General features: G+C 41.3%; 111 protein-coding genes and 3 other annotated features (2 of these 114 cut by a window edge). Of the genes, 31 read left to right on the forward strand and 80 right to left on the reverse strand.

All coding sequences use genetic code 11. The features are described 5' to 3' along the window. From NST24_RS13300 to zapA, 4 genes are all read right to left on the reverse strand, one after another. Positions 1-1,917, reverse strand: the 5' portion of a protein-coding gene (locus tag NST24_RS13300) for an endonuclease MutS2 (RefSeq protein ID WP_024718639.1). 441 nt of this gene lie to the left of the window's left edge; 1,917 of the gene's 2,358 nt are visible here — the first part of the coding sequence; the start codon lies at positions 1,915-1,917; its stop codon lies beyond the left edge, outside the window. Between the two features lie 21 nt (positions 1,918-1,938). Continuing rightward, positions 1,939-3,651, reverse strand: a complete 1,713-nt coding sequence (gene polX / locus NST24_RS13305; RefSeq protein ID WP_342461886.1) for a DNA polymerase/3'-5' exonuclease PolX — start codon at positions 3,649-3,651, stop codon at positions 1,939-1,941. Between the two features lie 114 nt (positions 3,652-3,765). Continuing rightward, a complete protein-coding gene (locus NST24_RS13310) occupies positions 3,766-4,299 on the reverse strand; it encodes a CvpA family protein (protein ID WP_039166871.1) in 534 nt (177 codons plus the stop codon). A gap of 7 nt (positions 4,300-4,306) precedes the next feature. Next, positions 4,307-4,564 (reverse strand): cell division protein ZapA, encoded by a 258-nt coding sequence (zapA, locus tag NST24_RS13315; RefSeq protein ID WP_008345998.1) that lies wholly within the window; start codon positions 4,562-4,564, stop codon positions 4,307-4,309. A gap of 134 nt (positions 4,565-4,698) precedes the next feature. Here zapA and rnhC point away from each other — a divergent pair, with 134 nt between their 5' ends. Further along, positions 4,699-5,622, forward strand: coding sequence for a ribonuclease HIII (gene rnhC / locus NST24_RS13320; RefSeq protein ID WP_024718641.1), 924 nt, complete (start codon positions 4,699-4,701; stop codon positions 5,620-5,622). 41 nt (positions 5,623-5,663) lie between these two features. Here rnhC and pheT read toward each other — a convergent pair whose 3' ends face one another. The 3 genes from pheT to NST24_RS13335 all read right to left on the reverse strand — a co-directional run bounded on the left by pheT (position 5,664) and on the right by NST24_RS13335 (position 10,248). Then, positions 5,664-8,078: a phenylalanine--tRNA ligase subunit beta gene (gene pheT, locus NST24_RS13325; protein WP_268414460.1), complete on the reverse strand. Its 2,415-nt coding sequence runs from the start codon at positions 8,076-8,078 to the stop codon at positions 5,664-5,666. Positions 8,079-8,093: 15 nt separating this feature from the next. Continuing rightward, positions 8,094-9,128 (reverse strand): phenylalanine--tRNA ligase subunit alpha, encoded by a 1,035-nt coding sequence (gene pheS, locus NST24_RS13330; RefSeq protein ID WP_041506748.1) that lies wholly within the window; start codon positions 9,126-9,128, stop codon positions 8,094-8,096. A 376-nt stretch (positions 9,129-9,504) separates the two neighbouring features. Beyond that, positions 9,505-10,248 carry an RNA methyltransferase gene (locus tag NST24_RS13335; RefSeq protein WP_007501648.1) on the reverse strand — a complete coding sequence of 248 codons (744 nt, stop codon included), beginning with the start codon at positions 10,246-10,248 and terminating at the stop codon, positions 9,505-9,507. A gap of 113 nt (positions 10,249-10,361) precedes the next feature. Here NST24_RS13335 and sspI point away from each other — a divergent pair, with 113 nt between their 5' ends. Beyond that, entirely contained in the window at positions 10,362-10,583 is a 222-nt protein-coding gene (gene sspI, locus NST24_RS13340) for a small acid-soluble spore protein SspI (protein WP_008346010.1), read from the forward strand. A 45-nt stretch (positions 10,584-10,628) separates the two neighbouring features. Here sspI and cstA read toward each other — a convergent pair whose 3' ends face one another. Together cstA and NST24_RS13350 are read right to left on the reverse strand one after the other, a co-directional pair. Then, the gene (gene cstA / locus NST24_RS13345; protein ID WP_181891450.1) at positions 10,629-12,425 is read right to left on the reverse strand and encodes a carbon starvation protein CstA; all 1,797 of its coding nucleotides are present in this window, start codon (positions 12,423-12,425) and stop codon (positions 10,629-10,631) included. A 349-nt stretch (positions 12,426-12,774) separates the two neighbouring features. After that, positions 12,775-13,863 carry a M42 family metallopeptidase gene (locus NST24_RS13350; RefSeq protein ID WP_017358255.1) on the reverse strand — a complete coding sequence of 363 codons (1,089 nt, stop codon included), beginning with the start codon at positions 13,861-13,863 and terminating at the stop codon, positions 12,775-12,777. Between the two features lie 179 nt (positions 13,864-14,042). Here NST24_RS13350 and NST24_RS13355 point away from each other — a divergent pair, with 179 nt between their 5' ends. After that, a complete protein-coding gene (locus NST24_RS13355; protein ID WP_024718647.1) occupies positions 14,043-14,447 on the forward strand; it encodes a hypothetical protein in 405 nt (134 codons plus the stop codon). Positions 14,448-14,464: 17 nt separating this feature from the next. Here the strand turns inward: NST24_RS13355 and NST24_RS13360 are convergent, their stop codons facing one another. The 4 genes from NST24_RS13360 to infC all read right to left on the reverse strand — a co-directional run bounded on the left by NST24_RS13360 (position 14,465) and on the right by infC (position 15,927). Further along, positions 14,465-14,731 carry a DUF1294 domain-containing protein gene (locus NST24_RS13360; RefSeq protein ID WP_138278846.1) on the reverse strand — a complete coding sequence of 89 codons (267 nt, stop codon included), beginning with the start codon at positions 14,729-14,731 and terminating at the stop codon, positions 14,465-14,467. 63 nt (positions 14,732-14,794) lie between these two features. Then, positions 14,795-15,154, reverse strand: coding sequence for a 50S ribosomal protein L20 (gene rplT, locus NST24_RS13365; protein WP_007501659.1), 360 nt, complete (start codon positions 15,152-15,154; stop codon positions 14,795-14,797). A 31-nt stretch (positions 15,155-15,185) separates the two neighbouring features. After that, on the reverse strand, positions 15,186-15,386 hold the full coding sequence (gene rpmI, locus NST24_RS13370; protein ID WP_003216324.1) for a 50S ribosomal protein L35: 201 nt from the start codon (positions 15,384-15,386) through the stop codon (positions 15,186-15,188). Between the two features lie 25 nt (positions 15,387-15,411). Then, entirely contained in the window at positions 15,412-15,927 is a 516-nt protein-coding gene (infC, locus tag NST24_RS13375; RefSeq protein ID WP_024718649.1) for a translation initiation factor IF-3, read from the reverse strand. 71 nt (positions 15,928-15,998) lie between these two features. Then, positions 15,999-16,130, reverse strand: a sequence feature (ribosomal protein L20 leader region). A 338-nt stretch (positions 16,131-16,468) separates the two neighbouring features. Here infC and NST24_RS13380 point away from each other — a divergent pair. Continuing rightward, positions 16,469-17,044 carry a DUF4352 domain-containing protein gene (locus tag NST24_RS13380; protein WP_039168866.1) on the forward strand — a complete coding sequence of 192 codons (576 nt, stop codon included), beginning with the start codon at positions 16,469-16,471 and terminating at the stop codon, positions 17,042-17,044. Positions 17,045-17,180: 136 nt separating this feature from the next. Continuing rightward, the gene (locus NST24_RS13385; RefSeq protein WP_024718651.1) at positions 17,181-17,960 is read left to right on the forward strand and encodes an HAD family hydrolase; all 780 of its coding nucleotides are present in this window, start codon (positions 17,181-17,183) and stop codon (positions 17,958-17,960) included. Between the two features lie 55 nt (positions 17,961-18,015). On the opposite strand, the gene NST24_RS13390 is transcribed toward NST24_RS13385, so the two are convergent. The 20 genes from NST24_RS13390 to NST24_RS13485 form a co-directional block, all read right to left on the reverse strand. Continuing rightward, positions 18,016-18,936 carry a methyl-accepting chemotaxis protein gene (locus NST24_RS13390; RefSeq protein ID WP_125589941.1) on the reverse strand — a complete coding sequence of 307 codons (921 nt, stop codon included), beginning with the start codon at positions 18,934-18,936 and terminating at the stop codon, positions 18,016-18,018. A gap of 171 nt (positions 18,937-19,107) precedes the next feature. Further along, positions 19,108-21,048, reverse strand: a complete 1,941-nt coding sequence (gene thrS / locus NST24_RS13395) for a threonine--tRNA ligase (protein WP_007501674.1) — start codon at positions 21,046-21,048, stop codon at positions 19,108-19,110. Positions 21,049-21,093: 45 nt separating this feature from the next. Continuing rightward, positions 21,094-21,341, reverse strand: a binding site (T-box leader). Between the two features lie 43 nt (positions 21,342-21,384). Further along, positions 21,385-22,254: a putative sporulation protein YtxC gene (gene ytxC, locus NST24_RS13400; RefSeq protein ID WP_160757462.1), complete on the reverse strand. Its 870-nt coding sequence runs from the start codon at positions 22,252-22,254 to the stop codon at positions 21,385-21,387. Positions 22,255-22,314: 60 nt separating this feature from the next. Then, entirely contained in the window at positions 22,315-22,953 is a 639-nt protein-coding gene (locus tag NST24_RS13405; RefSeq protein ID WP_160757461.1) for a TVP38/TMEM64 family protein, read from the reverse strand. 32 nt (positions 22,954-22,985) lie between these two features. Next, positions 22,986-23,915, reverse strand: a complete 930-nt coding sequence (gene dnaI, locus NST24_RS13410; protein ID WP_008346034.1) for a primosomal protein DnaI — start codon at positions 23,913-23,915, stop codon at positions 22,986-22,988. A gap of 17 nt (positions 23,916-23,932) precedes the next feature. Next, on the reverse strand, positions 23,933-25,354 hold the full coding sequence (locus NST24_RS13415) for a replication initiation and membrane attachment family protein (RefSeq protein ID WP_017367826.1): 1,422 nt from the start codon (positions 25,352-25,354) through the stop codon (positions 23,933-23,935). Between the two features lie 99 nt (positions 25,355-25,453). Then, positions 25,454-25,912, reverse strand: coding sequence for a transcriptional regulator NrdR (gene nrdR / locus NST24_RS13420; protein WP_003216720.1), 459 nt, complete (start codon positions 25,910-25,912; stop codon positions 25,454-25,456). A 4-nt stretch (positions 25,913-25,916) separates the two neighbouring features. Then, a complete protein-coding gene (locus NST24_RS13425; protein WP_096881727.1) occupies positions 25,917-26,303 on the reverse strand; it encodes a cytosolic protein in 387 nt (128 codons plus the stop codon). Between the two features lie 184 nt (positions 26,304-26,487). Beyond that, positions 26,488-26,868: an adenosylmethionine decarboxylase gene (gene speD / locus NST24_RS13430; RefSeq protein WP_003216492.1), complete on the reverse strand. Its 381-nt coding sequence runs from the start codon at positions 26,866-26,868 to the stop codon at positions 26,488-26,490. Positions 26,869-27,103: 235 nt separating this feature from the next. Then, complete coding sequence (locus tag NST24_RS13435) at positions 27,104-28,126, reverse strand: glyceraldehyde-3-phosphate dehydrogenase (protein ID WP_008346043.1); 1,023 nt, start codon at positions 28,124-28,126, stop codon at positions 27,104-27,106. Between the two features lie 172 nt (positions 28,127-28,298). Next, positions 28,299-28,904 carry a dephospho-CoA kinase gene (gene coaE / locus NST24_RS13440; RefSeq protein ID WP_024718656.1) on the reverse strand — a complete coding sequence of 202 codons (606 nt, stop codon included), beginning with the start codon at positions 28,902-28,904 and terminating at the stop codon, positions 28,299-28,301. Positions 28,905-28,917: 13 nt separating this feature from the next. Then, on the reverse strand, positions 28,918-29,550 hold the full coding sequence (ytaF, locus tag NST24_RS13445; RefSeq protein ID WP_007501684.1) for a sporulation membrane protein YtaF: 633 nt from the start codon (positions 29,548-29,550) through the stop codon (positions 28,918-28,920). 174 nt (positions 29,551-29,724) lie between these two features. Beyond that, complete coding sequence (gene mutM, locus NST24_RS13450) at positions 29,725-30,558, reverse strand: DNA-formamidopyrimidine glycosylase (RefSeq protein ID WP_342461887.1); 834 nt, start codon at positions 30,556-30,558, stop codon at positions 29,725-29,727. Between the two features lie 25 nt (positions 30,559-30,583). After that, positions 30,584-33,223 carry a DNA polymerase I gene (polA, locus tag NST24_RS13455; RefSeq protein ID WP_017358267.1) on the reverse strand — a complete coding sequence of 880 codons (2,640 nt, stop codon included), beginning with the start codon at positions 33,221-33,223 and terminating at the stop codon, positions 30,584-30,586. A 254-nt stretch (positions 33,224-33,477) separates the two neighbouring features. Next, positions 33,478-35,220: an ATP-binding protein gene (locus tag NST24_RS13460; protein WP_017358268.1), complete on the reverse strand. Its 1,743-nt coding sequence runs from the start codon at positions 35,218-35,220 to the stop codon at positions 33,478-33,480. Then, positions 35,213-35,941, reverse strand: coding sequence for a response regulator transcription factor (locus NST24_RS13465; RefSeq protein WP_007501691.1), 729 nt, complete (start codon positions 35,939-35,941; stop codon positions 35,213-35,215). The genes NST24_RS13460 and NST24_RS13465 overlap by 8 nt, the downstream gene beginning before the upstream one ends. A 187-nt stretch (positions 35,942-36,128) precedes the next feature. Beyond that, on the reverse strand, positions 36,129-37,067 hold the full coding sequence (gene mdh / locus NST24_RS13470) for a malate dehydrogenase (protein WP_007501693.1): 939 nt from the start codon (positions 37,065-37,067) through the stop codon (positions 36,129-36,131). A 34-nt stretch (positions 37,068-37,101) separates the two neighbouring features. Continuing rightward, a complete protein-coding gene (gene icd / locus NST24_RS13475; protein ID WP_024424789.1) occupies positions 37,102-38,373 on the reverse strand; it encodes an NADP-dependent isocitrate dehydrogenase in 1,272 nt (423 codons plus the stop codon). Positions 38,374-38,519: 146 nt separating this feature from the next. After that, on the reverse strand, positions 38,520-39,638 hold the full coding sequence (gene citZ, locus NST24_RS13480) for a citrate synthase (protein WP_008346063.1): 1,119 nt from the start codon (positions 39,636-39,638) through the stop codon (positions 38,520-38,522). 375 nt (positions 39,639-40,013) lie between these two features. Continuing rightward, on the reverse strand, positions 40,014-40,478 hold the full coding sequence (locus tag NST24_RS13485) for a DUF441 domain-containing protein (RefSeq protein WP_007501699.1): 465 nt from the start codon (positions 40,476-40,478) through the stop codon (positions 40,014-40,016). Positions 40,479-40,578: 100 nt separating this feature from the next. Between NST24_RS13485 and ytvI the strand changes: the two genes are divergently transcribed. Beyond that, positions 40,579-41,697, forward strand: a complete 1,119-nt coding sequence (ytvI, locus tag NST24_RS13490) for a sporulation integral membrane protein YtvI (RefSeq protein ID WP_060781269.1) — start codon at positions 40,579-40,581, stop codon at positions 41,695-41,697. A gap of 24 nt (positions 41,698-41,721) precedes the next feature. Here the strand turns inward: ytvI and NST24_RS13495 are convergent, their stop codons facing one another. The 7 genes from NST24_RS13495 to dnaE all read right to left on the reverse strand — a co-directional run bounded on the left by NST24_RS13495 (position 41,722) and on the right by dnaE (position 52,150). Next, positions 41,722-42,111, reverse strand: coding sequence for an FxsA family protein (locus tag NST24_RS13495; RefSeq protein ID WP_007501703.1), 390 nt, complete (start codon positions 42,109-42,111; stop codon positions 41,722-41,724). A 99-nt stretch (positions 42,112-42,210) separates the two neighbouring features. Continuing rightward, positions 42,211-43,971, reverse strand: coding sequence for a pyruvate kinase (gene pyk, locus NST24_RS13500; protein ID WP_342461888.1), 1,761 nt, complete (start codon positions 43,969-43,971; stop codon positions 42,211-42,213). A 27-nt stretch (positions 43,972-43,998) separates the two neighbouring features. After that, positions 43,999-44,958 (reverse strand): 6-phosphofructokinase, encoded by a 960-nt coding sequence (gene pfkA, locus NST24_RS13505; RefSeq protein ID WP_017358271.1) that lies wholly within the window; start codon positions 44,956-44,958, stop codon positions 43,999-44,001. Positions 44,959-45,297: 339 nt separating this feature from the next. Beyond that, a complete protein-coding gene (accA, locus tag NST24_RS13510; RefSeq protein WP_008346075.1) occupies positions 45,298-46,275 on the reverse strand; it encodes an acetyl-CoA carboxylase carboxyl transferase subunit alpha in 978 nt (325 codons plus the stop codon). Then, on the reverse strand, positions 46,260-47,135 hold the full coding sequence (gene accD / locus NST24_RS13515; protein ID WP_008346077.1) for an acetyl-CoA carboxylase, carboxyltransferase subunit beta: 876 nt from the start codon (positions 47,133-47,135) through the stop codon (positions 46,260-46,262). Before accD ends, accA begins: the two co-directional genes overlap by 16 nt. A 305-nt stretch (positions 47,136-47,440) precedes the next feature. Further along, entirely contained in the window at positions 47,441-48,673 is a 1,233-nt protein-coding gene (locus NST24_RS13520) for a malic enzyme-like NAD(P)-binding protein (RefSeq protein WP_007501712.1), read from the reverse strand. A 141-nt stretch (positions 48,674-48,814) separates the two neighbouring features. Next, entirely contained in the window at positions 48,815-52,150 is a 3,336-nt protein-coding gene (dnaE, locus tag NST24_RS13525; protein ID WP_342461889.1) for a DNA polymerase III subunit alpha, read from the reverse strand. 137 nt (positions 52,151-52,287) lie between these two features. On the opposite strand from dnaE, the gene NST24_RS13530 reads away from it, so the two are divergent. From NST24_RS13530 to NST24_RS13540, 3 genes are all read left to right on the forward strand, one after another. Then, a complete protein-coding gene (locus tag NST24_RS13530; protein WP_007501717.1) occupies positions 52,288-52,629 on the forward strand; it encodes a YtrH family sporulation protein in 342 nt (113 codons plus the stop codon). Then, positions 52,626-53,129: a sporulation membrane protein YtrI gene (ytrI, locus tag NST24_RS13535; RefSeq protein WP_007501718.1), complete on the forward strand. Its 504-nt coding sequence runs from the start codon at positions 52,626-52,628 to the stop codon at positions 53,127-53,129. Before NST24_RS13530 ends, ytrI begins: the two co-directional genes overlap by 4 nt. Before the next feature lie 109 nt (positions 53,130-53,238). Beyond that, positions 53,239-53,424 carry a hypothetical protein gene (locus NST24_RS13540; protein ID WP_008346082.1) on the forward strand — a complete coding sequence of 62 codons (186 nt, stop codon included), beginning with the start codon at positions 53,239-53,241 and terminating at the stop codon, positions 53,422-53,424. A gap of 49 nt (positions 53,425-53,473) precedes the next feature. On the opposite strand, the gene NST24_RS13545 is transcribed toward NST24_RS13540, so the two are convergent. Then, positions 53,474-54,415: a bifunctional oligoribonuclease/PAP phosphatase NrnA gene (locus NST24_RS13545; protein ID WP_096881729.1), complete on the reverse strand. Its 942-nt coding sequence runs from the start codon at positions 54,413-54,415 to the stop codon at positions 53,474-53,476. A gap of 147 nt (positions 54,416-54,562) precedes the next feature. Between NST24_RS13545 and NST24_RS13550 the strand changes: the two genes are divergently transcribed. Continuing rightward, complete coding sequence (locus tag NST24_RS13550; protein ID WP_008343164.1) at positions 54,563-54,865, forward strand: YtpI family protein; 303 nt, start codon at positions 54,563-54,565, stop codon at positions 54,863-54,865. A 201-nt stretch (positions 54,866-55,066) separates the two neighbouring features. Here the strand turns inward: NST24_RS13550 and NST24_RS13555 are convergent, their stop codons facing one another. The 14 genes from NST24_RS13555 to sppA all read right to left on the reverse strand — a co-directional run bounded on the left by NST24_RS13555 (position 55,067) and on the right by sppA (position 68,434). Then, positions 55,067-56,389: a CBS domain-containing protein gene (locus NST24_RS13555; RefSeq protein WP_017358275.1), complete on the reverse strand. Its 1,323-nt coding sequence runs from the start codon at positions 56,387-56,389 to the stop codon at positions 55,067-55,069. 144 nt (positions 56,390-56,533) lie between these two features. Further along, complete coding sequence (locus NST24_RS13560) at positions 56,534-57,217, reverse strand: metal-dependent hydrolase (protein WP_039168887.1); 684 nt, start codon at positions 57,215-57,217, stop codon at positions 56,534-56,536. A 66-nt stretch (positions 57,218-57,283) separates the two neighbouring features. Continuing rightward, positions 57,284-58,039, reverse strand: a complete 756-nt coding sequence (locus NST24_RS13565; RefSeq protein WP_342461890.1) for an SDR family oxidoreductase — start codon at positions 58,037-58,039, stop codon at positions 57,284-57,286. 95 nt (positions 58,040-58,134) lie between these two features. Next, positions 58,135-59,040 (reverse strand): phosphotransferase, encoded by a 906-nt coding sequence (locus tag NST24_RS13570; RefSeq protein ID WP_342461891.1) that lies wholly within the window; start codon positions 59,038-59,040, stop codon positions 58,135-58,137. Between the two features lie 118 nt (positions 59,041-59,158). Beyond that, on the reverse strand, positions 59,159-60,532 hold the full coding sequence (argH, locus tag NST24_RS13575) for an argininosuccinate lyase (RefSeq protein ID WP_008343150.1): 1,374 nt from the start codon (positions 60,530-60,532) through the stop codon (positions 59,159-59,161). Further along, positions 60,529-61,740 (reverse strand): argininosuccinate synthase, encoded by a 1,212-nt coding sequence (locus NST24_RS13580; protein ID WP_008343148.1) that lies wholly within the window; start codon positions 61,738-61,740, stop codon positions 60,529-60,531. Before NST24_RS13580 ends, argH begins: the two co-directional genes overlap by 4 nt. Positions 61,741-61,913: 173 nt before the next feature. Then, entirely contained in the window at positions 61,914-62,429 is a 516-nt protein-coding gene (locus tag NST24_RS13585) for a molybdenum cofactor biosynthesis protein B (RefSeq protein ID WP_342461892.1), read from the reverse strand. 99 nt (positions 62,430-62,528) lie between these two features. Beyond that, positions 62,529-63,713, reverse strand: coding sequence for an acetate kinase (locus NST24_RS13590; RefSeq protein WP_024718669.1), 1,185 nt, complete (start codon positions 63,711-63,713; stop codon positions 62,529-62,531). 229 nt (positions 63,714-63,942) lie between these two features. Next, positions 63,943-64,917, reverse strand: coding sequence for a class I SAM-dependent methyltransferase (locus tag NST24_RS13595; RefSeq protein ID WP_342461893.1), 975 nt, complete (start codon positions 64,915-64,917; stop codon positions 63,943-63,945). 88 nt (positions 64,918-65,005) lie between these two features. Next, positions 65,006-65,506 (reverse strand): thiol peroxidase, encoded by a 501-nt coding sequence (gene tpx, locus NST24_RS13600; protein WP_007501731.1) that lies wholly within the window; start codon positions 65,504-65,506, stop codon positions 65,006-65,008. Between the two features lie 112 nt (positions 65,507-65,618). Beyond that, on the reverse strand, positions 65,619-66,071 hold the full coding sequence (ytfJ, locus tag NST24_RS13605; protein ID WP_007501733.1) for a GerW family sporulation protein: 453 nt from the start codon (positions 66,069-66,071) through the stop codon (positions 65,619-65,621). A 14-nt stretch (positions 66,072-66,085) separates the two neighbouring features. Continuing rightward, complete coding sequence (locus tag NST24_RS13610) at positions 66,086-66,793, reverse strand: DUF2953 domain-containing protein (RefSeq protein WP_017358280.1); 708 nt, start codon at positions 66,791-66,793, stop codon at positions 66,086-66,088. A 100-nt stretch (positions 66,794-66,893) separates the two neighbouring features. Then, the gene (locus NST24_RS13615) at positions 66,894-67,418 is read right to left on the reverse strand and encodes an RDD family protein (RefSeq protein ID WP_008343136.1); all 525 of its coding nucleotides are present in this window, start codon (positions 67,416-67,418) and stop codon (positions 66,894-66,896) included. Between the two features lie 14 nt (positions 67,419-67,432). Further along, entirely contained in the window at positions 67,433-68,434 is a 1,002-nt protein-coding gene (sppA, locus tag NST24_RS13620; RefSeq protein WP_342461894.1) for a signal peptide peptidase SppA, read from the reverse strand. Positions 68,435-68,881: 447 nt separating this feature from the next. Here sppA and NST24_RS13625 point away from each other — a divergent pair, with 447 nt between their 5' ends. The 8 genes from NST24_RS13625 to NST24_RS13660 all read left to right on the forward strand — a co-directional run bounded on the left by NST24_RS13625 (position 68,882) and on the right by NST24_RS13660 (position 77,400). Beyond that, complete coding sequence (locus NST24_RS13625; RefSeq protein WP_008343132.1) at positions 68,882-69,685, forward strand: NAD kinase; 804 nt, start codon at positions 68,882-68,884, stop codon at positions 69,683-69,685. A 265-nt stretch (positions 69,686-69,950) separates the two neighbouring features. Next, a complete protein-coding gene (locus NST24_RS13630; protein WP_017367842.1) occupies positions 69,951-71,393 on the forward strand; it encodes a DEAD/DEAH box helicase in 1,443 nt (480 codons plus the stop codon). A gap of 189 nt (positions 71,394-71,582) precedes the next feature. Beyond that, on the forward strand, positions 71,583-72,638 hold the full coding sequence (locus tag NST24_RS13635; RefSeq protein ID WP_024718675.1) for a fatty acid desaturase: 1,056 nt from the start codon (positions 71,583-71,585) through the stop codon (positions 72,636-72,638). Positions 72,639-72,753: 115 nt separating this feature from the next. Next, complete coding sequence (locus NST24_RS13640; protein ID WP_024718676.1) at positions 72,754-73,890, forward strand: sensor histidine kinase; 1,137 nt, start codon at positions 72,754-72,756, stop codon at positions 73,888-73,890. After that, positions 73,887-74,486, forward strand: coding sequence for a response regulator transcription factor (locus tag NST24_RS13645; RefSeq protein WP_007501749.1), 600 nt, complete (start codon positions 73,887-73,889; stop codon positions 74,484-74,486). The genes NST24_RS13640 and NST24_RS13645 overlap by 4 nt, the downstream gene beginning before the upstream one ends. A 190-nt stretch (positions 74,487-74,676) precedes the next feature. Beyond that, a complete protein-coding gene (locus tag NST24_RS13650) occupies positions 74,677-75,597 on the forward strand; it encodes an iron-hydroxamate ABC transporter substrate-binding protein (RefSeq protein ID WP_025207786.1) in 921 nt (306 codons plus the stop codon). Positions 75,598-75,706: 109 nt separating this feature from the next. After that, the gene (locus NST24_RS13655) at positions 75,707-76,396 is read left to right on the forward strand and encodes a response regulator transcription factor (protein ID WP_025207787.1); all 690 of its coding nucleotides are present in this window, start codon (positions 75,707-75,709) and stop codon (positions 76,394-76,396) included. Then, entirely contained in the window at positions 76,396-77,400 is a 1,005-nt protein-coding gene (locus NST24_RS13660; RefSeq protein ID WP_058337290.1) for a sensor histidine kinase, read from the forward strand. Before NST24_RS13655 ends, NST24_RS13660 begins: the two co-directional genes overlap by 1 nt. Positions 77,401-77,474: 74 nt before the next feature. Here the strand turns inward: NST24_RS13660 and NST24_RS13665 are convergent, their stop codons facing one another. After that, entirely contained in the window at positions 77,475-78,719 is a 1,245-nt protein-coding gene (locus NST24_RS13665; protein WP_259253260.1) for an FtsW/RodA/SpoVE family cell cycle protein, read from the reverse strand. Continuing rightward, on the reverse strand, positions 78,710-79,054 hold the full coding sequence (locus tag NST24_RS13670; RefSeq protein ID WP_045034159.1) for a PadR family transcriptional regulator: 345 nt from the start codon (positions 79,052-79,054) through the stop codon (positions 78,710-78,712). Before NST24_RS13670 ends, NST24_RS13665 begins: the two co-directional genes overlap by 10 nt. A gap of 298 nt (positions 79,055-79,352) precedes the next feature. On the opposite strand from NST24_RS13670, the gene NST24_RS13675 reads away from it, so the two are divergent. Together NST24_RS13675 and NST24_RS13680 are read left to right on the forward strand one after the other, a co-directional pair. After that, positions 79,353-80,114, forward strand: a complete 762-nt coding sequence (locus NST24_RS13675) for an ABC transporter ATP-binding protein (protein ID WP_007501759.1) — start codon at positions 79,353-79,355, stop codon at positions 80,112-80,114. Then, positions 80,104-82,041, forward strand: a complete 1,938-nt coding sequence (locus NST24_RS13680; RefSeq protein ID WP_342461895.1) for an ABC transporter permease — start codon at positions 80,104-80,106, stop codon at positions 82,039-82,041. The genes NST24_RS13675 and NST24_RS13680 overlap by 11 nt, the downstream gene beginning before the upstream one ends. Positions 82,042-82,081: 40 nt before the next feature. Here the strand turns inward: NST24_RS13680 and NST24_RS13685 are convergent, their stop codons facing one another. Then, positions 82,082-83,431, reverse strand: coding sequence for an amidohydrolase family protein (locus NST24_RS13685; protein ID WP_025207791.1), 1,350 nt, complete (start codon positions 83,429-83,431; stop codon positions 82,082-82,084). A 105-nt stretch (positions 83,432-83,536) separates the two neighbouring features. Next, positions 83,537-84,124, reverse strand: a complete 588-nt coding sequence (locus tag NST24_RS13690; protein ID WP_342461896.1) for an NAD(P)H-dependent oxidoreductase — start codon at positions 84,122-84,124, stop codon at positions 83,537-83,539. Between the two features lie 119 nt (positions 84,125-84,243). On the opposite strand from NST24_RS13690, the gene NST24_RS13695 reads away from it, so the two are divergent. Continuing rightward, positions 84,244-84,675, forward strand: coding sequence for a MarR family transcriptional regulator (locus tag NST24_RS13695; protein WP_342461897.1), 432 nt, complete (start codon positions 84,244-84,246; stop codon positions 84,673-84,675). Between the two features lie 51 nt (positions 84,676-84,726). Here the strand turns inward: NST24_RS13695 and NST24_RS13700 are convergent, their stop codons facing one another. The 6 genes from NST24_RS13700 to NST24_RS13725 form a co-directional block, all read right to left on the reverse strand. Beyond that, positions 84,727-84,903: a hypothetical protein gene (locus tag NST24_RS13700; RefSeq protein WP_008356320.1), complete on the reverse strand. Its 177-nt coding sequence runs from the start codon at positions 84,901-84,903 to the stop codon at positions 84,727-84,729. A 242-nt stretch (positions 84,904-85,145) separates the two neighbouring features. Further along, positions 85,146-85,760, reverse strand: coding sequence for a LysE/ArgO family amino acid transporter (locus tag NST24_RS13705; protein ID WP_039168907.1), 615 nt, complete (start codon positions 85,758-85,760; stop codon positions 85,146-85,148). A gap of 136 nt (positions 85,761-85,896) precedes the next feature. After that, on the reverse strand, positions 85,897-87,477 hold the full coding sequence (locus NST24_RS13710) for an acyl--CoA ligase (protein WP_025207794.1): 1,581 nt from the start codon (positions 87,475-87,477) through the stop codon (positions 85,897-85,899). Positions 87,478-87,698: 221 nt separating this feature from the next. After that, entirely contained in the window at positions 87,699-87,911 is a 213-nt protein-coding gene (locus NST24_RS13715) for an alpha/beta-type small acid-soluble spore protein (protein WP_003216385.1), read from the reverse strand. Between the two features lie 89 nt (positions 87,912-88,000). Next, positions 88,001-89,206: a tRNA uracil 4-sulfurtransferase ThiI gene (thiI, locus tag NST24_RS13720; RefSeq protein WP_282900858.1), complete on the reverse strand. Its 1,206-nt coding sequence runs from the start codon at positions 89,204-89,206 to the stop codon at positions 88,001-88,003. A 4-nt stretch (positions 89,207-89,210) separates the two neighbouring features. Continuing rightward, a complete protein-coding gene (locus NST24_RS13725) occupies positions 89,211-90,353 on the reverse strand; it encodes a cysteine desulfurase family protein (RefSeq protein ID WP_060832557.1) in 1,143 nt (380 codons plus the stop codon). Between the two features lie 202 nt (positions 90,354-90,555). Here NST24_RS13725 and brnQ (NST24_RS13730) point away from each other — a divergent pair, with 202 nt between their 5' ends. Both brnQ (NST24_RS13730) and brnQ (NST24_RS13735) read left to right on the forward strand, forming a co-directional pair. Beyond that, on the forward strand, positions 90,556-91,899 hold the full coding sequence (brnQ, locus tag NST24_RS13730; protein WP_331832414.1) for a branched-chain amino acid transport system II carrier protein: 1,344 nt from the start codon (positions 90,556-90,558) through the stop codon (positions 91,897-91,899). Between the two features lie 213 nt (positions 91,900-92,112). Next, entirely contained in the window at positions 92,113-93,456 is a 1,344-nt protein-coding gene (gene brnQ / locus NST24_RS13735) for a branched-chain amino acid transport system II carrier protein (RefSeq protein WP_024718689.1), read from the forward strand. Between the two features lie 41 nt (positions 93,457-93,497). On the opposite strand, the gene ezrA is transcribed toward brnQ (NST24_RS13735), so the two are convergent. Continuing rightward, positions 93,498-95,201, reverse strand: a complete 1,704-nt coding sequence (ezrA, locus tag NST24_RS13740) for a septation ring formation regulator EzrA (protein WP_061419915.1) — start codon at positions 95,199-95,201, stop codon at positions 93,498-93,500. A gap of 336 nt (positions 95,202-95,537) precedes the next feature. On the opposite strand from ezrA, the gene hisJ reads away from it, so the two are divergent. Continuing rightward, a complete protein-coding gene (gene hisJ / locus NST24_RS13745) occupies positions 95,538-96,353 on the forward strand; it encodes a histidinol-phosphatase HisJ (protein WP_050827565.1) in 816 nt (271 codons plus the stop codon). Here hisJ and refZ read toward each other — a convergent pair. Next, a complete protein-coding gene (gene refZ / locus NST24_RS13750) occupies positions 96,323-96,988 on the reverse strand; it encodes a forespore capture DNA-binding protein RefZ (protein WP_058337281.1) in 666 nt (221 codons plus the stop codon). The two genes, hisJ and refZ, sit on opposite strands and share 31 nt — an antisense overlap. 126 nt (positions 96,989-97,114) lie before the next feature. Between refZ and NST24_RS13755 the strand changes: the two genes are divergently transcribed. Further along, positions 97,115-97,615 (forward strand): GAF domain-containing protein, encoded by a 501-nt coding sequence (locus NST24_RS13755; protein WP_041092574.1) that lies wholly within the window; start codon positions 97,115-97,117, stop codon positions 97,613-97,615. Positions 97,616-97,925: 310 nt separating this feature from the next. Continuing rightward, on the forward strand, positions 97,926-98,528 hold the full coding sequence (gene rpsD, locus NST24_RS13760; RefSeq protein ID WP_007501777.1) for a 30S ribosomal protein S4: 603 nt from the start codon (positions 97,926-97,928) through the stop codon (positions 98,526-98,528). 302 nt (positions 98,529-98,830) lie between these two features. On the opposite strand, the gene NST24_RS13765 is transcribed toward rpsD, so the two are convergent. Beyond that, entirely contained in the window at positions 98,831-98,917 is an 87-nt protein-coding gene (locus NST24_RS13765) for a putative holin-like toxin (RefSeq protein WP_017358303.1), read from the reverse strand. Between the two features lie 266 nt (positions 98,918-99,183). On the opposite strand from NST24_RS13765, the gene NST24_RS13770 reads away from it, so the two are divergent. After that, the gene (locus NST24_RS13770) at positions 99,184-99,747 is read left to right on the forward strand and encodes a hypothetical protein (RefSeq protein ID WP_327878778.1); all 564 of its coding nucleotides are present in this window, start codon (positions 99,184-99,186) and stop codon (positions 99,745-99,747) included. An 8-nt stretch (positions 99,748-99,755) separates the two neighbouring features. Here NST24_RS13770 and NST24_RS13775 read toward each other — a convergent pair whose 3' ends face one another. The 3 genes from NST24_RS13775 to NST24_RS13785 all read right to left on the reverse strand — a co-directional run bounded on the left by NST24_RS13775 (position 99,756) and on the right by NST24_RS13785 (position 101,360). Then, a complete protein-coding gene (locus tag NST24_RS13775) occupies positions 99,756-100,355 on the reverse strand; it encodes a cysteine hydrolase family protein (protein WP_342461898.1) in 600 nt (199 codons plus the stop codon). A 49-nt stretch (positions 100,356-100,404) separates the two neighbouring features. Then, complete coding sequence (locus NST24_RS13780) at positions 100,405-100,617, reverse strand: hypothetical protein (RefSeq protein ID WP_039170275.1); 213 nt, start codon at positions 100,615-100,617, stop codon at positions 100,405-100,407. A gap of 95 nt (positions 100,618-100,712) precedes the next feature. After that, positions 100,713-101,360, reverse strand: a complete 648-nt coding sequence (locus NST24_RS13785; protein WP_041092577.1) for a triacylglycerol lipase — start codon at positions 101,358-101,360, stop codon at positions 100,713-100,715. A gap of 202 nt (positions 101,361-101,562) precedes the next feature. Here NST24_RS13785 and NST24_RS13790 point away from each other — a divergent pair, with 202 nt between their 5' ends. Continuing rightward, positions 101,563-101,904 (forward strand): antibiotic biosynthesis monooxygenase, encoded by a 342-nt coding sequence (locus NST24_RS13790; RefSeq protein WP_039170277.1) that lies wholly within the window; start codon positions 101,563-101,565, stop codon positions 101,902-101,904. A 128-nt stretch (positions 101,905-102,032) separates the two neighbouring features. Here the strand turns inward: NST24_RS13790 and tyrS are convergent, their stop codons facing one another. Then, positions 102,033-103,301 (reverse strand): tyrosine--tRNA ligase, encoded by a 1,269-nt coding sequence (tyrS, locus tag NST24_RS13795; protein WP_342461899.1) that lies wholly within the window; start codon positions 103,299-103,301, stop codon positions 102,033-102,035. 53 nt (positions 103,302-103,354) lie between these two features. Then, positions 103,355-103,592 (reverse strand) — a binding site (T-box leader). 59 nt (positions 103,593-103,651) lie between these two features. Further along, positions 103,652-105,376, reverse strand: a complete 1,725-nt coding sequence (gene acsA / locus NST24_RS13800; protein WP_144680003.1) for an acetate--CoA ligase — start codon at positions 105,374-105,376, stop codon at positions 103,652-103,654. A 155-nt stretch (positions 105,377-105,531) separates the two neighbouring features. Between acsA and NST24_RS13805 the strand changes: the two genes are divergently transcribed. The 3 genes from NST24_RS13805 to NST24_RS13815 are packed head-to-tail and all read left to right on the forward strand — an operon-like array spanning position 105,532 to position 108,001. Beyond that, positions 105,532-106,164: a GNAT family N-acetyltransferase gene (locus tag NST24_RS13805; RefSeq protein WP_212361457.1), complete on the forward strand. Its 633-nt coding sequence runs from the start codon at positions 105,532-105,534 to the stop codon at positions 106,162-106,164. A 38-nt stretch (positions 106,165-106,202) separates the two neighbouring features. Then, the gene (locus NST24_RS13810) at positions 106,203-106,844 is read left to right on the forward strand and encodes a CBS and ACT domain-containing protein (RefSeq protein WP_017358312.1); all 642 of its coding nucleotides are present in this window, start codon (positions 106,203-106,205) and stop codon (positions 106,842-106,844) included. Then, positions 106,841-108,001, forward strand: a complete 1,161-nt coding sequence (locus tag NST24_RS13815; protein ID WP_144680007.1) for an acetoin utilization protein AcuC — start codon at positions 106,841-106,843, stop codon at positions 107,999-108,001. Before NST24_RS13810 ends, NST24_RS13815 begins: the two co-directional genes overlap by 4 nt. A gap of 43 nt (positions 108,002-108,044) precedes the next feature. Here the strand turns inward: NST24_RS13815 and ccpA are convergent, their stop codons facing one another. From ccpA to NST24_RS13850, 7 genes are all read right to left on the reverse strand, one after another. Further along, on the reverse strand, positions 108,045-109,046 hold the full coding sequence (gene ccpA, locus NST24_RS13820) for a catabolite control protein A (protein ID WP_008343056.1): 1,002 nt from the start codon (positions 109,044-109,046) through the stop codon (positions 108,045-108,047). 450 nt (positions 109,047-109,496) lie between these two features. Beyond that, positions 109,497-110,573 (reverse strand): bifunctional 3-deoxy-7-phosphoheptulonate synthase/chorismate mutase, encoded by a 1,077-nt coding sequence (locus NST24_RS13825; protein WP_017358315.1) that lies wholly within the window; start codon positions 110,571-110,573, stop codon positions 109,497-109,499. 214 nt (positions 110,574-110,787) lie between these two features. Beyond that, entirely contained in the window at positions 110,788-111,111 is a 324-nt protein-coding gene (gene ytxJ / locus NST24_RS13830) for a bacillithiol system redox-active protein YtxJ (protein ID WP_007501805.1), read from the reverse strand. A gap of 30 nt (positions 111,112-111,141) precedes the next feature. Continuing rightward, positions 111,142-111,612, reverse strand: coding sequence for a YtxH domain-containing protein (locus NST24_RS13835; protein ID WP_041092587.1), 471 nt, complete (start codon positions 111,610-111,612; stop codon positions 111,142-111,144). Positions 111,613-111,641: 29 nt separating this feature from the next. Beyond that, complete coding sequence (locus tag NST24_RS13840) at positions 111,642-112,058, reverse strand: DUF948 domain-containing protein (RefSeq protein ID WP_342461900.1); 417 nt, start codon at positions 112,056-112,058, stop codon at positions 111,642-111,644. Positions 112,059-112,281: 223 nt separating this feature from the next. Beyond that, on the reverse strand, positions 112,282-113,580 hold the full coding sequence (gene murC / locus NST24_RS13845) for a UDP-N-acetylmuramate--L-alanine ligase (protein ID WP_008343047.1): 1,299 nt from the start codon (positions 113,578-113,580) through the stop codon (positions 112,282-112,284). A 302-nt stretch (positions 113,581-113,882) separates the two neighbouring features. After that, positions 113,883-115,343, reverse strand: the 3' portion of a protein-coding gene (locus tag NST24_RS13850; RefSeq protein ID WP_342461901.1) for a DNA translocase FtsK. Its footprint extends 1,293 nt past the window's final position; the window shows 1,461 of its 2,754 coding nt (coding positions 1,294-2,754); its start codon lies off the right edge, out of view; its stop codon occupies positions 113,883-113,885.

The following is a 115,343-nucleotide window of genomic DNA, read 5'->3' on the forward strand; positions in this document are numbered from 1 at the left end:
TAGCTGTCTTGCTGCTTTTTTCACCGGCTCTGGTTTTTTCTTACGGTCAAACTCAGGGACAGCTTCTTCAAGACGCTTTCTCGCATCAATGAGTTCATGTTCTTTGAACGAACGATGCTCACTTTTAATGGACCGAAGCTCTTGAATAATCTCTTCTGCTTCTTTTGTTGCTTGTTCAATTTTTTCTGCCGCTTTTTGTTCAGCTTCTTCCAGCAGTTTGTCCTTTTGTTCATTCCATTCAAGGATTTGTTTTTGCAATTCTTTATGGAGCTTCTCTGCTTCTTTTCTATAAAATTCCGTCTCATGCAGTTCTTCTTCTGCTTGTTTTTTGCTGTCCTCTAATGAAGCAATCATCTGATCGACTTCATTATGTTCTGCGTGCATATCTGCTTTTGCACGATCAATTAAATGATGAGGCAGTCCTAGACGCTTGGAAATTTCAAATGCATTACTTCGTCCCGGCACCCCGATGAGCAAGCGATATGTAGGGGATAAGGTTTCAATATCAAACTCTACACTCGCATTTGTGACGCCTTCTCGGTTATATCCGTATGCCTTCAGCTCAGGATAGTGAGTCGTTGCGATGACGCGCGCATTTGTTTGATGAACTTCATCTAAGATGCTCATCGCAAGTGCTGCACCTTCAGCAGGATCTGTCCCCGCACCTAATTCATCAAATAAAACAAGTGAATTAGACGTCAAATGCTTTAAGATATCCACAATATTGACCATATGAGATGAGAATGTACTCAAGCTCTGTTCAATAGACTGCTCGTCTCCAATATCAGCAAAGACTTGATCGAATACAGCCACTTCTGATCCTTCTTCGACTGGAATATGAAGACCTGCCTGCGTCATCAGCGTAAGAAGTCCGAGTGTTTTTAAAGTGACGGTCTTACCGCCTGTATTTGGACCCGTGATGACGATCGTAGAAAAATCTTTGCCTAGCTCAATATCATTTGCCACAACCTGATCTCGGGGCAATAGGGGATGTCTTGCCCGTTTTAAATAAATCTCCCCTTGATTATTCACAGTAGGTTTTGTGGCTTTTTCTGCTTTTGCATATTTGGCTTTGGCGAAAATAAAATCTAATGTCTGAAGTTCATTCACATTATGAAGCAATTCATCAATGTGCTCTGACACACTCGCTGTCAGCATTTGCAAAATCTTTTCAATCTCTTGCTTTTCTTTTAGGCGAGTTTGCTGCAAGGTGTTATTTAAATCCACGACCACTTGCGGCTCAATAAAAAGAGTTGCGCCTGAAGAAGATTGATCGTGAACAATCCCCCCATAATTCGAGCGGTACTCTTGTTTTACGGGAATGACAAACCGATCATTACGAATGGTCACAATGGTGTCTGACAGCATTTTCGAGGCAGATTGTGAACGAATCATTGATTCTAATTTATCTCGTACTTTTGATTCTAGTGATCGTAACTGCGTTCGTATGGTGCGGAGGGCTGGCGTTGCGTGATCAAGCACTTCTCCATTATCACCAATACAGCTTTCGATTTCTTTTCTCACGTCTGGCAGTAAAATCAGCGATTCTGCATATGTATGAAGACGGGGTATCTCTACTCCGTCCTCATACATAGAGGCGAGAAAGTGCTTCATGTTTTTTGTGGTATATAACAGCGCCGCAATTTCCATCAGCTCAGAAGGGCTTAATATACTGCCTATTTCTGCTCGTTTGACGCCTCGTCTAATATCCGTTAACCCGCCAAACGGCGCAGATCCTTTTAAACGAATCACATCTTGCGCTTCTGCTACCTCTTCTAGCAGATGCTGAATGCTCTCGATATCTGTGAGTGGTATTAAGTCCTGCGCTTTTTCTTTCCCTAAAGTCGAAGCAGTATAGGACATGACTTTTTCTTTTACTTTATGAAATTCTAATGATGCTAACACTTTTTGTTGCAGCATGGTCCAGCCTCCTAACGACTACCTGTCTCGCGTTAAAAACTTTTTCATCTCATTGAGTGAAAATGTATTCACGACATTTGCTTTTGGTGTCCATCCTTTTCTTGCAGCTGTGACACCGACGTCCATATGATCGAGCATAGCGATGTTGTGCGCATCTGTATTGATCATGATGTTCACACCCGCTTCGTTTGCTTTCATTAAATGCTCTGTTTTTAAATCCAGTCTTGACGGGTTGCTGTTGAGTTCCAGTGCAGTGCCCGTTTTTTTCGCAAGCTCTATGAGCTGATCAATATTTAAGGCATAGCCGTCTCGTCTACCGATCAAACGGCCAGTTGGATGGGCAATTAAATCCACATGCTGATTATTCAAGGCATTTTCTAGGCGCTCCATAATGACTTCCTCCGGCTGAGAGAAGCTAGAATGAATAGACGCAATGACAAAATCCATGTCTGCTAGAAAGTCATCATCATAATCTAACGATCCATCCGGTAGAATATCCATTTCGACCCCTTTGAAAATGTGAAATTGCTCGAATTCTTGATTCAGCTTGTCAATTTCTTTTGCTTGCAAACGCAAACGTTCTTTTGTTAAACCGTTTGCTACTTTTAAATATTGTGAGTGGTCTGTAATGGCCATGTATTCATAGCCTTTTGCGATACATGCCTCTGCCATTTCGCGAATAGAAAAAGCGCCATCACTCCATGTCGAGTGCATATGAAGATCGCCTTTGATATCTTTTCGGTCTACAAATTGCATACTTTCTTTATACGAATCAATCTCTGCTCCGGTTTCACGAATTTCTGGCGGAATGAGCGGAAGTTGGAAATGTGCATAAAAAGCGCTTTCGTCTTCAAATGTTTTCACATCCCCAGTTTCGATCGTTTCAACCCCATATTCACTAATACGCTCACCGCGCTCCTTCGCAAGCTGGCGCATACGAATGTTATGATCTTTTGAGCCAGTGAAATGGTGCAGCGTTGTTGCAAATTGGTCTGTTGTCACAAGCCGGAAATCTACACTGATTTCAAAATCAAGTGCAAGCATGACCGATACCTTCGTATCACCGCTCGCAATGACATCTTTGACATCATCAAGAGCAACAAGTTGTTCTCTCACTTGTTCAGGATTATCAGTCGCAATGATGTAATCTAAATCTTTGACCGTTTCACGCGCACGTCTTAAACTACCCGCTCTTGAAAAACGGATGATTCCCTCCATCTGTTCCAGCGCATGATCAATTCGTTCTGCCACATCTAATGCAAAACCAATTGGCAGTCGTTCTGGCTGCTTCCCTGCCTCCTCAAGAGCGGCAAGAATCTTTTCTTCTGTTTTTCTGCCAAACCCAGCAAGCGTTTGTACTTTTTCCGCTTCACATGCTTCTTTTAAAGACTGTGCATCGTGAACACCAAGCTCTTGGTAGAGCTTAGCAATCTTCTTCCCGCCGAGTCCTTGCAATTTTAAGAGCGGGACAAGTCCTTCAGGCACTTCTTTTTTTAATTGTTCGAGTGTTTCAGACTGTCCTTTTTCGATATACTCTGTGATCACAGCAAAGGTTCCTTTTCCAATGCCGGGTAATGCTAATAGGTCATCTATTTGAGAAAGACTGCGGTCATCTTGTTCCAGTGCCGCAGCTGCTTTACGAAAGGCAGAAATTTTAAAAGGATTATCTCCTTTTAGCTCCATATAAACTGCAATTGTTTCAAGAAGTTTGATAATATCTTTTTTATTCATCTCTCATCCTCCAGCCGCTTTGGCATCTTCCTATATAAATATACAAACTTTCCCTTCATCCTACAACTTTCTGTCATGGAATGAGAAAAAACTTCTCCAAGAAAGGAGAAGTTCTTAAACTCCATACGTCGACCAGAGGTCTTTGACAAGACCGGACAGGTAAGGGGTGCTATTTACGATCACATCTGCTAACATTGATTTGCTCATCATGGCTTGAAGCGCATCGACTGGAAGTAATGCAGCCACAAACAATAGAATAAACACAAATAGATAGGTTTCAAGAAATCCTAAAACAGCGCCAAGCAGTTTGTTGACCTGTTTAATCACAGGGATACTTGCAATGGTTGTGAGCAATCCGCCGATGATAGCGAGCAGGATTTTGGTCAAGATAAACAGAATGATAAACGCAATGGTATTATAATAAGCTGTTTCTAGATTCCCACTAAAGAAAGCGAGCTGCGCTTGACCGCCGCTAAAATTAGGTGCTGGAATCCACGTAAGCTGTGGTGCAAGTGACTGATAAAACATAGAAGCCACTAAAATAGAAACAACAAAGCTAATCAATTTAATAAATTGAAGAATAAACCCGCGTTTTAGACCGACAAGCGTTCCCATAAGAAGCAAAAACAAAATGATGATATCGATCACGGTAATTTCATTCCTTTTCTTTTAGATGAAGCTCTAGTTTTTCGTATTGCTCTTTTAATTTCAAGTAGTCGTGGACGACATTGACTGCTGTCAGTACAGCTAATTTGTTTATATCAAGGTATGGATTTTTTTCATTGATTTCTCTCATTTTATCATCAACAATTGAAGCAACATGTCGCATATGCATCTTCGTTTCTTGACCGATGATCGTATAGGACTGTCCGTAAATCTCAACTGTTGTTTTCGTTTTACCGCCGTCAGACAACGTTTCTCCTCCATTCCACGAGAATCCTAGTCTCTATCATAACATGTTTAGACATTGAATGGAAAGACGAGCCCTTCCCTGTTATGGTACACTTTAGAAATCAATGATATCAAGGTAAAAAGGAGTTATCCACTGTGCCCCAATCCGTCTTAAAAGCAACATCAGAAGACATGAAAAAAATGAAGAGCGTGTACGCTCAGCATTTAACTGACACTTTGCCACCAGGCGCTCTTTTTCAAGCAAAGGTTCCCGGCTGTACGATTACAGCCTACAAATCTGGAAAAGTACTGTTCCAAGGACAAAAGGCAGAAGCTGAAGCGAGTCAGTTCAACCATTTACAAACAGCTGAAACAAAAAGCAAAAAAACACCATCCATCACACAGTACAGCCCACCACCCGGCATTGCTTCCATGTCGGTTATTGGCTCAGATGAGGTCGGTACTGGCGATTATTTTGGACCCATTACGGTCTGTGCGGCTTATGTTGATTCCAGTCAGCTTGCTCTCATGAAAGAGCTCGGGGTGAAAGACTCAAAAGGACTAAAAGATCCGCAGATTATCAACATTGCCAAAGACTTGATCAAAACCATCCCCTTCAGCCTTCTCGTGCTTCGGAATGAAAAATACAATGCGATGCAGGAAAAGGGCATGAGCCAAGGGAAAATGAAGGCACTGCTTCATAACCAAGTCATCACCTCTGTGCTAGAAAAACTGGATGGCAAGAAACCAGAAGCCATTCTCATCGACCAATTTGCCGAACCAGGCATTTATTTCAGGCACCTTGCGGGGAAAAAGATCATTCGGGAGCGTACATATTTTAGTACGAAAGCAGAAGGCATCCACTTATCGGTTGCTGCAGCTTCTATTATTGCAAGATATGCTTTTTTAATTGAAATGGATAAATTATCAAAAGCAGCGGGCTTTGACATTCCAAAAGGGGCCGGTCCGCATGTTGACAAAGCGGCAGCAAAGCTGATGAAACAGCACGGCGAAGAGGCTTTACGCCAATTTACAAAACTTCATTTTGCCAACACCCAAAAAGCGAAAAAATGGTTATAATCAAAAAAGAGCTATCGCCCATAAAGCGATAGCTCTTTTTATTATCCGCGCAAGACGGCTTGATACGTATCTTCTAATGCTTTCAATACGTTTGTATGAACAGCCGTGACTTCTTCCTCGGTCAACGTTTGTTCTGGGTTTAAATATTGCAGAGAGAATGCAACAGATTTCTTGCCTTCTTCCATATGCTCACCCTCATACACATCAAAGACGGAAAGGTCTGTGAGCAATTGGCCGCCAGCTTCATAAATGACTTGCTCCAGCTGTCCGCTTGAAATATGCTGATCGACGACAAGTGCGATGTCTCTTGTCACTGCTGGGAATCTCGGAATAGCCGTATATTTCATATCCTCTGTTTCAGACGTCATCACATCTGTTAAATCAAATTCAAATACATACGTTTCTTTTAAATCTAATTCTTTTTCCACTACTGGATGAAGTGCAGCTACAAAGCCAATCACTTTTCCATTTAAATGAACATCGGCTGTACGTCCTGGGTGAAGGCCCTCACGCTCTGCTTGAACATACGTGATCTCTTCTGATACACCAAGCTTTTCAAACAGCCCTTCTGCAATACCCTTCGCTACATAAAAATCGACAGCTTTTTTCTCGCCCTGCCAAAGATTTTTATGCCAAAGACCTGTTAACGCACCTGCCACATGCTCTTTCTCAACTGGTTTTGCGCCTTCCGTTTCCGCTAAGAAAACAGAACCCGTTTCGTAAAAGGCAAAAGAATCAGCTTGTCTTGCTAAGTTATATGCGACAGAATCAAGTAAGTTCGGCAGAAGGCTTTGTCTCAGCACACTGCGTTCCTCACTCATTGGCAGGGAAAGTCTTGTTTGATAAGCTGGATTTAAAGCAAAGGCTGTGGACTTATGCTGATTCGTTAATGAATACGTAATCGCTTGAGAAAGCCCTGCGCCCTCTAAGAAACGTCTCACCTTTCTACGCTTCACTTGGTATGGCGTGAGACCGCCAACGGTACCAGCTGTCGCAGGCAGTGTAGATGGAATATTGTCGTAGCCGTATAATCTCGCGACTTCTTCAATGAGGTCCTCTTCAATCGTAATATCCATTCTGCGGGAAGGAACCGTTACGACAAGCACATCATTTGATTCACCCACAGTAAAGCCTAGTTTGTTGAAAATCTGAATCATATCTTCTTTTGAAATGCTCATGCCAAGCACCTTGTTCACACGCTCAGTTGATACGTGGATGACATTCATACTTGTTTCAAGGTGGTTTTCCTCAACTGTACCGCTTAGCACTTCACCGCCTGCATAGGTGCTGATCAATTGCGCTGCTCTTTCGGCTGCTGATTTCGTCCGCTGCGGATCGAGCCCTTTTTCAAATCGTGTGCTTGATTCACTGCGAAGCCCTAAGTCTCTAGATGCTTGACGGACGGTTTGACCGTTGAAATATGCCGCTTCTAAAAGAATCGTTGTCGTCTCATCACGCACCTCTGATTCAAAACCGCCCATGACACCTGCAACAGCATGCGCTTTTGTGCCATTTGTAATGACAAGATGCTTCGAAGACAATGTACGTTCTTGTTCATCCAGAGTTTGAATCATTTCATTTTCAGCCGCTTTACGTACGACCACCTGCTTTGAACCAAACCGGTCATAATCAAAGGCATGTAGAGGTTGACCGTATTCAAGTAAGACAAAATTCGTAATATCCACGACGTTGTTAATTGGACGGATACCTGCATTCATCAATCTTGTTTGCATCCAAAGCGGTGCTGGTCCAATCTTTACATTTTTAATGATCTTCGCTGCATAAAGTGGATTCGCTTCTTGATCCTCAATTTTAACAGAAATATAGTCTGCTGCTTTTTCAGAAGAAGTGTCATGCGCTGTATCAGGAAGCTTGATGTCTCTCCCTAAAATGGCGGCAACCTCATAAGCCACTCCTAGCATATTAAGGGCATCGGCACGGTTTGGTGTTAAGCCAAGTTCAAGTACCGCATCATCTAATTGAAGCGCTTGAAGGGCATCATCTCCTGGTTTCACGTCATTCGGGAAAACAAAGATACCTTCTGCATATTCTTTTGGTACGAGCTTGCTCTCTACGCCTAATTCTTGCAGAGAACAAATCATGCCATGAGACTCTTCACCGCGCAGTTTTGCTTTTTTAATTTTAAAGTTTCCAGGAAGGACTGCACCAACCGTTGCGACAGCCACATGCTGTCCTTTATCCACATTTGGAGCCCCGCATATAATTTGCACCGGTGCGTCTTCGCCGATATCAACAAGACATTTGTTTAATTTATCCGCATTCGGATGCTGTTCACGTTCAATGACGTGTCCAACGACAACACCTTTGATGCCTTCGCCTTTATACTCAACGGCTTCCACTTCAATTCCGCTTCTTGTGATTTTCTCTGCTAATTCATCCGGCTGAATGCCTTCTAAATCGACATAGTCCTCTAACCATTTATATGAAACAAACATGTTGATTTCCTCCTCTTAGTCCTGCTTAAATTGCTTCGTGAATCTAATATCATTTGTGTAGAAATGACGAATGTCATCTATGCCGTATTTCAGCATGGCAATACGTTCAACACCCATTCCAAAAGCAAAGCCTTGATAACTATCTGGATCAAATCCGCTCATTTTCAATACATTCGGGTGTACCATTCCTGCACCTAAAATTTCAATCCAGCCTGTTCCTTTACATACAGAACAGCCTTTCCCGCCGCATTTAAAGCATGACACATCAACTTCAACGGAAGGTTCTGTGAATGGGAAAAAGCTTGGGCGCAGTCTAATTTCACGATCTTCACCAAACATTTTTCTTGCGACTGTCTCAAGCGTTCCTTTGAGGTCACTCATGCTAATATTGTGATCGACCACAAGTCCTTCAATTTGCATGAATTGATGGGAGTGAGTGGCATCATCGCTGTCACGTCTATATACCTTACCAGGGCAGATGATTTTCACAGGGCCTTGGCCTTTATATTTCTCAAGTGTACGTGCTTGAACGGGTGATGTTTGCGTTCTCATGAGTGTGTCTTCAGTAATATAGAAGCTGTCCTGCATATCACGTGCCGGATGTTCTTTTGGAAGATTGAGCGCTTCAAAGTTATAGTAATCTGTTTCTACCTCTGGGCCCTCTTCAACGGTATAGCCCATGCCGATAAATAAATCTTCAATATCTTCTACGACAATCGTTAATGGATGTCTTGCCCCGATTTTGATCGGACTTGCTGGTAATGTGACATCAATGGTTTGAGAAGCCAGTTTCTTTTTCACTTCTTCTGCTTCTAGCTGCTCATTTTTTTCAGCAATGGCACCAGCAATCTGCTCTCTCACTTCATTTGCAAGTGCGCCCATTTTTGGTCTTTCTTCAGCGGAAAGCTTGCCCATTCCGCGCAGCACTTCTGTAATCGGACCTTTTTTCCCTAAATATTGAACACGAATATCATTGACTTCTTTGAGCGAGCTGGCTGCTTCTACCTTCGCTATCGCTTCTGTTTCAAGCTGTTTTAACGTTTCTTGCATGAGTGTTATCCTCCTTTTAATATACAAAACCGTCTGAATAAACGGGTGTTTGATTGTTTGAAGACAATAAAAAAACCCGCCCCTCCAAAAAAGAAGGGACGAGTTGTGGTCGCGGTACCACCCTTGTTAAGCACAAATATATGTGCGAATAAGCTTCATTGACATAACGGAATCAAACGAATCCGGTCCACCTTTACGCAAAACCTGCGGTCCCGGTGACAACTCCAGAGGTGAATTCCTGTTTCAGCATTCCTTAAATGCACTTTCAGTCTACGATGCATTCTCCCTATTAGGACGCTCCGTGAAACAATCTTCCTCTATCATGGTTTTTAAAATATTAGTTTCATTATAGTGAAAAATAGGACGTGTTGCAACACTATCCGCGCAAATGATAGACAAGAACCGCTGCTGCCACAGCCACATTTAATGATTCCGCTTGTCCGTACATCGGAACATATAAATTTTGATCTGTCATTTGAAGAATCTCTGGATCAATACCTGCTCCCTCGTTGCCTACAATTAACGCAAATGGACCTTCTGATGCTATGTGTCTATACTCTTTCGCATCTTTCAAAGCACTGCCATATACAGATATGCCTTGCGCCTTTAATGCTGGAATTGTCTGTTGTAGCGTTTGTTTTAAGATAGGCAGGTGAAAATGAGACCCTTGTGCTGAACGGAGCGTTTTTCCGTTAAACGCATCAACGGTTCCATCCCCTAGAATCACAGCATCAAGCCCCGCTGCATCTGCTGTCCGAATAAGTGTGCCTAAATTCCCCGGATCCTGCACTGCATCTAACAGAAGCATTCGTTCATACTTTTTCTCCTCAAATACAGGAATTGTACAAACCGCTGCGATTTGCTGAGGTGTTTCCGTTTCCGTCATCGCAGTAAAAGCCTCTTCACTTAATTCATACAACTCAATGTCAGGCTCGATATCAGCAGGGAGCATGTCAGGTGTTGTGATCATTAACTCTTTCACAACCCCGCTTTTTAATGCTTCTTCTACTAAGTGTTTTCCTTCAACAAGGAATAGCCCTGTTTTCGTTCGTTCTTTTTTTGTATGGAGCTTTTTCCATTGTTTAATGTGTGCGTTTTTAGCTGATTCTATATATTTCAAGCGACTTTAACTCCTTTAAATATCATGAATTTATTATATCTCAAGCACACTACATAATAAACCTGTCTTTGAGACAGAATAGGGCTATCACCATCAAAAAAGGAGTGTGGGCAATGGATTTTAATTTAAGAGGCGCAGTGATTCAAAACATTACTGGCCATAATCAAGAGCAGCTTGAGCATACGATTTTAGATGCGATTCAAAGTGGCGAGGAAAAAATGCTGCCAGGTCTTGGCGTTTTGTTTGAGGTGTTATGGCAAGAGGCATCAGAAGATGAAAAAAATGAAATTCTTGAAACATTAGAGCAGGGCTTAAAGCCTGAACATCAGCAATAACAAGAAGCCGGTTTGCTTATTTATGAGCAAGCCGGCTTTGTTCATTTAGCCAGTGATTGGTGTCTCCATTCGAAGAGCTGGATCGCGCCAAATCTCGATCCATTTTTTAATAGCGAACACGATAATGACAAAACCTAAAATCAGCATAATCATCGAAAGTACGGCATTCAGTACACTGTAGCCAGATGCTTCAGGATTGAGATAGACATTCGCAACCATCCAATAACCCGCATAATTCACCGTCACATATAAGTAAGCAAGTGGAATTAAACAAGTCAACATATACCGCCTTTTATCCGCAATTTTTAATACAACCGTCGCCCCAATGATTAATCCGACCGAGGCCATTAGCTGGTTTGACACGCCAAAGAGTGCCCAAATGGACCCAATGTCTCCAGAGTAAAGCAAGTATCCCCACATAAAACAAGCAAGTGCACTTGCAAAGACTGACCCTGGTACCCAGTCATTTCGTTTTAGCGGTTTATATGCTTCTCCAAAGAAGTCTTGGATCAAATATCGCGCGACACGGGTTCCTGCGTCAATCGCCGTTAAAATAAAGACGGCTTCAAACATAATCACGAATTGGAAGAAATAAGAGGCCAAATGACTAAAGAACGGAATACCCGTAAAGATGTACGCCATCCCTACAGCTAATGTAACAGCTCCACCTGTTCTTCCTTCTAAGTCAAGACCGATTTCTTTGCTTAGTTGAGGAAGATTCTCGACACTCATACCAAGCGTACGGAACACTTCAGGTGTACTATTAATTGCAAAATAATCTCCCGGATGAAGCGCAGTAGCGGCAATTAACGCCATGATTCCCACTAAACATTCTACGAGCATCGCGCCAAACGCCACCGGCTTCATATCGCTCCAACGATCTAGCATTTTTGGCGTTGTGCCAGAGCCAACAAATGCATGAAAACCAGAAATCGCACCACAAGCAATGGTAATCGAAATAAAAGGCCATACAGGTCCAGCTAAGACAGGCCCTCCTCCATTTACAAACTCCGTAAACGCCGGAAATTGGATGGTTGGATTAACCACAAAGATTCCCGCAATCAGCGCGATGAAAACACCAATTTTCATAAAACTGCTTAAATAGTCTCTTGGTGCCAAAAGCAACCAAACCGGCAGGGCCGCAGCAAAGAACGCATAGATTGGCAGGGCAAGGGCAAGCGTTTTTGTATCAAGTGTTAACAATTCTCCAAGTGCTGTTCCTTGAATATTCGGTCCAAGGAATACCCCCAACATCAGTAATATGAATCCCGCAGATGTCGCCAGCTTTAAATTGCCAGTCTTTTTATAATAAAGGCCGACTCCCATCGCTATTGGAATGGTAATACCAACTGCAAAGGTTCCCCAAGGATTTCTTTCTAAAGCATGAAGCACAACCATGGACAGTCCTGCCATTGTAATTGTAATAATAAATAACATGGCGAGCCCTGTGCAAAATCCTGCCACAGGACCAAGCTCCTCTTTCGCTACCTCGGATAGTGATTTCCCCTTTTTTCGCATCGAAGCAAACAAGACCACAAGATCATGAACAGCTCCGCCAATCACCGCTCCAATTAAGAGCCAAAGGAGACCAGGTAAATACCCAAATTGTGCGGCTAAAATCGGACCAACTAATGGACCAGCAGCGGCAATTGCAGCAAAGTGATGCCCAAATGTGACCCATTTGTTTGTTGGCACATAATCTTTCCCATCCTCGAGTGCATGAGCCGGTGTAGGATGATCATCTGTGACCTTTAATACCTTCACCATCATAAACGTGCCATAGAGGCGATAGGCAATCGCTAAAATACACATCGATCCTATCACAATTGAAACCGCATTCATTTAACCATCCCCTTTGTATAAGCAATTTGTTACAAATATAACATAAATTAAGTGATTTTTCTTTCTTTTAAAACCAAGTTGACAAATAGGAATAATTGATTTAATCTAAAATAAGCTTCACCTACTTCCATAAACTCTCTTTTGACAGAGCCTCAATTGGCTCTGTCCTTTTTATTGATTTCATCTTACATAAATACAAGATGGATCACATGTGCCTTCCTCACTAGAAAAATATCACTTCATTTACTGAAAACAGTTCTTTTGACACAACTTACATTCCAAAGTTCATTTCCTGGGAAATTCAACGCAATTAAAAAACCTTTCCCCATACTGAGGAAAGGTTTCATCATTAAGAACCGTACGTAATTTGTTCGACCGTTTTTTGATCAAGTCTTTTGATGACTTCTGTTAAAAGCTTCACCGCATTTTCATAATCATCTCGATGAATCATGGCTGCATGGGTATGAATATATCTGCTTGGAATCCCGATGGATAGTGATGGAACGCCATGACCTGTTAAGTGAATACCTCCAGCATCTGTTCCTCCACCTGGCATGGAATCATATTGATAAGGAATGTTTAATTCATCTGCAGTTTGGACAACAAAATCGCGAAGCCCTTTATGAGAAACCATGGAAGCGTCGAATACAACAATCGTTGGTCCTTTGCCAAGTTTGCTTGTTGCTTCTTTTTCAGTAATACCTGGTGTATCACCTGCTACTCCAACATCAATAGCAAATCCAATATCAGGCTGGATGGTAGCTGCAGCTGTTTTAGCTCCGCGTAAGCCAACTTCCTCTTGGACAGTTGCTACACTGTATGCAATATTTTCATGCTGAGTATCCTTTAAATTCTTCATGACATCAATCGCTACTGCACAGCCGATACGGTTGTCCCAGGCTTTTGCAAGAAGCATTTTTTCGTCATTCATTACCGTAAACTCAAAGTAAGGTACGATTTGATCTCCAGGGAGGACGCCCCATTCCATTGCCTGTTCTTTGCTCGAAGCCCCAATATCAATGAACATATCTGTGATTTCGATTGATTTCTTTCGTGCTTCTGGTGATAAGACATGTGGCGGTTTAGAACCAATCACACCTGTAATGTCTCCTTTTTTCGTCACAATGGTGACACGCTGCGCCAACATAACTTGTGACCACCAGCCACCGACCGTTTGAAAACGAATATAGCCTTTGTCATCGATTTTTGTCACCATGAATCCTACTTCATCTAAGTGACCAGCAAGCATCACTTTAGGCCCATTTGCATTTCCCTCCTTCTTAGCAATTAAGCTGCCAAGGCGGTCTGTAGAGACTTCATCCGCATATGTTTCTATGTATGACTGCATGACTTTTTTTACATCACGTTCATTTCCTGGAATCCCTTTTGCATCCGTTAGGTCTTTCAGCATAGTTAATGTTTGATCTAGTTTTGTCATTCTGTGTATCCTCCTTTTTCTTCATGGTGCATTCTTATTATACAAAACCTCTTTCGTTCAATACGATCTTTTTATGAATATTTTTTCGTTAATCGAAATATTTTTTTAAAAAAAGTTGAAACCTTTTGTCTTTCTCATTCGTAGTACATCAGATAACGGTATTGGAGGTGCATCCTGTCATGTTTGTCATCCTCATTAGACTTGCTCTTGTTGCAGTGCTTGTCTATATTTTCTACATGGCGGTAAAATTCTTCTCAAACCCGAGAAGAAAGCTGAAACAAGCACAATTAAAAGAAGGCTTTTATTTTATGGACGAACAGCAAAATGCCCGCAAAAATTTTAATTTCGTCTATAAAGGTGTCTTGTTTGAAGGGGAGAAGCATGTTCCTTCTAAGGATCATCCTCTGTTTGTCCACTCCATTTACGTTTGGACGGAGTCACCTGAGAAGCTAAATGAATTCACATTAGAAGACTTTGAAAAACTTGAGGAAAACATCATTGAACGGTATCCTCAAACAAAAATTGATTGGGATCAGCCCATCAAAAAAATCAAACAAAAAAAGGGAGCAGATACGCCGACTTAACGGCGTCTGCTCCCTTTTCAGATGAGATTGAGATAGACCAATATCACCAATTGGACAATAATTAAAGCAGGCATACCCATTTGAAAGGCAGGATGCTTTGTTTTATGACGGAAATACTGCATGCCAAGAAATGACCCAGCAGCACCAAAAAGTACTGCGGCACTCCATAAGTGCGCTTCTGATATTCTCCATTTGTGTGCTTTCGCTCGGCGTTTATCCTCTCCCATGAGACAAAACCCATAGACATTGACCAAGATGAGCAGCACGATCAGAGCGATATTCATTGATTTCACCTCACATGATGAGAAAAAAAGATCACTCCTTGGCGGAATGATCTTTTATATGACTTACTTGTCTAGTTGTGCTTTTGCAGCATCAGCAAGCTGGTTGAATGCGTTTAGGTCATTCACAGCAAGATCAGCAAGCATTTTGCGGTTTACTTCGATACCAGAAAGCTTTAAGCCATGCATTAAACGGCTGTAAGAAAGACCGTTCATACGAGCTGCAGCATTGATACGAGTAATCCATAGTTTACGGAAGTCACGTTTTTTCTGACGACGGTCACGGAAAGCGTAGTTTCCAGATTTCATCACCTGTTGGTTTGCTACTTTATATAATCTATGTTTTGAACCGAAATAACCTTTTGCTAATTTAAGAACCTTTTTACGACGCTGACGCGACACAGTTCCGCCTTTTACTCTTGGCATTGTAATTCCCTCCTATGATTCCTATTCCAGATTACTTGATGTTTGCAAGTTGTTGTTTGATACGTTTGAAATCTCCAGCACTTACGATTGCGCTCTTACGCAATTTACGTTTTTGCTTTGTAGATTTGTTAGCGAACAAGTGACTTGTGTACGCATGAGAACGTTTAAGTTTACCAGAACCTGTTTTTTTGAAACGTTTAGCAGATCCGCGGTGAGTTTTCATTTTTGGCATTGGATGTTTCCTCCCTCTGTTACTTTTACTTTTCGACTTTTGGTGCAAGCATGAGGAACATGCTGCGTCCGTCCATCTTAGGTTTTGTTTCTACTGTTGCTACTTCAGCGCAAGCTTCAGAGAAACGGTCTAACACGCGCTGTCCGATTTCTTTATGCGTAATCGCACGGCCTTTAAAGCGGATAGAAGCTTTCACTTTATCTCCCTTTTCAAGGAATTTGATTGCATTACGGAGCTTCGTGTTAAAATCATGTTCATCGATTGTCGGGCTCAACCGAACTTCTTTTAAGCTAATGATTTTTTGATTCTTACGTGCCTCTTTTTCCTTCTTCTGTTGTTCGAATCGGAACTTACCGTAGTCCATGATTCGGCAAACAGGTGGTTTTGCATTTGCAGCAACTAACACAAGGTCAAGATTGGCTTTCGTAGCAATTTCCAGAGCTTCCTGGCGGGTTTTAATCCCCAGCTGATCGCCATTTTGTCCGATCAAACGAACTTCACGCGCACGAATACCTTCATTAACTAATTGATCTTTGCTAATAGTGAGCCACCTCCATGAGATTTTGAATTGAGTTCACAATTCATTTTGACCATTTCGTTGTATGTTTTACAGGCAAACAAAAAGTGTGGGCATATAAAACACCCACACTGCGAACATTTGCATGAAAAAATAAATGTACGGTCAACCTGTCAACTACAAACATGTGTCAATCAGGTGAGAAGCGGGTGCTTCTGCTTGTGATATCTATTCAATTCGTTAACTATTCTACACAATTTTCATTTGTCCGTCAAGTAACCGAACTCTTGAAACAACTTTTTCATTTTAGCATGACGAAACGTTTTGGGCAAGACTTATTTAAAAAGAAAATAAAGTCTCTTCAATTCCTTCAATATTTCATTAACACACCGATATAAATCAAGTTGTATACACAAAATAAACAAAAATATAAATCATATTCCATATAAAAAAGGATATTATATCTATTTTTTCAAAAAAATGATTGATTTTATAATCCTTTAGACTTATCATTGGAGAAGTATTCAAATTCATTTAATAAAATAAGGAAAAGTAGGGGATTTATTTGAAAAAGTTTTTTAAGATTGGGTGTCTTAGTATCATTATTCTCATTTTGATCATTATCTTTGTATCTTGTATGGCTGGGGGCGGCAACAAAAAAGATAATACATCAAACACTGGTTCTAAAAATGCAGTAACGAGTAGCGAAAAGAAAAATAATAAAGAAAAAACGCATAAAATTGGAGATAAAGTAGCAGTCGAAGACTTTACTTATCAAGTAAACAGCGTAACAGAAGCGAAATCTTTACAAAAACAGTATATGAGTGATGTAACGACAGACGGCAAATTTGTGATTGTTGAAATAACGGTCAAAAATACAGGTAAAAAAGGTAGAATGGTAGATACTGAGATGTTCAGGTTAATTGGCAAAGACGGCACAGAATACAAATCACTTGCAACAAATAATATGTATGTAAATGATACCGATTCAAGTTTCTTCTTAAAACAAATAAATCCTAAATTATCTAAAAAAGGTAAAATTGCTTTTGAAGTTCCAAACGAAAAGAAATTCTCGCTTCAAGTCTCATCAGGACTAGGATGGACTGGCGGTAAGTATAAGACCATTGATTTATCAAAATAATGTAAGAGTGCACATTTTTGTGCACTTTTTTTATTACTAAATAAGCTATTTAAACTCTAAAACTTCTATTGTAAAATGAACATGAGCCTGTCACATGCAATTGAGGGTAACTACATACATAACAAGGGAGAAGATCATGAAAGCCGTATTTTTCGATTTAGATGATACTTTGCTTTGGGATGAAAAAAGCATTCATACCACTTTTCAGGAAACATGCAGGGAAGCGGAAAAGAAATATGGACTTGATCCAGAATCGTTTGAACAGATCGTGCGTGAAGAAGCAAGAAAGCTGTACTCTTCTTATGAAACATATGATTATACTGTTATGATTGGCATTAATCCTTTTGAAGGACTGTGGTCTAATTTTAGTGAGCCGATTAGCGAAGGCTTTCAAAAGCTGAACGCCCTTGCACCAGAGTATCGCAAAAACGCATGGACAAACGGCTTAAAAGAGGCAGGCATTGACGATGAAGCATTTGGTCAATACTTAGCAGATTTCTTTGCAGCAGAGCGTAGAAAACGCCCATATGTCTATGAAGAAACGTATCCTGTTTTAGAGCGCCTGAAGGGCACTTATGAATTACTCCTTTTAACAAATGGAGATCCTAGTCTGCAAAAAGAAAAACTTGCAGGTGTTCCGGAACTTGCCCCTTACTTTAATGAAATTGTGATTTCAGGAGATTACGGAAAAGGAAAGCCTGATCCTGGCATCTTTGAGCACTGCCTTCAGCTGTTAAATCTCACAAAAGATGACGTCATCATGGTAGGAGATAATCCAAAAACAGATATTCTCGGCGCTTCTCGCGCTGGCATCCAAACCGTTTGGATCAATCGTCATGGCAAGAAAAATGAAACAGATGTGACACCAGATTATGAAATTAAAGACTTACACGAATTGTTTGATATTTTAAAATAAACCATAGGAAAAACACCCTTCTCCTGATCGAGATTGGGTGTTTTTTCGTTTTCGGCTATACAATTGCTGCTAAACTTTGTGCTTGACGATCTAAGCCTCGTGCTGCTTCTCCTACATTCATGAATTCCTCGCTTGCTTGCTTGACAAGATCCCGGTTTGTAAACACGCTTGTCTTTGCACGGCTTGTTCCGGTGCTGACCTTTTCAACTTCTAAATGGATCGCCTTCACATAACGATCCACCTTTACGATCGCTTCCTTTGAATCTGTCGCAAGCTTACGGATTTCTGCCGCGACGACACTAAAGCCATTTCCATAGGAACCCGCATGCGCAGCTTCTATGGCCGCGTTCAATGCGAGCAGCTGCGTTTGGGAAGCGATACTGTTAATCGTTGTAGCAATTGAGCTGATCGACTCCACCTGCTCTGTTAACCCTTCTAGCAAACTCATGTTTTGATCAGTTTCATTCGCGATATGTTCAAAAGAAGCATTTACACTTTGACTATGCTGGATGCCGATTTCCGCTCGCTCCATTAATTTTGCAGACATATCCTTTAGGTCTTCTACTACCTGCTTCATTGTGTTTTCTCTCTCCGTAATATCTGTTGCCACTTTCACGACAGCCACTACATTCCCCTCTTCATTGAGCACTGGCGTATACGTCGCTTCAAGCCATAAGGTGTCACCGTACTTCGTGATCCGCTGCACCTTTTCCTGAAACACTTGACCATTCTTCAAACGCTTCCAAAACATTTGATAACTTGCGTCTTCTGCAATATGCGGAGGACAAAACTGTCTATGCTTTAAACCAATCATTTCTTCCTTTGAATATTTCATGGCTTTTGCAAAAATATCATTGACCCATAGGACCTTACCTGTGACATCAAATTCAATCATCGCCAGTGAGTGCTCTAGCGCACGAAGCACAGCTGATTGCTCCAATACTTGTGTTGATACAGTATTTGTTGTTTGAATCATTGCTTTCATTCCCCCAATTTGCCTCTCTCTAATAGTACATACTTACCCATACTTTCGTACTATCTAAACGTATCATTTGCGCAAATGGATCACTAGTGGAGAATTTTTTTCCATAAGAAAAAAGCCAGCAACCTCAATAGATGAGATCACTGACTGTTTCGTTCGCCTTCATTATTTTTTTGCTTCTGCGACTGCATGTTTCACAAAAGCTTCGAGGTCCATTGTTTCTGAATCTTGTTCCCCATATTTTCTTACATTGACCGCGCCATTTTCTGCTTCTTGATCACCGACAACCAGCATGTACGGAATCTTTTGCATTTGCGCTTCTCTAATTTTGTATCCTATTTTTTCATCACGACTGTCTAATTCTACACGCAGTCCTTCAAGCTGCAAACGTTCTTGCACTTTTTTCGCGTAATCTAGATGGACAGATGGTGAAACCGGAATGACTTGGAATTGTACAGGTGCCAGCCATGTTGGAAGAGCTCCTTTGTATTCTTCAATTAAGAAGGCAACGAAGCGTTCCATTGTGGACACAACTCCTCTATGAATGACAACTGGACGATGGTGTTTTCCATCTTCTCCGATATATGTGAGATCGAAACGCTCTGGGAGTAAGAAGTCTAGCTGTACAGTAGACAAAGTCTCTTCTTTTCCAAGAGCTGTCTTTACTTGGACATCAAGCTTCGGACCATAAAATGCCGCTTCGCCTTCTGCTTCATAGTAGTCATGTCCAAGCTCGTCCATTGCATCTTTAAGCATAGACTGTGCTTTATTCCACATCGCATCATCGTCGAAATACTTCTCAGTATCTTCTGGATCACGGTAAGATAAGCGGAATGTGTAGTCATTCAAGCCAAAGTCTTGATACACTTCTTCAATTAGGCGTACTGTACGAATGAATTCGTCTTTGATTTGATCTGGACGAACAAAGATATGGGCATCGTTTAATGTCATCCCGCGAACACGCTGAAGGCCGGATAAAGCGCCTGACATTTCATAGCGGTGCATTGTACCAAGCTCTGCAATCCGAATTGGCAATTCACGATAGCTATGCGGTTCATTTTTGTAAATCATCATATGGTGCGGACAGTTCATTGGACGGAGAACAAGATCTTCATTGTCCATTTCCATCACAGGGAACATGTCTTCTTGATAATGCGCCCAGTGGCCTGATGTTTTATACAATTCTACACTCGCAAGAACGGGTGTATACACATGCTCATAACCAAGGCGTACTTCTTTATCAACAATATAACGCTCAATGACGCGGCGGATTGTTGCCCCTTTTGGCAGCCAGAGCGGAAGACCTTGGCCCACTTTTTGAGAGTTCGCAAACAGTTTCAATTCTTTGCCTAGTTTACGGTGATCACGCTCTTTTGCTTCTTCAAGCAGACGTAAATGCTCGTTTAATTCTTCTTTGCTGAAGAAAGCTGTTCCGTAAATACGCTGAAGCATTTGGTTGTTACTGTCGCCTCTCCAGTAAGCACCTGCAAGGCTTAACAGCTTGAATTCTTTGATTTTCCCTGTAGACGGCAAGTGAATACCGCGACATAGATCGAAGAATTCACCTTGCTCATAAATTGTGACGGCTTCGCCTTCTGGGATTGCTTCTAACAGCTCTAGCTTCAATTCATCGCCAATTGCTTCAAAGCGTGCTTTCGCTTCTTCTCTAGAAACTTCAATGCGCTCAATCGGCAAATTGCTGTTAATGATTTTTTTCATTTCTTTTTCAATCTTTGGTAAATCTTCAGGTGTAATCGCTACATCGATATCGACATCATAGTAAAAGCCATTTTCGATGACAGGGCCTACGCCAAACTGGACGTGATGCTCTTTTCCATAAATGCGTTTGATTGCCTGTGCAAGCAAATGCGCTGTGCTGTGTCGCATAATATCGAGCGCTTCTTCACTCTTATCTGTGATGATCTCGATTGTTCCACTTTCTAACAGCGGCGTACGCAGATCTATTTCTTTGCCGTTCAATTTACCGGCAAGCGCTTTTTTCTTTAGGCCTGGGCTAATTGATGCCGCGATGTCTTCTGTTGTAGCTGTTTTGTCAAACTCCTTGACTGCTCCATCTGGAAATGTAAGTTGAATTTGTTCTGACATCTCTAGTCACTCCTTTTTTTGGCAATATAAAAACCCCGCCCCCTGGAAAGGGACGAGGTTGAATAAACGGAATCGTGGTTCCACCCTTTTTCCCGTATTTGCAGCTTGCTTTGTCAAAAGCAAATACGGCTTGTGGTTCAATAACGGGAATTCCCGTCAGCTATTACTAAACAGTTCACAGCTGATGTTCAAAGGTGGTAAAGCAAATGGTCCTCTGCTAGGAAGCTTTCAGCCATGGCTTCCCTCTCTTTAAGCGGGTGTTCATTTGTTCATGTCCTTATCAATACGGTCTCTGTATGAAGTTACACCGTATTATAAAACGTTTTTTCGTGAAAATCAAGAAAGCTTTTCACTTTTCTTTTCCAAATGACTAGGAACAAATTGAACATGCTGTTCCTGAAACGAATGAAGAGGGAATACCTCAACTCTTTCTTGAAAAATATTTTGAATGGTTTGCACCATCGAGTGACCTGTATCATCTGTAAATAGGTCAATCTTTTGTGGCGCAATGGATACAAGCGGTGCAATCAACTGCGAATCAATATACATTGGATGCTCTCTTACAAACTGTCTGTCTATGTATTGTTTTTGATCACGCTCAGAAGCGTACCGAAATTCCCAAATCATCAGGCGGTCCTGATGTACAACATGTACTTTTTCAAGCTTAGGTTCTCTTGACATCACATAGTCTCGAAGGGATTGAATAAAGTTTTGATATTCTTGTTCCATTTTATATTCTTCGATGGATACTTCAACATAGTTCTTCAGCCTTCTGTCATACGCTGAGAGCCTAAATGTCATAAATGAACCAATGGAAAAAATACCTTGCTGTAAAGAAATCGTCTCAAGCTCTTTTTTTAACAGATCCTCCCTCGGTGGGTCTTGATGAATTCCAGGGATATCATCTAGATCCCCTTTCATGATGCTATGGGCGATTGAAAGAATTTGGTGCTGCTCTTCTGGATCTTTAAATAAGTATGTGTTTTCAAGGATGCTGCGCATGCGTTCATTTTCTTTGCATTCCAAAAAAAAGTGAATCAGTAATGTCCGCACAATGTGCTCTATGGCTTCTCCTGATTTCTTCGCTTCTATGAGAAGCCGGTCTTTCCCTTGTTGAATCGAAATGTGATGCCGACTGTCCAAGTGTTCAGCAAGATGTAAAAAAGCGGCGGTATCATATTCATCTTCAAAGATTATTTCAAGCATGTTTGTCCCCCCTAACGACATCTGTTACATATATATGGGGGGAACATAAAAAATAGACGCCTAAAATAAATCAGGCATCTTTCTTTTTAAAATCAGTGGCACTGAGATAAAGATCAAATAAATCAAACAAACAATCGCTAAGGCGGCATAATTTCCGCTCACAAAGCTTGATCCAAGGACATTTAACGCCACAGTACCAGGTATTAACCCTAAAAAAGTCGCTGCCGCAAATGCACGATAATTCGCACGTGAAGCTGCTGCGGCATAACTGACAAAATCAAAGTGAATGGGCGCAATGCGTAATAAGAGGATATAAAGAAATCCATGCTCTTGAATACGGGACGTCACCGCTTTTAGCTTCCGATTGCTTGATTCGGTTTCCTGCTTGTTTGAACGGAGGGTTGAGGCAAGCAGGAAAGATCCTGTTGCACCTGCTGTCGCACCAGCTAAGGCATAAATGGTCCCAAGGACACTGCCGAATGCCAAACCTGCTGCTAGCGAAAAGACGGTGAGAGGGACAAGCACAAATGGACGAAAAAGTGATAAGAAAAGAAAGACAAAGGGAGCCAACATCCCAAATTGAAGAATCCAATTCTTCACATCTTTCGGCGACAGTTGAAGATGCTGTTTGTTGAGCCACCATAGCACAGCAGCTAGGACGCCAATCACGAGGAAAAGCAGCCATTTTCTTTTATTCATTTCATCCGCTCCCCTTCACGTGACCTATCTTTTTATAAATGACGGCGATTTTCTCCTTCAAGCAGAACTGGTTCAGCTAGGTAGAGAATACGTTCCATTAATCGAGCTGCCTTCACCTCTTCTTTTTCCCCGCGCTGTGAGTACGTAAAGTGATGCTTTAACTCATTCGGTGAGAAATTAGAAGAGAAAAAAGTCGGCAGCTGCTCTGCCATGCGGTATTGCAAGATTGTTCCTAAAAGTTCATCTCGTACCCAGCTTGTCATCGACTCTGCTCCAATATCATCAAGCATTAAAATTGGTGTTGATTTGACCATATTCAGCTTCTCTTCGAGTGTATGATCAGCTAACGAATTTTTTAACTCTCTCACAAATTCAGGCACGTATACAAGGAGAGATGGATACTCTTTTACCGCTAGCTGCTGCGCAATCGCTGCCAGAATAAATGTTTTTCCGACCCCAAACTTTCCATGTAAATAGAGGCCTTTGCCCTTACCTGTTTCATCATAACTTTGCAAGAATTGACCTACTTTTTGAATGACTTCTTGTCTTCCAACCACATTTAAATCAGCAAACGTCGCTTGAAGAACATTCTGCGGAATATACATGCTTTTCATGAGTTCTTGCTGTTTTTTCTGTCTATCAAGCCGCAGTTTGACAGGACAAGGGGAATATTCAATATCAATGCTCTGACCTTTGATCACAAGCTTCGGGTGATACCCGTCTAAAATGACATTTACATTCTCTTCCTCTAAGCAGTAAGAACAACCCTTTGATTGTTGTACATATTCAAAGAGCCTGTTCAAGCTGCGATTGATCATGTCTTCTTGGATGTCCTCTTGATGCTCCTTTAAAAAAGCTTTTACATCTTCATCAGCTAGGACACTTTCTTTAATCTGATTGTATCTCACGCGAAAATCTACCCGCCCTTTTAGCTGATCAAATGAACGACCGATCGGTTTCATCTCCATCTCACCTCACATTAATGTGCATTGTACTTTTTCATATTATTAAACTGATCTAACAATTTTTCTTTTTCTCGTTCGAGGTCCTCTGTAGACAAGTTATCTGTCTGTTCTTTTGGCTGTTCTTTCGTTTCAGCTTCTTTCATCCAGTCAGGCAGCTTCTCCTCGCGGATCACTTTTCCTGACCCATATGATTGACGCTTATTTTTTTGCTGCGCCCATTCTGTCATTTGCCTATTCTCTTCTTTGGCAATTTTCATAGCAGCTGCCACTGTTTTGATTTTCTTTCGCACCCAGTGGGCGGCGATTTTCTGCATATATGTTTTGGACAGTTTCATATCGGTTTTTAGCAGTGTATAGTAGATCAGGACATTCATGACCCCAGGCTCTAGCTGCTGCTCAAGCATAATATCTTCAACAATTCTTAAGTCTGCATACGTCGGCTCAATGCCATCTGCCATATCTTTTAGAAGCTCTCTAGGCGAAATATGATCAAGCTTTTCAATCAATTTCGCATCAGGCGCATCTGCACCTGAATTCTGCGTGACATTGTGACGTAAATGCCTTGGCTGTTTTTGATCAATCAGCTTCGGCTGTTCACCTCTGTATTCAATTTGATACCAGTCTCTCGCTGCTTTTCGCAGATCCTCAGTTGATATCATCTGATCTGAACCACAGGCACCTGCGACAATATTTTGCATTTGCAGCGGGGTGATGCCATAGACGACCGCTAACTTCTTAATTGTCTCTTTCACTTGCTTTGTCAAAGCTTTTCTCGGAATCATCATATCCGACATGCCTGCTAACAATAGATCAAAATCAAAAGATTCATCTGAAAGCGGTGCAGGCTGACTTGAGCCAACTGTCACATATTCGTAGCCCTCGTCAAGCGATGACGCCTGATTGATTTCCTCTGTCATCTTGCGCTCTCCTGGCTGCAAGACGTGAAACACTTCTTCAAACGATCGGGAGATGTTCTTTGCATCAGCAGGAACTCCTGGATAAGAAAAATAATCACGAAGCTGCATATATTTTGCTTTCTCTACCCGATGATACAAAAGGACATTCAGCATACCGTCTTGGAAAAATTCATCCGGTCTCAGCGGCGGCACGAGCTCATATGTAAACAGTCTGCCTTCTTCCGTTTCCTGTTCATATGTGCGGAGTAATCCGATCGCTTCAAGCTTTAAGCGCTCCTCAAAAATATCATTTAAATTCGTTTGCAGCATCACCATCAGCTGACGGTGAGGTGCGGGTTTCCCCCACATTCGATTTTGTTCCAGCTCTCCCCACAGCGTCATGTATAAACTGAAAGCGGACATGCCAATAAGCGGCTGATATAAAAGAGTTATAAGCTGTCTATCGATGTCACCGAGCAATGAAGCGCTTTTGACGACATACGGATCGACGGCTAGCACTTCCTTCCAATGCTCTGTCATATGCTGATCCTCCCTTAATACGGTTGTCTTCATTGTACACTCTTTTTGCGTTTTACGCTTTACGCAGGAAAAAGAGCATGAAGAATCTTCAGCTCTTTTTTAGCGTTCTTTCTTTAATAAATCTTTTAATTCATCAATAAATACATTGATATCTTTAAATTGACGGTATACCGAGGCAAACCTGACGTAAGACACTTCATCAATTTTCGCCAGCTCGTCCATCACCATTTCCCCTACAAGCTCGCTTTTCACCTCTGACATGCCTTGGTTACGCAATTCCTTCTCGATGTTAAAGCAGACATCCTCGAGCTGTTTTAAAGCGACAGGACGCTTTTCACACGCTTTAATGAGGCCTCTCAGCATCTTTTCCCGGCTGAATTCTTCTCGAATTCCTTCTTTTTTCACCACAATCAATGGCAATTCTTCTAATTTTTCAAACGTCGTAAAGCGATATTGACAGCTTTCACACTCTCTTCTCCGACGGATGGACTTCCCTTCATCTACTGGTCTTGAATCAAGCACCCTTGTGCCAAGGTGCTGACATGTGGGACATTTCATTTCATCAGCTCCGATCTCTTCTTGGAAGTTGTTTGTCTAGTTCTTTATAAAGGGACAAAACAGCCTTTTGACTGTAGCCAAAGTCTGTTGGCAGTGCTGTTTCTGTTGTCACATTAAAATCGACAGCTGTTTCAAAAGGACGAATTGAAATGACAGTCGCCACGAGAAAAGCTTTTTTCGGCGTTCGTATGTTTGCGCTGATTTCACCTCGTTCTGCTGAAACAGATGTCACTTGATAGGAATCGTTTCTTAAAAGAACGGCTTCTACCGCTTGGAAAACTTGAGTTTGTGTCGATTTGTAGTAATGGCTTTTCAGCTCTGACACTGGATGATGGTCAGATGTTTCTGTATGATTTGAAATGAATCGTTTGAGCTTTTGTCCTAAAGTCATACACATATCCCCTTTGTCATAAACCCTCTTCTTTATTTTATAAAAAAAACCTTTGTTTTCCTAGAACAAAAGTATAGACAGGTTGGATCATGCTGGATGTCGTGTATGGAACAAATATAAAAAGGAGCATAACACAAAGGCATTTAATGCTTTTGGCCAGCTCCCATTGCAATCTTTTTTATGTTTACAGTGCTTTGGCTTGCGCCTGTTTCACTTGTACAGGTCCCATGCCTCGAGGAATTTCGATGTTTTCTCTTGTTTCAGCACCTAGTTCATCTCCGATATGATCTGCTGCAATATTCGGATCTAGATCGCCACAAGTATAAACATCTATGCTCGCATAACCATGTTCAGGAAAGCTGTGAATTGTCAGATGAGATTCAGAAATAATGACAACTCCACTTACTCCTTGAGGTGCAAATTTGTGAAAAGCAACCTCTCTTACTTCAGCTCCTGATTTCAAAGCTGCATTTACAAACGTTTTTTCAATAAAATCCATGTCGTTCAGTTTATCACAGTCGCATCCCCATAACTCGGAGATAACGTGACGTCCGATTGTTTCCATCATGGACCCCCCTTAAACAAGAATGAAAGAGTGAAGTTCTAAGCAGCCGGACCGGACATATACCACGGGGGAAAGTTAGTCCAAAGAGGTCCTAACCCTTTAAGTATACCCGAATGAGTCTGCGAACAAGAAGTTCACGAAAAATAGTATACTTTGTTTAGACCCATTTTGCAAGCTGTGTTTTTAGTGGGATTTTCTCTCATTTCTTGAAAAGGGACGTTCAGTCTTCTTCATTTCAAACAGCTGAAAGCTCTTTCATCTGGGAACCAACAAACTTTACAAGATCAACCACTCTGCAAGAATAGCCCCATTCATTGTCATACCATGCAAGAACTTTTACTTTTCTGCCTTCCATCACCATCGTTGTAAGTCCATCAACGACAGCAGAATAAGGGTTTGTGTTAAAGTCTGTGGAGACAAGTGGTTCATCGGTGTAATCTAATATGCCAGCAAGAGATGTTTTTGAAGCCGTTGCAAATGCAGCATTGACCTCTTCTGCTGTGACATCTTTTTTCAAGTCGACCACAAGATCAACCATCGATACATTAGAAACTGGCACTCGAAGTGCAAGTCCATGTAATTTCCCTTTCATGTGCGGCAGCACTAAAGAAAGCGCTTTAGCGGCACCCGTCGTCGTTGGAATGATGGACTGGGCACATGCTCTTGCCCGGCGCAAATCCTTGTGGGGGTTGTCGATATTTTTTTGATCATTTGTATAAGCATGAACCGTTGTCATTAAGCCGTTGTCGATGCCAAATTCATCATCTAACAATTTGACAACTGGCGCTAAACAGTTTGTTGTACAAGATGCGTTTGAAATAACGACGTGCTTTTCAGGATCAAGATCATCCTCATTGACACCCATTACAATTGTAACGTCTTCATTTTTACCTGGAGCTGTAAGTACGACCTTTTTCGCTCCGGCATCTATATGGCCCATCGCTTGATCTTTTGAATTAAATTTCCCTGTTGCTTCGATCACGATATCAATCCCAAGCTCTCCCCATGGAAGCTGCTTTGGGTCTCTATTATTGAGCAAAAGCACTCTTTTGCCATTGACAATCAACGCGTCATCTTCTGCTGTCACATCGCATTCGTAACGTCCATGATTTGTGTCATATTTAATTAAATGTGCTAGCGTTTCGGCAGGATAGCTTGCGTTCACCGCTACAATTTGAATTTGATCATCAAGCATTGCTTTTCTGAAGACCATGCGTCCAATTCTGCCAAACCCATTGATCGCTGCTTTTACCTTCATGAACAGGTCACTCCTCTATTATGTGTTATACTCAATAAATTTATTTATGAAATTAGTATATCACATTAGAATGTAATTGCCAGTATATAAACGTATATTTTCAAAAAAGGGCTGTTCTTTGCAATGAAATTGACGAAAAAAGCATAAAAAAAGAAGAGTACTGTATGTACTCTTACTTATCTGTATGTTCCCATTCGTTTAATATGTTCTCTAATTGCTTTCTAATAAAAGCAAGATCTTTTGTGTTTTCTATCACGCGGTCTGCTTTTTGGCATTTTTCCTCAAGAGGCTGCTGGGAGTGAATGCGATTCAGTGCTTCTTCCTCGCTCAGGTCGTTTCGATTCATGAGCCGCGACAGCTGCAATTCAGGCGTCGTGTACACAACGATGATGCGGTCGACTAGCCCTTCCAGCTTGCTCTCGAATAGGAGCGGGATATCAAGCACAACAAATGTTTCATTGTTGCTCACCCCTTCATCACGCTGCTCGAGCATTTCCTTTCTGACTTCAGGATGAACGATGGCATTGAGCTTTTTTCTTTTCTCTTCATCAGAAAAAATGATCGCTCCAAGCTGCTGCCGGTTCAGTTCACCATTTGGCAGAAGAACCTCTTCACCAAAAGTTTGAACGATTTGATGAAGGGCAGCCGATCCTTTAGAAACCGCTTCTTTTGCAATGATATCAGCATCCACCACCCGAATGCCTTTCTCTTTTATCATCTGCGAGACTGTGCTTTTTCCGCTAGCAATCCCGCCTGTTAATCCAATGACGAGCGTCAATTCGTTTCCTCCTTTACAGCTTCCACACCCCAATTAAAATGAGCAACAGCCCTGGTAAGCATGCGAGTTTATCGATCCAGCGCCAATTGGCCAAATAATGACCTGCACGCAGTCCGATGCATACAAACAGAGAACTCATCACAGCGACCGTGATGCTCATGACAATTGGAGAAAAACCAAGAATCGCTGCACCAATCCCTGCACCAAATGCATCGATGGATAAAGCAATTCCAAGAAGCACCGCTTCCATTCCATTAATGGTGCCAGAGCGGTCAATATCTGCGCTTGTAGGCTTTCGCAAAATATGAATGACAAGCCCAAGAGACTGCACTTCTACATTGAGAAGTGTTTTTTCATGAAGGAGCAAATCACGCTCTTTCGCTGGTTTATAAAATTGATACAGAACCCAAAGTCCGATGGCAATTAAGATGCCTCCACCCAGTTTATCTGTCACTGAGACAGGGAGGAATGTCGTGAGCAGGCTGCCAATCAGCATGGAAATGAGCAACACAATTCCTGAACAGCAAGCAATAATAACGATGGCTTTAAATGGAATCCTCATCTTGCGAAGACCATACGTAAAACCTACAGAAAAGCTGTCAATGCTGACGGCAATAGCTAAAAACAGAAGCGAAAACGAAATCATACCTGTACTCTTCCTTTCTGTTCATGCAACGATGATCAAGAGTCTCTAGGCGTCCTTAGACTCTTCTTCACTATATGAAGAGCAGGTGGGCTGTGTGTCAGTCTACACCTTGCTGAAAAAAGAATGTTTTTTATCGTATGCATGGCAAAAAGGAAGCATGCTGACGGCTTACCTTTATGAAGGGCGTTTTTGGCAGGTCACACAAAAATGGGTGCCGCGCCCTCCCACCACTGTTTTCTCTATGATACTGCCGCACGTCTGGCAAGGTTCTCCCCGCCGGTCATATACAAGAAGCTGTAATTGAAAAGTCCCAATATCACCTTGTGAATTGATGTAGGAGCGAATGGTGCTACCTCCTGCATCAACAGCCACTTGAAGCGTGTCAATAATATGTTTGTGGAGCACCTTGCAAGATGCAAGACTTAGCTGATTCGCTTTTGTTTCTGGATGAATACCTGATTTAAACAGCACTTCATCTACATAAATATTACCGAGGCCAACCACGATTTTTTGATCAAGTAAAGCCGTTTTGACTACGCGGGAGGTTTTCTTTAATTGCTCCCATAAATAGTCTGGTGTAAATGAATCTGAAAAAGGTTCATACCCCAGCTGTGATAGCGGAAGTTCTTTTTCTTCTTCGCCTGGCTGAAATAGATGCACCGTCCCAAATTTACGGACATCATGGTACCGAAGTTCGGTACCGTCTGTGAACGTAAAGACGACGTGTACATGTTTATCATAAGGCTCACCAGTTTCATGTACACGGTATTTCCCTTCCATTCTTAAATGGGAGACCATCACATAGTGGTCTAAATGAAAGAGTAGAAACTTCCCTCTTCTTTCAATGGTTTGAATGGTTTCTCCTACCATCCTTCTAGCGAACTCTTCCGGTTCCCCAGGACGTTTGATGATATTTGGCCATTTGATATCGACCGTTTCAATCGTTTTTCCTTTGACTAACCGTTGAAGAGTGCGCCGGACGGTCTCAACCTCTGGTAATTCCGGCATGCTCCTCGCTCCTTTTTCTCTCTCTTTATTTTGCGTCGTACCAAGATGGGCCTGAAGCGAAATCGACTTTTAGCGGCACATCGAGCTGAAGTGCGCTTTCCATGACTTCAGGGACGATTTTTTCTAATATGGCGATTTCTTCTTTTGGCGCTTCAAAGATCAGTTCATCGTGCACTTGCAATAACAGATTTGCCTGCAGATTCTCTTCTTTTAACTTTCGTGCCATATCAATCATCGCTTTTTTGATGATATCGGCAGCACTGCCTTGGATCGGTGTGTTCATTGCCGTTCTTTCCGCAAAGCTTTTCACATTAAAATTACGGCTTGTGATATCTGGGATATATCGTCTGCGTTTAAGAAGCGTGGTCACATATCCTTTTTGTTTTGCTTCCTGCACGATGTCCTCCATATAGGTTTTCACGCCTTTAAAGCTTGTTAAATAACGTTCAATGAAGGCCGCTGCTTCTTTTCTTGTAATCCCAAGGTTTTGAGACAGTCCATAATCACTAATTCCATATACGATTCCGAAGTTGACAGCTTTGGCCTGTCTTCTCATAGAGGAAGTCACTTCTTCTTCTGAGACATGGAACACATCCATGGCTGTTTTCGTGTGAATATCCATATCTTGCGTAAAGGCTTCAATCAAGTTCTCATCTTGAGAAATGTGCGCAAGGACACGCAGCTCAATTTGAGAATAGTCAGCTGCAAACATGAGCCAGCCTTCTTTTGACGGAACGAACGCTTGACGAATTTTTCGGCCTTCTTCTAAACGAATCGGGATGTTTTGAAGGTTTGGGTCTGTTGAGCTTAGTCTTCCTGTTTGTGTAAGTGCCTGATTAAATCTTGTGTGCACTTTATGCGTATCTTTGCGCGTCACTTTCATTAAGCCTTCCACATAAGTGGATTGCAGCTTTCCTATTTGACGGTAATGCAGAATGGACCGAATAATTTCGTGCTTATCTTCAAGCTTTTCAAGGACATCCGCAGACGTAGAGTAGCCTGTTTTGGTCTTTTTGATAACCGGCAGTCCTAATTTTTCAAATAAAATCACACCAAGTTGCTTCGGTGAATTGATGTTAAATGTTTCTCCTGCTAACCGATGAATGGTTTCTTCATATTCCTTCAGCTTCTTCGTGAGTTCTTCACCCATTTTCTGAAGACGTTCAACATCCACTTTTACCCCAAGAGATTCCATTTCACCTAAGATGAGGGCAAGTGGCAACTCTAAATCTTCATACAGCTCATGCTGATCATTCTTTTCTAACGCTTCAAGGGTCAAATCATGCAGCGCAGAGATCGCTGCTGCTTTTCTTCCAAGATGGTCTTTTAGCTCTTCTTCAGGTGGAATCGCCTGTTTCGCTCCTTTTCCGTAAACTTTTTCATCGGAAAGGGCTATGTTCAGGCCATATTCCTTCGCCACACTTGCAACGTCCTCATAGGATTTCTGCGGATTGACCACATAGGAAGCGAGCAGGACATCGTTATCGACACCTTTAAGATCAACATCATGCCATCTGAGCGCAACAACCGCTCTTTTGGAATCAAAGACCCATTTCTTCTTCGTTTCATCCTGTACCCATTGTTTAAACGCTTCAGATTGCAGAGCATCTTCTTTTGTCATAAAAAATGCACCGTTCTCATTATGGATCGCAAACCCTATCAAATCGGCTTCGTGATAATTGTCTCCTAGCTGTTCTACCACAAGTGCAGCGTGATCTGTCAGCATGTCCTCCGTGACATCTGTCATTTTCTTCACGTCTAGTTCGTCTATTTCTACTGGTTCATCTGATTCTGGCGCTTCTCCTAAACGCTCTAGCAGCGTTTGAAAGCCCAGTTCTTTATAAAGAGAGATGACCTGCTCCATGTGAGGACCTTCATAGGCGAGCTCTTTGCTTGACACATCTATTGGTGCTTCTACGAGAATCGTCGCCAGCTTTTTACTCATCACCGCTTGTTCTTTATATTCTTCAAGCTTTTCTTTTAGCTTTTTCCCGCTGACTTCGTCAATATGATCAAGCAGATTTTCAACCGTTTCAAACTGCTTTAGTAATTTGATCGCTGTTTTTTCACCGACACCAGGCACGCCAGGGATATTGTCTGATGAGTCTCCCATCAGCCCTTTCATGTCGATGATTTGATCTGGTCTGAGGCCGTATTTCTCTTCAATATGGGCCGGTGTGTAATATTCTACTTCTGTGATGCCTTTTTTCGTAATGGCTACTGTTGTATGGTCTGTTGAAAGCTGCGTTAAGTCTTTATCTCCTGAGAAGATTTTGACCTCAAAGCCGTCCTTTTCTGCCTCTACAGCCAGTGTGCCGATAATGTCATCCGCCTCGTATTGCGGAAGCTCGTACCTTTTCACTTGATAAGCATCTAATAGCTCACGGATGAACGGCATTTGTTCTGATAGTTCTGGCGGAGTTTTTTGTCTTCCGCCTTTATATTCCTTAAAGGTCTCGTGACGGAAGGTGGTTTTACCCGCATCAAATGCTACGAGCATATGAGTCGGCTTCTCGTCTTCCAGCATCTTCATTAAGATCATCGCAAAGCCATAAATGGCATTTGTATGTACGCCTTTATCATTGGATAATAGCGGCAAAGCAAAAAAGGCTCGATAAGCGAGACTGTTTCCATCCACAAGTACTAATTTCTTTTGATCTGTCATCTTTTAATCCTCCATCGACTGAGCCGGCTCAGCCGTCTCTTTCGCACATTGTATGTTCATTTTATCAAAGTTTATTTTGAAAAGAAAATAGACGAGCCTGCATAAAAAAGGGACGAAAACAACAAGTGTTTTCGTCCTTCCAAAATTGGCTCCTTGGATGAAGGGGTTCCTATTCATCCTACCAATGATTGATTAACAAAACATGAATTCATTGTAAAGATCATGTAAATTTTAACGCCACTTTCCATTCTTCTCTATTTTGACTTTAAACTCACGGTAAACGTCGTCCCTTTGCCTTGTTTGCTATGAACAGAAATCGTTCCTTCATGTGCTTCGACAAGGTGTTTGACAATGGCAAGACCAAGACCTGTACCGCCTGAGTTTCTACTTCTATCTTTATCAATTCGATAAAATCTCTCGAATATTCTTGGAATCTCACTCTTTTTCATACCGATCCCTGTATCTGCTACATCGAATTCATAGCTGTCTTTCCTCTGTCTTGCTGTGATCGTAACACTTCCTCCCTCTGGTGTATAGGTGAGGGCATTATTGATCAGGTTGAGGAAAATTTGTTTTAATCTCAGCGGATCTGCCATGACATAGACCGGCTCTTTCGGGACACGCACTTGTAGGTCAATGCCTTTTTCAGCAGCCTTTTGTTTTAGCAGCACTTCAATCTCTTGAATGATTTCTGTCGCATTAGCTTCTTGAATATTCAGCTTAAAATGCTGCTGTTCAATTTTCGAGAGATCAAGTAAGTCTTGGATGAGCGTTTCTAAACGAATACTCTCTTTTAGGATGATGGACAAAAATTGTGTCAGCGCTTCTTTGTCGTCAATGGCACCATCCAGAAGTGTTTCAGAAAAGCCTTTAATTGACGTGATCGGTGTCTTTAATTCATGTGACACGTTAGCGACAAAGTCTTTTCGCATCTGTTCTAGTTGCTTTGTTTCTGTTACATCATGAAAGACAAGAACAATCCCTTTCCATTCATCGTCTGTACTTAAGATCGGGACACCATCGACTTGGAAATAACGGCGCTCGATGTCAACAGCGAGACGTAAAAACTTTCGGACCTTGGTTTCTGTCATGAAAATTTCGTCTATTAACTCAATAATCTCTTCATGGGTAAAGGCTTCATGATACAGCTTGTGCATGTAAATATGTTTTTGCACTTTGAATTGCTTGCGGAATGTTCGATTGACTAAGTGAATATAGCCCATTTTATCAATCAAAATAATCCCCGCTCCAATGTTTTCAATGACTGTTTGCAGACGATCTCGCTGCATTTCGCCAGCGCTTGTCATGTCTTGAAGACTTTCTGCCAGACGCTTCATTGATGTATTGAGTTCACTTGTTTCAATGATCAGCTCTTCATAGTTATTTGTATCATAGTTCCCTCGTTCAAGCTGTTTGGCCACCTTTGTGGCATAATCAATCGGCTTTACATACTTCATCGACATGCGATAGCCAAAGAAGACGATGATAATGATGGCTGAACCAAGACAAAAGGCTAATGCAAGCCAGAGCTGACCATCAATCTCATTCAAAGGCTGGAATGAAGCATGAAGAAATAAATATCCCGCCGGTTCGTTTTGTTTCATCATTGGGACTGCATAATGAAACAGCGCATCCTTCTCATCCTCAATGAACGTTCCTTTTGTTTGGAGCTGCTCACTTTTCAGTGTGTTTAAAATGACAGCCCTTTGTTCTGCTTGACCCGTTGTATGTATGATATTCCCCTTCACGTCCACAATCGACGCATTCATATCGAGATGCTGCTTTGCTTGATTGAGAATCTTCTTGTTTTGCTCCGCATTCAAATCTTCAACATTCATAGAAGAAAGGAGAAAACTCGATTCCTTTTCCATTCGTTCGGTTAATTTTGTTTCATAGAAAATATGAAACATATGATCCAAGAAAAGACCAAGCGCAACAAACACAATAAACAAGAGAAAAATGAGCCCAGAAAAAAGGCGGGTTCTCACTTTACTCATTTGGCTTTGGCTCCTCCAATTTGTAACCTAAGCCTCGAATGGTTTTAATATATGTTGGTTTTTTCGTGTTCTTTTCAATTTTGTCCCGCAAGTGGCTGATATGCACATCCACAATACGAGTATCACCTGCAAAGTCATAATTCCAAACCGCACTTAACAATAGATCACGCGTAAGGACACGGCCTTTATGCTTAGCCAAATAAAGAAGCAGTTCAAATTCCTTTGGCGTGAGCTCTAGACGTTCTTCTTGGAAATAGACTTCGTAATGTTCAGGTAAAATGCGCAGGTCTCCAATTTTGATTTGGTCTGCAATGATCTCTTCCTTCTCTTCTTGCACGGGAGCCGGCTGAGATTGCTGTGCTCTTCTCAAAATGGCTTTTACCCGAGCACCCACTTCTCTAGGACTGAAAGGTTTTGTCATGTAATCATCGGCTCCAAGTTCAAGACCGAGCACCTTATCAAATTCATCGTCCTTTGCTGTCAGCATTAAAATAGGGAACATCATTTTTTGAATTCTCAGTTGTTTGCACACTTCAATGCCGTCCATTTTCGGAAGCATTAAATCAAGCACAATCAGATCAGGCTGTTCACTTGCTGCTTTTTCAAGCGCTTCTTCTCCGTCTCTTGCTGTGACGACATCGTAGCCCGCCCTTTCAAGGTTATAGCTTAGAAGTGTTACAATTGATTCTTCATCATCCACAACTAATATTTTTTTATTCATGTTGTGCCTCCAATTAGTGATTTCCCCTGCATCCGGTTTTTTGTATCTTATGTGAAAAGCGAGAAGTCATGCTTTCTCTTTCATTTTAACGAAAGCTTAACAAGAGAACAATTTAAAATTTCGACAAGATTGGCTTTGTAAACAAAAAGAAGACTCCTCATACGAGAAGCCTTCTTTTTTATTCTTATTAAGACAATACTTTCATGACGTTCTTTACAGATTCAACAGAACGGTCAAGCTGACTTCTTTCTTCTTCTGTCAGCTCAAGCTCGATGATCTGCTCAAGGCCGTTTCCACCTACGATTGTTGGAACTCCAAGGTAAATGCCTTCGTAGCCATATTCACCTTCAAGGTATGCAATCGTCGGCATGACGCGGCGTTGATCTTTTAAGATCGCCTCAACCATTTCAACGAGTGAAGCAGCAGGTGCATAATACGCACTACCGTTACCTAATAGGTTGACGATTTCACCGCCGCCTTTTCTTGTTCTTTCAACAATTGCATCAATTCGCTCTTTAGGAATTAATGTTTCCAGCGGGATACCGCCTGCATAAGAGTAACGTACAAGAGGAACCATGTCGTCCCCATGTCCACCAAGAACAAAGCCCGTCACATCTTTCACAGATAGGTTTAATTCTTGAGCAACGAACGTACGGAAACGTGCTGTATCAAGAATTCCTGATTGTCCGATGACTTTTTCTTTTGGTAATCCTGATTCTTTATAAACTGCATATGTCATTGCATCAACAGGGTTTGTTAACACAACAATGATCGCTTCTGGAGAATATTTAACGATTTCACGTGTCACACTGCGCATGATTTTTTCATTTGTTGACACGAGGTCGTCACGGCTCATTCCCGGCTTTCTTGCAATTCCTGCCGTAATGACCACGACATCAGAACCGGCTGTATCTTCGTAGTTAGAAGTTCCTGTAATATTCGCATCGAAGCCTTGAACAGGACTTGCTTCCAGCATGTCAAGTGCTTTCCCTTTTGTCGGGTTCTCAAGCTGAGGGATATCCACTAATACGACATCCGCTAATTCTTTTTGAGCTGTTAGAAATGCTGTAGTTGCTCCAGTAAAGCCTGCTCCGATGACAGATACTTTTTTACGCTTGTTTGCCATTTCCTTTTTCCCCTTTAACTTTAAAGTTTAAGAATCAAGACAAGTTTTTGATGAGCTCGTCAGCAAACTCAGAACATTTCACTTCTGTTGCACCATCCATTAATCTAGCAAAATCGTACGTGACGACTTTAGATGCAATTGTTTTTTCAACAGATTGAATCACTAGATCAGCAGCTTCTTGCCATCCAAGGTGCTCAAGTAAAAGCACGCCTGATAGAAGAACAGAAGATGGATTCACTTTATCAAGACCAGCATATTTCGGTGCTGTTCCGTGAGTCGCTTCAAAAATAGCGTGTCCTGTTTCGTAGTTGATATTTGCACCAGGTGCGATACCAATTCCACCAACTTGTGCTGCAAGTGCATCAGAGATGTAGTCTCCGTTTAAGTTCATTGTTGCGACAACATCGAACTCAGCTGGACGAGTTAAAATTTGTTGAAGGAAAATATCTGCAATGCTGTCTTTGACAATGATTTTGCCAGCAGCTTCTGCTTCACTTTGCGCTTTGTTTGCCGCATCTTTTCCATCTTGTTCTACAATACGATCATATTGTGCCCATGTAAAGACTTTGTCGCCAAACTCTTTTTCAGCCACTTCGTAGCCCCAGTTTTTGAAGGCTCCTTCTGTAAATTTCATGATGTTTCCTTTGTGAACAAGCGTCACAGATTTACGGCCTTGGTCAATCGCATATTGGATCGCTGCTCTGACAAGACGAGATGTTCCTTCTTCAGAAACTGGTTTGATTCCGATACCTGATGTTTCTGGGAAACGGATTTTATTCACACCTAATTCGTTTTTCAAGAAGTCGATTAACTTCTTCACTTCGTCTGATCCTTTTGCATACTCGATTCCTGCATAGATATCTTCAGTGTTTTCACGGAAGATGACCATGTCTGTGTCTTCTGGACGTTTCACAGGAGATGGTACACCTTTGAACCAGCGAACTGGACGTAAGCATGTGAATAAATCAAGCTCTTGTCTTAGTGCCACGTTCAATGAACGGATTCCTCCGCCAATTGGTGTTGTCAGTGGTCCTTTGATCGCGATTAAATATTCACGAATGTCTTCAAGTGTTTGCTCTGGAAGCCACTCGCCAGTTTTATTGTAAGCTTTTTCACCTGCATATACTTCTTTCCAAGTGATTTGCTTTTCACCTTTATATGCTTTTTCTACAGCTGCTTCAAGAACTCTTGATGCTGCTTTCCAAATGTCAGGGCCGATTCCGTCCCCTTCGATAAACGGGATAATTGGATTATTTGGTACATTCAATACGCCGCCAGTAACTGTAATTTTTTCGCCTTGTGACAATGATATTACCTCCCAGGTTATGTAGTGAATATTTGAAACTTCCAAGCTTGATGTCTGCAAGCCAAGAAGTTTTTCACGTGATTCGTTTTTTGTTGATATGGAGGCTGATTGGTTTAGATGGATCAGCCTCCGCTATTCTATAAACATTAGTCTCTTTCACTGATCGGAACAAACGTTTGAAGATCAGGTCCAATATAGTCAGCTCTTGGACGGATCAGACGGTTGTTGTCATATTGCTCTAAAATGTGAGCAATCCATCCAGAGAATCGGCTGATCACGAAAATTGGTGTAAACAAGTCATGATCAATCCCAAGACTGTGATAGACAGAAGCAGAATAAAAATCAACATTTGGTGGAAGATTTTTCTCTGATGTCACGATTTCCTCTGCGCGTACAGACATTTCATACCATTTTGGCTCACCTGTGAGATTTGTTAAGCGCTGGCTCATTTCTTTTAAATGTTTTGCACGCGGGTCACCCTGGCGGTAAACGCGGTGGCCAAAGCCCATAATTTTCTCTTTCTTTTCTAGCTTACCATGAATATAGGAATCTACGTTTTCAACTTCGCCAATTTCTGAGAGCATCTTCATTACGCCTTCATTCGCGCCGCCATGAAGTGGTCCTTTCAATGCGCCGATAGCCGCTGTTACACCAGAGTAGATATCTGATAGTGTAGCAACACATACGCGTGCTGTAAATGTCGATGCGTTTAATTCGTGATCCGCATGTAGAATGAGCGCTTTATCAATCGCTTCAATTTCTACTGGTGAAGGCTCTTCGCCGTTTAGCATATATAAGAAGTTTGCAGCATAGCTGTATTCTTCTTTTGGCTGTACAGGCTCAAGTCCCTTTCGAATACGTGAGAATGCAGCGACAAGTCCAGAAATTTTCGCTTGTAAGCGAATGGCTTTTCTGTAATTCGCTTCTTTGTCCATAATCTCTGATTCGTCATCAAGTAAACCTAATAAGGATACCGCTGTACGAATCGCAGACATTGGATGAACCCCATCCAGCGAATAAGATTTAAAGTGCTCAATGATCTCTTGCGGAATATGAGCATTTTCATTGAGCTGCTGCTTTAACTCGCTTAGCTCCTGCTCATTCGGCAGCTTTAAGTGCCATAACAGGTAGACAATTTCTTCGAAAGTCGCTTTTTCAGTTAAATCATCGATATTGTACCCTACATAAGTAAGAGTATCATCAATAATTGAGCTTACGGATGAAGTTGTTGCCACGATACCTTCAAGACCTCTTGTTGCTGTCATGTTCAATCTCCCCTTTTTAAAAAGATTCCCCTTCGTTGCAAAATTCTCGCTTTTTGAAAGCGCTATCCAACCAAAATAGGCTGGCAGGTTTAGAAAAGAAAATGCTTACATTTACCTATACGGTTAGAGCGCTTTTAGCCTCATATCTCGTGTTTGATCAATGAGTTCAAAATTAAGCCTATTCCCATTATAAACAATAATCAGACATTTGTTAAATGTTTAACTATAATTTTTTTTGATATTTTTTTTTCCAGCCTTCCGGTTCGGGCATGGAATAAAGGGATTTTGCTTCTTTTAATATATTTAATTATGTTTTTTTGCAAAAGCTCACGCCAGAAAAAAAATCAAAAGAAAGTGGCATGAGCCACTCTCTTTTTAACCGCTGAAAAATTTCACTGCTTGCATCGCTAAATAGGCAATTCCAGCACCAATCAGCGGGCCAACAGCCACACCTTTGAATAAGCTGACTGCCAAAATCGTACCGAATACAAGTGCTGCTGTGATATGCGGATCGTTTTCGAGTAGCACAATGCCGTTTTTTGCAATTAATGCTACTAATATACCCGCTCCAAGAGCTATCCAAGCATAGGAAGATTTCATCGCTTCTCCAAGTTGTTTAAATCCAATGTCCCCTGTTGCGATCGGTACAAGCACAGCGATCGTGATGACCGTCACACCCCAATTGATACCTTTTGATTGCAGAACCGGGAATATTTTTTGATCCAGGCCAATCAGCTTAATGGCAATCAGCACAGAGACCGCTAAAATTAAGGAATTGTTTTTTGCAATAAGTGCAATAACGAGTAAAAGAACCAAAAACAAATTTGCTTGAGTAAACATACGCCGCTCCTTCCTTTTTTTTTATTGCGACCTTTTCATATTACTAATCTTTTTGAATAAAATGAAGTATCGGACATGCTTGTTTTTTGGAGGGGATTGTGTGAATCACACTTATGTGGGCATTTTTTTGCGAAGTTTGATGATTTTCAGCATCGCCGTTTGTGCGGTTGTTTTTTTATATCAGTCTTTTCCGTTTTTATATCCATTTTGGATTGCATTTGCCGTGTCGTGTTTGATTCATCCAGCCGTATGCAAAATCGAAAACATGACCGGGATGCCAAGAGGTTTTGTTGTCATCATTGTGTTATTACTCTTTTTAGTGGCAGCAGCTGGATTCATGACACTTTTAGTAGCGGAAATCATTTCAGGAAGTGCTTATTTAGCAAAGGTCCTGCCAGGTCATCTTGATCAAATGATTGGGATCGTGGAACGTTTTTTCACAGATCAGATTTTGCCTTTATATCATGATTTGACTGCTCAATTTAATACACTTCAAGCAGGTCAAAAGGAATCGATTTTAGGACAAATCCAAGCACTTGGTGACGAAGCAGCGGCAAAAATCGGGACTTTCCTTTCAAAAACTCTTGAATTCATTCCAGCTTTTTTAGGTCTTTTGCCTGATGCAGCAGCGACGCTTTTATTTTCCGCACTAGCGACTTTTTTTATCACAAAAGATTGGTTTACGTTAAAAAAATATGGTTCTCGTATCTTTCCCGCCAAATGGATGCTTCATACACGTGCCATTTTATCTGAAATCAAAAAAGCCATTTCTGGCTTTATGAAAGCCCAGCTTCTCCTTGTTGCCATGACCATTGGGATCGTGCTGATTGGACTTTTCATCTTAAAGGTCGAGCATGCGATTGTGATTGCTCTATGTATTGGTCTAGTTGATTTACTTCCTTACATCGGGAGTGGCACCGTTTTTCTTCCGTGGATCATTTACTCCGCCATGACAGGAAATCTTTCACTCGCCATTGGACTGGGCATTTTGTATATTGTGGTGCTCATTCAAAGACAAATATCAGAGCCAAAAGTCTTAAGTAAATCAATCGGTCTTAATCCTTTAGCAACACTTGTGGCACTGTTTGTCGGGTTAAAATGCTTTGGTTTTCTTGGACTTGCACTCGGTCCCGCTTCTCTTGTCGTTTGGCAGGCGTTTCGTAATGCAGGGGTTTTCAGAGACCTTTATCAGTACATTCGGTATGGTGCGCAAAAGTAAAAGAGACCTGATGCGAAGGTCTCTTTAGCGTATAATCGTATAGCGTTTGCGATTGGACATATTTCTAAGCCAGCGCTCAAAGAGCGGTTTGATCCGTTTTCTTGTCATGGGAATGAGCAGCACAGCCCCAATCAGATCAGAAAGGAATCCAGGTATGAGCAGCAGCAAACCACCGATCAGAATGCAGAAGCCATCGACAATGGTGGCCCCTGGCATTTTGCCATACTGTAAATCTCGCTGCACTTTCTGAAATGCTTCTATTCCTTGTTTCCTTGCAAAGTAAGCACCTAGTGCACTTGTCAGCACAATAACTAGCATCGTTGGTAAAATACCAATGATGTTACTTGAGATTAAAAATAAACTAATTTCCACTGCCGGGAACAGAATCAATAATAGTAGAAAATATTTTTTCAACCATATCACCTCATGGGGTCTCTTTCATCGAAAGCTGTTTACTTTTTTTAGTGTAACATAAAAAAAGAGAGGAGTCAGATAACTCCCCTCGTGTGTGATTTAAAGGACGCTTGCACGGCCTTTGTAGATCGTTCCGCGTGCTGGATCTACTGTAATCTCTTCGCCTTCTTTTAGAAGTGTTGTGGCACTGTCGAGGCCAACAATCACTGGAATTCCAAGGCTAAGCCCAACGACTGCTGCATGGCTTGTTAGACCGCCTTCTTCCGTGATAAGGGCAGACGCTTTTTCTAAAGCACCCATCATATCACGATCTGTGCAGTTTGCGACAAGAATCGCACCATCGTACATTTTTTCCTCTGCTTCTTTTCCGCTTTGTGCAATAACAACCGGTCCAAATGCAGATTTGCGGCCAATTCCTTGCCCCTTCGCAATGATGTCACCGACAACATACACTTTCATTAAGTTCGTTGTACCAGCTTCTCCAACCGGCACACCAGCTGTAATGACAATCAAGTCGCCATGTCTTACATAGCCAGATTCAATAGATTTTTCTACTGCATTCTCTAGCATTTCATCAGTAGATGACGTATTTGATCCACTCTTCGCAAATACACCGAATACGAGAGATAGCTTTCTTGCTACTGATTCGTTTGCTGTGACTGCAACGATTGGTGCTTTTGGTCTATATTTTGAAATCATTCTTGCTGTATGACCACTCTCAGTAGGTGTCACAATCGCTGCCACATCAAGCTTCATAGCTGTGTGCGCAACAGATTGACCGATTGCATCTGTAATGCTGACCTCTACTTCTTCGCTTCTGCGAGAAAGGATTGCTTTATAGTTAAGTGCTTCCTCTGAACGTGAGGCAATGTTGTGCATCGTTTGCACAGCTTCAACTGGATATGTTCCTGCTGCTGTTTCACCAGATAGCATGATCGCATCTGTACCGTCAAAAATAGCATTTGCCACGTCACTTGCTTCCGCACGAGTTGGACGCGGGTTACGCTGCATGCTGTCCAGCATTTGAGTTGCTGTGATGACAGGCTTGCCTAAACGGTTGCATTTTTTGATCAGCATTTTTTGAACAAGTGGTACTTCTTCTGCCGGAATCTCTACACCAAGATCTCCACGCGCGACCATCAGTCCATCTGATACCTCAAGGATTTCATCGATGTTATCCACGCCCTCTTGGTTTTCAATCTTCGGAATGATTTGAATGTCAGCTGCGTTGTTCTTTTCAAGTAGCTCACGAATTTCAAGAACATCAGAAGCTCGTCTTACAAAAGAAGCTGCGATGAAATCGACACCTTGTTCAATTCCAAACAGAATATCATTGGCATCCTTTTCTGTAATACCCGGCAAGTTCACACTCACACCCGGTACGTTGACACCTTTTTTATTTTTCAGTGTGCCTGTATTCATTACTTTTGTGACGATTTCTTTTCGGTCCTTATTTAATTCTTTTACTTCTAGACCAATCAGACCATCATCTAATAAGATGGTTGAGCCCACTTCTACATCATGAATTAAATCTTCGTACGTCACACTGATTTTTTCAGTGTTTCCCACAATGTCTTCCATACTCACGATAAGATCAGCACCAGCAACTAACTCAATTGAGCCGTTTTCAACTGTGCGTGTACGGATCTCTGGACCTTTTGTATCAAGAAGGATCGCAATGTCCTTGCCTAAAGTTTTACCTGCTTTGCGAATGTTTTCAATACGTGCACCATGCTCTTCAAAATCTCCATGAGAGAAGTTTAGTCTGGCTACATTCATTCCTGCTTCAATCAATTCAGTCAGCTTTTCAATGCTTTCACTTGCTGGACCGATTGTACAAACGATTTTTGTCTTTCTCATTACTGTTCCTCCTAAGGTCTTCTCGTTTTATATAGAGAGCTCTTGTGAAAGTCGGTACATATTTTGATCGACTGTATGCTTTTTATCTAAGATGTCTAAAATATCGTGATGAACGAGTTCGTTGCTTTGTATGCCTACACAGCGTCCGCCTCTTCCTTCAAGAAGAAGTTCTACTGCATACGCTCCTAGGCGACTTGCGAGCACTCGGTCAAACGCACTTGGAGAACCTCCACGCTGAATATGTCCTAAGACAGATACACGCGTTTCAAGGCTTGTCTCCTCTTCAATTCTCTTACCAAATTCGACACCGCTACCTACGCCTTCTGCGACGATGATGATACTGTGCTTCTTGCCGCGCTCATGTCCTCTTCTCAATCTGGCAATAATTTCGTCCATGTCATAGTCTGCTTCAGGAATCAAAATCGATTCAGCTCCGCCTGCAAGACCTGACCAAAGGGCAATATCCCCCGCATGTCTTCCCATTACTTCCACTACGTATGTACGTTCATGAGATGTGGCTGTATCACGAATTTTATCAATGGCATCAATGACTGTATTTAGTGCTGTATCAAAGCCAATAGTGAAATCAGTACCAGGAATGTCATTGTCAATCGTGCCAGGGACACCTACACATGGGAAACCGAGCTCTGTTAATTTCTTCGCTCCCATGAATGAGCCATCTCCACCGATGACAACAAGTCCTTCAATACCGAATTTTTTTAAGTTCTCAATCCCTTTTTCACGACCTTCAACTGTCTTGAATTCAGGACATCTTGCCGTGTAAAGTTTTGTTCCTCCACGATGAATGATATCGCCTACTGAACCTATTTCGAGTTTCTCAATTTTACCGTTAATTAGACCTGAATATCCATTATAAATACCGTAAACTTCTACATTATGGTAAATTGCTTTCCTTACAACTGCGCGCACAGCTGCATTCATTCCTGGGGAATCCCCACCGCTCGTTAAAACTCCTATACGCTTCATCTTTTTCACCTCAGAGACCATATATGAATTAAACATACCATTTCCACTGCTTGAAAACAATCATGAGCAAAACCGGATGTTTTCAATACGAATTTCTAAAACCGTACTTATTATACAATTAAATAAAATGTTTTTAAACAAAAGTTAAGAAAGTCATGAAAGCACTTTGTTCAAAAAACAGTTGATTCAAGTGCTATAAACCTTGTCAAATCAACGTTTTCAGACGTTTCAAATTTTATGAAAACAAAAGAAAATTATTTTCAAATAGCGCTTACATCAGATCGTTTTGATGAAAAAAGACGAAAAAAATAAACGCCAGCCAAAAGGCTGTACGTTTATTTAGTTTACCCCAATATATTGATTTTCAATCGATACTTTGCCGATTGCTTTGTATTTTTGATATCTTTGTTCGACTAATTCTTCAGGCGATTGTTTGAGCAAAGATGTAAGTGACTGTTTTAATGTTTTTTCAATGTAGGCTGCTTGTTGTTTCACGTCTCGGTGTGCTCCACCTTGCACTTCTTTAATAACATCATCTATAATATCTAATTCTTTTAGGTCTGGAGCGGTAATTTTCATTGATTCTGCAGCTTTTTTCGCAAGTGATGAGTCCTTCCAGAGCAGTGCTGCTGCACCTTCAGGTGAAATCACTGAATATGTTGAGTTCTCTAGCATAAATAGGTGGTTTCCTACGCCTAAGCCTAGTGCTCCGCCACTTCCGCCTTCTCCAATGACAATACAGACAACCGGTACACGAAGTCCTGCCATTTCGAAAAGGTTTTTCGCAATTGCTTCACTTTGCCCGCGTTCTTCAGCTGCTTTACCAGGATAAGCTCCTTTTGTATCAATAAAGCAAATGATTGGACGATTAAATTTATCTGCTTGTTTCATCAAGCGCAATGCTTTACGGTAACCTTCTGGATGCGGCATCCCGAAATTACGGCGCAAGTTTTCTTTTGTGTCTTTTCCGCGCTGATGTCCAATGACTGTGACAGGAAGTCCTTTAAACGTAGCAATTCCTCCAACGATGGCTTCATCGTCGCCATAAAAACGGTCACCGTGACATTCGAAAAAGTTATCAAACAGCTCTTGAATGTAATCGAGAGTTGTTGGGCGCATCGCATGACGAGCAATTTGTACTCTGTCCCACGGCTTTAAATTTGTATAAATGTCTGTTTCAAGCTTACTCAGACGCGTTTCAAGGCGCTCAATTTCCGCACTTAAATCCATCTCTGAGTTTTGTGTGAACTTTTTCAATTCATCAATTTTCGCTCGAAGTTCAATGACAGGTTTTTCAAATTCTAGTTCTCCAGCCACTCTCGTTCACCTCCTGTGCTGTGTAATGCTAAGATTTGGCCTAATGTTTCTTTCATTTCTGCACGGTGAATCACAGCATCTAACTGACCATGCTTCATTAAAAATTCAGCCGTTTGGAAGTCCTCTGGTAGGTCTTCACGAATGGTTTGTTCAATGATTCTGCGACCAGCAAAACCAATTAATGCACCAGGCTCTGCAAAGTTGTAATCACCGAGAGATGCGAAACTAGCTGATACACCGCCAGTTGTCGGATTGGTCATCACAGAGATAATCAGACCTTGATCCTCGCTGAATAGCTTTAATGCTGAACTTGTTTTTGCCATCTGCATCAGACTAAGAATCCCCTCTTGCATTCTTGCTCCTCCAGATGCAGTGAAGATGATAAATGGCACCTTGTCCGCTTTTGCTTTCTCAATAGCTAATGTAATCTTTTCACCAACGACTGAGCCCATGCTGCCCATACGGAACGTGGCATCCATGACAGCAATGACAGCACTTTGACCTTTAATTTCACCTTTTCCTGTTACGATGGCTTCATTCAAAGATGTTTTTTCTCTGTCTTTCTGAAGCTTTTCTTCGTAGCCTGGGAAACCGAGCGGGTTCTCAGAAATGAGGTGACCGTTAAATTCTTCAAATGTGCCTTCGTCTACAAGGCTTTCAATACGTTGTTTTGCATTCATTTGCAAATGTCTGCCGCAATTCATGCAAACACGTAAATTTTTATCTAGTTCTTTGGTGAGCATTATTTTTTTACATTGCGGACATTTGGTCATGATGCCTTCAGGCACATCTTGACTTGCCTGTTCAGAGGGTACAGATGCATATTTTTTCTTTTTACTGAAAATATTCTTGATTGACAAATGACTACCTCCCTTTTTGAAGGGTTTTTTCTTTACACGCACATCCACTATTATAGGACATGTCATAACTGTACCGAAACTATTGTACTTTTTTTGTCAAACGCTGTCATCCTTCATTCAATTTTTTCAGTGGGGAATTGAGGAGAAATGAGTATAGGTTTGGGGCGCTGAGTAGTTGGTATATGTGAATTGTGAACGTCTACAAAAAAATCTCATTTAGGATGAAAAAAATTTCGTGTAAGAGAGGAAATGGTGCACGTTTTTCCTCCAAATTCAGAAAGAACGTGCACACTTTTCCAATTCGATTACTCGCCGATAATCGTTAATTTTCTTGTTTTTTCTGCAACAGCTTCTGGGTCTACTTTGATTCTTGAAACGCCCGTTTCCATTGCTGCTTTTGCCACTGCTTTGGCTACCGCTGGCGCTACTCGTGCATCAAATGGTGCAGGGATAACGTATTCCGCTGACAACTCTTCATCTGATACAAGGGAAGCAATCGCTTCAACAGCTGCAATTTTCATTTCTTCGTTAATGTGTGTCGCACGTACATCAAGCGCTCCACGGAAAATACCAGGGAATGCAAGGACGTTGTTCACTTGGTTCGGGAAGTCAGAACGGCCAGTTCCTACAACACTTGCACCTGCTGCATGTGCATCTTCTGGCATGATCTCTGGGTTTGGATTCGCCATTGCGAAGATGACAGGATCTTTTGCCATTTTTCCAACCATTTCTTTAGTTAAAGCACCTGCTACTGAAACGCCGATAAAGACATCTGCGCCTTCAATCACTTCTTCTAAAGAACCTTCTTTACGATCTTGGTTCGTGAATTTAGCTACTTCATTTTTCACTGCATTCATACCATTCGGACGGCCTTCATAAATAGCGCCTTTTGTATCACACATGATGATATCACGTACACCGAAATGATAAAGAAGTTTGATAATCGCAATTCCTGCTGCTCCAGCGCCGTTTGCAACCACTTTAATTGAAGACATTGATTTTCCAGACAGCTTCAGTGCATTCACAAGTCCTGCCACTGTTACAATCGCTGTCCCGTGCTGATCATCGTGGAAAACAGGAATGTTTGTCTCTTTTTTCAAACGCTCTTCAATGATAAAGCAGTTTGGTGCTGCAATATCTTCAAGGTTCACGCCGCCAAACGTCGGCTCAAGAAGCTTCACTGTTTCAACGATTTTGTCTACATCGTTTGTTGCAAGTGCGATTGGGAACGCATCAACACCTGCAAAGCTTTTGAATAAGACAGCTTTTCCTTCCATTACTGGAAGAGATGCTTCTGCCCCAATGTTTCCAAGCCCTAACACAGCACTTCCGTCTGTGACAACAGCGACCATATTGCCTTTCATTGTATAATCATACACTTTGCTTGTGTCGTCATAAATATCTTTACATGGCTCTGCCACACCTGGTGAGTAAGCCAAGCTCAAGTCTTTCGCATTTTTCACTTGTACCTTTGATTTTGATTCGAGTTTGCCTTGATTCTCTTTGTGCATATGTAATGCTTCTTCTCTTAATGACATGTGATGAACACTCCTTCAAGTGGAAAATGATTTAATGAATTGCTAAGTTGATAAGCACATACTTGGCAGTTTAAATACACAGAATCTTTAAAATGATAACACAATAGGTGAAATTGTAAAACATATTCAGACGATTTGTCATCATTTAATCACAACGTTTTGTTCACCTAGCAGCTCTTTTAACTGGAAAATGACCGCATGATCTGCATGAACTTTGTATGCATCTGGAAGTCTCATCGTCTTTTTTTGCTTTTCATAATACAAATAGACATCTGCTTCTCCCCTGTGCATGGAGATCACTCGCTTCACTTGTTCTAGCAGCTCCTGCGTATGGTTCTCTTCTTTGACTCGAATGTAGACAGATTCTTTTCTTTTAGAGCCCATCTCTTCCAGTAGAACAGCTTCTTGCACGATGATTTGACTGCTCTCATTTCTGACATCTATTCTGCCTTCAACATAAAGCATTGCGCCCTCCTCAAGTAAGGGGGACAGCTTTCTAAATTGCTCTGGAAAGACGACACCTTCCATTTCTCCCGTTTCATCCCCGAATGTGACAAATGCCATCGATTGTCCATTTTTTGTCCGAATCGATTTCACCTTTGTCAAAAGACCACCCATTGAGATCTTTCGCTTTATACAGGAAGAAAGTCTGATGATTTCCACCGCACCATTCTCTCTTAAGCGATCTCGATACGCTTGTACAGGGTGATTTGATAAATATAATCCGAGTGCCTCTTTTTCAAATTGCAGGAGATCAACAAGCGGCAGTTCGTCTATCTCCGCATATTTTGGCTTAATGGAGAACGTTGTATCCCCAAGAAAGTCCAGTTGATCCTCAGGTGTTAAAAATGACACATGGTCTAACGCAATATCTATCGATGCTAATAACGAAGCACGATTTGGATGAAGCTCATCCATTGCCCCTGAGAAAATGAGGGCTTCAATCGTTTTTCGGTTGACACTCTTTGTTGATACCCTTGCGCAAAAATCAAATAAATCTTCAAATGGCTTTTCCTGTCTTGCTCTGTATATATCCTTTACAGCTGACACTCCGACATTTTTGATCGCTCTTAAGCTGTAGCGGATCTCCCCTTTTTCAACCGTGAATGGAAATTCGCTCTTATTAATAGAAGGCTTCAACACCGATATCCCTTTTTCCTTTGCCTCATAGAAATATTGAGCCACTTTGTCTTCATTTCCAATCACACTCGTTAAAAGACCGCACATAAAATATAACGGATAATGCGCTTTTAAATAAGCAAGCTGAAAGCCGATCATGCTATATGCAACAGCATGGCTTCTATTAAAACCATAGTTTGCAAATTTGACGATTAGGTCATAAACGTCATTTGCAATGTTAACAGGATACTCCTTTTTTAGGCATCCTTCAACAAAATGGCTTCGCTCTTCATCAAGCACCTTTTTATCCTTCTTTGAAACGGCTCTTCTTAGTAGATCGGCCTCGCCCAGCTTAAAGCCTGCCATCTTTGCTGCAATCAGCATGATTTGCTCCTGATAGACGATGACCCCATATGTATCCTTTAAGATGTCATACAAATCTGGATGCGGGTAGGAGACTTTCACTCTGCCATGCTTTCGGTCGATAAAGAGCGGGATATTCTCCATCGGTCCCGGGCGGTATAAGGCATTGACAGCCACGATATCTTCTAGACTAGAAGGTTTCAGTCGCCTCAGCACCTGACGCATACCTTGTGACTCCAGCTGGAAAATCCCCGTTGTATCTCCCGCTGATAACAAATCAAACGTTTTCTGATCTTCATATGAAATGTCACTAAAGTTAATGTGGACGTTTTCCTGTCTTTCAATCTGGTTTTTAATGGATTCAATTAATGTTAAGTTTCTCAAACCTAAAAAATCCATTTTCAAAAGACCGAGATCTTCTAAATAATTCATCGCATATTGCGTCAAATACACTCCATCATGGCCTTCTTGAATAGGCACGACTTGTGTGAGCGGCTCCTCACTTAGGACAACGCCGGCTGCATGTGTTGACGTATGTCTTGGTAATCCTTCTACCTTTAAAGCGGTTTGAAACACTCTTTGCAGCTCTTCAGATTGCTGGAGCAGTGTTTTTAATTCTGAGGAGACTGTCACCGCTTCTTTCAGTGTCGTCCCTGGCTTTGATGGGATAAGCTTTGCAAGGCGGTCTGCTGCTTTTGAATCAATTCCCATCACACGTCCGACATCTCTTAAAGCTGCCTTTGCGGCAAGTGTTCCAAACGTGACAATTTGCGCCACATGCATATCCCCATATTTGTCTTTTACATATGAAATGATTTCATCTCTTCTCGTGTCAGGAAAATCGATATCTATATCTGGCATGCTGATGCGTTCAGGATTTAAAAAACGCTCAAATAAAAGCCCGTGACGGATCGGATCGACATCTGTAATAAACAGAACATACGCAACTAAAGAGCCTGCTGCTGATCCCCGGCCAGGACCTGTGACAATGCCATGATCATGAGCATACTTCATAAAATCCCACACAATGAGGAAATAATCACTGAAATTCATTTTTTGAATGATGCTCAGCTCATACTCAAGCCTTTTGATATATGTGTCATTTGAAGCAATCTGTCTTCGTTTCATGCCTTCTTGGCACACTCTTCGTAAAAATTGATCAGCTGTTGATTGATCGGGCGTCGGATAGGTTGGCAGTTTCGTCTGGCCAAGATTTAAATCGACCTCGCAGCGGTTTGCAATCTCAACCGTTCTTGCCAGCAATTCTGGATCATCACCATACCACTTCATCATTTCTTCGATCGATCTGAAATGCTTGTCTCCTTGGTCTTCCTCAATTTCTGATAACTGCTGGCCTGCTTTAATGGCTTTTAAACATGTATATGCGGTTTTGTCCTCTTGATGGATATAGTGGACGTCACCTGTTGCCACAAGCGGGATGTTCGCCCTTTTTGAGAGTTTCCTGAGCTTATGAGACAGCTCTTCGTCCTGCTGAAACGGCTGAACGGCTAAATACACATGTTCCTCACCAAAAAGATCTTTTAAATGGCTGGCTGCATCCCTTGCTTCATCTAGCTGATCATGTTGCAGCAGCGTTTCAATATAGCCGGATACGCCTGGTGTGATGGCAATAAGGCCATGATGATAGGCTTTCAGCCATTTCTCTTTCAGGCCGGTTTTTGACTTTGATTTCAAGACACTGCTAATTTTGATCAAGTTTTGATAGCCTTCATTGTTTTTGGCAAGGAGGATCAAAGGATAAGCCTCTGTCTCTTGTTCATCTATGAAGACAGAAGCTGTTAAACCGATAATCGGTTTGATGCCATGTGTTTTACATTCCTTATAAAATTCAACCGTTCCATACATCACATGGTCATCGGTAAGAGCGAGCGCTTGATAGCCAAGTTCTTTCGCCTTTAATACGAGCTCCTTGACCTTCGCTGCACTGCTCAACAAGCTGTATCCACTGTGAACCTGAAGATGAACATAGGACATGCTTAATCCACTCCTTTCGTCTAAATTCATTCTTTCATTATAAAACGCGATGCGGTGAGAAACAAATGTTCTTTCTTTTCCGCTCGTTCATACTTGTCCAGCATTCGCCATATATTGAATAGAGTGAGGTGGGAAAAATGGATGTGAAGGAAGCCTTTATTCCAAACTTTATTAGCTGTTATTTTATCGCACTGGGGGTTATTTTGGGCGGTGCCATTATAGGCGGGGTAGGTGCATATTTATCTGGTCAGCCCCCGCTATCAATTATTTCAAGTCTTGCCAACCGCTTAAAAATTTGGGCACTTGTTGCGGCAATCGGTGGAACTTTTGATGCGGTCTATAGTTTTGAAAGAGGGATTTTCGAAGGGAACACACGTGATATTTTCAAGCAGATCTTGCTCATTATCTCTGCTATGGGCGGTGCGCAAACGGGGTATCTCCTGATTACATGGCTCACTCAGGAGCATGTGTCATCATGAGGGTGCCGGAGCTGTATAAACGTCCAGGCTGGCAGCGTTTTTTTGCTGGGATGATGTTCGGCGCAATTATCAGCTGGCTGATTTTTCTCTTTACTTATGGCACCTTTCAGGAGAAGCAGGTGACACTGCTCAGAAGCCAGCAGCACCATATGGACAGTCTGAAAGAACAAATCACACTCTATCGGGAAGATTTGCATAAATTAAATGAAGACAATAAGCAGCGTCTGCTTATTCAGAGCGTAGACGTTCACCTCGTCAACCGTGAGCAGTACAAAATCCCGGAGCCAGATACCTTGAAATTTGAAGATCAGGTGAAAGAGGATATCTCAGAGGTGATCACAAAGGATATTGAAAGTGTGTATAAAACAAAAGAGCTCTTAAAACGGACTGTGGAAAATAAAGAATATACGATTAGAGAAAAGGCATACCGCGCCAAAGTCACCGAACTGACCATCTATACAAAGCTTTCGCTTGAAGTACGTATTTCCTTTGCTGAATAATAGATGATGTGGAATTTTTATGAATTTCTGCACTCAATGATCGCTTTTCACTTGTTATTTTTATACACTAAAAGAAGAACGAGATGATCATAAGAAAGAGGTGAGAACAATGGAGGTTTACAGCTATCGTCAAATGGCACGAGACAAAGCAAGCCGGATTAAAGACGGCATGTGTGCTTATGCTGAGACAGAAATGATGGCCCATTTAATTAAAAAAGAATTAAAGCATCAAAATCTCCAAGCCTATGAAGATTCAACTGACATCGGCTGCTGGTTTATCCCTGTATCCAAGTAACCCTTTTCTCAAAGCTCAAAAAAAGAGAGGGGGACTTGAAGCCCCTCTCTCACGATGGTGATTTACATACTTCTTCTAAATCACGCAAAATCTCATCTGCAACTGCCCAATCATATATGGACGCACCGGCTGCAAGCGGGTGACCTCCGCCATGATATTTTTTAGCAATGGTGTTAATGACGACGCCTTTTGAGCGGAATCTCACACGAATCTGATCGTTCTCTTCCACAAAAAAGACCCATGCCTTAATTCCTGCAATATTTCCAAGTGTCCCAACAAGCTGTGAGGCTTGCTGCGCTGTTGTTTGGAACGACTCCAAAATGTCACGTTTAATAAAAACAGAAGCTACGCCATTCTCTGATAAAGAGATATGTTGAAAAATATAGCCATTTAATTTCACGACATTCAAATCTGTCTCATACAATTGATTGAAAAGGTCTGATGATGAAAACGGATATTCGATGAGTTCACCCGCATATTTGAGTGTCTTTTTCGTTGTGTTTGGGAAAAGGAAACGGCCTGTGTCTCCTACAATGCCGGCATAAATGAGTTCTGCCGCCTTTGTATTCAGCTGATATCCTTCTTCTTTCCCCTCTAAATACAGCTCATAAATCATTTCACTGACAGAGCTTGCTTCTGTATCAACCCAAAGCAAATCACCATACGGATCTTCATTCGGATGATGATCAATTTTCATCAGCTTATCGCCCATTGAATAGCGCTGATCATCAATTCTAGCTTGATTCGCAGTGTCACAGACAATGACAAGGGCACCTTTGTACACTTCATCCGGCACGTCATCTAATTCATATAAAAATGAAAGGGATGGCTCAGGGGTTCCTGTCGCATAAATATTTTTTTCTGGATAGGTGGCACGCAAGATTTCCGTAAGGCCGCACTGTGATCCATATGCGTCTGGATCAGGTCTTACATGTCTATGAATGATGATGGTGTCATATAATGATATGGTTCTAATCAGTTCTTTTTTCATAAATACTCCTTCTTATGCGATACTCTTTTTATTATTAAATCATAATCTATCCAGACAGAAAAGTGAGGAATAGACAATTTATTCTAGTAAGCAAGCCTATTTACGTTTAAAATAGGGTTGTAACCACTTACAATGGAGGCTTGGCACATGCTTGTTTTGATTGTGTTTATTATTTGTTCTGCCATGTTTTATTTATACTACAAAGCAAAGAATGTCCGTACGAACCGGCCGGTCGAAAAGAAATTCTGGTCTGCCAAATCAAGTATGGCACTTGGCTGCTTTGTCCTGCTCTTCGGTGTGAATCAATTATTTTTAAACCGCTCGTCACTCGCATTTGTCATTGGGTTTGTTTTTGTTGCAGTTGGTATCGGCAGTACATGGGCCGGATATAAAGCCTATAAGCACTATCTTCCGCTCTTTTTAAAGGAAGGCGAAAAAGACCACGCATAATAGAGAAAGGGCTAAAATGAACTTGATTTTAGCCCTTTCTCTTCTTTTCAGCGTGTTAGAAAACCTTTGCAGTCTAGGAAGGACAGCTACTTTTACGGAGCGAATTTGTCATTCGTGAGCACCAGCACGCAGGACTGATAAAGAATACGAGGGTTTGTTTACACGCTGAAAGGGCGCATTCATGCCGCCCTTTTTTGCCATTTATCCTCTCTCCATCAGCTGCACCATCAACATCGCTTTACCTACAATATTTGACTGATGGTAAACTTCCACTTCCAGCTTTCCAAACTTGCGCCCAACTTCTAAAATATTCGGTTTGATCTGTATCGTGGATTCCATTTGAACTGGTTTTAAGAAATAGACAGAAAGACTTTCTACAATTAGTTCACCTTTTTTATGAGACTTTAAGAAGCGGTTGGCTGATTCGATTAAAATTTGTGTAAACACACCGTACGAAATATTGCCGAGCTGATTTGTCATTTGTGGTGAGACTTCATATTGGTACACCGCATCTGTTTTTGGTTTTTCTGTCTCAGTCTCCTTAAACCCTCGTGACACGACATCATCCAACTTTTCACCGACCTGCGGCTGCTTTTGAATCATTTGCAGCGCCTTCAGCACGTCCTGACGGCTAATCATCCCAATCAGCTTCGCATGATCATTTACAACTGGCAACACCTCAATACCTTCCCACACCATCATTTGTGCAGCTGAAGCGACAGATGTTTTGCCAATAACGGTCAGCGGATTTTTTGTCATCACCTTTTCAATCGGTGTAGAACGGTCATGGCCGGCAATATCCTTTGAGGTCAAAATGCCGTGAATTTTCATTTGATCGTCTGCTACCGGGAACCGGCCGTGCCCGGTTTCATAATTCTTTTCATACCATTTCTCAAGTTTGTCTTCTGGCGATAAATAGACGGTCCGTTCTATCGGCGTTAAAATATCCTCCACAAGCACAATTTCTTTTTTAATCAACTGGTCATAAATGGCCCGGTTAATGAGAGCCGCTACGGTAAATGTATCGTAGCTTGTTGATAAAATGGGCAGCTCAAGCTCATCGGCGAGCTGAATAATTTCATCATCTGTTGAGAATCCGCCCGTGACCAGCACAGCCGCTCCCGCCTCTAATGCTTGCCGGTGAGCATTGATTCGGTTTCCAACGATCAACAGGTTGCCTGCTGCTGTGTATCGCATCATCGCATCCAGTTCCATTGCACCGATGACAAATTTATTTAACGTTTTATGTAAGCCGGCTCGTCCGCCAAGCACCTGACCATCAATGACATTGACGACTTCCGCATATGTCAGCTTTTCAATATTTTCTTTTTTCTTCTGTTCAATTCGAATGGTACCCACTCGTTCAATGGTGCTCACGAACCCTTTATTTTCAGCATCCTTAATAGCCCGGTAAGCCGTGCCTTCACTGACTTTCATTTCTTTCGCTATACGCCGGACAGAAATTTTCTCTCCGACATCCAATGAATCAATATACGATAAAATTTGTTCATGCTTTGTCGCCAATCCCGTTCACCCTTTTTGTTTTCAGCGTTTTCATCTATATTTCATTATAAAGGCAGGAGGCTTTTAATAGCAATTTGTCTTTTACACGAGCACGATACAGGCAAATAAAAAAGCCGGTAGAGTGCCGGCTTTTCTTTCTATTGATTATATCTCGATGGATTCTCCGCTGTTTAATACGTGACCCACGCCGCCATGCAAGCTGTCTGCAAACGCATGAGGATCTTGCTCAATCGGCGGGAATGTACTGTAATGAATCGGTACGACTTGTTTCGCACGAAGCCACTCTGCTGCGATTCTTGCATCGTCTGGTCCCATTGTGAAGTTATCACCTATTGGCAGGAAGGCGAGCTCAATATGATTCAGCTCCCCAATGAGTTTCATATCCGAGAAGAGAGCCGTGTCTCCAGCATGATAAATTGTTTTGCCTTCAGCAGTAAATAAAATACCGGATGGCATCCCTGTATACGTAATCGTTTTGGATTCTTCATCAATGACCGCTGAGCCATGGAACGCTTGCGTCAGCTTGACTTTACCAAATTCAAATTCACGTCCGCCACCAATAGAAAGCGGGTGTGTTTTCACCCCTTGCCAGCCTAAATAAGTGGCAAGTTCGAATGGCGCAATCACGAGTGCGTCATTGTTTTTAGCGATTTCAATCGTGTCTCCGACGTGATCTCCATGCCCGTGCGTGAGCAAAATCACATCGGCTTTCACATCTTGCGGTTTGATCTCTGTATGCTTATTTCCATTTAAAAATGGATCAATCCAAATATGGTATCCGTTTGTTTCAATGTGTACGACTGAATGTCCATGATATGTAGCTTTCATGTAAATATATCCACCTTTCGAATTTGATCTCATTTTGTCTATTCCCTCTATAAAAAGCTGAAAAACTTAGTGCCTGTGAATTACATTAAGACCACCTGTTGCTTCAATGACGGTTCCTGTAATGAGGTCTGAACGGTCATCACATAGAAATGAAATGATACGACCGATATCCTCACCTGTCCCAGACCGACCAATCGGTGTTTCATCGTCTTTTATCTGACGTGCTTCCTCTATCGTTGATTCTTTCATGTCTCCAACGATTTTGCCTGGACACACCATATTAGCGGTGATGCCGTTTTCGGCTTCTTCAATCGCAATGGTTTTCGTCAATGACGCAAGGCCCACTTTTGCCGCTCCGAAAGCTGATCTGTGCATCCAGCCTGGCGCATGGTCTGCTCCTTGGAAGCCATACGTGATAATGCGGCCAAAGCCTTGTTTTCTCATCATAGGGATCACCATTCGGAACAAATGGAACACTGCGGATAGGTTGCCTTCCATCATTTGATACCATTCGTCTTCAGAGTAATCCGCGAGTTTTTTTCGTTCAAAAATATAAGGTCCAGCATTATTGATCAAGGCGTCAATCCGCCCAAATCGCTCTACTGCCAGCTCGACCATGTTTTTTAAATCTTCTTTGTTTGTCACATCGCCTTGGACAAATTGAAGCTTTTCTTCGTATTCTTGCAGTTCTTCTTTCATCTGCCAGACAGCTTCATCATCACTTCGATAATTGACTGTCACAGAATACCCCATATTCAGTAAAGACTCGGTGACTTTCCTGCCAAGTCCTTTAGAACCCGCTGTTATTAATGCGTGTCGCACACAATCTCCTCCTAAAACAAAGGTTGCAAGTTCATGTGTTTCTTTTGTTATCTTTACTTTACTATAAACCGGCTCCCTTCGCACTTTTGAACCCTTTAACAGTGAGGGGAAAAACGTATAGGGTGATTCATCCACTTTTTCATATCCCATGAACCATGGATATCGAGAAGCAGCGAAACAAACCGATAGCATTCTCTCACCTCATGAAGCTGACGAGGAAGCGGGTAAATCTCTTCATACCCTAATTGAACCGCTTGTGCAGCTTCTTTCGTCAAAAGGTATTCGAGTGCAATCAAATCAAACGCAGCTGGTCCAAATACAACATATTCCGTATCAACTAGACTCGTCACTTGATCATCGTCTTCAATATATTGCGATGGGTCTAAATCAATTAAAATGAGACTGGCTGCATCAGGAGGACTTAGCTTTTCAAGCTTTTGCTGCACCTTTTCTGCATAATTCTGATATTCAGGCTGATCAGCGTAATAGTGGCTGATGAGTTTGGAAACTGCCTTTTTTAACAGCGCATGGAATTCTCTCAAATGTCTCTTTTCTCCCCCGTATACTGTACCGAAAAAGTTTGTTTGATATGAATGAAGATGTGCTAGTTTCCTCCCGTAATCCCTATAGAATTGTGCTGAACGGCCCTCAAAAGATGTTAAAGGGATTCCTTCTACTTTTTCCATGACATAAAAGTGTTTCCCCGCCTTCTTCACTTTACGAACAACTTTCGGAATATGAAAGGAATTCGTATGAGACAGCTTTTCATTGATTTCATCAAGATGCTCCTGTACAGTACGGGCATCTACTCCATAAATCATGTTAATCCCATACACAAATTCACTTTCTTCTCTTGCAGTTTTAGGAGATTTCACTACATATTCCGTCTGATCTTGCAAGGAAATCAGCCACACATCATTAGCCCGGCCGTCGTATGGTTCTCCTAACGTTTTCACTGATACGATAGGCTGATCAAACAAAGCCTGAAGCGTTTTCTTCATGAACTGTTGTCACTCCTTATTCAGCTTGACACTGGTATGCTTTCATTTTCTCCAGTGAAGATCAATCTCCTTTTTCCCATGAAAAAAACCATCCGTATAAACGAATGGTTTTGGCGAATTACGCTAGGCAGGCTTTTGCTTTTTCTAAAGCGAGCTGAATTTGTTTGAATCCAGTTCCACCTGCACTTGTTCTTTTTTCAACAGCAACATACGGATCAAGAACAGTGTAAATATCTTGTTCAAAGAGGCCGCTTGCTTCTGTAAATGTTTCAAATGGAAGGTCACTTAAATAGATGCCTTTTTGAATGCATGTATACACAAGCTTCCCAACGATTTCGTGTGCTTCACGGAATGGCATACCTTTTTTCGCAAGGTAGTCTGCCACTTCGGTCGCATTTGAGAAATCTTCTTTTGTTGCTTTTTTCATGACATCTTCGTTCACTGTCATCGTTTGAATCATGCCTGTGAAGATTTGCAGGCTGCCAGCGATCGTTTTCACCGTATCAAACATGCCTTCTTTATCTTCTTGCAAGTCTTTGTTATACGTAAGCGGCAAGCCTTTCATAATCGTGAGCAGTCCCATCAGGTTGCCATATACTCTGCCTGTTTTTCCGCGGATCAATTCAGCCATATCCGGGTTTTTCTTTTGCGGCATCATGCTGCTACCTGTTGCGTACGTGTCATCAAGCTCAATGAATTTGAATTCTTGAGAGCACCATAAAATGATTTCTTCACAAAGACGTGACAGGTGCATCATCACAAGACTGCTATTAGACAAGAACTCTAAAATGAAATCACGATCACTCACACCATCAAGGCTGTTCTCGTAAATATGGTCAAAGCCCAGAAGCTCTGCTGTATATTCACGATCAATCGGGAATGTCGTTCCTGCTAACGCTCCGCATCCAAGTGGTGACACATTAATCCGCTTCAATGAATCTTGAAAACGCGCTTTGTCCCGCTCAAGCATCCAAAAGTAGGCGAGCATATGATGAGCAAAGGAGATAGGCTGTGCACGCTGTAAGTGCGTATATCCTGGAAAAATCGTTTCAACGTGCTGTTCAGCTTTTTCTACAAGCACTGTTTGAAAAGAAGAGATCAGCTCAATGATATGCTCTACTTGGTTATTCAAATATAAATGCATATCGGTTGCGACCTGATCATTCCGGCTTCTCGCTGTGTGCAATTTGCCGCCAAGCGGACCAATCTCATCAATGAGCATTTTTTCAAGGTTTAAATGAATATCCTCATAATCTACTGAGAAATCGAGTTCATCCGCCTCTGCCTTTTTCATGAGCGTATTCAGTCCGTCTTTGATTGCAGCGGCCTCCTCATCGCCGATGATACCGCATTTATTCAGCATACTTGCATGGGCAAGGGAGCCGGTCAGATCTTCTTTGACTAATTGTTTGTCGAAATGAATGGATGCACCAAACTCATCGACCCATTTTTCTGGTGTTTTTTGAAATCGGCCTCCCCAAAGCTTTTTCATGCTTTAACCTGCTCCTTTTTGTTCACGATGCTGTTTACTTTTGTTGGTAAACCCCAAAGGTTAATAAATCCTACAGCTGCATCATGATCGAATTCATCTGCTTTTGTGTAAGTTGCTAGATTTTCATCATAAAGTGAATATGGTGATTTACGTCCTTCTACAATGGCATGGCCTTTAAATAGTTTCACACGCACAACACCTGTTACGTTCTTTTGCGTTTCTTGTAAGAATGCATCTAGTGCTGATTTAAGTGGTGAGAACCATAAGCCGTTGTATATTAATTCAGCCATTTTTTGTTCAACGATTGGCTTAAAGTGTGCTACTTCTTTAACAAGCGTTAAGTCTTCAAGTTCTTTGTGTGCTTTTAATAGGGTAACTGCACCTGGGCACTCATACACTTCACGAGATTTGATTCCAACAAGACGGTTTTCAACATGATCGATTCTGCCTACACCATGCTGGCCAGCAACTTCATTTAAATGAAGGATCAGATCGGATAATGAATACTGGATTCCGTCAATAGCTGTTGGTTTTCCTTTTTCAAACGTGATTTCAATGATTTCAGGTGTGTCAGGTGTTTTTTCAAGTGGATTTGTCAGATCATAAGCACCTTCTGGCGGCGCTGCCCAAGGATCTTCTAAAATACCACATTCGTTACTTCTGCCCCAAAGGTTTTGGTCAATTGAATATGGGCTGTCTAAGTTTATCGGAATTGGAATCCCGTGCTTTTGTGCATAGTCGATTTCTTCATCACGAGACCATTTCCATTCACGCACTGGTGCAAGAACTTCTAGGTCTGGATTCAATGCTTTGATTGATACTTCAAAACGAACTTGGTCGTTTCCTTTACCTGTACATCCGTGTGCAACGGCTACGGCATTTTCTTTCTCTGCGACTTCCACTAACTTTTTGGCAATGAGCGGACGAGATAGTGCAGACACAAGTGGGTATTTCCCTTCGTACATCGTGTGTGCTTGCAGTGCAGCAAGTGCAAATTCTTCAGCAAACTCTTCTTTTGCGTCGATCATGTAAGATTGAACAGCTCCGACTTGAAGTGCTTTTTGTTGAACGAATGCTAAATCTTTTCCTTCACCTACGTCCAGGCAGCAAGCAACAACTTCGTATCCTTGCTCCTGTAACCATTTAACTGCAACAGAGGTATCAAGACCTCCGGAATATGCTAATACGACTTTTTTATTTTGTGACATGTTTGAAAAGCTCCTCTCGCTTGTTTTGATTCTGTGAATGTTTTTTGCATAAAAATAAGTTTTAATTTATAAACATGCATTTAGTATGTATACACTGTAACAAGGAAAAATTGTTTTTTCAACCCCTTTATGAAAAAAACTCTGCCAAATTTTCTTGGCAGAGTCATTTTGGGCTATTTTTGATCTTTTTCAAGCTCTCGCAAGACATGAGGAAGCTCTGGAATAATGAGTTTGGTCATGGCTAACCGAACTGCTCCGGTAGAGCCTGGTGTGGCAAAAACGGCTTTTTGGTTAATCACCCCTGCCGTCGCTCTAGATAAGATAGCGGCTGATCCAATATCTTCTGTATAGCTCAGCTTGCGAAAAATTTCTCCAAAGCCCGGCAGCTCTTTTGAGAAAAGAGGTGTAATGGATTCAATCGTGACGTCCCTTGCTGCAATACCAGTTCCCCCGTTTAACAAGACGGCATCAATCTTCGCTTCACTTGTTCCTTCTAAAACGGCGTCTTGAATCGCTCCAATGTGATCTTTCACAATATCGTATGCAAGAATAAGGTGCCCTTGTTCTTTGAGCAAATCAATCATCAGACGGCCGCTTTTATCTGTTTCTTTTGTCCTTGTATCACTGACGGTAATGACTTTTACATGAAGCCTCGTTTTCGCTTCGCGTTTATGTTCTTCGACGCTCATATCTTCACACCGCTCCTTTCATATTGCCTCACATTATAGCATGGTGATTTCAATAGAAAAAAGCCCTTTTCCGCTGAGGAAAAGAGCTTCAAAAGGATGTTACGCTAAACGCATAACGTCTCTTGCAATCATAACTTCTTCGTTCGTTGGAATCACGATGACTTTTACAGGAGAGTGAGGGTAGCTTATGAATGCTTCTTCGCCTCTCATGTTGTTAAGAGATGGATCCCAATATACGCCCATGAATTCTAGACCACGAAGTACACGTGCTCTCACTTCTGAGCTATTTTCACCAATTCCAGCTGTGAAGATGATGGCATCTACACCATTCATTCTCGCTGCATAAGAACCGATGTATTTATGAATACGGCTTGCAAAAATATCTAGTGCTACTTCAGCACGGTCGTTTCCTTCTTCTGTCGCTTCTTCGATATCACGAAGGTCACTTGAAAGACCAGACACACCTAAAAGACCACTCTTCTTATTCAAAGTAGAAAGTACTTCTTCAGCTGTATGTCCAGTTTTCTCCATAATAAATGGAATAAGGGCAGGGTCAATGTTACCTGAACGTGTTCCCATTGCAACACCCGCAAGTGGTGTGAAGCCCATTGACGTATCGATTGATTTTCCGCCTTCAACTGCTGCGATACTTGCACCATTTCCAAGGTGGCAAGAAATCAAACGAAGCTCTTCAAGAGGACGGCCTAATAGCTCTGCTGCACGCTCTGTTACGAACTTATGGCTTGTCCCGTGGAATCCGTATTTACGAATACCAAAGTTTTTGTAGTAGTCGTACGGAAGGCTGTATAGGTAAGACTGCTCTGGCATTGTTTGGTGGAAAGCTGTATCGAACACAGCAATCGCTGGTACGTCAGGCAGAATTTGTTTGAATGCTTTGATTCCTACAACGTTTGCAGGGTTGTGAAGTGGTGCAAGCTCTGAAAGCTGATCAATGTCTTTGATGACTTCATCTGTTAAAACAACAGAATCGCTGAATTTTTCTCCGCCGTGAACGACGCGGTGTCCTACGCCATCAATTTCATTAAAGTCTTTGATGATGTTAAATTCAATTAGTTTTTCAAGCAGCATTTTAACCGCTACTGCATGATCTGGAATATCTGTGACTTCTGTTTTCTTTTCTCCATCTACAGAAATCGTGAAGATACTGTTGTCCATTCCGATTCTTTCAACAAGACCTTTTGTTAAAACGGTTTCTTCTGGCATGTCGAACAATTGGAATTTAAGAGATGAGCTTCCTGCGTTGATTGCAATAATTTTGGACATTACTGTCGCTCCTTTTACTCAGTTGTTATATAAGGTTTCACGTTTTTTCGGTGCTATATTCAACCTGTTTGAACGGGTCTTTTATAGTTTAACGATAAGTCCGAAAAATATCTGACTTTTTCATTTAAACATTGAAAACTTTGCATTTCAAGTACACCTTCGAACTGTTACCGCTTACATCAATAAGTCGTTATTTTCTGAATAATAAAATAGCCAGACATCACTCTGGCTATTCTTTCGTTTCTTTTTCTTCTTTAAACCATTGGTCTAATTTTCTCATGACGCCAACCATTGCTTCCTTCTGTGAGAAAGATGGCAGATTGGCAAATAGCATACGTTTCGGTGCTTCGAGCCCCTCTTTTTTCTTTTGCATCACAAATAAGCTTTTGGCATGCTTTTTGTCTTTGAACATAGAGACTGGCAGCTGAATTAACGCATTCATATATGCATGTTCTTTGATGAAATCCTTTAATTGTACGCTTTCTTTTCCTTCAAACAAATCGTTTGGAATGATGAAGAATAAGAAGCCGCCTTCTTTCGTGTAACGAAGACTTTGCTCAATGAATAAATAATGCGCAAAGGAATGACCTTCTTTTGCCTTTAATTCATAGTCTTTAGCGCGCTCATCGTTTGGATAAAACCCGACAGGAAGACTACATACAGCAACATCTGCTGGTGAGATAAGAAGCGGCTCAAGGCTGTCCTGGTGGAAAAGCTCTACTTCTTTTTCTTCCAAGTTCGCTTGTGCCCACGCAATTTTAATGAGCACGTCATCAATTTCAGAGGCAAAACCGCGTGTTGTTTCTGCTGTTACATTGTTGAGGACCGCAAGCAGTAAATTCCCTGTTCCCGCTGCTGGATCAAAGACAACCAGCTCTTTTTGTCCTTCTAAAAATTTATTGACCAAATAGCTGACAAACAGACCAATTGTATCAGGTGTCATCTGCCGGTTTGGATGTGAAATATCCTTTTGTCCTTTTAATACGGCGAGCTGAAACGCTTTACGAATCTGCTCATGATCATAAGAGGCGAAATCTGCTTTCTCTATTAACTCTTTTAGTAAACCGTTTCGATCATTTGCCTGGAAAAAGGCTTCTCCTGCTTCTGCCAATGCTTCAATATAAGAAATGTTCTGTTCCTTTTTTAAACGAATTGAAGCTGTATCGAGCAGCTCAAAAATCGTACTCACTTGATCTTTCTGCAATGCTTTTCTCTCCTCGCTTTGTTAAAAGCTATATGTTCTCATTGAAAAGAGCCCCAGTATGAAGCCGGAGCTCTTGTCGATGCTGCTTTTATAACAGTGATTTCGCAGCCTCAATGGCTTTTTCATAATTTGGATGATTGGTTGCTTCGCTTACGTACTCAGTGTAAACCACTTTTCCGCTTGGGTCTAATACGAAGACCGCACGCGCCAATAAACGCAATTCTTTCATATATAAACCAAACGCTTCACCAAATGACATATCTCTATGATCAGATAATGTTTCAACATTTTCAATTCCGTTTGCTCCGCACCAGCGTGCTTGTGCAAATGGTAGGTCTGCACTAATGGTATAGATATTGACCGGACCTAAACCGGCTGCCTCTTCATTGAAACGTCTTGTTTGTGCGTCACACACACCTGTATCAATAGAAGGAATCACTGAGATAATCGTCACTTTTCCTGTTAAATCAGAAAGTGAAACTTCCCCTAGTGAGTTCGTTAATACCGTGAAATCTGGAGCCTGCTCGCCTACTTTCACTTCATTTCCTACAAGCGTTACTGGGCTCCCTTTAAATGTGATCGATGCCAAAACAATTCCTCCCTTATCAAATGTATGGTTCTATCATAGTAGAGAAAGCAAAAAACTGCAAAGCCTAATCGTCCATTTTGAAAAAAAAGTTAACTGCAGGGCAGCTAACTTTTTAAAGGTCTATGTCATCTAGTTTTCGTTCTTTGTGACGATGCTCCCGTTCATCCTTCTTAAACATGTGCTGAAGACGTTCAATTGCTTGAGGAGCAGAATCCAATATTTTATCGAGCAGATGTGTGTGTTCATCCAAATGAAGCATTCGTACGCCATTTGTTCCCACAATTAAAAAGGCGATTGGTGTAATCGATACTCCCCCACCGCTTCCGCCTCCAAATGGGAGTCTCGGTTCTTTTCGTTCTTGTTCATCAGACCGTTTTTCTTTCTTTTGGTTACCGTTGAATTCACTGCCGCCGGCTGCAAATCCAAAACCAACCTTTGACACAGTGAGAATGACACTGCCGTCAGGGGTTTCGACTGGATCGCCGATGATCGTGTTCACATCAATCATTTCTTTTAAGTTTTCCATCGCTGTCTTCATCAGACCTTGGATTGGATGATCTGCCATTTTCGGGTTCCTCCTTAAACAGATGATTCATTCTTCGTTGCTTGAAGAGAGGCATTTTTTCTCGCCTTTCTCCCTTTTAACCAATGGACAAGTAATCGAATGGCTGCAAGCATAGCATGTCCAATCCGAAAATAAGCTATACATGCAAAGTGTGTCTGTGATACTTTGTGCTGAAAAGCGGGAATCACTTCATAGACGGGTTTGTGCTTAAAGGTGAGATGCTCCTGCATAAAGGCAAGAAGTGCTCCTTTGACTGACCACACACCACCGGCTGCTACACCCGTTAAAGCTGCGTCATGAAAACCAATCCATGTGGACCAGTGAAATGAGACGATTTTTATATGAATGAAGAACTTTCGCATGATCCGGTTTAGATCGACAATCTCTTTTGTAATACGCTCCATTTGATGAAGGATTTCCTTTACATCACGTTTTCCCACTTTTTTATGCATGGTTTCTTTTTCTTGATTAGGCGTTTTGGTGCTGGCCATTTTCTTTTCACGAATATCAATCGTTTGATCTTCCGTATTCACTTTCACCATCGGAATGTCTTTCTTCAGTCTGACGATTCCATATAACGTGATGATCTTCACCGCAATATGATCATTGTCATTTGCATGTGAATAGTCCAGTGAAATGGTCACTTTCATAAAGATCAATAAGATCACAAGGAACAAAAAAGCTGCGATCCAAACGTACAGCACTGTGCTCACTTCCTCCATAACAAATGATGCTTCCTCTACGATTATGGCTCTCCTTCTGGATTTTATACCCAATCACCAAAAAAAGAGTTTGACCGGTACCCGGCCAAACTCTCTTTGATTATGCGTTTGATTCTGTTTTTTCATATAAATGTTCATGAACAACCACCGTATCTGCAAAGTAGTCATGAACCCCTTGCTTTTTCGGCGTGAACCCAACCACAGCATAGAGAACAAAAAGCGTATTAATATATCGCCCCACAATTTCTCTAAAGAAAATGACATCCCATGGCAGCTTCTTCTCCGGCTGAAGTGAGACGACTTTGATTCCAAACACCATCTTTCCAAGTGTTTGTTGGAAAATCTTCGTCATGATCGCAAAATAAAGCAGAAAGACAATTGTGGTTGTGACGGAAAATGGGGAAAACCAACCTCCCCCTTTTGACCAGCCAAAGAGACTAAAGATTGGAGAAACCGTCAAATGGTTAACACCCCATACGACGAGCCAATCTAGGATAAATGCCCAAAATCTAATCCAGAAACCTGCAAAGGCCTGCGCTTCAATTGAAGTGCGCTTCGCAAGAGTCGGCCTTGATTCTCCCTCTTGGCTGCGACTTTCCGTTACTTCATCGAATGTAGAATCCATCTATGATCCCTCCTTTATTTTGAATAGAGATACATCGGTTTAGACCCATTTGAGCCAGCCAGTGTTTCTTTTAAGTTCAGAAAATCAATTTCGCTTTTAAAGAGCTTGGTTGCACTCATATTGAAAAGAGAGTTCCAGCCAAAGCTTTGTGAATAGCTGATAACCTTTGCTCCTTTTAGGCCTTTTTCATTTTTCTTCATTGCTTTTAGTGCATCTTCATAGTACCCAAGCTCATCCACTAATCCGTTCGATTTCGCCTGTGTTCCGTCATAGATTCGGCCGTCAGCAATTTTCTTGACGTCCTGCTTAGACATGCCACGTCCTTCTGAGATGACTTTCACAAAGCCTTCATAAGAGTTGTCAACCATGCTTTGCATGATGTCTCGCTCATCTTTTGTCATATCACGATTTGGGGACATGATGTCTTTGAATTTTCCACTTTTAATGGTTTCATATTTGATGCCTAAATTATCTGCCAGCTTTGCATAATTCAAACTTTGCATAATGACCCCGAGAGAGCCTGTTAACGTTTCAGGTGAAGCAAAGATTTTTTTCGCTGGAGTGGATACATAATAGCCGCCAGAAGCCGCCATTGAACCCATAGAAACATAAATTGGCTTCTTCGCTTTCTTTACTTCTTCTAATTTTTTATGTATTTCAGCACTTTCATAGACACCGCCGCCAGGAGAGTTGACGCGCAGCAAGACACCTTTCACAGACGCATCGTCTTTTGCTTTATCTAATTCTTTTAAGAACGCACGATGATCATATGCTTCCCCGCCTAGAAGGCTGGATGCACCGCCGTTATCTTGAATCGTGCCATTAATCTCAAGTACAGCAATTTTACTCGCACCACTGCCATCTTCTAGTACCTTTTCTTCGATTTCGTCCCCGAATTGATAGCTCATCTTATTATCATTGAAGCTTTCATACAAGGCCGTCGTGATACTAATCACAATCGAAAAGCCGAAAACACCAAGTGCAATGATTAAGGCTACCCATCTTTTCGCATTCATTTCTTTCTCCTCCTTTTTGTCTCACTTCGTTCATACGAATACACACATGAAATGTTTCACAGGAACTGTGGTTTTTTTACATTTCATTTCAACATATGATAGCATCGATGTGAAATGACGATCAACTTTACATCTTCTATCATTTGCTCATCATGACGAAAAATTGGCGATTTTATCCTCTTCCTATATCTAATAGCTCAGACCATCTTCACAACGAAACGCCCAGACCTCTCTTTCTTCCAAAATGAGCTATTAAATTATGCTCAAAGTCAGCTTTGTCTAATCACTTACAATGACTCATTTCTTAAATGGAAGCCCTATCATGATGAAGCGTCTTTCTAATATTTTTACTTTCATATGAAAAAAGTGTAAAATGTGAGCAAGGGTTTTCTATGTAAGCCCTTTACTACTCGAAATCTATTTTTGACAACAAAGGGGAGAACGTCAATGACAGACAATCGTCGCAATGTATTTTTCTTTTACAAAAAAGATCATGAATTGGATGGACACATTTCTTCTCTGGAGAAGCTCGCTACCGATCAAGGCTTTCACGTCGTAAAGCGTGCAGAAGATGCCCATATCATTGCTTCAATTGGTGGAGATGGTACATTTCTTCAAGCGGTTCGCAAAACGAACTTCCGGGATGACTGCTTGTATGTAGGGGTATCAAAAACAGAGAATTCGCACCTATACTGCGATTTTTCGTTAGAACATTTTGATAAAATGATTGATGCCATGAACACTGAACAAATTGAAGTGAGAAAATATCCGATCATCGATGTAAGCGTTGACAGTACAAACCAGTTCCATTGCTTAAACGAACTGTCGATCCGCTCTAGCATCATTAAAACATTTGTCATCGATGTGTATATAGATGATTTCCATTTTGAAACCTTTAGAGGCGACGGGATGATTATTTCCACTCCAACCGGTTCAACGGCCTACAATAAATCTGTCAACGGCGCCGTGGTGGATCCGATGCTTCCGTGTATGCAAGTAACCGAGCTGGCATCGCTGAATAACAACTCATACCGTACACTTGGAGCTCCTTTCATTTTAAGCAGTGACCGCAAGCTGACACTAAAGGTTGTTCAGGACGGTAACGACCATCCGATTATCGGTCTTGATAACGAAGCGCTAGGTACAAAACATGTCAAACAAATTGATATTGGCCTTTCTGGTAAAGTGATCAAAACGGTCAAATTAAAAGATAACTCCTATTGGGAAAAAGTAAAACGCAGATTCCTTTAATCAAAAAGCTCCTTTACGGGGCTTTTGTTTTCTTTTCAGCGTGATAGAAAACCTTTGAAGTCTAGGAAGAGTGAGCACCGGAACGGAGCGAATTTGACATTCGTGAGTACCGGAGCGCAAATCTGACACCGAATGCGAGGGTTTGTCTACACGCTGAAAGCTCCTTTACGGGGCTTTTTTTCATGCCTTTTCATTCAAGGTCATGGTGTCTTTGAAAAGATATGGTATGATGTCACAAGTATACATGTACGAAAAGGAGAACACGATGCCATTACAACATTTTGATCAATATCCATTAAGCGATGAATTGAAACAAGCGCTAGAAGCGCTTCATTTCCATACACCTACACCCGTCCAGCACGAGACATTATCCGTTGCTTTTTCAAAGCAGGACCTCATTGTCAAATCTCAGACAGGCAGTGGGAAAACAGCAGCCTACGGTCTGCCAATTTGTGAAATGGTAGATTGGGCTGAGAATAAACCTCAAGCCCTCATCCTCGTCCCAACAAGAGAACTTGCCATGCAGGTCAAACAGGATCTGACCAGCCTCGGACGATTTAAACGAATTAAAGCGGCCGCCATTTATGGAAAAGCTCCATTTCAAGCACAAAAAATAGAGCTTGCACAAAAGAACCACATTGTGTGCGGAACGCCAGGACGAATATTGGATCACCTTGAAAAAGGGACACTTTCTTTAGACAATCTGTCATTTTTCGTGTTAGATGAAGCAGACGAAATGCTGAACATGGGATTTATTGATCAAGTCTCTTCTATTATTCAGCATCTGCCGCCAAAGCGGATGTCGATGTTATTTTCAGCGACGATGTCTGATGAAATGAAGGATTTGAGTGAGCAGTTTTTACAATCGCCAAAGGTGATAGAGATTGCTCGGGAGGAAACGACGAAGCAGCAAATCACCCACACGTTGATTGAAACCGAGGAAGAAGGCAAGTTTTCATTACTTCAACGAACGATTGTCATTGAAAATCCAGATAGCTGTATCATTTTTTGCAATACGCAGGAGCGAGTGAATGAGCTGACGATGAAGCTGGATGAGTGGGATGTTCCTTGCGATAAGATTCATGGCGGGATGAGGCAGGAAGACCGCTTTGCTGTCATGGATGAATTCAAAAACGGAGAATTCCGTTATTTGATCGCAACCGATATTGCAGCCCGAGGAATTGATGTCAGTGATATGACACATGTCATTCATTACGACTTGCCATATGAAAAAGAACGCTATATTCATCGGACCGGAAGAACTGGCAGAGCGGGTAAAAGCGGAAAAACGATTGCGTTTATGACAAGGCACGGGCAGCCGCTCATTGAAGAATTAAAAGAGGAAGCTGGCATTCATTTTCAAATTCAGCCTTATCCTACAAAAGAAGAAGCGGAACAGCATGTGGCAAGCTTTGAAGAAAAAATTGAAACACCGATTCAAAAGGAAAATAAGCAGGCCGGCATAGAGAAAGATATTATGAAGCTTTATTTTAACGGCGGGAAGAAAAAGAAACTCCGGGCAGTTGATTTCGTTGGAACGATCGCCAAAATAGACGGTGTTGCATTTGATGACATTGGGATTATTACCATTCAGGAAACAAAAACATATGTAGATATTTTAAATGGCAAAGGCCCTCTTGTGCTAAAAGCCATGCGCCACACAACGATTAAAGGCAAGCAGTTAAAAGTACATGAAGCACGTGCATAAAAAGTGAAGGCATAGCGCCTTTACTTTTTTTATTTAAAATAAAATAAGCTTACAACCCTTGAACCATCAGCCTTCCCCGCATCCAACATGACAAATGTCATATTGAATACATGATGGGTGCTACTATGAGCATGACACCTTTCCTTCTATACTTTGAAGTAGAAAGAAACGGAAAGGACTTGAACGTTCATGACGACTTCAACAAACACACAGCAGCAAGCCACTTTAAGAAAACAAGTTGGCCAATTCTCTGGTGCTAATTCGAAAAAAAGTATCATTCAACTCTTTAATACATTCATTCCATTTTTGGGGCTTTGGTTTCTTGCCTATTATAGCCTGAACATCTCCTACCTTTTAACCCTCTTCTTTGCGGTGATTGCAGCTGGTTTTTTAGTACGTGTCTTTATTATTTTTCACGACTGCTGCCATCAATCCTTTTTTAAACAGAAGCCGCTGAATCACCTGTTCGGTTTTGTAACGGGCGTACTCACCCTTTTCCCTTATCTTCAATGGCAAAGAGATCATTCAATTCACCATGCCACAAGTAGTAATCTAGACAAACGAGGTACTGGCGACATTTGGCTCCTGACAGTCAAAGAATATCAAGAAGCATCAGCTTGGACGAAGTTTCGCTACAGATTTTACCGTAATCCTTTTGTGATGTTTATTTTAGGACCGATCTTTGTATTTCTCTTAAAAAACCGTTTCAACGTCAAAAATGCTCGTAAAAAAGAGCGCTGGAACACGTATTTCACAAACGTGAGCATCATTGCACTAGCAGCTGCAACGTGTCTTCTTTTTGGCTGGCAGGAGTTCCTGCTTGTCCAAGGTCCAATCTTCCTGATCTCAGGATCAATCGGCGTATGGCTGTTTTATGTGCAGCATACATTTGAAGATTCTTACTTTGAAGCAGATGAACATTGGAATTATGTGCAGGCGGCAGTAGAAGGCAGTTCTTTTTACAAATTGCCAAAGCTTCTTCAATGGTTAACAGGCAATATCGGCTATCACCATGTTCATCATTTAAGTCCGAGGGTACCGAATTATCACTTGGAGCATGCACATGATCATAGTGAGCCGCTTCAAAATGTTCCAACCATCACTTTAAAAACAAGTATCGAATCAATGAAATTTAGACTTTGGGATGAAGAAACGAAAGCATTCGTTACCTTTAAAGAAGCACGGCAATCTAAGAAGATGCCCGCACCTGTCATTAAAGGAGACATTCTGAAGAAAAATGCATAATTGGTGCAAGCTCTTTCTTACTCTAGAAGGAGCTTGTTGCCATTTACAGGATGCAACCGTAAGTTGAATTTGATAAAGTAAGGAAAAGAACGAAAACGGAAAAGGTGGCACACGGATGAAAAAACAGTTTAAAATTCAAAAATTGCATGGGATTTCCCCCTATATATGGGCCATTTTTTTCATCCTGCCCTTCTATTTTATCTTAAAGACGCCTACGACTTTAGGTATTGTCATTGGCATTATTTTGAACGTGGTTTTTTTCGGAGTGTATCGTTTTGCCTTTGTCGCAAAAGGCTGGTCTTTATATGTCTTCGGTCTTTTATTGATTGCGATTTCTACAGGCTATGTGATGCTCTACAGCTACATTTATTTTGCTTTTTGTATCGCCTATTTCAACGGGCATATCAAAAGAAAAGTCCCTTTTTATATCTTATACTATATTCATCTAGGGAGCGCCGCCGTAGCAGTGAACTTTAGCTTGATTTTAAAAAAGGGATGGTTTCTCACACAAATTCCTTTTGTTGTGATCACACTTATTAGTGCCATTCTGCTCCCTCTCAGCATTCGAAGCCGAAAAGAACGTGAACGCCTTGAAGAGAAATTAGAAAATGCCAATGAACGGATCGCCGATCTTGTCAAACTTGAAGAAAGACAGCGCATTGCTCGTGATCTGCATGATACACTTGGACAAAAACTCTCTCTTATCGGTTTAAAGAGTGACCTTGCCCGTAAACTCGTGTATAAAGACCCTGAACAGGCACGCGCCGAACTAAAAAGCGTCCAACAGACAGCTAGAACGTCTCTAAATGAAGTGCGGAAAATTGTTTCTTCCATGAAAGGCATTCGGATCAAAGATGAGATATTGAACATCAAGCAAATCCTTGAAGCCGCCGATATTGACATGATTTATGATGAAAAGGAAGCGCCGAAACACATCTCTCTTCTGAACGAAAACATTGTGAGCATGTGCATCAAAGAAGCCGTAACGAATGTCGTCAAACACAGCGACGCCACTGTCTGTCAAATCACCATTCATCAAAAGTCAAAGGAAGTTGTCATTACAGTTGAGGATAACGGCACATTTAAAGGCGGTGATCCATCCTCTCAAACAAAGGGACATGGCCTTTTAGGGATTAGAGAAAGATTGGAATTTGCAAATGGACGCCTGCACATTGAAACAAAAGACGGGACGAAGCTGATCATGAGTATTCCAAATGATTCAGCAGCGAAAGATAAGGAGGAAATAAAATGATTAACATCTTTATCGCAGAGGATCAGCAAATGTTGCTCGGTGCTCTTGGATCGCTTCTTGATTTAGAAGACGATATGACGGTTGTTGGAAAAGGCACTAACGGCCAGGACGCGATTGATTTTGCTCAAAAACACCCGGTCGACATTTGTTTAATGGATATTGAAATGCCCGGGAAATCTGGGCTCGATGCCGCTGAAGAACTCAAAAAGTCTGATGTGAAGATCATCATTTTAACAACCTTTGCCCGTTCTGGCTATTTTCAAAGAGCACTGAAAGCTGGCGTTAGCGGCTACATGCTGAAAGACAGCCCAAGCGAGGATTTGGCAAGTGCCATCCGCAGTGTGATGAAAGGGAAAAAGGTGTACGCCCCTGAATTAATGGAAGACTTGTATAGCGACGAAAATCCTTTAACTGAACGAGAAAAGTCGGTTCTAGAACTCGTCGCAGACGGAAAAAACACAAAAGAAATCGCCAAGGAACTCAGCATTAAAAGCGGCACTGTCCGAAACTACATATCCGTTATTTTAGATAAACTAGAAGTCAAAAACCGTATTGAAGCCATCACACGTTCAAAAGAAAAAGGCTGGTTTAAATAAGAAAAAAGATCAGGTCAGACACTGCCTTGATCTTTTTTTCTTTTTATCAGAATTCCTCTATCCACTGCTAAAATATCATTGACAACAAACCTCACTTCTATGGTATGATATCTGAGTGATAATAATTATCATTATCACTCATACAACCAAATACACGGCTGATGTGCCGATTTCAAAGGAGTTTACATTCATGAAGAAAATATTGTTCCCTCTGATGCTCATCTTCGTACTTGCGTTGAGCGCATGTGGCAATAGCAGCAACTCTTCCTCAAATAAAGGAAAGCAATCAACGTCATCGGACACGATTACATATCAATCTGAAAATGGACCTGTGAAGCTGCCAGCAAATCCAAAACGTGTTGTTGTTCTCGCCTCTTATACAGGAAATGTCTTGTCACTTGGTGTGAACCTTGTGGGCGTTGACTCTTGGTCAAAAAAGAATCCACGTTTCAAAAAGAAATTAAAAAATGTGGAAGAAGTATCCGATGAAAATGTAGAAAAAATCATGAAGCTAAAGCCTGATGTCATCATCGGTTTAAGCGGTGCAAAAAATGTAGAAAAACTGAAAAAAATCGCCCCTACCGTTTTATTCACGTATAACAAAGTCGATTACCTTCAGCAGCATATTGAAATTGGAAAAGTCTTAAACAAAGAAAAAGAAGCAAAAGCATGGGTCAAGGATTTCAAACAGCGTGCAGCTGAAGCTGGCAAAGAAATCAAAGCAAAAATTGGTGAAGATGCAACCGTATCTGTCTTTGAAAGCGGCACAAAAGATCTTTACGTCTTTGGAGATGCGTGGGGTCGCGGAACAGAAATCCTCTACCAAGCAATGAAACTAAAAATGCCGGAAAAAGTAAAAGAAAAAGCATTAAAAGCTGGTTATTATGCGGTATCACAAGAGGTCATCCCTGAATTTGCCGGAGACTATATGATCATTAGCAAAAACAGCGAGATGGACAATTCCTATCAAAACAGTGAAATCTATAAGTCCATTCCTGCTGTGAAAAAACATCGTGTGTATGAAGCAAATGCGGAAGAGTTTTACTTTAATGACCCGCTCACACTTGAATATCAATTATCATTCTTTAAAAAGCACTTTTTAGGTAAATAAACCGAAGCAAGGGACCTCTTCCCTTGCTTTTTTGCTGTCTGCTTCTAGCGGGAGTGCCTGTTTTCCGCTACAATGATGTACAAGTAATTCAAAAAGTGTGGTGCTCGTTTTGTTTAAAATTTTGCTGATTGAGGATGATACAACCCTCTTCCAAGAAATCAAAGAACGTTTAGTCAACTGGTCTTATGATGTGTATGGGATCAACAATTTTCAACAGGTCATGCAGGAGTTCACTTCCATCCAGCCTGATTTAGTCATTATTGATATTCAGCTGCCAAAGTACGACGGATTTCATTGGTGCCGGATGATTCGGCATCATTCTAATGTGCCCATCATCTTTCTTTCCTCTCGTGATCATCCTGCTGATATGGTCATGTCGATGCAGCTTGGAGCTGATGATTTTGTACAAAAGCCCTTTCACTTTGACGTTCTCATCGCCAAAGTAAGTGCTGTTCTTCGCCGAGTCCATGATTATAATGCGGAACCAGCCAACTTAAAAGTTTGGTGCGGCGCTACCCTTGACCTCGAAAATAATACAGTGACAAATGAAAACGGTGAGATTGAATTAACAAAAAATGAGTTTTTTATTCTCAAAGAATTAATTCAGCATAAAAACCATATCGTCAAAAGGGAATCTCTCATCCAAGCTTTATGGGACGATGAACGATTCGTGAGTGACAATACACTCACTGTAAACGTCAACCGCCTTAGAAAAAAACTAGACGAAATCTCCCTTGGCGCCTTCATTGAAACAAAAGTGGGTCAAGGTTATCTTGCAAAGGAAAAGGATGATCAATGATGCTGCAAGCATTTCTAAAAGAACGACGAAGCTGGATCTTGTTCTTTCTTAGTTTGCAGCTTCTCATTCTCTTTGTTGCATATTTGGATACAACGATTCCACTCGCTTCTCTTTTTTATATCGTGCTTTTGTCTACATTACTCTTCATTGTTTTTCTTTTTTTTCGTTATCGGAAAGAAACTGCTTATTACATGCAACTGAAAGAATGGGATGAAAACATAGACCATCAAATACGTCTCAAACCCTCTTCCCCCTTTGAACAAATTGTACAGGAGGCAACGTCAGAGCAAATCGACCGATACCGCCAGATGACGGCTAAGCAAAAGACTGCGCTGGAAGAAGAAAAAGATGAACTGCTCTCATGGATACATGAGGTGAAAACGCCGCTCACGGCGATGCACTTAATGATTGACCGCATAACAGAACAGCCGCTCAAATCAAATATGACATATGAATGGCTTAGAATACATTTACTCCTTGATGCACAGCTGCATCAAAGCAGGATCCAACATATTGAAAATGATTTATTTATTGAAAAACTGGATCTCCAAAACATGCTAACGAAAGAAATCAAAGCGCTCCAATCGTGGTGTATGCAAAAAGGAATTGGCTTTGACCTTTTATTAGAAGAGCGAGACGTATTAAGTGATACAAAATGGTTATCCTTTATGATCAGACAAGTGCTGACAAACGCCGTCAAGTACAGCCAATCATCTGACATTATCATCGAAAGCAAACAAATGAACGAACAAGTGGTGCTCACCATCACAGATCAAGGTAGAGGAATTGACCCAAGAGACGTGTCCCGTATTTTTGAAAAAGGCTTTACCTCCACAAGACATCACAATGACACGGCCTCCACAGGCATGGGGCTCTATTTAACAAAAAAGGGAGCTGACGCTCTTCATATCACGATCGAGGTCAACTCCACATTAGATCAAGGGACAACTTTCACCTTTATCTTTCCGAAAAAGAATGATTTTGTGCATATTGCGAGCATGTGAACATGCAGTTCAAGAAACCCAATCTCTTCATCCAACGATGCATTGAAGAGATTGGGTTATTTTATACAGCCATATCACGCTACTTCACGGCACATTTCTCCTAGCTGTTTCCTTCTATAAATACTCATTAGCAGCCCGACTGACATCATTTCTAGAAGAATATGAGATCCCCCATAGCTCATAAAAGGCATGGAAACTCCTGATATAGGCAATAATCCAAAGTTTGTGAAAATACTTAAGATAAATTTTGCTGCAAATGTGGTTGCCAAACCAATCATTAACATCTTGCCATAAGCAGATTGAACTCGTTTCGCTGTATGAACTACTCTATAAATCAAAGTCACAAACAAAATAAAAACGGCCAATCCTGCGAACCATCCGAATGAATAAATGATATACGTCAACATCCAATCAGTGTGAACATCATACAATGCGTACGGATTTATTTGAAAACCATTTGAGCTAAATTCATGAAGTGAGTATTGGTAAAAGTGGGACATATCAGCTTGATAAAGAGAAAATAATTGAACAATGAGATAGACAATACCTGCTGCTGTAAACGGAATAAGCTGTCTCATTCTTGCATGAGATACATACATCATCGTTATGCATATGACCATAAAGGTGATGGTTGCAGAAAGAGATCCGACTATATGTAATAAAATAATGGGTAAAGTGACAATCGCTAACCCTAGCCAGGACTTGAAACCATTCTTCCAATTCCAAGATTGGTAAATGCCCGCTAACGAAATAATCATCAGAAATGGAAAAATTTCAGTCAGATTGATCGATCCATTATTTAAGCTTAAAAAGAGAATACCGTTCACTCTTGTCCCAATCATCATTGTAAGAATCAGCATTCCAATCGTTCCTATATATAAATGCCATGAATAGGGTAAAAAGCGCCGATAATCAAAAGCAAACAGCCCAAACATCAACGCAAGACCAAATACATAGTAAATGAGACTTTTATAAAAGATATTCGTGTCTTGAAAATGAAGTAAATGAGAATGAAACTGAAAATAATACATCACAAACAGCCCAAATGAACAAGTAGCTAGTACAAGAAGTATCGTTTTAAAGTCCACTTGAGTTTTGTGTGTTTCATGGAGCTGCATTCCGAGTATGGCTGCATCTCCAATTTGATCGAGCGCTTGATTTACCGCCTCTTCTTCTGACATGCCCGCACTGACCGCTTCCTCTTTCAGTGTGTATAAATGATCACGAAGCTCAAGCTTTATACTTGCATGTACGTCTTTATTTTTGATTCGTTTACACACATTTTTGATATATTGTTCAAATTTTTTCTCTAGTCCCATACGACTTTCTCCCCATTCAAAACGCCATCTACTGCATCTTTGAAGACATTCCATTCTTCTTTCTTTTCTTTCATAAACGCTTTGCCCTGTTCATTAATCTTGTAATACTTTCTTTTTCGATTGCCATTCCCTTCGCCCCAGTAAGACACAATGAATCCTTTCCCCTCCAAAGTGTGCAAAATAGGATATATCGTTCCCTCTTTAAAACTAAAAATTCCTTCGGATTTCGACTCTAATTGCTTAATCATTTCATATCCATACATTGGTTTTTCACTTAGCAAGCTTAAAATAAGGGTTGCAGTACTCCCCTTTAGAAGCTCTTTACTCACTTTCATCCATCGTCACCTCTAATACATAGATTTACTATGCATATATTTGATATGCATATCTTACATGAAATCACATACTCTGTAAAGGTTCATCAGAAAAAAACAAGAAATTTGATACATCATAGCGAAAAACAGATAAAATAATTGAATAACATTCTGAATTCTACATAAGGCTTTGACATATAAAACAAGCATGTGACAACAATGTCACATGCACGTCTGTTTTGTTCGCCAAATCGCAGGAAGTCTGATCGGCTTCTTTTTATACTAGAGATATCAATTAAATAAAAAAGGGGTTCGACAGATGAACATTTTAGAAGCTCGCAAGTTATATAAAAGCTATGGAAATAAATTCAATAAACAAGAGGTGCTGAAAGGCATTGATTTGACGATAGAAGCTGGAGAATTTGTCAGCATCATGGGGCCATCAGGCTCGGGGAAAACGACCCTTTTGAACGTATTGTCATCGATTGATCATGTGTCCAGCGGATCGATTCGGATCGCAGATGCAGAAATGACGCAAATGAAAGATCAGCAGCTCGCTGAATTTAGAAAGAAACAGCTCGGCTTTGTTTTTCAGGATTACAACTTACTTGATACACTCACGGTTAAAGAGAACATCCTCTTGCCATTATCCATCTCCAAAACGCCTAAAAAAGAAGCTTTTGAACGCTTTCAACAGCTTGCAGAGGATATGGGGATTTATGAACTAAGAGACAAATATCCAAATGAATTGTCTGGTGGACAAAAGCAACGGACATCTGCGGTACGTGCCTTTATTCACGAACCAAGCCTCATTTTTGCTGATGAACCAACTGGAGCACTTGATTCCAAATCTGCGTCTGACTTACTGAACAAGCTGCAAGAATTCAATCACAAGCGCAAAGCAACCATTGTCATGGTGACGCATGACCCTGTTGCAGCCAGTTATTCAAGACGAGTGATTTTTATCAAAGATGGACAGATCTATACACAATTGAATAAAGGCGCACTAGAGAGAAAGATGTTTTTCGAGGATATTATGAAAACGCAAGGTGTTTTAGGCGGTGTGAAGCATGAACATTAATCAGCTCGTCTTCCGCAATCTGAAGAAAAACTTAAAAAATTACTATTTATACGTGTTTGCACTTGTGTTTAGTGTGGCGCTCTATTTTTCCTTTGTCACCTTGCAGTATTCACCAGCACTTGATGATGTGAAAGGGTCTATTAAAGGCGGTGCATCCATTAAAGCCGCTTCTATTCTGCTGATCGCCATCGTCGGCATCTTCCTTTTATATGCAAATAGCATTTTCATCAAACGTAGAGGAAAAGAAATCGGTCTCTTGCAGCTCATTGGAATGACGAAACAAAAAATAGCCAAGCTGCTCCATGCAGAAAATTTTATCCTCTATATGATTTCGATGGCTATTGGAATATTGGCCGGATTTATCGGTTCAAAGCTGATGCTGATGGTTCTATTTAAAGTGACAGGTGTTCATGCAATTGCCAATCTTCATTTTTCTGGCACGGCTCTTTTGCAAACAATCATCGTGTTTCTCTTGATTTATGTTGTCATCATGCTAAGAAATAGACGTTTTATTCAAAAGCAAACGATCTTAGCTTTGTTTAGAACAACCTCTTCTACAGAGCAGCGTATTAAAAAAATCTCTGTCTTTGAAATCATCATCGGGGTTCTAGGCATTGCCTTCATCAGCTCAGGCTATTACATTTCTTCTCAGCTTTTTAATGGCTCATACACATCGATGTTTTCGTTATTTTTAGCCATGATCTATATTTTAGGTTCTGTCATTATTGGTACTTTCCTTTTCTATAAAGGCTCTGTTTCATTCATTGCCAATATCGTACGAAAAAGAAAAAATGGCTACCTTGCCATTCATGAAGTCTTGTCTTTATCGTCGATCATGTTCCGTTTAAAATCAAATGCATTGCTGTTAACGATTATTACTACCGTATCTGCACTTGCCATCGGTTTGTTATCACTCAGCTATATTTCCTACTACTCAGCAGAAAAAACAGCTGAACAGCAAATTCCAGCACATTTCGTCATGGGATCAGAGAAAGATGCAGGCACATTCACTCGCGCACTTTCTGATCAGCATATTTCCTATGAGAAAAAGCAGTTCGAGGTCATTCAAGCCGATTTTGATGCAAATCAGATCATCGATACGAAGTTAAGCAGTGTGAATAAAGCTCCAGGAGTTCTGACACTACCTGTGATCAGCGAGAAAAACGTACCAAATATTCATGTGGAGAACAACGAAGTCATGTTAAGCGGCTACAATGATTTATTGAAAAAATTCATGCCGATTAAAAGCTCTGGTGATGTGAAACTTTTAATAAAAAAACCAATTGATTTAAAAGTAATTGATATGAAAAAGGATCATTTAATCTCTTACCAGTTCACTTCTGGCGGCCTACCTGTTGCTGTCGTCAGTCAAAACGTCTTTGAGCAGCTTGATCAAAACAAAGACCCTAAGCTGCAGCATGAGAATAACCAATATATTGCGATCAATATAAAAGATGAAGGAAAAGTTGAACAAGCCAATGACGTCTTTATGTCTGCGAAATTGAGTGATGAAAGCATGTCTAGATTTGCTACCACTCAGCAGCAAAAACAAACCATCGGACTGATGATGTTTGTAGTTGGATTTTTAGGCCTCAGCTTCCTTGTGACATCAGGCTGTATTTTATACTTCAAACAGATGAATGAGAGCGAAGAGGAACAAAGCTCATACACGATTCTGCGTAAGCTTGGTTTTACGGAGACAGATCTCTTAAAAGGCATTCGGCTCAAACAGCTTTTCAACTTTGGCATTCCGCTTCTCGTCGGGCTCTTGCACAGCTACTTTGCTGTACAATCTGGCTGGTTTTTATTTGGCAGCGAACTGTGGACACCTATGCTGATTGTCATGGCGATTTATACCGTTTTATACTCCGTCTTCGGATTCCTATCTGTCCAATATTATAAAAAAATCATTAAAGAATCGTTGTAAAGTATTCCCCATAGGCAGTGGCCTATGGGGATATTGCACGTCATTTTGTTGATTCAAACTGATGCGATAAAATATGATCTCTTGCCGCATAAGCTTTTTGTTTGATCTCTTCTACGTTCACTCCAACTAGCTTCCCATTTTGTTTCACTGCTTTTCCAGCCACATAGACAGAATCAACATTTGAAGGGTGTGCCGTTTGCACAACTGCCCCAGCTGGATCTGTCATCGGAAGAAGATTCATGCTTGTCCGATCGATCAAGATAAAATCAGCTTCTTTTCCAGGTGTGAGAGAGCCGATTTTGTCATCAAGCTTCAAGGCACGAGCCCCGTTTATTGTGGCTGCTTCAAGCATTTGCTGTGCAGACAATCCAAGTTCAGGTCCTGGCATCGTCCCTTCCATCAATAAAGATTGATTTTGAATCGCCCGCTCCGCCTGTAGTCCGAATTTCATTTGGGTAAATAAATCTCCGCCTGTCGCTGTCACCACATCTACACCAAGCGTTGGCAGAACACCATTTTCAATGGCGAGCCCTGTGACAGGATATCCGTGTCCCATCATCATTTCAATCTCAGGTGTAATAGAGATGGAGCTTCCGCTGTCAGCTAACATCTTCATTTGATCTGCATCAATTGCATTGATATGCACCATATTCAAATCAGGCCCGAGCAGCCCTGCTTGATGAAGCCGCTCAATCGATCGATCCGCTGCTCCCCAATTTCCAAAGCCAATGTGCATACTGCACAGTGCATCTAGTGATCTCGCTGTTTCAATTTCAAAGACGGTCGTCTCCCATGAAGAAAATTCAGGTCCACGAATGGCAAGTCCCATCGTCAACAGCTGATCCGATGATTGAAAATGTTTTTGTTTCACGCGGGCTGCGTCTTCCATATTCGTGAGCGTACTCTCTCTGTCCCAATACGCTGCATCTCCAGAGGTACCAAAACCAAAGACCGCTCGAATACCCGCATCTTTTAAACCTCCAATGAGTTCTTCTGTATGATCCATAGAATTGATCATCGTCCAGTCGAAAAACGTGGTCACTCCTGCATCTAATGCCTCTAATGCGCCTAAATAATTAGCAATTCGATCATCTGATGGACGTCTCATCGCCCCATAGTTGCCATAATAAATTTTGCTCAAGTACGTTTGCAAAGACCAATCTGTTCCGATTCCCCGTATGACAGACTGCCACACATGACGATGGGTATCCACAAGCCCTGGCATGATGACCATGTCAGACGCATCAACAACATCAGCACCACTTACTTCAATCGAAGGTCCGACTTCTAAAATATGTGCCCCTTCAATTAATAGATCTCCCTTCTCCAGAAAACCTAAAGATGGATCAAGTGTGATAAGAGCCGCATCTTTAAACAATGTTTTCTTCATCCATATCCCCCTTTTCAAATAAAGAGAATGAGTCACTCACTCTCTCTGTCATTTTAAGACATAACAGGTTCAAATTAGAAGAAAAGTGACTCAAGGAATGTGGTTTTATGAGCTGATATTCCGAAAATAGTTGTATATCCGTTTTAATTTCACGTCATGCTTCCCTTTCGGACTTTCCATCATGCCAAATTCAAAGAACTTCACCGGCTTAATCCCTACATATTGCAAAAGAGCTCGTTTCATTAACACCTTGTGGGCATTTTGCAAAAAGAAGAAAGGGTAGTGGGTCGGTCCTTGCATTGTCGATACACATACAGCCCTCTTTCCTTTTAACAAGCCTTCTGGAAGCAGCCCGCCTGTTTGACGGTAAGCAAAATTCGCTGCAAACATTCGATCAATAAAGCCAAGCAGCATGGCTGGCGGCCGCCCCCACCAAATCGGATAAACAAACACGATGTTGTCTGCCCATTTGATTTTCTCTTGATATTCTTGAATCTCAGGGTCCTTATGCATATCACGTCTTTTTTTCTCCTCATTAAAAATAAGTACAGGATCAAATTTGTCTTGGTATAAATCTATGATTCTCACTTCTTGAACGTTTGGATTTTCTTCACTGCCCTTTAGGATTTCTTTTAAAAAAGCACCATTTAAACTATTGTGATGGGGGTGAGTATAAATAATGAGTACATTCATGGCTTGGCTCCTTTAGTTATCATTTGATAATAAAAAGCATACACCCCTCTCATTTAGTTGTCAAATGATAATTGTTTTTTGATAACAAATTTGGTATGGTACGTAGGAGGTGAAAAATGATGAAAAACCCCCATTTTTTCAAAGAGTTTATCACATTTGCTTCTACTTTTTCTGAGCTGAAACATGCTATGATGAGCAAGGTCAAACCATCTGATCTAACCACTCTACAATATTTGATTCTGGAGCAGTTAGCCGTCAGTGAGCCGCTAACACCTAGTGAAATCGCCGATTGTCAGCACATGTCTCTTCCGAATGTCAGCAGAGAATTGAAAAAGCTTCACGAAAAACAATTCATTGATAGACAAGCAGATAAAGATGACAAGCGAAAACATGTCATTATGCTGTCTAAAAAAGGTCGTGCGTGTATGGACAAAGCATTTCAACAAATTGAATCCATGCTCATGGACAGCCTTTCTTCCTCTGACCAAAATCAAATGGATGATATCGTACAAGCTCTTCGTCTATTAAATCAAACCATCTTCAAAAAATGATCGAATGAAAAAAGCATGAGCGTATCGCTCATGCAAATGATTTTTGAACACTTAGTAAAGAGATGCTAAAAGATACGTGATGAAACCTACTATTGGAATAATCGGGATCATCAGCTTCAATGTTTTATTCGTATTCTTATATAAATTCCACAACAAGACTGGTACACCAAACGTCAATGTATCAAAGACAGCAAGCACTGCCCCTTTACGCTGTTCTTTATGAGCCATTTGAAAACCTCCACATCCAATAAAATACATTTTTTTAGTGTAGCATACATTCTATTTTGATCATTTCCTCCAGGTAATTGAATCGTCAGCATGTCTGATAAAAATGAACAGGATGTAACTGAAGCTTCTCCCGAGATAGTAGTCAACAAAAAAGCGCCAGATGTTTTCCATCCAACGCTTTTTCCCATGACATGTTCAGCACTCATTTTCATGCATCACGTCTCTTTTGCTCTATGTATCCTTTATCCAATAAGCTGATAGGCGATATATAATGCAACCAGCCAGATCATGACCGCAGAGGCTTTATTGATCCGGTTCATCCACTTGCCGTTTGTATCTAGCTTTCCTAACATTTTTCCGAGAAGGGCAAGACCCATAAACCATAACCACGAGACGATGATACAGGCTGCGGTAAATGCCACCTTCTCCGCCCCATGATATTGAAGAGAGTTCGTTCCTATCACTCCTATTGTATCAAGAATCGCGTGAGGATTTAAAAGTGAGACGGAACAAGCAAATATGATTTGTTTTCTCACAGGCATCAGGTCCATCTTTTCTTGATTACCTGTTGCGGAGCTCGTGTTCCAAACTGACCACCCCATATAAAGTAAAAAGAAAAATCCAATGATAAAAAGACCCATTTGCAAGATAGGAATGGTGAGTACAACAACCGAAACCCCAATGACAGCTAAAGTAATTAAAAGTGTGTCGCAGAGAGCAGCTGTAATGACCACAGGCAGTACGCGATATAATCGAGGCTGAAGGGCTCCTTGCTGAAATACAAATACATTTTGTGCGCCCAAAGGTAAAATAAGGCCAAAGGCAAGCACAATCCCATGAATTATCGCAATCGACATTTTCAGAACATTCTCCTTTTCAAGTCATCCTTACACATATTAACATAAAACATCATGAACGAATTTCACATATTTGATTTGTCCAATAAAAAAAGCGCTGGATGATTTTCCATCCAGACGCTTATTGTTTCTCCTGTTATGATGATTTTCGTGCAAGCTCTCTTTCTCTCAGCTCGACACGTCGAATTTTCGCTGACGGAGTTTTTGGTAGCTCGTCAATGAATTCGATTTCTCTTGGATATTTGTACGGTGCTGTTGTATTTTTCACGTGTGTTTGCAGCTCTTTAATCAGCTCATCGCTTTGTGCAGATGCATCACGCAGGACGACGTATGCTTTCACGATTGATCCTCTGATTTCATCTGGACTTGCCACAACCGCACATTCTTTCACTGCTGGGTGCTTAATCAGTGCATCTTCGACTTCAAATGGACCAATTGTATAACCTGAGCTGACAATGATGTCATCCCTGCGGCTTTCAAACCAAAAATACCCGTCTTCATCTTTTTTCGCACGGTCACCGGTAATAAAGTAATCCCCGCGGCGCTGCGCCTTTGTACGCTCTGCATCTTTGTAGTATTCCTTGAATAAAGCCGGCGTTTCAAGATGAACGGCAATGTCACCTATTTCTCCTGGAGCACAGATCTGGCCATTCTCATCAATGATCTCTACTTCATTGCCTGGTGTTGGTTTGCCCATGCTGCCTGGCTTGATGTCCATTCCTTTCAGCACCCCGACTAGCAGCGTGCTTTCTGTTTGCCCGTAACCATCTCGCACTTCGATATCGAAATGTTTTTTGAACGTATCGATGACTTCACGGTTGAGCGGCTCTCCCGCAGAAACAGCACTATGCAATTTTGGTAGCTCGTACTGACTGAGGTCATCCACTTTTGCCATAAATCGATATTCTGTTGGTGTACAGCATAGAACATTGATTTCATTTTTTTGAAGCAGCTCTAAGTACGTATTCGGATTAAATTTCCCTCCATAAACAAAACCTTCTGCTCCACTTCCTAAAACAGATAAGAGAGGACTCCACACCCATTTTTGCCAGCCTGGTCCTGCTGTTGCCCATACTTTATCCCCTTCATTAATGGAGAGCCATGCTTTGGCCGCAGTACGTAAATGTGCATACGCCCAGCCGTGTGTATGAACAACCCCTTTTGGGTTACCTGTTGTGCCTGATGTATAAGAGAGAAACGCCATGTCTGTACGTGTTGTGTCTGCCAATTTCAACTCGCTTGACTGCTCTTCCTTTTGCGCAACAATGTTTGTCCAGCCATGATCATTCTCACCAATCGAGAATGTTTTGAAATCTTTTGGCTGGTTGGTTCCTTCAAACGATTGAATGAATGATGCGTAAACAATCGCTCCTTTTGCTTCTGCATGTTCAATTCGGTAATCTATATCTTTAGCGCGAAGCATTTCTGAACAAGGAATCACAACCATTCCTGTTTTTAAAATGGCTAAATAAATGCTGTATGCCTCTAGCATACGCGGCACCATCACAATGATTTTATCGCCTTTTTTAAAGCCTGCATTTAATAGAACATGACCAATTTTATTCGCCTCTTCCACTAATGCTGCATATGTCACATGCGCTTCATGGCCATTTCCATCCTGCCAGTGCAGGGCGATTTTCTCCTGGTCATGACTGAACGCTTCAATCTCACTGACTAAGTTATATTGTTCTGGTGCAATTAAGTCTTCTCTTTTCATGGTACAGCTCCTTTTAGCCTCTTTCTATGAAACGAATCATGTTTCAATTTACCTATTCTAACACTCATAACTGAAAAATGCTTGAATTAGGACCTACTCCTAGTATTATGCCATAATTTTTTCATTTCGTCTTCTTTTTTAAAAATATTCTAACAATTTATGTACAAAAAAAAGAGCGGGGATGAACCCGCTCATAAGCCATAGCTTTTTAATTGTGTGTCTTAGAAAGATCCGCCACCCATATGTTGTTGAGCGTAAGATACAAGACGCTTAGTGATTTCTCCACCAACTGATCCGTTAGCGCGAGCTGTTGTTTCTGGTCCAAGGTTTACGCCAAATTCTGAAGCGATTTCGTACTTCATTTGGTCGATCGCTTGTGCAGCGCCTGGAACGACTAATTGATTAGAACTGCTTTGTCTGTTTTGTTGAGCCATGTGTTCTCACCTCCTTGTGAATATAGAATGTGTAGAAACACATGACTTCATGCGATTGATTTTATGGTAATTATTATGAAATTTTTTATTTAGAATAAATCAGCGAATTTGTCAGCTGCTTTCTTTTCATTTGTGACAACGATTGTTTCGATCTGCTCCACTGCCTCATCAAGCATTGGCTCGAATTCAGCAAAGCTTTCGTAGCGTTCTACTTTTTCAAGCTTTGGTTTTGTTTTTGGAGATGGCGGCGTAAAGATCGTGCAGCAATCCTCAAATGGCTGAATGCTTGTCTCATATGTGCCAATTCGTCTCGCTTCTTCGATAATGTCATTCTTATCCACGGCAATTAGCGGGCGAATGATCGGTGTGTTTGTGACATGATTAATGGCATACATGCTTTCAAGTGTCTGACTTGCCACTTGACCAAGGCTTTCCCCTGTAATAATGGCAAGCGCATCACGCTTGTCTCTTATTTTATCTGCAATTTTGAGCATCATTCTTCTCGTTGAAGTCATCGTATAGTTTTCTGGTACTTGTTTGTGAATGAGCTCTTGGATTTTCGTAAAAGGAACGATGTGAAGCTTGACTTCGCCTCCATAGGCAGCTAAGCATTCCGCTAGATCAATGACCTTTTGCTTGGCACGTTCACTTGTATAAGGTGGGCTAAAGAAATGAACAGCTTCAATTTGAATGCCTCGTTTCATTGCCTGATAGCCGGCCACTGGGCTGTCAAAGCCGCCAGAGAGCATCAACATCGCTCTTCCGCTTGAACCAACTGGCAGTCCGCCTGCACCTTTTACATCTTTAAATGTAATGTACGTCGCGTGTTCTCTTATTTCGATTCGCAAGTGAACATCTGGCTGTTTCACATTAACGGTTAAGTTGTCTGTATTCCTTAGAACATGTCCACCAATTTCTCGGTTCATTTCATTTGAATCAAGCTCAAATTGTTTATAAGAGCGTTTCGTTGAGACCTTAAATGTATTTCCTTGTTCATACACTTCCTGAACCGCTGAGAGTGCCGCTTCTTTGATGGCATCAAGATTTGTCTCACATTTCACAGCCAGGCTAAAGCTTTGAATGCCAAATACACCTTTAAGCTGTTCTGAAATCGGTTCAGGGTCTTCTCCGTTTAGCATGATCGTAATGCGGTCTCTATCAGATGCATACTTTAATGCTTCAAAGTCTTTTAATACAAACCGGATATGCTGTCTTAGTTTTTCGATAAATTTCTTTCTATTTTTCCCTTTTGTTGAAATCTCACCAAAACGGACTAAAATATGGTCATACTTCATGTTGTTATCTCATTCCCTTTAATTTTTTCACACTTTGTGCGATCGATGTGATGATTTGCGGCGCTAGCTCTGGTCCTTGTCCATATGTCAAACTGATTCTCATGCTGCTTTTGGCTGCTTCTTCTGATTTTCCCATCGCCAGCAGGACACGGCTTGGTTCCTTTTTCTTAGCAGAACAAGCAGACGTTGTCGAAACGTAAATGCCTTCTTTTTCGAGCATATGCAGCAGGACTTCAATTTGAATACCTGGCACTGAAAAATTCACAATGTGCGGTGCACTATGCGTCAGCGGTGTGTTTATGACGACGCCTTCTATCTTTCCAAGCTGCTGCTCTAGCTCCTTTTTTAAAGCGATCATCTCATCATGATGCTTGTTTAAATGTTCAAATGATTGCTTTATGGCTTTTGCTAAGCTGACAGCTCCAGCAGGGTTCTCAGTCCCTGAGCGAAGGCCAAGTTCTTGCTCTCCTCCTGTGATAAAAGGTGCAAGTACGATCTCTTTCTTTAAAAAGAGGGCACCTGTTCCCTTCAGGCCGTGAATCTTGTGGCCTGACATCGTTAAAAGATCAATATCCATCTCTTTAGGCAGCGGAACCTTGCCAATTCCTTGTACGCCGTCAACATGAAAAATCGCCTCTTTGGCATACTTCCGAATGATGCTGGCCGCTTCCTCTATCGGCTGAATCGCGCCTGTTTCATTGTTTACATGCATGAGACTGACAAGCACTGTATCAGGGCGAAGCACTTCTTTTAAATGCGTCATATCTGCACGGCCATGCTCATTTACTTGAATATAGGAAATATCAAAGCCAAATAATGTTTTCAGCTGTTCAAACGATTCAATGACAGATGGATGCTCAATCGCTGTTGTGACAATATGTCTGCCTCGGTTCATCTTGGCAAGAGCAGCCCCTTTGATGGCAATGTTATTTGCTTCTGTTGCACCTGAAGTAAAAATAATCTCATATTGTGTAAAACCTGTATAGTGAAGGATTTGTTTTCGCGTTTCACTTAATAGACGGCTCGCATCAATTCCAAGTTGATGCAGCGAAGACGGATTCCCAAAAAAACGCTCACTCACTTGCTGATGTACTTGTAAAACCTCTGGATAAGGCTTTGTTGTAGCACTATTATCAAGATAAATCATATCTTAAACTCCTTACAAAAAAACTTAAAAAATAAATGCATTTATATGTTACCATAATGAAGTCAGACAGAGAATTTTCTGAAAATGGCAGTTGACAACTTTTTATTTTCACTATATCATCCATAGTGCAATTGTCATATAAACACCTAAATTGTCAGAATATTTAAATTTGACACAATACACTGATTGAGGAGGGACTATTTTGAATAATAGTTTAAGTATAAAAGAAACATTTGCTATTGGACTAATGCTTTTTGCATTATTCTTTGGTGCAGGAAATATGATTTTCCCGCCTGTTCTTGGACAATATGCTGGTGAAAACGTATGGCTTGCCATCGGCGGATTCCTACTTACAGGCGTAGGTCTTCCACTATTAGGGGTTATTGCTGTCGCCCTTACAGGTACTGGAGCCAAAGGTCTTGCCGATAAAGCACACCCTAAATTCGGGACTATCTTTACCGTTATTCTGTATTTATCCATTGGACCATTTTTCGCCATTCCGCGAACTGGTACGGTTTCGTATGAGATTGGATTAGCTCCATTTCTCTCAGGTGCCCAAGCCACTTCATGGGTACCACTATTCATCTTTACCGTAGTGTTTTTCACTATTTCATACTTGCTTGCGTTAAATCCTTCAAAGCTGGTTGATCGTATTGGTAAAATTTTGACACCGATCTTATTAACTGTTATTGCTATTATTGTCATTAAAGCCATTGCTACGCCAATGGGAATGATCGGTGCTCCAGATAAAACATATGAGGCAAATCCGCTTTTCACTGGATTTTTAGAAGGCTATAAAACAATGGATGCACTTGCTTCTATCGTATTTGGAATCGTCGTGGTGACAGCTGTTAAGGACAGAGGCATCACAGAGCGAAAATCTCTTGCAGCAGCTTGTATTAAGGCAGGACTCGTAGCAGCTGTTGGACTGGCACTCGTGTACATTTCACTTGCTTATGTGGGTGCTTCAAGCCCCGATGCCACGGGAATGGTTGGAGCAAATGATGGCGGCAAACTGCTTTCACTTTCTGCCAACTTTTTATTCGGTTCTGCTGGTAACATTGTTCTTGGCGCAGCCATTTTATTCGCTTGTTTAACGACTAGTGTTGGACTTATTTCATCTTGTGGAGAATATTTTTCAAAGCTCTTCCCAGCACTTTCTTATCGTACTGTCGTTCTAATTGTTTCTTTATTTAGCACATTCGTTGCAAACCTTGGACTCGCACAGATCATCTCACTATCTGTTCCAGTTCTTGTGACGATCTATCCACTGGCCATTGTCATTATTTTATTATCGTTCCTTGACCGCTGGATTAACGGCAGAAGAATCATTTATATCACTTCTCTCATCTTTACTGGTTTCTTTGCCATCATTGATGGATTATTAGCTGCCGAAGTGAATCTAGGCGGATTGCCTGGCATCTTGAAATCAATTGTTCCGTTTTACGATTTAGGCATTGGCTGGATCATACCAGCTATTATCGGTGCTTTGATTGGTGTACTTATTTCCATGTTTACCAGCCCACCAAAGCAACTTGCCTCATAACATCACAAGCCAAAACATCCCCTTCCAAAGAAGAAGGGGATGTTTTTTTATTGTTCTTCATATACTAAAATAGAAAAATTCATGACTTTTGTACGAAAACACATGTTGACATCAGGCGTACATCCTTTATAATTAGTGATTGTTAATGATGAACGGTTACCTAGCAACTAATTAACAGAATATTTCAACATAATAATGGAGGCTTTAAATGCAATGAAGGCAACTTTGTCGACGAAAGATACGGTTATCATAGGTTTTATGCTGTTTGCTCTATTCTTCGGCGCCGGTAATATGATTTATCCACCTGAGCTTGGGCAATATGCTGGGCAAAATGTGTGGAAAGCAATGGGCGGATTTTTATTAACAGGTGTCGGTTTACCTCTTCTAGGGATTATTGCAATCGCTTTGACAGGTCGAGATGCGAAAGGATTAGCTGATAAAGCTCACCCAGCTTTTGGAACAGCGTTTACCGTCATTTTATATTTATCTATCGGGCCACTTTTCGCTATTCCTCGTACAGGAACGGTTTCATATGAAATTGGCGCACTACCCTTTTTAGCTGGTGTACCAGCTTGGCTCTCACTTCTTTTATTTACACTGGCCTTTTTTGGTATTACGTATTATCTTGCACTAAATCCAACGAAAATTGTGGATCGTGTAGGGAAAGTGTTAACACCGATTAAATTTACGATCATTTTAATTATTATCGTCAAAGCCATTTTGACACCGATGGGCGTCATTGGCACACCTGATGTGTCCTATAGCAATGGATCATTTTTCAAAGGGTTTTTAGAAGGCTATAAAACCATGGACGCTCTTGCATCTATTGTGTTTGGGGTTGTTGTCATCAACGCCATTAAAGGACGTGGTGTAACAAGTAAAAAAGCACTCACATCTGCTTGTATCAAAGCTGGCCTAATTGCAGCTTGCGGATTAACATTTGTTTATCTATCACTTGCTTATTTAGGCGCTTCAAGTACACACGCCATTGGTTTTGTTGGAGATGGCAGTAAGATCTTGGCTCAGTCTTCGCAATTTCTTTTTGGCAGTTTAGGTAATATTGTGTTAGGCGCGGCGATTACGGTTGCCTGTTTAACCACAAGTATCGGTCTCGTGACATCGTGCGGAGAGTATTTCTCAAATTTATTACCTAAACTTTCTTATAAAATGGTCGTTACACTCGTCACATTATTCAGTTTTATCATTTCAAATTTTGGACTTGCTCATATTATCGCTTTTTCAGTACCTGTGTTAACTGCGATTTATCCGTTAGCGATTGTGATTATTGTTTTATCACTTGCTGACAAATGGCTTGGTCATAGAAGACCTGTATATGTCCTTACTTTGATTTTAACTGGCTGCGTCAGTCTGTTTGACGGCTTAGCAGCGGCGAAACTGCCGATTGGTCCTGTGAAAGATCTCTTTCAAACGATCTTGCCGCTATATGACCTTGGCATTGGCTGGATTGTACCTGCCATACTCGGAATCGTAATTGGATTTGTAATCTCTCTATTCACTTCTTCTGCTTCAGAAGAACGCCAAAAGCAAGCTTCATAACATGGAAAAAGCTGAAGTCCCAAAATGGACTTCAGCTTTTTTTATTGATGCTGATATTCTTTTTCTTGCTGAGTTAAAAGCTTCTGAACGGCTCCAGGTGATGCTTTTTCGACAGCAGCAGCTGCCACATCAAACGAATCGTTATAATCATAGGCATAAAATCTTCGTTCTGCCTCTTTTAATTGCTCTGAAAGAATATGGTTTTGACTTCTAAACCGGTTGCCGTATTGTATAATCCGTTCAATTTGATCCACTTTACGAAGCATGTCATGTGTTTCATCAACGACATGTCTAACTGTTTCAGAGGCTTCTTTTAATTGCTGGTTCACTGCTAGCATATTCAGCGGCAAATTCTCTAGCTGCTCCTGCACTTGCTGAATCATCTCCTGCGCTTTTTCAGCACGGTCTTTGATGTCAGCAGGCACACCTGGAATGTTGCTTTTGTGCAGCTGGCGCACTGTATCTGTCAGCATGGTTTTAAGTTCAGCCAATGTTTCTCTTGCCTGTAATTCTTCTTTTCGTAACGATTGAAGGTGATCTTTAAACGCTTCATGAAGCGTTTTGGCTTCCTCAATAAAGGTCTCAAGCTGATTGATTTCATCCATTAATAATGTGTATGCGACATGGTCACGATCAAGCTTCTCTCGTATTTGCTTCATGAGCTTTTCAATTTCTTCTAATCGTTTTTCGAAGGCTTTCTGCTGATCCAGTTCTCCTGCTGTCAGCTTGTAGCTTTCTTTCACAAGAGCCGTTTCTGCCTTAGTCTGCGTGTGGTCTTGTTCAAGTTTTTCAAATGCCTCGGTCAGCTCAGGCATTTTGCTCTTGATTTCCTGACCTGCTTCTACTTCTGCTTCTAGCTGATCATACAGCGTCTGAATCGCATCATCAATCATTTGCAGAATGCTTGATGCTTCATCTAAATTGAGTTCATCAATCAGCAGTTTCTCCGCCCGGGTCAGCTGTTTATTCAAGTTCTCCAGCTCTTTTGTGATCTGGATGTGCTCTAGCTTGTAGCCTTTGTCTGTCATTTCTTTATAACCGTCTTTCAGCTTCGTTAGCTGACCTGGCACCGTTTGTTTGCAGTCTGCGATGAGCTTCGGTACATCATTGATATATAATTGCAGCTGATCGAGTCTGCGGTCTTGCTCAAGCAAAATTTTCCTTGCTGTCATGTAGTTTCCGTTTTCTGTCTCTTCTTCATACTGCTTGATCCCTTCCCAGGCCTCATCTAAGTCCTGCTCCATTTTGTCATAAAGGGTGCCGTATAAATGGCTGTAAGCAAGTAGATTTTTTCGTACCGTTTGATATTGCTCTTTGACCTTCTCGATGTCTTTTCGGTTTTGCTCTTCACTTGTGACAAGGTCTGCAATCTCTTTTAAAATGTCTTCGATGTTTGAATCAGCAGCGGTGAGCAGATCTCCTATATGTGCAAGAACTTGCTTCGCTTTGGAGAATCGATATTTATCAGAATACTCCTCTGCATCATATAATAGCTCCTCTACCTTTGGAAGATGGGCTGTAACGATATCGTCCCACTCTGCACGCCATCTTTCAAAAAACTGCTCTGTTTCTCCGGTCATTTTTAAATGTTTGATTTTTGAAATTTCTTCTACAATTGATCTGTTTAAAATTTCAATTTTCCATGCTTCCAATCGGTCAATCTCTTTATATATATTTTTTCTGAGGAAATAACCGACTGAAAACAAAGCAAGCAAAATGACAATTAAACCGATGATAAACTCCATAATGAGCCCCCTTGTTGTGATCTAAGTGATGTCAGGGTAGTGTCCCGAGTAGACCTGAGAACCCTTTCGTGTCCGCTTTGCATTTGTTTTTTATAAGCAGGATTGTATTTTTCCCAATACGATCCATTCACGGTTTTATGTATGTTTTTTCAAGAAAGTCATTCAGGCTTTCTATCATTTGATCACATGTATTGATGTGACCTGTTTTTATGTATGCGGAAGCTGTCGTTTTCATTGTTATTATGATACCATGTAACCAGCATTTTTGGTCATGATTTTTCATTATTTTCGCTGATAAACATGACGTTTTTCAAAATATCGACAAGAGGTGACGACATGTTGAAACAAGATGCACATTTACATACGCCATTTTGCCCGCACGGTACGCTTGATCCTTTTCATTCTTATATTGAAAAAGCAATGAAAAAGGGATTTGATTCCATCACCTTTACCGAGCATGCCCCGCTGCCTCCTTCGTTTCGAGATCCAACGCCTGAGCAGGATAGCGCCATGAAGCTTCAAGACCTTGAAGCCTATTTGACGAAGCTGGATCAGCTGAAACAGGAATACAAAGGACAGTTAATAGTAAAAACTGGGCTTGAGGTCGACTATATCAAAGAGTATGAAGAGGAAACAAGTGCCTTTTTAGACTGCTACGGCCCTGAACTAGACGATAGCATTTTATCTGTTCACTTTCTTCCTGCTGGCAATGATTATATTTGTCTTGATTTTGATGAGCACGCCTTCAAGCAGCTGATCAGCATCTATGGCAGCACCGAACACGTCTATCAAAGCTACTATGACCAAATTCATTCTTCTATTCTATCATCTTTAGGTCCATATAAGCCAAAGAGAATCGGTCATATCACCCTTGTCCAGAAATTCAAACAACTTTTCCCATACGAAATGTCGCCAGAACTATGTCAAAGGGTGACCCTTTGTCTTGAAGAAACGGCAAAAAAAGGCATGTCCTTAGATTTTAATACATCAGGTCTTCGTAAAACATATGCCAGAAGTATCTATTTAGATCAATGGATGATTGATCTTGCAAAACAGAAAAAAATTCCGCTCATATTCGGGTCTGATGCCCATCAAGCGGAAGATCTCGGGTATGCGTATGATCAATTTGAAGACATCATGAGTTTCAGGTGAGGATCAAGTGCCGATTCGTTTGGTTCTAACAGATGATGAAGCGACCGGCTCAGTTCCTTATAGTACGTTTGATAAAAGTAAGGCTCGTTTGGGTTGATATAAAGCACCTCTGTTAAATATTGCGGCTGTAAATATGGCATCATCAGAAGTGATTTTAGCTGGATCATAAATGATGAGAGTGACAGCTGCTTACAAATCACATGGGTGCTTTTTCCTTTTTCAATGATAAGCTGAAACAAGTATTTTTCCTTTGTTAAATAGGTGGACATGATTTCCCTGATCAGCGTTGAATCAATGGTCACCTCTCGATAAACGAAACGGGTTAATTGACGATTTTCATGCTGATAAGATAAAATATCAAAAACCACATGAAGTAAACATTCTTTTGCATGACGGGTTTCCATGTGCTGGATGTGCGATTCAATCATCTGAATATAGCCTTCATAAAAATCGGATACGAGCTGCTCGAGCAGCCCTCCTTTTCCTTGAAAGTAATAAGATATATGGGCAACGTTGACGTTTGCTTCCTTCGCAATCTCACGGACAGAGGTTCCAGAAAATCCTTTTTGGTTAAAAAGTCTGATGGCAGCTTCAATAATACGGTCTTTTGTTTGCACGGTTGTTGATGTTTTCATCCGCTCACCCCTCTTCATGTGTACATACTTCAAGGTGAAGGCGGAAGTTCCTTTAATCATTGCTCGACAAATCCCACATGCGAAGCGCAAGTTATGTATTTTTGAGATAGAAAGTAGGAGATTTTCATGTTTCATGTCGAAAAACAGTCTGGTGATCCATCGAAAGACTATCAATTACTCATCAAGCAAGTAGAAGCGATTACGGATGGTGAACCTGATCTCATTGCTAACCTAGCCAATGCTGCGGCGCTGCTTTATCACTCGCTTCCTGAAGTCAATTGGGCAGGATTTTATTTAGCAAAAGGCGGAGAGCTTGTGCTTGGTCCATTCAACGGACTGCCCGCATGTGTACGCATTCCTTCTGGAAAAGGGGTTTGCGGTACAGCATTTGCGACAGGTGATGTACAGCGTATCGCTGATGTCCATGCATTCCCTGGTCATATTGCATGTGATGCAGCATCGCAATCTGAAATTGTGATCCCACTTAAAGTAAATGGACAAATCATTGGGGTACTCGATATTGACAGTCCAGTGAAAGATCGTTTCAATGAAGTGGATGAAACGTACTTAGTTCAATTTACAGAGGTTCTCCAAAATGCGTTATCAGCCTCTACTGATGCGTCATGATGCTTGAAAAGCAGACAATGTGTCTGCTTTTTTGTTTTGCTTTCTTCCCGGATGAATGCCGACCACGTTTGACATTCTCCTCTTTAAATAGGTTGACTTCTCCTATCTGGCGTCATATAATAGAGTTTGTGTGAAATATGGCAGCCTTTTTGTTCGGCTTTTTTGTATCATTTTGTTCCTTCTATATGGAGGTGCATCTTGTAACTCCCTGCTGCTGGAGCGAGGATGCATGAAAACATAATGACGGAAAAGACAAAGAACAGACGGTTTTTATTTTTCACAAATAAAAACAATAAGGAGGAGTCACATTATGGCTCGCTATACAGGTCCAAGTTGGAAGATTTCCCGCCGTTTAGGCATTTCATTAAGCGGAACAGGTAAGGAACTTGAAAAACGCCCTTACGCTCCAGGCCCACATGGTCCAGGACAACGCAAAAAACTATCTGAATACGGTTTACAATTACAAGAGAAGCAAAAGCTTCGTCACATGTACGGTGTCAACGAACGTCAATTCCGTACACTATTTGACAGAGCTGCTAAACTTCCTGGTAAACAAGGTGAAAACTTCATGATCCTTCTTGAAACTCGCCTTGACAACCTAGTATACCGTCTTGGCCTTGCTCGTACACGCCGCCAAGCTCGTCAGCTAGTAAACCATGGTCACATCCTTGTTGATGGAAGCCGTGTAGACATCCCATCTTTCTCTGTGAAACCAGGTCAAACGATTGCTCTTCGTGAGAAATCTCAAAACCTTGCAGTTGTGAAAGAATCAGTTGAAGTGAACAACTTCGTACCTGAATACCTTACTTTCGATGCTGAAAAGCTTGAAGGAACTTTCACTCGTCTTCCAGAGCGTTCTGAATTAGCGCCTGAAATCAGCGAACAACTAATCGTTGAGTTCTACTCTCGTTAATTTCATGACTCTCTCAGAGAGTGATCAAACAAACCCTAGAGACCTTGATTGTTCAAGGATTTCTAGGGTTTTTTGTTTGTATTCTATCATGTTCTAACACCTAACTAGATGAGAGTGGATGTATGACAGTGTTTAACAAAATCCTTTTTATGTTATAATACAAATAGATGTAGCGTAAATTAAAAGAAGCCAGGATGCTGTCACATCCCGGCAATGCACAAATGCTTGGCTCAAAGTGAGCTGGCTAGAAGGTACACAATAAATGGACCTACCCTACAAGTTGTCTAGGCTCAAAGGGTGGTCTATTTCTTTTTGTCTATATACGTCAACAAAGCAAGTATAAACATCCCAAATAAAAACATAAGGGACAACGCTTGAAAAGTTGACATAGGCTGCACCCCCTTTCAAGGGGATTTAGCCAAGACCACCATTGAGTACGCCGTACATTTGTACGCTCTCTATTATACATGAAAACATTGGAAGTTACCTTCCATATTTAAAAACCTTTCTTTGCAGCATAACCACCTTCACGCTTCATTACGTGATTGTCATTCCCACATGCAACTATAGAAAAAAATATCATTTAGCTGCCGTTTGTCTATTGGTACAATGATGATAGAGATTTTTTTCTAACGCACTAAGCTGGAGGAATTCCATGTTTTTTACCATAGTCATGATTTTCGTTCTCTTTTTCTTGTCTATTTTCGCCTATTCTCTTTTAAGAAAAAAGCAGGTCATAGATGCACCACCAAACCTACTGGCTACGATATCGTTCATATTACTGCTTTATTTTTCTCTCTGCCTCGTGATCGCTGTTCCAAGTGTCATGCTGTGCATCGTCGCTTTAGGGATAAACTATCTTTTTGGAGATTACATCACATATGATTCATTTTTTTCTTTCATCTCGTTCTCTTTATTGGTGAGTGGAATCGTGGTTTTTTGGTCACCTTTTCTTCTTTTCATAGGCAAAGGGCTGGCTTATTTACTCAAACTCCCTTCATGGCTGACTTTTGCTTTGGAGTGGATCAGTTCTTGGATCGTTTTACACCTCTCGATTAAGTATGTCCTTTACATAAAACTAGTAAATATCTCAATTTGGGAGCACGGCACACTCATTTTATCTTTCTTTGTCAGCTTCTTATTTATTGGAATTGATCTGATCTACTCAAGTATTGAACAACGAAAACAGCCGCTGGATGAACAAGCAAAAAGCTCCTAGAGATGATTCTAGGAGCTTTTGCTTGCCCAATTTGTGATCAGCTGCTCAGTTGTCAGGATAGTCGCAAATTCGTCATGCAGTGTTGCAAGTGAAAGGCGATGGATCGTTTCTGGATCATAATATGTACCGGTTTGATCTGTTAAACCAAAGGCGGCTGTTGCATCTGACATGAGGTATGTATCAAAGCCTAGGTTTCCACTCATTCTTGTTGTTGTAGATACGCAGTGCGGTGTTGTGAGTCCAGCAATCACAACAGTGTCGATCTCGTTTGATCTTAGTTGTTCCTCTAAGTTTGTACCTATAAAGCTGCTGTTGACTTTCTTTTGTATGACCGTTTCTTCATCTAGCGGTTTGGCGATCTCTTTGAAGGAGTGCCCTTCATTTACTGGATGAAATAAGGAGTGCGGCTGATCCGATGTATGCTGAATATGAATGACTGTCCATCCTTTTTCTCTCCAAAACGTCAATAGACGACTGATATTCTTCTCTGCATCTAGGTTATTCCGTTCTCCCCATTTTTCGTGCTCGAATGCTTTCTGTACATCGACCATAATCAAAGCCTTTTGATGTTGTTGCACAAATACCCACCTCCGAAGATTCTCGTTCATTATATGTAGTGTAAGGAATGGCGGTTGATTTGTACATGTTTTTATTTGGCTATGTACGATGTTTTGTCTGTTTTTGCAGTAAAAAGACAAACCACACACTGGCTATTAAGTAATAGATACCAATGATGGATGTACAATTAGATATGACTTCTGCCCATTGCACTGATTTGACGATTGCCATCCAGATCATATAGATGATCAGAAATGAACATGGGAAATAGAGAAAGTAGCCCAAGAAAGCATATTTGAGTTTTTGCGTCATCTTTTATCCTCCTAAAAATCTTCTTCAACACCTAGCAGCTCCCATATAACCATGACATCAAAAAAGACAGCACAAATCGCTGTCTTTTTGATTTTTTAATTCGTATTCTGTCCTCCGCCATTCAATCCTTCTTTCACATAGCCTTTGACTTGGCTTGAGGTTAATAGACCGATATGTCCAACGCCGTGGATGAGGACGTTTCTTGCGCCAATTAAGCGAGAGAGGCTGTTGACGACGATGAGATCGGCTGAGCTATAGACGGATGTGTAAAGAATTTTTTGATTTGGATCGGTGCCTGGTAATGCTCTGAGTGAAACGAGTCCATTCGCTCCACCAAGTGTGACGACGTTTTCAATTTTATCTCCGCCGTCTAGGTTCTTAATATAGTATAACGTGTTCGCACCGCCCATACTATGAGCCACAATATCTACTTTTTTGGCGCCCGTTTTGGCTAGTACATCTTTGACGAATCTAGAGAGCCTCGGGCCATTGTTCAGGTTATTGCCCGTTTTGTCTATGAAATCGATTGCAAAAAGTTGGTTTTGATCCCATCCCTGTGATACCAAGTATCGTTTGATCGAAGCAAAGTTATAAGACGCACCACCCATGCCGTGTACCATTACAACCGGATTATGCTCAGCCGCTTTGGCTTCTTTCGGCTGGATGAAGGCTATTGAACCTAGCACTAAGGCAAGGGCAACAAGAATTTGCAAACTCTTTTTCTTAAATCGAATCACTTTCATTCCCCCTTATTCATCTTATTCGACTCTATTTTATACAAGAAAAATATGTCAGAAAAGTGAACAAGGTAATGTTTATAAGATGATTTTACAGAAATATAAATAATCATAAAGCACCTTGGACTTTTTTAAATTAAAACAAAAAGACTACGAGCCCCTCTATCTTTCATATATAATGTGAATAGACAAAAGGAGGTTCTGCTAGATGCTGTTTACTCAAACACCTGCACTACCCTATTATGCCGTGATTTTCACATCAAAACGAACAAATGTCGAGCAGAAAGAATACGCCGTGGCTGCTCAAAAAATGGAAGAATTAGCGAAAGAACTAGACGGGTTTCTTGGAATAGAAAGTGTACGAGATGAACATGGTGTTGGAATCACTGTCTCTTACTGGGATTCATTAGCAGCCATCAAAGAATGGAAAGCACATACAGCACATCAGCGTGTTCAAAAAAAAGGAAAAAAAGATTGGTATGAATCCTATACAACCCGAATTTGTAAGGTAGAACATGCTTATACAAACGAAGATTCACTTCTTGAATAAGAAACAGACAAATGAGAGAAAACCGCTCTGTAAAAGCTTAATTCCTACTTCTGAATAAAAAAGAAAAGCACCTCAATGTATATGAACAATTGAGGTGCTTTTCATGATACTTACTGTTTCATAAGGATTTATTTATACGTCACAAGGAAATATTTCTTTTTCCCTCTTCTTAAGACGGTAAATTGGTTTTCAATTCTATCTTCAGCTGAAAGGACGTATTCTTTGTCGGTTTGTCTCTCTCCGTTGATGGAAACTGCGCCATTCGTGATATCTTCACGTGCTTGGCGTTTTGATGGAGACAGTTTTGATTCGACAAGAACATCAACAAGTGTTAATTCTTCTGCACTGTCTTTCTCCATTGATGGCACATCTTTAAAGCCTACTTTCACTTCTTCTGCTGTAAGAGATTTGATCTCGCCTTTAAATAGCGCATTTGAGATGTTGACAGCCTGTTCTAGTGATTCACGGCCATGCACAAGTGTTGTGACTTCTTCTGCCAAACGGCGCTGTGCTTCACGCTTTTCAGGGGCTGTTTGCACTTTTTCTTCGTACGATGCGATCTCTTCTTTTGATAGGAACGTAAAGTATTTTAAGTATTTCACGACATCACGGTCATCTGTGTTAATCCAGAATTGGTAGAATTCATATGGTGATGTTTTTTCTTTATCTAACCAGATGGCGCCGCCTTCCGTTTTCCCAAATTTCGTGCCGTCTGCTTTTGTCACAAGCGGCATTGTGAGACCAAATGCTTTTGCGCCTTCTGCTTCAGACTTACGGATCAACTCAAGTCCAGATGTGATATTTCCCCACTGGTCACTTCCGCCGATTTGCAGCTTACAGTTTTCATTTCTGTAAAGGTTCAAGAAGTCTAACGATTGCAGGATGACGTAGCTGAATTCTGTGTACGAAATACCTGTCTCAATCCGTGAGCTGACGATATCTTTTGCCAGCATGAAGTTCACACCGAAGTTCTTCCCAATATCACGAAGGAACGTGATGACATTCATTTGGCTGATCCAGTCGTAGTTATTCACGATAACGGCTGGATTCTCGCCTGCTTCAAAATCAAGAAATTGAGAGAGCTGGCCTTTGATTTTCTCTGACCACTGTTCGACGATTTCTGCTGGGTTTAGTGAACGTTCTGCTTTTTTGAAACTTGGGTCACCAATCAGTCCAGTTGCGCCGCCAACAAGTGCAATCGGATGATGGCCTGCTTCTTGGAATCTGCGCAATGTTAAAATTGGCAGTAAGTGACCAATGTGCAAGCTGTCAGCTGTTGGATCAAAGCCGGAGTATAGCTTGATTTTTTCTTCTGCTAATAATTTTGTTAAACCTTCTTCATCTGTTTGCTGCTGAATTAATCCTCTGAACGATAATTCTTCCATCAATTGACTCATATCCAAATCTCCTTTTTTTACAATTCAACATAAAAAACGCCCCTTCGAATGAACGAAGGGACGATATATATCGCGGTACCACCCTGCTTAAAAGACAAAACAACACGTCTTTTCACTTACACTGATAACGGACAGATCCGTTCTTTCACTAATCAGGCAACATGCATGCTCCTTTTCGTAAAAGCGGTTCGTGAGGGTAATTCGAATATCTCTTTGTACTGACTCGCACCAGCCGTCAGCTCTCTTGGACAGGGAAAGATGATTCTACTGAATCTCAGTCAAAACCTTTTCATATTCAACTAAAGTCATTTTTAACATACTTTTGATATCAAGTCAACTGACGGAAGCGATTAATCTTCCATTGTCGAGAGATCGCCAGCAGGTAAATTCAGTTCCCACGCTTTTAGCACACGTCTCATAATTTTACCGCTTCGTGTTTTTGGCAGTTTGTCTTTAAACTCAATTTCTCTCGGTGCTGCATGTGCAGCGAGTCCTTTTTTCACAAACGTACGAATCTCTTCTTTCAGCTCATCTGTCGGTTCGTATCCGCTTCTAAGCGCTATAAATGCTTTAATAATTTCACCGCGCACAGGATCTGGTTTTCCGATGACACCAGCCTCTGCAATGGCCGGATGTTCCACCAATTTACTTTCTACCTCAAATGGACCGACCCGCTCTCCTGACGTCATAATGACATCGTCGACACGTCCCTGGAACCAGAAGTATCCATCTTCATCCATATAAGCTGAATCTCCTGAAACATACCAATCTCCCGGCATAAAGTAAGATTCATATTTTTCAGGATTGTTCCAGATCGTATGCATCATAGACGGCCAGCCCTTTTTGATGGCAAGGTTCCCCATCCGGTATGGCGGAAGTTCATTTCCGGCATTATCTACAATCGCAGCTTCAACGCCTGGAATTGGTTTCCCCATCGAACCTGGTTTGATATCCATGCATGGATAGTTACAAATCAGCTGTGCACCTGTTTCTGTCATCCACCAAGTGTCATGAATTCGTTTACCGAATACAGCGTCTCCCCAGCGAATCACTTCTGGATTAAGTGGCTCTCCTACACTTAACACATGACGGAGTGAGCTGAGATCATATTTTTGAATGAGATCGTCTCCTGCTCCCATCAGCATTCTGAAGGCTGTCGGTGCACTGTACCAAACGGTCACACCAAGCGATTCAATGGTTTCGTACCACGTATCAGGATTGAACCTGCCGCCTAAAATGACATTCGTCGCTCCATTCAACCACGGAGAAAAAATACCGTACACCGTCCCTGTTACCCAGCCTGGATCAGCTGTACACCAGTAGACATCTTCTTCTTTCAAATCAAGTACCCATTTACCCGTCTGGCCTTGCTGCACCATTGCGCCATGAACATGGAGCACACCTTTTGGCGTACCAGTGGACCCTGACGTGTAATGAAGCAGGTATCCATCTTTTTCATCCATCCACTCGATTTCAAGTTCCTTCGCTGCCTGTTCAAATGCTTCTTCAAAGTGAATCGTCCGCACACCACCTGCATCCTCTTTTTCACCGCCGACAATGATGACGGATTCAAGCTTTGGAAGTTCTGCAAACGGAATCCGCTCAAGCAGATCAGGCGTTGTCACAATCACTTTTGCCTCACTATTTTCTAAACGATCTTTGACGGCACCTTCCATAAATGCCTCAAATAACGGACCGACGATCGCACCAATTTTGACAGCACCAAGCAGTAGAAAATAGAGCTCAGGTGATCTTGGCATAAAGATAAACACGCGATCCCCTTTTTGCACATGTGCCTGTTCTCTTAATAGATTTCCTGCTTTGTTTGTCTTGATTTTCATATCCCTGAACGTATACTTTTCATCCCGCTCTGAATCTTTGTAGTGAAGCGCCACCTTGTTTTTACGAAACGAGTCCGCATGTCTGTCAATCGCTTCATAAGCTGCATTTACTTTTCCTGTTTCATACCAAGAGAAATTTTTTCTCGCTTCCTCCCATGAAAATTCTTTGTATGCTTGCTCATAATCATTTAAATGATAGTCCCCTTTTACTGATGGTAGCGTTTCCACTTTCATCAAACAGTCCCCCTTTGCATACGTTTACAATGACCATTATAGTATAGATGACTTTTTTTCTCAATTTTTAAAAAACTTCTGATGAAACCGTTTTAATTATTGCAAGATTTAAGATAAAATAGAGACGACTCACTAGAATTTGAGGCGGTGGATACGTGGAGCATCCTAAAACTTATTATTCAAAAACAATTACGAGAGAAACAGGCACCATCCTGATTGAAGGCCCGGTACCTGCATCAGAGCTGGCGAAATATAGTTTTCATGAAGGACTAACGGCATTTCGCACGCCTGAGGAACAGAAACAAGCACTTGTTGAAATAGCAGGTCTTCCTGAAGGACGTATTATCATTGCTAGGGTGGATGAGCTTGTCGTAGGCTATGTCACGTATTTGTATCCTGATCCGCTTGAACGCTGGTCAGAAGGCAACATGGACAATTTAATTGAGCTCGGTGCCATTGAAGTCGCTCCTCCATTCAGAGGCTGCTCACTTGGCAAGCATTTACTGGATGTGAGCATGATGGATGAGCAAATGGAGAATTACATTATCATTACAACTGAATATTACTGGCATTGGGATTTAAAGGGGACAAAGAAAAACGTGTGGGAGTACCGCAAAATGATGGAGAAAATGATGAACGCCGGCGGTCTTGTCTGGTTTGCAACAGACGAGCCAGAGATTAGCTCACATCCAGCCAATTGTTTAATGGCCAGAATTGGGAAACATGTGAGTCCTGATTCGATCGAGCGTTTCGATCGTCTTCGCTTCCATCAGCGCTTTATGTATTAACGTTCAATTCGTTTTTTTGGCAAAGGGGATTGGTAAACATGATGATTGAACAAATTATGGAGCGTGATGTGATCACGCTGCGCAAAACCGATACGATTGAAGAAGCCATTCAAAAAATGAGTGCACATCACATTCGGCATATTCCCATCGTATCTGAGCAGGGATCTGTCATTGGGATGGTGACAGATCGGGATATTAAAAATGCCAGTCCAAGTATTTTTGAAACAGAGAAAAGGCAGCTTTTTATTCAGCGGCCGGTTGAAGACATCATGGTGCTAGAGACGATTACCGCTCATCCGCTTGATTTCGTTGAGGAGATTTCAAGTGTCTTTTTTGAACACGGAATTGGCTGTCTTCCCGTTGTGAGACGTGGCAAGCTTGTAGGGATCATCACAAAAACAGATTTACTTCGTACGTTTGTAAGACTAACAGGTGCAGATCAGCCTGGATCACATTTAGAGGTTGAAGTAGCGCAAGTGACAGAGGGTCTTGCAGACATTACGTCCATTTTAAAAGAACAGCATATTCAAATGCTGAGTGTACTCGTGTACCCACATGCCAATGAAGCCTCTAAAGTGCTCGTCTTCCGCCTTCAAACGATGCATGCAGATCATGTGATGAAGCTGATTCGTGCAAAAGGTTATAAAGTGCTCTGGCCTATGGAGCAGACGATCAAATGAAGGAAGCGACCTTTGTTTTTTCACCATCTTTTCAAACGTACCAGTTTCACCAAGATCATCCCTTCAATCAGCTTCGCGTCTACTTAACTTATGATCTTCTTCAAAAAATGAAGGCATTAACGGATGATGAGATTGTCGCACCTCGTATGGCGACGCTGGAGGAATTAAAGCTTGTCCATACAGCAGACTACATTCAAGCAGTACAGCGGGCAAGTGAAGGAAAACTGTCCACCACAGAGGGGGAACGTTATGGTCTTGGCACTGAGGATACCCCGATGTTTGCAGGGATGCATGAGGCAGCTTCTCTCCTAGTTGGCGGGACATTAACAGCGGTTGATCAAGTGATGCTTGGACATTCGCAGCATGCGCTCAATCTTGGCGGCGGGCTTCACCATGGATTTAAAGGGCGTGCTTCTGGCTTTTGTATTTATAATGACAGCTCTGTAGCCATTCAGTATATTCAAAAGACATATGGCGCTAGAATTTTATATATTGATACAGATGCTCATCATGGCGATGGTGTACAGTTTAGCTTCTATGATGATCCAGAGGTATGTACTGTTTCCATTCATGAAACAGGGCGCTATTTGTTCCCTGGAACTGGACAAGTACAGGAAAGGGGTCATGATAAAGGCTATGGCTATGCATATAATATCCCGCTTGACGCATTTACAGAAGACGAATCATTTTTAGAAGCCTATCGAACAGCAGTGACAGAGATTGCTGCTTTTTTTAAACCAGATGTCATTTTGACGCAAAATGGAGCAGATGCCCACTATTATGACCCTTTGACGCATTTATCTGCTACCATGAAAATATATGAGGAAATTCCTAGAATTGCCCATGAGCTGGCGCATCAATATTGTGATGGAAAATGGATCGCTGTGGGCGGAGGCGGCTATGATATTTGGCGTGTCGTCCCAAGAGCATGGAGCCGCATTTGGCTTGAGATGAAAGGCATCACACCACCAGATGCGCTTCCTCAGGAATGGATTCGGGCATGGGAAAAACAATCGCCTGTTCCGCTTCCATCCACATGGCTAGATCCTGACGATTTATATCCACCGATTCCAAGAAGAGCAGAAATTACAGAAAAAAATGCACAAACGGTAGAAAAAGCACTCATGCCTGTGCGACGAGAAAAGAAAAAGGCATAAAAAAAAGCAGGCGTCCACTGATCAAGTGAGCCTGCTTTCTTTTTTATTTCGTCGATTGTCTTTCTTCGATTCTATGTGGCAATTCAACAATTTGATCTTCTACTTGTTCTTTGTTCATGAGCTTTGTCAAAAGTCTCATCGCAACAGCGCCAATATCATAAGTCGGCTGAACAACTGTTGTCAATTGAGGGCGCACCATGAGGGATAGTCTTGTGTTATCAAAACCAATCACTTCTAAATCTTCAGGAATTGATACGCCTCTATCCTGCGCTCCATGAATGACACCTAGCGCCATTTCGTCAGTAGCTGCAATCACAGCCGTCGGCTTGTCAGATTGCTCAAGCAGATTAGCGAGCGCTTCAATACCAGAGTCATATGAGTAGTCTCCTTCAGCAACAAGCGCTTCGTCAAATGCGATACCAGCTTCTTCAAGCGCACGCTTATAACCAGCAAGCTTTCTCATAGAGTTAATTGGTTCTGACATTGGTCCAGATACAAACGCAATTCGTTTATGTCCTTTTTCAACTAATAGCTGAACTGAATCATAAATGGCTTGTTCATAGTTAATGTTGACTGATGGTGTTTGTGCCTGCTCTTCAACAGATGCTGCAAGTACAATGGGTACAGGAGAGCGCTTAAATTCTTCCACATGCACATCTGTAATGTTTCCGCCCATAAAAACGATTCCATCTACTTGTTTGCCAAGCATTGTGTTTAACAAATGAAGTTCTTTATCAGTATTTTGGTCTGAGTTGCTCAAAATAATGTTGTACTTGTACATCGTCGCAATATCTTCAATTCCTCGTGCAAGCTCTGAATAGAAGATACTTGAAATATCAGGGATGATGACCCCAACTGTTGTGGTCTTTTTACTTGCAAGGCCTCGTGCGACTGCGTTTGGACGGTAGCCGAGACGATCAATTGCTTCAAGCACCTTTTTTCTTGTTGTTGGTTTTACGTTTGGATTACCATTAACAACGCGTGATACCGTTGCCATACTTACGTTTGCTTCTCTTGCTACATCATATATTGTAACATTATTCACATAAATCACTCCTTCAAATACACTTCATATCTATAGCATTCACCAATTGGATAGAGACATGTCAGATACGAGGAAAATAATATCCTATTTGTCATTAAAACGATGAAAAGAGACACATAATTTTTCAATCTACATCAAAATGACATTCTTTTATGAAATTATACACGTTTTTTCTTCATATGAAAACGTTCCCTTTCTTTTTATAACTAAATTAAACAAACTTTAATGAGCTTGTTACCTGTAAATTGAATCATATTTCACCAAAAATCGTCGTGAACGTCAGCTATGACAATGATCTTAGCAGATTCTATCGAATTTTAAAAATGAAAACATTGTGAACAAGCGTATTTTTAGCTTGCAATGTGCTCTTTTCCTTTCATTGCCAATCTCGATCATATTTTTTCATGAAAAAACCGCCGGGCTGTCATCCGGCGGCTTTTCTATTTATGATTATGCGTGAATGTTGACAAGTGGTCTTAACGCATCTAACCATTTTTCGAATTGTGGAATGTCCATTTGCTGCGCTGAATCAGATAGGGCAACAGATGGATCTGGATGCACTTCTGCCATCACACCGTCTGCTCCAATCGCAAGAGCTGCTTTAGCTGTTGGAAGAAGTAGATCTCTGCGTCCTGTTGAGTGTGTCACGTCAACAAAGACTGGTAAATGTGTCTCTTGTTTCAAGATTGGCACAGCCGAGATATCTAGTGTATTTCTTGTGGCTGTTTCGTATGTGCGGATGCCTCGCTCGCAAAGGATGATTTGGTCATTTCCTTGTGCGATGATGTATTCAGCTGCATTGATGAATTCTGAAATTGTTGCTGCTAAACCGCGTTTTAAAAGAACTGGTTTGTTCACTGATCCAGCTTCTTTTAAAAGCTCGAAGTTTTGCATGTTACGTGCTCCAATTTGGATGACATCGATATGCTCAATCGCTTCTTCAATATGAGCAGGATTCACGATTTCACTAATAACTGCAAGACCGTATTCATCTGCTACACGTTTTAGAATTTTTAGACCGTCTACGCCAAGTCCTTGGAAGTCGTATGGACTTGTGCGAGGCTTAAATGCACCGCCACGAAGAAGTTTTAGTCCCTGCTGTTTCGCTGCTGCCGCTACTTCTGCAACTTGCTCGTAGCTTTCAACGGCACATGGCCCAACGATGAAACGTTGTTTTCCGTCACCGATCGCTTCTCCATTGATATTTACAATTGTATTTTCAGGTTTTTTCTTACGAGAAACAAGAAGTGCTTTGCTGTGGTCATCTTCTTGAAGCTCTAAACCTGCTTTGAAAATTTCTTTGAAAATATGTTGAATCGTTGAATTTTCAAATGGGCCATCATTTTCTTCAAGAATTTGATTAAGCATTGTGCGCTCTCTGACAGGGTCATAACGGTTGACACCTTGCGCTTCTTTTGCCTTTCCAATTTCTTTTACAATGTTTCCTCTTTCATTGATCAGTTTTAAGATTTGAAGATTTAGTTCATCTGCTTGCTGTCTCAATTGTTCCAATTCATTGTTGCTCATTTTTGTCATCCTTTCCTCTGCCCGCTCTCGCTTTTTATTTTTGATCTCTTATAATAGGGTTTATTATAAACAAAGATTTCGGAATTGTCACGAAAAAATTCTTTATTACCCAAACGCTTTTAAGCGATAAAGTATTATGTGTAAGATTATAGCATACTTTTGATGCAAGTAAACCTTTTTTATAAAAAAAACGTCAGCAATCGCTGACGTTTTTCTACATATTATGTTCAAGCGCTTCTTTTGTAATGCTTGAGTGAGAAGCATGCCACTTTACTTTGCCACCGCTAAAGATGAGTGCCTGCGGGCTTTCGTGCTTGATCCCTGACTTTTCAGTCACATAGGATGAAAGCTCTCTTGTGTTTTGAATTTGCAAGAAATAAGCAGGAACATCCTCATGTTCTGACGCAAACGCTTCAAACTCTTGAAAAGCAGCTTGGCTGATTGGACATGTCAAACTGTGCTTAAAAAAGACAAAGGTTCCGTCTTGATTCGTTAGTTGATCAAACTGTTCTTCTGTTTCTATGAGTTGTTTAGACATGATGTGCTCCTTCCTAACTTAAGCAGCGAGTTAGCCTTTCGTGGATTGTTCTACTTTTTCTTTGACATCTTTGATGCCGTCTTCAATGTCTGCTTTTGCTTCTTGTGCTCTTACTTTTGCTTCATCTGCTACATCTGAAGCTTCATCCGCTATATTTGCTGCAGCATCTTCTGCTTCGCTTTTTACTTGTTTAGCTTTTCCAGCTGTACGATCTTTTATGTCTTTTACTTTGTCTAAAATCTGGTTTGACTGCTCTGCTACGAGCTGAGACAATTCAGATGTTTTGTCTTTCGCAATCGTCACATATTCAGTGCCTTTTTCCTTTGCATCTGTTGTGAGACGATCTGTTTTTTCTTTTAGGGCATTCGCTTGGGTGTTCAAATCATCGCGAAGCTCTTTCCCTGACTTTGGTGCTAAAAATAATGCCGTTGTTGCACCGATAATGCCACCGATAAGTGTTCCGATCAAAAAGTCTTTGCTATTGATTCCGTCTTTGCTCATGATTATTCCTCCTATGCGAAAATGGTTGTTTATTGTTGTTTACGTTGTTTCCATTTTTTATAGATTTCAAGTGCTGCGTTACTCCAGCTTACCACATCCGTGACTTTCTCTTGATTTCGTTCAACGGATGAAGAAACCGCACCAGCTGCCTGCTTGATGCTTGTATTAAATTGGTTGATCGAGCCACCAATTCCCTGCACCGCATCCACAACTGTGTTAAGTTTTGCCGATTTTTCTTGAATATCTTCAGCAAGCTGATTGGTCTTATGTAGCAACTGTGCTGTCTCTGTGGTGATGCCTTGCATCTGTCCTTCAAGACCTTCTAAAGTTGATGCGACATTCTTTAATGTCAGCTGTAAGGATTTCAATGTTTTGGACAAGTAGATGACAAGAATGAGGAAAGCGATTGCGATGAGTGCAACGCTTAAATAGAGAATAATAATCATCTGATACCTCCTTTGCTGCGGGCATATTCAATTCAATACCCTCTCGTTGTATCATTCAAACATCGCCTAGAATGACCGATTGAATAATAATTCTACACTTATTCGCCAATTCCTGTCCACAGCGAACGAAAAAAAGCGGCACATCTTGTCACATTTAGCCCCTTTGTCACATTTTATTCAAAATAAAAAAGCGCCGATTGAATCGGCACTTTTTGACAGGCAATTATACTGCGACTTTCTCATAAGCACGAAGATACTTTTGAATATCTCCTGCTCCCATAAAGACCAAGATCGCATTTTCATGTGCTTTCAGCACAGATGTCTCTTCTTCTTCAATCAATTGGGCTTGCGGAATTTTTTCCCGCAAATCTTCAATGCTTAGTTTCCCAATGTTTTCACGAGCTGAACCGAAAATATCACAGAGGTATACATAGTCTGCTTTTTTCAGACTGTCCGCAAATTCACTTAAAAATTGCTGTGTACGAGTGAAAGTGTGCGGCTGGAAGACTGCTACAATATCACGGTCTGGATACTTCTGGCGGGCTGCTTCGATCGTGACTTCAATTTCAGTCGGATGGTGCGCATAGTCGTCAATTAAGACTTGTTCACCGACTACTTTTTCATTAAAGCGTCGTTTCACACCGCCAAATGTCGTTAAAGCACCTTTGATGAGCTCTACATCAATGGCCTCATAGTGGCATAATGCAATAACCGCTAATGAGTTAAGGACATTGTGGTTTCCGTAAGCAGGAATGTAGAAGGTATCATAAAACGTATTACGTACAAATACATCAAATGTCGTGCCTTCTGTGTTTTTCACAACATTTCGTGCTTGGAAATCATTTTCTTCATTGAATCCGTAGTACACAACAGGTACTTTTGCTTGGATCTTGAGAAGATGCTCGTCATCACCGCAGGCGATGATGGCTTTTTTCACTTGAAGTGCCATGTTTTGAAACGCATCGAACACGTCATCAATATCCGTGAAATAATCAGGGTGATCAAAATCAATATTGGTCATGATCGCATAGTCTGGATGGTAGCTGAGGAAATGTCTGCGGTATTCGCACGCTTCAAATACAAAATACTCGCTGTTTTCTTTCCCCATTCCAGATCCATCACCGATTAAGTAGGAAGTTGGTTTTGCCGCTTGCATCACATGTGCAAGCAGACCTGTTGTCGATGTTTTACCATGAGCACCCGTAATTGCAACGTTTGTGAATGAATCCATGTATTCTCCAAGAAATTTATGATAACGAATGACAGGAATCCCTTCAGAAAGAGCACGCTCAATCTCAGGGTGTGTATCTGGGAATGCATTTCCTGCAATCACCGTCATCCCTGGCTGAATATTATCTGGGTCAAATGGAAGAATTTTAATATTTCGTTCTTCTAATGCTTTCTGTGTAAAGATATGTTTTTCGATATCCGATCCTTGGACAGTATACCCAGTATCATGAAGAATTTGGGCCAGTGGACTCATACCTGTCCCTTTTATTCCAACAAAATGATAAACAGTCATAATTGTACCTCCAACAAACGTCTATCTGACTTACAGTATATGACGCTCATTTCAATTTGCAACTTGTGATTTTTGTCTCTAGCTGATCACAAATCGCAGCTCCAAATAAAGATTTTTTTCCGATCTTCCTATTCTAATCAATATTAACTATGATTAGTATCCGACAACTTTCCCATTTCTAACACCTGCTTTCGCTCATTTTCGTTAAAAAGCGTTCAGACAGGCATGCGAAAAGCGTCCAATTCAAAAATTGCACCTATGTGCTATCATACCATGTTTATCAAAAAAATGAAGTGGTTTGTTTAGATCAATTGTTCTAAATCACTCAGTGTCATGAGGACCTCTCTTGGCTTACTGCCTTTTGCACCAGAGATCATTCCTTCACGTTCCATCATATCAATCAATCTCGCTGCTCGATTGTAGCCAATTCTAAATCTTCTTTGCAAACTGGATGTACTTGCACTATTTTGCTCGATGGCGAATCGGCATGCGTCCATAAACAATTCATCTTCGTCTGTAATGGCAGAGCCTTGGAGCATCAATTCTTCCTGTTCAAAAAGGAACACAGGCTTGCGCTGTTTTCTCACATGCGCTACCACTTCATCAATCTCTCGATCTGATACAAAGTTCCCTTGCAGCCTTGTCGGTTTGCCAGAGCCATTTTCTAAGAACAGCATGTCTCCTTTTCCAAGAAGCTTTTCAGCACCTGCCATATCAATAATGGTTCTTGAATCCACTTGGCTTGAAACAGAGAAAGCAATTCTTGTTGGGATGTTTGCTTTAATGAGGCCTGTAATGACATCAACAGAAGGTCTTTGCGTCGCAATGAGTAAGTGAATCCCGCATGCTCTTGCTTTTTGGGCAATTCGGCAAATGCTTTCTTCGACTTCATTTGGTGCGACCATCATTAAATCAGCCAACTCATCAATGACAACGACGAGATATGGTAGTTTTTCACCCATTTGTTTTTCTTTCACCAGTTCGTTAAATCGTTTGATTTCTCTCACACCAGAGTGTGCAAACAGTTCATAGCGTCTTTCCATTTCATCTACTACCCATTTCAGGGCAGCTGTTGCTGTCTTGGCATCAGTAATAACTGGGCTCACAAGATGCGGAATGTGATTATACGGCGCCAGTTCGACCATTTTAGGGTCGATTAACAGCATTTTCACTTCATCAGGTGAGGCTTTAAACATTAGGCTCACGAGAATGGTATTAATACAGACACTTTTCCCTGAACCTGTTGCTCCGGCAATTAAGCCGTGCGGCATTTTTTGCAAATCAACCACAACGGGCTGACCGGAAATATCCAATCCGAGCGCTGCCGTTAATGGAGATGGGTTGTCTCTAAAGGCACTGCTTCTGATCATTTCTCTCAAGAAAACCATTTTACTGTGAAGGTTCGGCACTTCGATTCCAATCGTGTTCTTCCCAGGAATCGGCGCTTCGATTCGAATATCTTTTGCAGACAAACTGAGTTTGATATCATCTGACAGGTTTGTAATTTTGTTCACTTTCACGCCTGGTTCAGGATGCACTTCAAATCTTGTAACAGAAGGACCTTGCGTCACATGAACAACACTTGCTCTGACATTGAAATTTTTCAGTGTGGCATTGAGCAGTTCTTCCCGTTCTTTCACCCATGTTCCGTCCTCTTCTTTTTGTGCTGGCGGAACGTCTAGAAGGGCTAAACTCGGAAATGCATATCCTTGTGCATCTGCCGTTTTCTTCTGTCCTTGCACGCGCTGATCACTTTTTAACAT

This window comes from Bacillus sp. FSL R5-0286, from assembly GCF_038593245.1.
Classification (GTDB): Bacteria; Bacillota; Bacilli; order Bacillales; family Bacillaceae; genus Bacillus; species Bacillus altitudinis.

Coding starts and splice junctions, on each gene's coding strand:
- polX (WP_342461886.1), bottom strand. CDS start 3,651: ATGAATAAAAAAGATATTATCAAACTTCTTGAAACAATTGCAGTTTAT.
- pheT (WP_268414460.1), bottom strand. CDS start 8,078: ATGTTTGTTTCATATAAATGGTTAGAGGACTATGTCGATTTAGAAGGC.
- pheS (WP_041506748.1), bottom strand. CDS start 9,128: ATGCAAGAAACGTTAAAACAGCTTGAAACAGAAGCGATAGCGAAGGTA.
- sspI (WP_008346010.1), top strand. CDS start 10,362: ATGGATTTTAATTTAAGAGGCGCAGTGATTCAAAACATTACTGGCCAT.
- cstA (WP_181891450.1), bottom strand. CDS start 12,425: ATGAATGCGGTTTCAATTGTGATAGGATCGATGTGTATTTTAGCGATT.
- NST24_RS13350 (WP_017358255.1), bottom strand. CDS start 13,863: ATGACAAAACTAGATCAAACATTAACTATGCTGAAAGACCTAACGGAT.
- NST24_RS13355 (WP_024718647.1), top strand. CDS start 14,043: ATGTTTGTCATCCTCATTAGACTTGCTCTTGTTGCAGTGCTTGTCTAT.
- NST24_RS13360 (WP_138278846.1), bottom strand. CDS start 14,731: ATGAATATCGCTCTGATCGTGCTGCTCATCTTGGTCAATGTCTATGGG.
- rplT (WP_007501659.1), bottom strand. CDS start 15,154: ATGCCAAGAGTAAAAGGCGGAACTGTGTCGCGTCAGCGTCGTAAAAAG.
- rpmI (WP_003216324.1), bottom strand. CDS start 15,386: ATGCCAAAAATGAAAACTCACCGCGGATCTGCTAAACGTTTCAAAAAA.
- NST24_RS13385 (WP_024718651.1), top strand. CDS start 17,181: ATGAAAGCCGTATTTTTCGATTTAGATGATACTTTGCTTTGGGATGAA.
- NST24_RS13390 (WP_125589941.1), bottom strand. CDS start 18,936: ATGATTCAAACAACAAATACTGTATCAACACAAGTATTGGAGCAATCA.
- thrS (WP_007501674.1), bottom strand. CDS start 21,048: ATGTCAGAACAAATTCAACTTACATTTCCAGATGGAGCAGTCAAGGAG.
- ytxC (WP_160757462.1), bottom strand. CDS start 22,254: ATGCTTGAAATAATCTTTGAAGATGAATATGATACCGCCGCTTTTTTA.
- NST24_RS13405 (WP_160757461.1), bottom strand. CDS start 22,953: ATGAATAAAAGAAAATGGCTGCTTTTCCTCGTGATTGGCGTCCTAGCT.
- dnaI (WP_008346034.1), bottom strand. CDS start 23,915: ATGAAACCGATCGGTCGTTCATTTGATCAGCTAAAAGGGCGGGTAGAT.
- NST24_RS13415 (WP_017367826.1), bottom strand. CDS start 25,354: ATGACAGAGCATTGGAAGGAAGTGCTAGCCGTCGATCCGTATGTCGTC.
- nrdR (WP_003216720.1), bottom strand. CDS start 25,912: ATGAAATGTCCCACATGTCAGCACCTTGGCACAAGGGTGCTTGATTCA.
- NST24_RS13425 (WP_096881727.1), bottom strand. CDS start 26,303: ATGACTTTAGGACAAAAGCTCAAACGATTCATTTCAAATCATACAGAA.
- speD (WP_003216492.1), bottom strand. CDS start 26,868: ATGGAAACAATCGGACGTCACGTTATCTCCGAGTTATGGGGATGCGAC.
- NST24_RS13435 (WP_008346043.1), bottom strand. CDS start 28,126: ATGAAGGTAAAAGCAGCGATCAATGGGTTTGGCAGAATTGGACGCATG.
- ytaF (WP_007501684.1), bottom strand. CDS start 29,550: ATGATTTCGTTTTCGCTTCTGTTTTTAGCTATTGCCGTCAGCATTGAC.
- mutM (WP_342461887.1), bottom strand. CDS start 30,558: ATGCCGGAATTACCAGAGGTTGAGACCGTCCGGCGCACTCTTCAACGG.
- polA (WP_017358267.1), bottom strand. CDS start 33,223: ATGACAGATCAAAAGAAATTAGTACTTGTGGATGGAAACAGTCTCGCT.
- NST24_RS13460 (WP_017358268.1), bottom strand. CDS start 35,220: ATGAGTAAAGTGAGAACCCGCCTTTTTTCTGGGCTCATTTTTCTCTTG.
- NST24_RS13465 (WP_007501691.1), bottom strand. CDS start 35,941: ATGAATAAAAAAATATTAGTTGTGGATGATGAAGAATCAATTGTAACA.
- mdh (WP_007501693.1), bottom strand. CDS start 37,067: ATGGCAAACAAGCGTAAAAAAGTATCTGTCATCGGAGCAGGCTTTACT.
- citZ (WP_008346063.1), bottom strand. CDS start 39,638: ATGACAGCAACAAGAGGTCTTGAAGGTATCGTGGCAACAACTTCATCC.
- NST24_RS13485 (WP_007501699.1), bottom strand. CDS start 40,478: ATGTTTACTCAAGCAAATTTGTTTTTGGTTCTTTTACTCGTTATTGCA.
- pyk (WP_342461888.1), bottom strand. CDS start 43,971: ATGAGAAAGACAAAAATCGTTTGTACAATCGGTCCAGCAAGTGAAAGC.
- pfkA (WP_017358271.1), bottom strand. CDS start 44,958: ATGAAGCGTATAGGAGTTTTAACGAGCGGTGGGGATTCCCCAGGAATG.
- NST24_RS13520 (WP_007501712.1), bottom strand. CDS start 48,673: ATGTCATTAAGAGAAGAAGCATTACATATGCACAAAGAGAATCAAGGC.
- dnaE (WP_342461889.1), bottom strand. CDS start 52,150: ATGTCCTATGTTCATCTTCAGGTTCACAGTGGATACAGCTTGTTGAGC.
- NST24_RS13530 (WP_007501717.1), top strand. CDS start 52,288: ATGGATGTGAAGGAAGCCTTTATTCCAAACTTTATTAGCTGTTATTTT.
- ytrI (WP_007501718.1), top strand. CDS start 52,626: ATGAGGGTGCCGGAGCTGTATAAACGTCCAGGCTGGCAGCGTTTTTTT.
- NST24_RS13540 (WP_008346082.1), top strand. CDS start 53,239: ATGGAGGTTTACAGCTATCGTCAAATGGCACGAGACAAAGCAAGCCGG.
- NST24_RS13545 (WP_096881729.1), bottom strand. CDS start 54,415: ATGAAAAAAGAACTGATTAGAACCATATCATTATATGACACCATCATC.
- NST24_RS13550 (WP_008343164.1), top strand. CDS start 54,563: ATGCTTGTTTTGATTGTGTTTATTATTTGTTCTGCCATGTTTTATTTA.
- NST24_RS13560 (WP_039168887.1), bottom strand. CDS start 57,217: ATGAAAGCTACATATCATGGACATTCAGTCGTACACATTGAAACAAAC.
- NST24_RS13570 (WP_342461891.1), bottom strand. CDS start 59,040: ATGAAGAAAACGCTTCAGGCTTTGTTTGATCAGCCTATCGTATCAGTG.
- argH (WP_008343150.1), bottom strand. CDS start 60,532: ATGAAAAAGCTTTGGGGAGGCCGATTTCAAAAAACACCAGAAAAATGG.
- NST24_RS13580 (WP_008343148.1), bottom strand. CDS start 61,740: ATGTCACAAAATAAAAAAGTCGTATTAGCATATTCCGGAGGTCTTGAT.
- NST24_RS13585 (WP_342461892.1), bottom strand. CDS start 62,429: ATGAGCGTCGAAGAACATAAACGCGAAGCGAAAACGAGGCTTCATGTA.
- NST24_RS13590 (WP_024718669.1), bottom strand. CDS start 63,713: ATGTCCAAAATTATTGCAATCAACGCAGGAAGCTCATCTCTTAAATTC.
- ytfJ (WP_007501733.1), bottom strand. CDS start 66,071: ATGGCAGATCATCCAATCCAAGGTCTGATGAAGACAGCGATGGAAAAC.
- NST24_RS13610 (WP_017358280.1), bottom strand. CDS start 66,793: ATGGAGGAAGTGAGCACAGTGCTGTACGTTTGGATCGCAGCTTTTTTG.
- NST24_RS13615 (WP_008343136.1), bottom strand. CDS start 67,418: ATGGATTCTACATTCGATGAAGTAACGGAAAGTCGCAGCCAAGAGGGA.
- sppA (WP_342461894.1), bottom strand. CDS start 68,434: ATGAATGCGAAAAGATGGGTAGCCTTAATCATTGCACTTGGTGTTTTC.
- NST24_RS13625 (WP_008343132.1), top strand. CDS start 68,882: ATGACAGACAATCGTCGCAATGTATTTTTCTTTTACAAAAAAGATCAT.
- NST24_RS13630 (WP_017367842.1), top strand. CDS start 69,951: ATGCCATTACAACATTTTGATCAATATCCATTAAGCGATGAATTGAAA.
- NST24_RS13635 (WP_024718675.1), top strand. CDS start 71,583: ATGACGACTTCAACAAACACACAGCAGCAAGCCACTTTAAGAAAACAA.
- NST24_RS13640 (WP_024718676.1), top strand. CDS start 72,754: ATGAAAAAACAGTTTAAAATTCAAAAATTGCATGGGATTTCCCCCTAT.
- NST24_RS13645 (WP_007501749.1), top strand. CDS start 73,887: ATGATTAACATCTTTATCGCAGAGGATCAGCAAATGTTGCTCGGTGCT.
- NST24_RS13650 (WP_025207786.1), top strand. CDS start 74,677: ATGAAGAAAATATTGTTCCCTCTGATGCTCATCTTCGTACTTGCGTTG.
- NST24_RS13660 (WP_058337290.1), top strand. CDS start 76,396: ATGCTGCAAGCATTTCTAAAAGAACGACGAAGCTGGATCTTGTTCTTT.
- NST24_RS13665 (WP_259253260.1), bottom strand. CDS start 78,719: ATGGGACTAGAGAAAAAATTTGAACAATATATCAAAAATGTGTGTAAA.
- NST24_RS13670 (WP_045034159.1), bottom strand. CDS start 79,054: ATGAAAGTGAGTAAAGAGCTTCTAAAGGGGAGTACTGCAACCCTTATT.
- NST24_RS13675 (WP_007501759.1), top strand. CDS start 79,353: ATGAACATTTTAGAAGCTCGCAAGTTATATAAAAGCTATGGAAATAAA.
- NST24_RS13680 (WP_342461895.1), top strand. CDS start 80,104: ATGAACATTAATCAGCTCGTCTTCCGCAATCTGAAGAAAAACTTAAAA.
- NST24_RS13685 (WP_025207791.1), bottom strand. CDS start 83,431: ATGAAGAAAACATTGTTTAAAGATGCGGCTCTTATCACACTTGATCCA.
- NST24_RS13690 (WP_342461896.1), bottom strand. CDS start 84,124: ATGAATGTACTCATTATTTATACTCACCCCCATCACAATAGTTTAAAT.
- NST24_RS13695 (WP_342461897.1), top strand. CDS start 84,244: ATGAAAAACCCCCATTTTTTCAAAGAGTTTATCACATTTGCTTCTACT.
- NST24_RS13700 (WP_008356320.1), bottom strand. CDS start 84,903: ATGGCTCATAAAGAACAGCGTAAAGGGGCAGTGCTTGCTGTCTTTGAT.
- NST24_RS13705 (WP_039168907.1), bottom strand. CDS start 85,760: ATGTCGATTGCGATAATTCATGGGATTGTGCTTGCCTTTGGCCTTATT.
- NST24_RS13710 (WP_025207794.1), bottom strand. CDS start 87,477: ATGAAAAGAGAAGACTTAATTGCACCAGAACAATATAACTTAGTCAGT.
- NST24_RS13715 (WP_003216385.1), bottom strand. CDS start 87,911: ATGGCTCAACAAAACAGACAAAGCAGTTCTAATCAATTAGTCGTTCCA.
- thiI (WP_282900858.1), bottom strand. CDS start 89,206: ATGAAGTATGACCATATTTTAGTCCGTTTTGGTGAGATTTCAACAAAA.
- NST24_RS13725 (WP_060832557.1), bottom strand. CDS start 90,353: ATGATTTATCTTGATAATAGTGCTACAACAAAGCCTTATCCAGAGGTT.
- brnQ (WP_024718689.1), top strand. CDS start 92,113: ATGAAGGCAACTTTGTCGACGAAAGATACGGTTATCATAGGTTTTATG.
- ezrA (WP_061419915.1), bottom strand. CDS start 95,201: ATGGAGTTTATCATCGGTTTAATTGTCATTTTGCTTGCTTTGTTTTCA.
- hisJ (WP_050827565.1), top strand. CDS start 95,538: ATGTTGAAACAAGATGCACATTTACATACGCCATTTTGCCCGCACGGT.
- refZ (WP_058337281.1), bottom strand. CDS start 96,988: ATGAAAACATCAACAACCGTGCAAACAAAAGACCGTATTATTGAAGCT.
- NST24_RS13755 (WP_041092574.1), top strand. CDS start 97,115: ATGTTTCATGTCGAAAAACAGTCTGGTGATCCATCGAAAGACTATCAA.
- rpsD (WP_007501777.1), top strand. CDS start 97,926: ATGGCTCGCTATACAGGTCCAAGTTGGAAGATTTCCCGCCGTTTAGGC.
- NST24_RS13765 (WP_017358303.1), bottom strand. CDS start 98,917: ATGTCAACTTTTCAAGCGTTGTCCCTTATGTTTTTATTTGGGATGTTT.
- NST24_RS13770 (WP_327878778.1), top strand. CDS start 99,184: ATGTTTTTTACCATAGTCATGATTTTCGTTCTCTTTTTCTTGTCTATT.
- NST24_RS13775 (WP_342461898.1), bottom strand. CDS start 100,355: ATGAACGAGAATCTTCGGAGGTGGGTATTTGTGCAACAACATCAAAAG.
- NST24_RS13780 (WP_039170275.1), bottom strand. CDS start 100,617: ATGACGCAAAAACTCAAATATGCTTTCTTGGGCTACTTTCTCTATTTC.
- NST24_RS13785 (WP_041092577.1), bottom strand. CDS start 101,360: ATGAAAGTGATTCGATTTAAGAAAAAGAGTTTGCAAATTCTTGTTGCC.
- NST24_RS13790 (WP_039170277.1), top strand. CDS start 101,563: ATGCTGTTTACTCAAACACCTGCACTACCCTATTATGCCGTGATTTTC.
- tyrS (WP_342461899.1), bottom strand. CDS start 103,301: ATGAGTCAATTGATGGAAGAATTATCGTTCAGAGGATTAATTCAGCAG.
- acsA (WP_144680003.1), bottom strand. CDS start 105,376: ATGAAAGTGGAAACGCTACCATCAGTAAAAGGGGACTATCATTTAAAT.
- NST24_RS13810 (WP_017358312.1), top strand. CDS start 106,203: ATGATGATTGAACAAATTATGGAGCGTGATGTGATCACGCTGCGCAAA.
- NST24_RS13815 (WP_144680007.1), top strand. CDS start 106,841: ATGAAGGAAGCGACCTTTGTTTTTTCACCATCTTTTCAAACGTACCAG.
- NST24_RS13825 (WP_017358315.1), bottom strand. CDS start 110,573: ATGAGCAACAATGAATTGGAACAATTGAGACAGCAAGCAGATGAACTA.
- ytxJ (WP_007501805.1), bottom strand. CDS start 111,111: ATGTCTAAACAACTCATAGAAACAGAAGAACAGTTTGATCAACTAACG.
- NST24_RS13835 (WP_041092587.1), bottom strand. CDS start 111,612: ATGAGCAAAGACGGAATCAATAGCAAAGACTTTTTGATCGGAACACTT.
- NST24_RS13840 (WP_342461900.1), bottom strand. CDS start 112,058: ATGATTATTATTCTCTATTTAAGCGTTGCACTCATCGCAATCGCTTTC.
- murC (WP_008343047.1), bottom strand. CDS start 113,580: ATGACTGTTTATCATTTTGTTGGAATAAAAGGGACAGGTATGAGTCCA.